Origin of the sequence: Serratia sp. SA088 (genome assembly GCF_049065515.1) — a bacterium.
Taxonomy (GTDB): domain Bacteria; phylum Pseudomonadota; class Gammaproteobacteria; order Enterobacterales; family Enterobacteriaceae; genus Serratia; species Serratia nematodiphila.
Genome location: NZ_JBAKGW010000006.1, coordinates 1 through 113,625, shown reverse-complemented (window position 1 = coordinate 113,625; position 113,625 = coordinate 1). Strand labels below are relative to the sequence as shown.

Below are 113,625 nucleotides of genomic sequence, written 5' to 3'. Positions count from 1 at the left end.
GTCGGTTTTCTTGTGCGGTTTCTCGACATAATAGACATCGGGCCGCAGGCGGGTTTCCTGCAAACCGGGATCGACATTCTGTGCCGGCGCATTGCCGAATTTGTCATAGACCTGATAGGTCATATAGCGGTAGGCATCGATACGCTTTTGCAGCGAACCGGCGATGCTGTTCAGCGTGTACTTCTTTTCCGCCAGCCAGGCGTTGGTGTAGTTGTAGCCATACAGGCCGATGCCGATCGTCAGCAGTACGATAAACAGCAGGAAGCAGCGGGTAATGTTGCTGGAGCTTATGGTCAATTGTTTATTTTGCATAGTGGCTGCGCATTCCTGAATCAGCGAGTGACGGCCCTGGCGCTGGCGGCCACCGCCAACAGCAGAGCGGCTACGCAAGCGAAGGCCACCGTCAGGCTGGAAAACTGAGCGACAAAGCCGATCAGCGCCGGGCCGGCCAGAATACCGGCATAGCCGACGGTGGTGACGGAGGCGATCGCCAAGTTGGCCGGCATGTCGCGCTGGTTGCCTGCGGCGCTGAACAGGATCGGCACGACGTTCGAGGCGCCCAGGCCGACCAGCATGAAACCGACCAGCGAAACGGTAGCGTGATTGAAGGCGATGGCCAGGCTCAGGCCGAGAGCGGCACACAGGCTGCCCAGCAGCAGCACCCGGTAGCGGCCCAGCGAGTTCACCACCCGATCGCCATTGAGCCGGCCGAGCGTCATGGTGATGGAAAACAGCGCATAGCCCAGACCGGCCTGGCTGTGTTCGACGCCGCGCAATGTGGTGAGAAACAGCGCGCTCCAGTCGAGCATCGATCCTTCCGCCAAAAACATGATAAAGCACAAAATGCCGATGAACATCACCCAGCCGCGCGGCAAGACGAACATCGGCCCGCCGTCATCGGCGCCGCTCTCACGCAGCAGATGGCGGCTGGCCAGCGTCAGCAGCGCGATCACCGCCAGCACGGTGAGCAGGGTGGATTGCAGCGGCGTCAGCCCCAGCCACAGCAGCGCGCTGACGCCGCCGGCGCCGGCAATGCCGCCGATGCTGAAGAAACCGTGAAAACCGGACATCATCGCCTTGCCGCTGGCGCGTTCGACGATCACCGCCTGCACGTTCATCGCTACGTCGATCATGCCGATCGCCGCGCCGAACAGCAGCAGCGCCGCGGCCATGCCGCCGAGGGAGTCCATCAGCGCCAACAGCGGCAGATCGATGCACAACCCGAGCCCGGCCATCAGGATCACCGCACGGCAACCCAGTTTGCCGGTCAGGAAACCGGTCAGCGGCATCGCCAACATGGAGCCGGCGCCGATACAGAGCAGCAACAGGCCGAGCGAGCCGTCATCGATACCGATGCGCGCTTTGGCGAAGGGGACCAGCGGCGCCCAGGCGGCCATGCCGAGACCGGCGACGAAAAAGGCCAGACGGGTGGCGATCTGTTGAGGAACGCCGGGCGTTTGCTGTTCATTGCACAAGGTGGCTGTCATGTAAGCGTCAGGATCTTGGGTCAAAAGAATGGTGAAAGTTACTGACAGTTTTTATCACAATCCGCGATCCGGGTCGAAAATATTCGTGCCGGACACATCCCTGGCACCGCCTCTGCGCACCAGCCACAGCGCGATAGCCTGGACAATATAGTCCTTTTGCTGTTCGTCCAGTGCGACGCCCTGCGGTATGCCGTGCCACTTTTCCAGACAGCCGCGGCAGCAGGTGGCAGTGGCGTGCTGGGCGACGAACACCGGGTGGCCACGCATCGGGGTTTGCTTGCCGTCGTTTTTAGGATGGGCGGCGGCCAGGCGGCGGTCGATAAAATCGCGGGCATGGCTGAGGATCAGCGGCAATCCCTTACCCTCGAGATAAGTCTGGTCCTTGGCATTTAAACGGAAGCGAGCGCGGAAGGGGGAACTTTGCAGCCGCCGCCACAGCACGTCGGGTTGAAAGGGCATCATGAATTTTACTCGCTGAAGGTGCGCTTTTTTCAGATTACCAGAACTGAATCTCTGCGGCTAATTGTGCCTGCGGCGGGAAATAATCGATGAGATAAAGCACGAAATGAAAAGCAAGTTCAATTTGTAGACCAAAATAAGGAAAAAGATTAGCAATTAGTGCGAAAGTAAATTAATGAAACTATATCATTAGGTTATTTATTTGCGTGCTATTTGTACGGGCTGAAATTGTGAGGAAAGTAGGGCGGAAAATAAAAAACCGGCCAGAAGCCGGTTAAAGGAATGCAGAAATTATCTTCGGATAATGAAGGTAATAATGAAAATAATGATGATAGCGAGGTGATTATAGCGGCTGCGCGTGGTTCGCGTTTTGGCACAATGTGCTTATTGTCTCGCTCAATTGTATGGTTGGCTTTTTTTTCTTAAAGATATGTATAACTACATGATTTTTTATCAATTAGTCTATTTTTTATCTTTAAGTGCTTTATTTTGTTTGTCGGTAATGTTTTGTGAAAGTTCGCGCGTATTTACATTTTGAAACCTTTATTAATTACAATGAAACACTATCGGATACTTGGTATCATTTTCTTTCTGGATTAATATAACCCTTGTTACCAGAATGGTAATGCACAGTCGTGCTAATAATGCTCGAAAAGGGCAGTGGCCGTAGCTCGACATAATTAACGAGGATAATAACGATGAAACTTCGAGTACTCTCTCTGATGGTACCCGCACTGCTGGTTGCAGGCACAGCAGGCGCGGCGGAAATCTACAACAAAGACGGTAATAAACTGGATTTGTACGGTAAAGTAAACGGGCTTCACTATTTCTCCAGCAACAACGGCGTGGACGGCGATCAGTCTTATATGCGTTTTGGCCTGCGCGGCGAAACGCAAATCAGCGATCAGCTGACCGGTTACGGCCAGTGGGAATATCAGGCGAACCTGAACCACGCTGAAAGCCAGGACAACAAGAACTTCACCCGTTACGGCTTCGCCGGTCTGAAATTCGGCGACTACGGCTCCTTCGACTACGGCCGTAACACCGGCGTGCTGTACGACGTCGCGGCGTATACCGACTTGCAGCCTGAGTTCGACGGTATGACCTACGGCGCCGACCAGTTCATGTTCCAGCGTTCCAGCGGCCTGGCGACCTACCGTAACAACGACTTCTTCGGTCTGGTTGACGGCTTGAACTTCGCCCTGCAGTACCAGGGTAAAAACGGCAACGGCGAAGAGACCAACAACGGTCGTGACGTTCTGGGCCAAAACGGCGAAGGCTACGGCATGTCCATGAGCTATGACATGGGCTACGGCATCAGCGCGGCGGGCGCCTTCTTTAACTCTCGCCGCACCAGCGAGCAGAACGGCGGTAACGGTCACCAGAACATCATGGGCCGCGGCGATAAGGCGGAAGGCTACTCCGGCGGTCTGAAATATGACGCCAACGATGTCTACCTGGCGGTGATGTTCACCCAGTCCTATAACGCGGCGCGTTTCGGCAGCTCCGACAGCAGCGTTTACGGCTACGCCAATAAGGCGCAGAGCTTCGAAGCCTATGCGCACTACCAGTTCGACTTCGGTCTGCGTCCGTTCGTGGGCTATAACCAGACCAAAGGTAAAGACCTGGGCCGCGCCGGCAACGGCAAGGACTACGGCGATCAAGACCTGGTCAAATTCGTCGACCTGGGTGCGACCTACTTCTTCAACAAAAACATGTCTACCTATGTTGATTACAAAATCAACCTGGTGGACAACAACGATTTCACCGACGCTGCCGGCATCAACACCGACAACGTGGTTGCCGTGGGCCTGGTTTACCAGTTCTAAGCACCAGCGTGTGAATCACACAGCGCGGCCTTCGGGCCGCGTTTTTTTTGCTGGTAAAAAGCACGGATTGATCCGTTGTCGGCTCGGGAAGCGCTTCGGCTCGCCTCCGTTCGACCTACGCTGTCAGAACGGAAAACAGAGCGGAGGCTATTATGGAACTCAAAATCGACAGGGTGATAGAAACGGTGCTGTACGTCAGCGATATTGAACGCGCGGACGCGTTTTACCGGGAGGTGCTGAAGCTGCCGACGATGGCCGCCAACGAACGGTTTCGCGCCTACAACGTCGGCGATCGAAGCGTACTGTTGTTGTTTATCGAAGGTGATTCGCTGCGCGGGGCGCACTATCCGACCGGGTTTATTCCTGCGCACGATGGCGTGGGGCCGGCGCATATCGGGCTGGCGGTGGCGAAAGAGCAACTGCCGCACTGGGAACGGCATCTGGTGGCCAACGGCGTGGAGATTGAGGGGCGGATGCGCTGGGAACACGGCGGGGAGAGCATTTATTTTCGCGATCCCGACGCCCATCTGTTGGAACTGGTGACGCCGGGCATTTGGGCCAACTACTGATCGAACCCGCCTTGCGCCAACATGTCCAATGCGGCATTCAGCACCTGCAGCGCGGCCTGCGGTTGCCGCTCTATCTGCACTCTGACGATGGCGCCGTCGATCAGCATCGCCAGCATTGCCGCCCGCTGTTCCCGCTGTGGGCCGGCGGGCAGGTGACGCGCCAGTTCATCCGCCATTTGCCGTTTATGTCGGCCGGCGATTTGCAGGCTTTCCGGCAGCAGATCGGCGATTTCCACCGCAGTATTGATAAACGCGCAGCCGCGAAAGCGCGGATCGTCGAACCATTCCGCCAGGCAGGGCGCCAGCGCCGGCAGCAACCCGCCGGTTTGTGCCACATGGCGATCCAGCGCAGTGCTGAACCAGGTGAGCCACTGCTGGTGGCGATAGGCCAAAAACGCCGTAATCAAATCGTTCTTGCTGGGAAAGTGGCGGTAAAACGTCACTTTAGTGACACCTGATTCTTTGATGATGCGATCGATGCCGGTGGCGCGGATCCCTTCCTGATAAAACAGATCGTGAGCCGTCAACAGGATGCGCTGGCGGGCGGGTAAGGTATTGCGATCGGCGGTCATCATTTTCTCCCAGGCTATTTTCGAGTGATTGTAGACAACTCTGTCTACATGCGCTAGCGTAATAATGTAGACAGAGTTGTCTACATTATTGCGCAGGAGATGATCATGAGCATTAAACCCCCATTGCCGCCTTTCACCCGTGAATCGGCCAGCGAAAAAGTGCGGTTGGCGGAGGATGCCTGGAACAGCCGCGATCCTGAGCGGGTGTCACAGGTCTATTCTCTCGATACCCATTGGCGTAATCGCGCAGAGTTTGTCGACGGCCGCGCGGCGGTGGTCGCATTTTTGCAACGCAAGTGGGCGAAAGAGCTGGAGTATCGGCTGATTAAGGAACTGTGGGCGTTTGACGGCGCGCGCATCGCGGTGCGTTTCGCCTATGAGTGGCGCGACGATTCTGGCAACTGGTATCGCAGCTTCGGCAACGAAAACTGGGAGTTCAATCAGGAAGGGTTGATGAACAACCGCCATGCCTGCATCAACGACATGCCGATTCGCGAACAGGATCGGCGTTTTCATTGGCCGCTCGGTCGGCGCCCGGACGATGTCCCGGCGCTGAGCGATTTCGGTTTTTGAATCCGATGTCGCCCCGTACTGGCCGATAGCGAGAAAAACCGCACCGATCGACAAACGGGAATTTGTAGAAAAGCCTTTCCACTTCTAGACTTAGGGGACAACAAACGTACTCCAAGAGGACAAGCTATGACGAAGAAGTTGGTTTTGGCCGTCGGCACTGCCGCGGTATTTTCCATTCTTGCCGGCTGCACCGCCTATGACCGCGCAACCAGCTATGTCAATGAGCCGGTGGTCAGCGATGTCAAAGTAGGGATGACCAAGCAGCAGGTGCGGGCGATTGCCGGTCCGCCGTCGACCACCGCCACGCTGATTCATGCGCAAGGCACCTGCGATACCTATGCGGTCGCGCCGCGCGATGGCAAGGTGCAAACGTACTTTGTCAGCTACAACGACACGGGCCATGTCATGAACAAGGGCTATCAAACCTGTTCAGACTACGATTCGCAGCCGAAGTAATCGCGTTTCAGCCGAACATAAAAGCCTCGCTTTTGCGGGGCTTTTCATTTTTTAAGCGTTTAAGGCCTGAAGTTTAGGCAACTGCACCGCCAATGCCATTTTTTTGCATCAAAATGATAGACATTTCATAACGGTATCGCTAATATCAGCGCCCATTGGAAGGATGGCCGAGTGGTTTAAGGCAACGGTCTTGAAAACCGTCGAGTGTAACAGCTCCCAGAGTTCGAATCTCTGTCCTTCCGCCAAATTCAGCCGGCTTAGCTCAGTAGGTAGAGCAACTGACTTGTAATCAGTAGGTCACCAGTTCGATTCCGGTAGCCGGCACCATGACAGAGGCCCCAGCAGCGATGCTGGGGCTTTTTGTTATGGTACTTGTGCGCTGGAAAAGTGCACACTGCACGCTTCGAATAGCGTCGATATTAACACTAACCAACCGATAACCGGATGGGGGAGGCACCGCGTCAAGCCCATTAATCAAGGGCTGAGCGTTTGCTGTATTCTGGCGGGAAAATAGCCGGTTGAGGAGCCCAGCGATCAGGTTGGGTTTATATATCAGTGACCAGCCACTGATCCGCTTCTTCGAACATCTCTTCCAACATTCGGTTCAGCTTCTCACGATCGCTTTTACTGGCGTCGGAGTTCAGGCCGTTGGCCTGCATCGGTTTCACGCGCACGTCAGCTTCCGGGAACAGCGCATGCACACGTTTTTCCAGCTCGTTGCGAATAATCTCGGCGGCGTTGGGCAGCCCAGCGACGTTGCGTTTGTCGTACACCAATTCTACAAACATGACTCACCTGTAAACACTGAATTAATGTACAGTATTCTGGCCTGAGGAAGGCCGGTTGGCAAGAGGGTGCGCGGAATTTTGCATGATGCGTTCATTCGTGCGCGGCGTGCGGTAACCCCTGCAACTGAATCACTAATTCCGCCAGGCTGGCGGCTTGCATTTTCTCCATCACTTTCGCCCGGTGAACCTCTACGGTGCGCAGGGCGATATTCAACCGCTCCGCCATTTCCCTGTTCATCATGCCTCGCACCACCAGCTGCGCGATGTCGCGTTCTTTCGGCGTGAGCGTGCGGTAGCGGCCGCAAGTTTCATGGCGTCGCCAGGCTTTGGCCGAGACCTGCCGCGCCCGTTCCAGGGCGGCGATCAGCGGTTCAGCGGCGATCGGTTTTTGCAGGAAGTCCACCGCGCCGTACTTCATCTGCTCCACCGCCATCGGCACGTCGCCATGGCCGGACAGGAACACCACCGCCAGCGTGCCGCCGCGGCGGCGCAGCTCCCCGTAAACCTGGTGGCCATCGAACTTCGGCATCCGCATGTCCAGCAAGACGATCCCGGTCTGAAACAGATCGGCCTGCGCCAAAAAGTCGGTGCTGTCATTCCAGCACTGTACGTCGTGGCCGAGGCTGGTCAGCAAAAAACGGCAGGCGTCGGTGACGGCGACGTCATCATCCACCAGATGAATTAGCGACATGGTTTTCCTCATCGTTAAATATGAAATGCAGGGTGACGCATAGCCCATTGTGGCTGTCGGGGGCGGGGCGGTTAGCCAGTTGGATCTCGCCGTCGCCATAGCGGGCCAGGCGGCGGCAAATAGCCAACCCCAGCCCCATGCCACCGGCCTTGGTGGTGTTGAAGGGGCGGAAAGCCTGCTCCAGCCCGGCCGCGCTCATCCCGCCCGCGTTGTCCTGCAAATGCACATCGAGCGCCCGTTCGCGCTCGTCGGCGGAAAGCCAGACGGCGTTGGCGCCGGCCTGCGCCGCGTTCAGCAGCAGGTTCGCCAGCAGCTGTTCCAGCAGCGCCGGCGGCAGGGTTAGCGTCAGCGAAGGTGCCACGTTGTTGAACAGTTTCAGGTCGGGGTAGCGTTGCGTCAGGTGCAGCAGTGCCCACACCCGCTCGGCGGTTTCGTTTATCGAGATGGGGCGCCAGCTCGCCTTGTCTACCTTCTCGGTGGGGGGCTGCACCCACTGGCGCAGGTTATGAATCGTCTCGCCGCCGCGCTGCGCCTGTCGATCAATATTTTCCAGCGGCGTCAGCAGCGGGTGCCCGGCGTCCGTTTTGCGCAGTTGGATCAGGCACCCTTGCGCATAGTGGCGAATGGCTGCCAGCGGCTGGTTGAGCTCATGCGCAAAGCCGGAGGCCATCTCTCCCAGCACGTTCAACTGCCTGGCGTTCTCCAGCGCCTGCTCCTGACGGCGCAGTTGTTCTCCGACATAGAGCAGCTGTCGCCCGCGCCGGCGCACCAGCAGCGCGATCCAGATATGGTTGACGATCAACAGCGCCAGCACCGCCAGCGACAGGCTGACGGCCGTCTGATGCTGGATCAGCCAGCTCTTGATATCCAGCCACAGGTGCCGCTGTTCCGGGTGCTGATTGACGGCGCGCAGCAGCGCTTCCACTGCGCTGGTCGAGGCCGGTGCGCCCCACTGAAAGGGAGACTGCGGCGGTGCGGTCAGCAAGGCTCTTGCCACCGCATCCACCAGTGAGTTATCCAGACCGGGCAGGGCGGCGAACGACCAGTTGGGATAAAGCGGCGTGCTGGTGACGCAGGGAATCGATGTGGGCCGTTGCAGCAGCGGGCGAAAATCCGCCGGGTTGATCAAGCCTTCCCGACCCATTTTCTCCAGCAGACAGACGGGAACGATGGCGGCCTGAATGGCGCGCTCGCGCAACAGATAGAGCAGGGCATCGGCAGGGAAACCGGTAAAGCGCAGGTGAAAATCGCGCTCGGGCCGCATACCGGCATCGCTGAGCGCCTTATAGCCGGTCAGATAGCCGCCGAAGGCCTGCGGATCGATGGCGCCCACCGTTTTGCCCATCAGCGCCTGCGGCGTCGTTATGCCGCTGTCGCGCCGCACCAAAATCACGCTGCCGATGATGTTGCCCGTTGCCCGATCGCCGTTGGCGGCGCGCAACGACGCCAGCCAGCGCAGATGATAGTGGCTGTTCAACTGCACGAACTGCGCCGGATTAGTGACCACGAACTGCACGCTGCCCCGATTGATCGCTTCGCGCATCTGCGCCAGATCGAGCGGCTGCAGGCGGAAGCGTTCACCGCCGACGCTGCCGTTGAGCCTGTCGATCAGCGGCTGCCAGTCACGCGCGGTCGCCGCATCGCCGCGCATCGCCAGCACGCCGACCGACCACTCGCCCGCCTGCGCCGCTATACCCCAGCCGAGACTGAGCAGCAGTAATAACACGACCCTCACGGCCCCTCCTGATGGGTAATCTGCCTGCCGTCACTTGTTTTAGATCAACGTTAGGTCCGGTATGTGGTTAACCACAATAGAGCTGAGCCCAATGTCATTTTTACACTGTAAATCATCGACATTGTTTATTCATCTAACGGGCATCAATAGCGTGATCGGGGTGATGCCCAGGACGTGGGAGAGGCGCATGGATTTCGGTAAACGGCAGTTTTTACAGCGGCTGGGTGTATTGACGGCGGGGGCTTCGCTGATCTCCGTGGCGGAGGCCGGGCTGACGTTAGCACCGACGCGGCGCGAGGGCGATGCGAGCCGCCGTTACGCGATGCTGATCGACCTGCGGCGCTGCGTAGGGTGCCAGGCTTGTACCGTGAGCTGCGCCATTGAAAACCAGACGCCGCACGGGGAGTTTCGCACCACGGTAAACCAGTATCAGGTCAGCCTCGAAGGCGAAGCCGCTGCGACCAACGTGCTGTTGCCCAGGCTGTGCAATCACTGCGACAACCCGCCCTGCGTGCCGGTATGTCCGGTGCAGGCCACCTTTCAGCGCGAGGACGGGATCGTGGTGGTCGACAACAAACGCTGCGTGGGTTGCGCCTATTGCGTACAGGCCTGTCCGTACGATGCCCGTTTTATCAATCACACAACCCAAACGGCGGACAAATGCACCTTTTGCGTGCACCGGCTGGAGGCGGGATTGTTGCCGGCATGCGTGGAGTCGTGCGTGGGAGGGGCGCGGATCATCGGCGATATGCGCGATCCGCACAGCACGCTGAGCAAGCTGCTGCGGCGCCACGAGGCCGAGATAAAAGTCCTCAAGCCGGAGCACCAAACCGCGCCCCACGTGTTCTATCTGGGGCTGGATGACGCCTTCGTCACGCCGCTGCCGGGGCGGGCGCAGGTCGCCTTATGGGGAGAAAGACGATGAGCCGCCAACTGATGATCGCAGAAGTGCTGAGCCAGCCGCAGGCGGTGAGCTGGCTGCCGTGGGCCGTACAATATTTCTTCTTTATCGGCATCGCCGCCTGCGCCGCGCTGCTGGCCTGCGTGTGGCGCTGGCGCGGTGGAGATAACGCCGCGCATCTGGAGCGCGCGGCGCTGTTTATCGGGCTGACGTGCGCCATTACCGCGCCGCTGGCGCTGACCGCCGACCTGCATCAAACCGCCCGTTTCTGGCATTTCTACGCCTACCCGACGCCCTGGTCGTGGATGCCGTGGGGCGCGCTGTTCTTGCCGCTGTTTACCCTGCTGATCGGCCTGTGGTTTATCGCGATTGAATTTACGCGGCTGACGGGCAGACCGGTTGCGCTGCTGCGTGGGATAGCGCCCGCCTGCGCGCTGGTAGCGATCGGCCTGCTGTTGTACACCGGGCGAGAGGTTTCCGTCGTGCGCGCCCGCCCAATTTGGTTCAGCTACGGGTTTCCTATCGTGATGTTCCTTAGTGCGCTGCAGGCGCTCTTGGCTTTGCTGCTGCTGGCGATGCGCGAACGGCCCGATCTGCAGGCGCCGCTGGCGCGCGGGATGTTGCTGACACTGCTGCTGCTCGGCGGGGCGATCCTGCTGTGGGTGTGCGGCGATACGTTATCCGGCGCGGCGGTACGCCACTGGCTGCAGACGCAGGCGATGGCGCGCCGGTATGCCGCAGGATGGATTGCGCTGTGGGGGCTGACGCTGGCGTGCGCCGCCTGGGCCGGCTATCGGCGCTTGCCGCGCGGCGGTGCGCCGCTGCTGGTGGCCGGCGCACTAGGGCTGAGCTGGCTGATGCGCTGGACGCTGTTGATCGAAGTACAAACCATCCCGAAATACAGCGCGTCTAACTCCTCTTATAGCCTGCCGCTCGGTACCGACGGTTTGCTGGCGATCGTCGGCACCTTCGGCTTGTGGCTGGCGTTAATGATCATGGTGCGTGAAGCACAGGCGTTTTTACTGCGGAGAAAACAACATGGCTAAACTCACCCGGCGTCAGTGGTTGAAAGTGGGCCTGGCCTTCGGCGGATTGTCCGCTTTCGGCCTGAGCTATCGCGAAGTCGCCAAACGGGCGATCGACGGCTTGATTCACGGCACCTCAGGGCGGGTGACTTTGGATCGCATCAACGGCAACTCCCTGCCGCCCGAAGGGCGGGCAATGCCGGAATGGCAAGGCAATCCGCAACAGGCCATCTCGATGACCCAATGTTTCGGCTGCTGGACGCAATGCGGCGTGCGGGTACGGGTGGACAGGCAGACCGACCGGGTATTGCGCATTGCCGGCAACCCTTATCATCCGTTGTCTCAGGAACGGCACGTCGACTCTGCGTTGCCGCTGCAGGACGCGTTGGCGCAGTTGGGCGGCGAAAGCGGCCTCGACGCCCGTTCCACCGCCTGCGCGCGCGGCGCCACGTTGTTGGAGGGGCTTTACAGCCCGCTGCGCGTCCTGGAGCCGATGAAGCGCGTCGGCAAACGCGGCGAGGGCAAGTGGCAGCGCATCAGCTTTGAGCAGTTGATCGCCGAAGTGGTGGAGGGCGGCAATCTGTTCGGCGAGGGGCATGTGGACGGCCTGCGGGCGATCCGCGATCTGGAGACGCCGATCGATGCCCGACGGCCGGGGCTGGGGCCAAAAGCCAACCAGCTATTGGTGACCAATGCCGGTGACGACGGGCGCGATAGCTTCCTGCGGCGCTTCGCCCAGAACAGTTTCGGCAGCAAAAACTTCGGCGCGCACGGCGCTTACTGCGGGCTGGCCTACCGTGCCGGTTCCGGCGCGTTGATGAACGATCTGGACAAGAACCCGCACGTGAAACCGGACTGGGAACAGGTCGAATTCGCGCTGTTTATGGGGACCTCACCGGCGCAGTCCGGCAACCCGTTCAAGCGCCAGGCCCGGCAATTGGCCAGCGCCAGATTGCGCAGCGAATTCCGTTATGCGGTAGTGGCGCCGGCGCTGCCGCTGACCACCACGTTGGCGGACGATCATGGCCATTGGATCCCGATATTGCCGGGTACCGACTCGGCGCTGGCGATGGCGATGATCCGTTGGATCCTCGACCACCGGCGTTATCAGGCCGATTATCTCGCCATCCCGTCGGAGGCCGCCATGCAACGCGCCGGCGAGAAGAGCTGGACCAACGCCACGCATCTGGTGATCGCCGAGAGCGAGCATCCGCGGGCGGGGCAGCATCTGACGCAGGCCGATCTGAACGGCACCGGGTCTGCGTCGCCGCTGGTGGTCAACGGCGCGGGTGAGCTGGTGGCGGCCGAGACGTGCGACAGCGCCGAGCTGTGGGTAACCCGTACGGTGACGCTGCACGATGGCGCGCAGATGGAGGTGAAAAGCGGCTTCCAGTGTTTGAAAGAGGCCGCCGACAAGCTGTCGCCGGAGGCGTACAGCCGGCAATGCGGCGTGCCGGTGGCACGCATCGCGGCATTGGCCGAGGCCTTTACCGCCCACGGGCGCAAGGCGGCAGTGATCGCCCATGGCGGGATGATGGCGGCGAACGGGTTCTACAATACCTGGGCGGTGATGATGCTTAACGTGCTGATCGGCAACCTGAGCCTGGCGGGGGGCGTGTTCGTCGGCGGCGGTAAATTCAACGGCTTCGCCGAGGGGCCGCGCTATAACCTGGTCGAGTTTCCTGGCCTGGTAAAACCGAAAGGGCTGAATATCGCGCGCAGCAAGGCCGCCTATGAAACCTCCGACGAATACCGCGAAAAAGTGGCGGCGGGCGTTTCGCCCTGGCCGGCCAAAGCGCCCTGGTATCCGTTCGTCGCCGGGCAGTTGACCGAGCTGCTGACCTCGGCGCTGGCAGGGTACCCGTATGGGCTGAAAGCCTGGATCTCGAACATGACCAACCCCTTGTACGGTATCGCCGGGTTGCGCGGCGTGGCGGAGGAGCGGCTGAAAGATCCGGCGCGTTTGCCGCTGTTTATCGCTATCGATGCGTTTATCAACGAAACGACGGCGCTGGCCGACTATATCGTCCCGGACACCCATAATTTTGAGAGTTGGGGATTCAGCGCCCCCTGGGGCGGCGTCGCCAGTAAGGCCACCACCGCGCGCTGGCCGATAGTGACGCCGGCGACTGCGCAAACGGCGCAAGGGCAGCCGATTTCCATGGAGGCGTTTTGCATTGCCGTCGCCAAACGCCTGGCATTGCCGGGGTTCGGCGATCGCGCTATCGGCGACGGCCAGGGCGGGCTGCTGCCGCTCAACCGTGCCGAGGATTATTATCTGCGCGCCGCCGCCAACGTGGCGTTTGCCGGCAAGGCGCCGGTGCCGGCCGCGAGGGCGGACGAACTGGCGCTGAGCGGTGTCGATCGCTTGCTGCCGCAGCTGGGGCAGACGCTGCGCGCCGATGAGATCGACCGCGTGGCGTTTATCTACAGCCGCGGCGGCCGCTTCGCTGATCACGACAGCGGCCGCTGCGACGGCAGCGTGGGCAACCGCTGGGAGAAACCGCTGCAGATCTGGAATGCGGAAGTGGCGAAGCACCGGCATGCGATCACCGGCGAGCGTTTCAGCGGCTGCCCCACCTGCTACCCGGCGCGTTTGTCGGACGGCCGCGCGGTGGAAGCGCTCTACCCAGAACGGCAGTGGCCGCTGCGCCTGATGTCCTTCAAATCGAATGTGATGAGCAGCTCCACCGCGGTGATCCGGCGCCTGCACGACGTGAAGCCGGTGAACCTGGTGGCCTTGAACCCGGCGGACGGGGCGCGTTTCGGTATTCAACACGGTGATTGGGTGCGCATCAGCACGCCGGGCGGCAGCCGCGAGGCGCAGATCAGTTTGCTGGCGGGGGTGATGCCCGGCGTGATCGCGGTGGAACACGGCTACGGCCACCGGGAGATGGGGGCCAGCCAGCACTACCTGGATGGCGAACCGCTGGCGATGGATGAGCGCATCGCCGCCGGCATCAACCTCAACGATCTGGGGTTTGCCGATCTGACGCGCGAAGTGCCGAATACCTGGCTGGATTGGGTGACCGGTGCGGCGGTGCGTCAGGGTATTCCGGCGGCGATCGTCAAACTTTCCGCGTAAACGGCAGACGAAAAACTGAATTATTGAGGGTTAATTTATAGTTAATTCTATTCTTTAACCCAAAACTAAACGGCATGCCTGTTTTATGGCTTTCTTATGGGGTTTATTTTTTAAGTTTTCTATAAATACTTAATGCGCCGTAAACAAAAGAGCAGTAGGTGACAACGATAATCACAAATTTTGACAAATTCACGGGTGCAGAAAACCACGGTTGGTAACCAATTACCCCGGCGCCACTCAGAAAAAAAGAACCGGCCAGGATGGATAAAAACACAATTAATGAACTGATAATCCTTGTCACCGTCTTAGTCCTGTCTGATATTGTAATGTTGTGTTGTTGAAGAGGAGTAAAAAATCACAAGAGGCGAGCATTGAGCTTTTGCAATTTTTTACTGCCGGAATGACTACTCTACCTCTCGTTGTCAACACGGCCGCCGCCATTATTGCCACGGTCACCAGCAATGCAACCCAGCATTGAAGAATCAATGGTTTTCATAAATAATTCCTTTTACTTGCTGACGTTATCTTGTACAACCATGTTTAAAGCTTGTTACGATTAACGCTTTTTAGTGGGTTGGTCAAGTTTAAATTAATGATGAATAACTATCACGAAGTATTATTCTGCTAAGTATAAAGATATTCAATGAATTAACGTTTTCGATGAAACCTTAGTTCTCCGTTGCAATGGTTTGCTTTTTGGATTTGCCCTCAAAAAATAGGAGTAAGTCTTTGCTGGGGTTGAGGTGAACGGCGTCGATATTCGGCAGCTCGGCATCAACAACTACCACAAAATGATCGCCTGCGTGATGCAGGACGACAAGCTGTTCTCCGGCTCGATCCGGGAAAATATCTGCGGGTTTGCGGATGAGATGGATGATGCCTGGATGGAAGCCTGTGCCCGCGCCAGCTATCTGCATGAGGTGAACATGCGCATGCCGATGGGGTATGAACCCCTGATCGGCGAACTGGGGGAAGGGTTGTCCGGCGGGCAGAAGCAACGCCTGTTTATTGCCCGAGCCATTTACAAGAAACCGGCGATTTTGTTCCTGGATGAGGCGACCAGTGCGCTGGACAAGGACAGTGAAGCAAAGGTGAATCAGGCGATTAAGGCACTCAGCATTACACGGGTGATTATTGCCCACCGCGAAACCACCATTGCCTCGGCCGATCGCGTCATCGTTCTGACCCACAAGGCGGTTCAATAAACAAGTCACGCCTTGTATTCACGCTGACCTGTTTTTCATTGGTTCTGCGCATGCCGGTACTGCTACATATGCTGATGAATGGCTTTATCATGGTAACTGGCTATTACTTTTCATAGCACCAGCATTGAAAACAAGGCATCCATCCATCAGTCTTTCCTGAGTCTCAGCACATTTTTTTTCCACCACTCACTGGTCACAAAGACATAACCTAACGCGATAATGACTGAATAACACAGGGTTTTTATGACAAAGAAAGGTTTAAATTCAGCTCCTTGAAAAATGTTTACTACGGTAAAATAAAATAGGAAAAGTAAAAAAACTCGGATAAATTTCTTCATAGCGAAATGAGCTCCTGCTTAGAGTGGCCGGGAGATATCCGCGGTCATCATCGAATTACCAGTGGCATTGTCCATTAACACTGTTTTTGTTGCTATCACCGCCAAAGGCACCACGATCGTTACCACCATTGTTGCTGTGAGTGGCATTCCATGCGGCATCAAAACCGGCCCCACCAAGAACACCACCGATTACGGTACCCACAATAGCGCCTAAGGGTGCCCCCGGCCCAGTGACCAACGCACCGATAACGCCTCCGGCCGCCGCAGCTGCTGCTTGGGCTGCATCACGTCCAGAATCGTGGCCACGATTGCTGCCACCATTGTTGTTGACTCGGCCACCACCGTCACGGTTATCCCCAAAATTTCCTGCACCAGAAACATGGTCGAGCATAGATGGATCAATAACTTTCATAAACAACTCCTTTTGATTATTTGATTGACACTATGTAAGCCTTCGTAAGACTCTTTATAATTAGCTCTTTTCCACAATCGAATCAATGTTTATATTGATGACTTTTTACTCTGTTATGTGACATATTAAAATGTTTTGGAATAGGGATATCCCATGAAGAAAACCTCTTGGATAAAAGCTTGGTTCTCTGGGGCTACGGTTTACACATGCCTCGATCTCAGTAAGCATATAGGAGACGACTTCCTTTGTGGCGAAATTTGGCCGCAGTTGGTAGGCATTGTATTCATATTTATCATTTGCTTCGGCGCGCGTGCCAAAATGAATGAATTAAGTTAGGCACCGCCTTAAAGGGAGGCTTAAAAGTAACAAAAGGGAATTCGCACTCATTATGCTACGGAGGGGCTTTGCGCCATGTCTACGTTCGGCTCAAACCTCCTGCGGAGATTCTCATCCTCTCGACGTGCAGACGAAAAAAAACCTGCTGTAATAGCAGGTTTTCTTAAATTTGGTCGGCATGAGAGGATTATGCGCATCTTCGATGCTTGCCCTGCGGGCCGTTGCTAAAGCAACGTGGTCTCACTTCGTTCGGCTCAAACCTCCTGCGGAGGTTCTCATCCTCTCAATGTACAGACGAAAAAAAACCTGCTGTAACAGCAGGTTTTCTTAAATTTGGTCGGCATGAGAGGATTATGCGCATCTTCGATGCTTGCCCTGCGGGCCGTTGCTAAAGCAACGTGGTCTCACTTCGTTCGGCTCAAACCTCCTGCGGAGATTCTCATCCTCTCGACGTGCAGACGAAAAAAAACCTGCTGTAACAGCAGGTTTTCTTAAATTTGGTCGGCATGAGAGGATTCGAACCTCCGACCCCCGACACCCCATGACGGTGCGCTACCAGGCTGCGCTACATGCCGACGCTATGAAAAATCATACTACCGATTCCCGATGTTAATGCAAGCGCCTCGCCACTTGATTGCTTTAGTTTTAAGCAGTTAGTTGGCGATAAAGCGTTTTACATCGGTCAACACCTGCAACAGCAGAGCAAGCTGCGGTTTCTCGTCCTTTATCTCTTCGCCGTTCTGATCGTAGACGCGATAGTTGCCATTGTTGTCCAGCATCAGCGTTTGTGTCGGCGTGGTGATCACCAGCTGGTTGCCATCACCGGTGGCGATCCAGTTGTTGCGGCGCTGGGCGGTGAACAGATCCTCGCCCTGCGAATAGTCTTTCGGCGCGGTTTTCACATGCAGCAGGCGTTGCATCAAGGTGCGCATGACGTCGTTATGGCCGGTCAGCTTGCTGATGGTCTGCGCCGGGGTGCCCGGCCAGTGGATCACCAACGGCACCTGCAGCTGCGCCTGGTTGAAGGCGGTGCCGGCGCCCCATTGGCCTTTGCCGCTGTCGTTGAACTCGACGCCGTGCTCGGCGGTGATCACCACCACGGTTTTATCCAGCAGGCCGCGCTGTTTCAGCGTGTCCAGCACCTGGCCTATCTGGGCATCCACATCTTGCGCGCCGGTGCGGTAGCGCCGAATAAAGTCGGACGGAACCGGTTTTTTGTCGCCTTCGGTCGGCTCGGCGCCGCTGAAGTTGATATAGGAGAACCACGGCTCTTTGCTACCCTGGTCCGCCAACCAACGTTGCCATTGCTGGGTAGTTTGGGCGTCGCTTTGCGGCGCCGGCGTCGGCAGCGAGAAGTCGGTCAACAGAGCCTGGCGGTACAGGCTGGCATTGAAGCCATCGGAGGAGAACAGCCCCAGCTGGTAGCCCCGATCGCCGAGCGCATTGATCAGTGCCGACGGCTTGCGGCCGGCGAGCACGCTGTCCAGATAGGTCGGGGAAATGCCGTAGAACAGGCCGAACAACCCGGTATCGGCATGGTTGCCCGAACTGTAGTGATCGCTGAAACGCACGTTTTCCTGGGCGAAGCGGGTCAGGGTTGGCATATCCTGCGCCACGTCTTTGGCGCGAATGCCGTCCACTACGATCATCAGCAGGTTATAGCCGCTGCCTTTATCGCCGTAGCTGAGATCGCTGAGCGGATACTCTACCGACACCGCTTCCGGGTTGCCCTGTTGCACCAGACGGCGCTCATACTCTTGCTGGTCGAGCAGGCCGTGTTTCTCGAGGAACTTGCGCGCGGTCATCGGGTACGAGAGCGGCAGGTTGGCCCGCTGCATGGTGATCGGGCGATAGAAGTTGGCGTCGGCCCAGATATAAATCAGGTGCGACGCGAAAAAGGCGCTGATAAACAGCGCCGCCAGCGGCTTGCCGAAGCGGCGGCGGTTCAGGCTGCGCAGCTTCTGCCAGCTCCAGGTGCCGAACAGCATCTCCACCAGGAAGATCACCGGCACGCAGATAAACATCAGCTGCCAGTCGCGCGAAAGCTCGCTTTGATCCGGGTTGACCACCAGATCCCACACCACCGGATTGAGGTGCAGGTGGAAATGGGAGAACACTTCGCTGTCGACCAGCAACAGCGTGAACCCGATGGTGGCCAACGCGGCGGAAATAAATCGCAGCAGCCGCTGCGACATCACCACGAAGGTGAGCGGGAAGATCACCAGCAAATAGCCGGCGAACACGATAAAGCTGAAATGCCCCAGCAGGCTGACAAAGGCATAGACCCGGCCCAGCAGGGATGCGGGCCAGTCGGTGACAAACAGGTAGCGGCTACCCAGCCCAAGGGCGAGCAGGATGTTGAATAAGGCGAACCAGTGCCCCCAGCTGATCATCTGGGAGACTTTTTCACGATAACGCTGACGGTTTGTCACCATAAGTCAATATTAATGTGCTTTATCTTCACGGACAGAAGCCTGCAAGGCTTCCGCGAACGATCTCGCCAGGGTTTTCCGCTGCGCGGGGGCAACGCTGGTGTTGATCAAATTAGTGACCATGTTGCCCAGCACCATCAGGGAAAGATCGGTGGGGGTATGGTGTTTTTCCAGAACATTGACCAGCTCTGAGAGCAGTTGTTCAACGTGTTCGTCACTGTAACGGGATGATTGTGGCATAAAATTGCGCTTAGTAATCTGCAAAGTGCCCTATCTTACCGTATAGGGCAGTGATTTTCCGCTCTTTTATCACTTCCTGTCATTCGGGAAATTGTTCGCCCGCGCCGGGGCGGGGCCCCGCTGCGCCTTTCCGGTTGGCCGCAGCTTTTTAGTATTGCAGGGCGGGGTCTTCAGTGTTTGAATACGCGCCTAAAGAACAGGAGGATTTATCATGAGTCTGGATATCGACCAGATCGCTCTGCACCAATTGGTGAAACGCGACGAGCAAACGCTGGACGTGGTGTTGCGCGATACCTTGCTTCCCACCAACGCGGCGGTGGAAGAAATGATGACGGAACTGCATCGCGTCTACAGCGCCAAGAGCAAGGCCTTGGGCCTGTTCAACGAAGGCAGCGAACTGGCGGAAGCGCTGCGCACTTGCCGCAAGGACGATAAGGACTTTCTGGCCTTCAGCCGCGCGGCGACCGGCCGCCTGCGCGACGAACTGGCGAAGTATCCGTTTGCCGAAGGCGGCGTGGTGCTGTTCGGCCAATACCGTTATCTGGCGGTGGAGTACTTGCTGATCGCGGTGCTGAACAGCCGTAACAGCATGCGCGTCAACGAAGAGCTGGATATCAACACCACGCACTATCTGGACATCAACAACGCCGATATCGTCGCGCGCATCGATCTGACCGAATGGGAAACCAACCCGGAATCGACCCGCTATCTGACCTTCCTGCGCGGGCGCGTAGGCCGCAAGGTCGCCGACTTCTTCATGGATTTCCTGGCGGCGTCCGAAGGGTTGGACACCAAGGCGCAAAACCGCGGGCTGCTGCAGGCGGTGGACGACTACTGCGCCGATGCGCAGTTGGACAAGAACGAGCGCCAGTCGGTGCGCCAACAGGTGTACAGCTACTGCAACGAACAGCTGCAGGCGGGCGAAGAGATTGAACTGCAGGCCCTGTCGCAGGAGCTGTCGCCGGTCGGTGAGAAAGACTTCATGCAGTTCTCCAGCGAGCAAGGGTATGAGTTGGAGGAAAGCTTCCCGGCGGATCGCGGCACGCTGCGCCAGCTGACCAAATTTGCCGGCAGCGGCGGCGGCATCAGCCTGAATTTCGACGCCATGCTGTTGGGCGAGCGCATTTTCTGGGATGCGGCCACCGACACGCTGACCATCAGAGGCACGCCGCCGAACCTGCGCGATCAGCTGCAGCGCCGGACCGGCAGCGGCAAGTAAGCGCGCCGGATCGCAGACAATAAAAAACGCCGCAATTGCGGCGTTCTTTATTTCGGCGTCCCGAAAGGTTCGAAAACGTAGCGATTAAACGCGAACGAAGTCGATGTGAGCCAGTTTTGGCTTGAACGGGTGACGCTGTACAGCCTGAACCTTAACTTTGGTTTCTTTACCGTCGATAACCAGAGTTACTGCTTCGCTGTAGAATTCTGGTTTAGCTTCCATGTTCTTAACAGAATCATGGTCCAATTCGATGGAAACTGCAGCTTCTTTGCCACCGTAAACGATAGCTGGGAATTTGTTTGCTGCACGCAGGCGGCGGCTCGCACCTTTACCCTGGTCTTTACGTACTTCTGCATTGATAGTGAACATTGTTTTTTCTCTTAAAAGAAAATTTACCCTGCTACAGGCGACCCAAGTAGCAAGTTCGGAAATCCGCTTTAACGCTGGGCAGGCCCAGGTAAAGCGCGCGGCATTTTAACGGAAAGCCGCCTGCAGGGCAACGAAAACCTGTCCAGATTGGGGACCGTTCGCTCAGGTCAATTGATTGGCGCGGCGGAAACGGCCTTGATAATCGAACACTTTCTCGCGCACCTGCCAAAACTGGCCGCGTTTGCGCGCCACCACGAAATCCGGATGGCGCAGCGCCTGCTGTTGCGCCAGCACGTCGGCGGCGGTGTGCCAGGCGAACGGCACGCCCGGCGCGCGCTGGTGCGGGCGCAGGAACAGCATCTCGAACGCTTTGCGCTGCGCCGGCGTCTGCAGGCGGAAGCGCTCGCTGGTGCTGGTGCCGTCCTCGTCGTAATAGGTGGCCTTCAGCCATTCGCCCTTGTCATCGCGGCCGCTCTGCAGTTCCATGCCGCCGCAGCGCAGCACCAGCGCGTCTTTCAGCTTCAGCGCCGCCTTCAGCATGTCATCGGGATCGACCAGCACCTCCTGACACTGATGGCAGCGGCGTGCGGCGATGTCGTTCTCCGCGCCGCAGTGCGGGCAGCTCTTGAACCGGAAGCGGTAATCGCACTGTTCGCGGTGGCCGTCGTCGTCTTCCAGCCAGCCCTGACAGCGGCGGCCGTAGTGCTCGATGATATCGCCGTTCTCGGTGCACTTGCCCCAGAACAGATTGGCAAAGCCGCAGGCCGGGCAGAACACCTGCACCGGCTGGCTGTCGCCGTGCGGCTTGCTGACGCCGACCTCCGGCGTAAACAGATCGTGCGGGTTGCCGGCGTAGTCGAGGATCAGACAATCCTCCTTGCCGGGCGCCAGCCGCAGCCCGCGGCCGACGATCTGCTGATACAGGCTGACGGACTCGGTCGGGCGCAGGATCGCGATCAGATCGACGTGCGGCGCGTCGAAACCGGTGGTCAATACCGCTACGTTGACCAGATAGCGCAACTGCTGTTGTTTGAACGCCTCGATCAGCGCATCGCGCTCGGCGGGCGGCGTTTCTGCGCTGACCAGCGCGGCCTCGCCGTTCGGCAGCAGGCCGTGGATCTCGCGGGCGTGCTCGACGGTGGCGGCGAAGATCATCACCCCTTTGCGATCGTCGGCGTACTCCACAATCTGGCTGATAATGTGCGGCGTGACGCGGTTTTGCCGCTTCAGCTCGCGGTTCAGATCCGCTTCGCTGAACAGGCCGTTGCTTCTGGCCTCCAGCCGGCTGAAATCGTACTGCACAATCGGCATGTCCAGCCGCTCAGGCGGCACCAGGAAGCCGTTCTTAATCATATAGCGCAGCGGCAGCTCATAGATGCAGTCGCGAAACAGGCTGGCGCCGTCGCCGCGGGTAAAACCGTGGTAGTGATACTGGTAAATCCAGCCCTTGCCCAGACGATAGGGCGTGGCGGTCAACCCCAGCAGCCGCAGCTGCGGGTTGGTTTTCTGCAAATGCTGGATGATTTGTTGGTACTGGCTGTCGTCGTCGTCACTGATGCGGTGGCATTCATCGACGATCAGCAGCGAAAAGGCGCCGTCGAACAGCGGCAGGTTGCGCGCCACCGACTGCACGCTGCCGAACACCACTTTGCCGGCGCTCTCTTTTTGTTGCAGACCGGCGGCGAAGATGTCCGCCTCCAGGCCGTAGGCGCAGTATTTGGCGTGGTTTTGCGCCACCAGTTCCTTGACGTGCGCCAACACCAGCACTCGCCCACGGGCGCGCTTCGCCAGTTCGGCGATCACCAGGCTTTTGCCGGCGCCGGTCGGCAGCACGATCAGCGCCGGTTCGGGACGCCGCCGGAAATGGTTGATGGTGGCTTCGACCGCTTCCAGTTGGTAGGGGCGTAGGGTAAAGGCCATAAAATGAACGCCGTAGAGTGGAATGGGCCGCCGGGTACAGGTCTTGTCGCCCCCGTTCCCATAGAAACAGCGACATTTTACGCCCCGGGCGGCCGAAAAATTTCTACTATTATGCCTTCTGCGCACGCGCGGTGCGAGAAGCGTGAAAATTACCTCTGTCGGGCAACGCGTTGTGTCGCTATACTTGTGTGACAGCAATCGCTGTTCCCCCACGCGATTCCCCCCCTGAACCTGCTATTTGCACCCGGTGCAACGGCGGGCGTCATATTTTGGCAATACGATCAATGCGATCATAACAACGGCAGGCAAAGCAGATCCCATGCGATTGGACAAGTTTTTATCTCAGCAGTTAGGCATCAGCCGTGCGCTGGTCGCGCGCGAACTTCGGGCTAAACGCGTCACCGTGGACGGTGAGGTAGTGAAGAGCGGGGCTGTCAAACTGACCCCGGAGCAAGAAGTGGCGTTCGACGGCAATCCGCTGCAGCAGCAGAACGGCCCGCGCTATTTCATGCTCAACAAACCGCAGGGCTACGTCTGCTCTACCGACGATCCCGATCATCCGACGGTGCTGTATTTCCTCGATGAGCCGGTCGCGTACAAGCTGCACGCCGCCGGGCGGCTGGATATCGACACCACCGGGCTGGTGCTGATGACCGACGACGGTCAATGGTCGCACCGTGTCACGTCGCCGCGCCACCACTGCGAGAAAACCTATTTGGTCACGTTGGAGCACCCGTTGGCGGAAGACACCGCGCAGCGTTTCGCTGAAGGGGTGCAACTGCACAACGAGAAAGATCTGACGCGGCCGGCGACGCTGGAGCAGGTCGACGAGCACGTGGTGCGCTTGACCATCAGCGAAGGGCGCTACCACCAGGTGAAGCGGATGTTCGCCGCCGTCGGCAACCGGGTGATCGCGTTGCACCGCGAGCGCATCGGCGCCATCGTGCTGGATGACGATCTGGCGCCGGGCGAATACCGCCCATTGACAGAAGAAGAGATCGCCAGCGTGGGCGCGCCGCACCTGCAGGACTGATAACCGATCATTGATTGCGGCCGATTAAGGAGTCGTGGAACGTGCAACAGAACCGAACCTCTCATCTCGGTTTGATTTTCATTCTGGGCTTGTTGTCCATGTTGATGCCGTTGGCCATCGACATGTACCTGCCCAGTATGCCGGTGATCGCCGCCCAGTTTGGCGTCGAGTCCGGCAGCGTGCAGATGACGCTCAGCGCCTATATGCTCGGCTTTGCCTTCGGGCAGCTGTTCTATGGGCCGATGTCGGACAGCATCGGCCGCAAGCCGGTGATCCTGTGGGGAACGCTGATCTTCGCCATCGCCGGCTGCGCCTGTGCCATGGCGCAGTCGATCGATCAACTGATCGGGCTGCGTTTCCTGCACGGTTTGGCGGCGGCGGCCGCCAGCGTGGTGATCAACGCCCTGATGCGCGATATGTTCACCAAGGATGAGTTCTCGCGCATGATGTCGTTCGTCATTCTGGTGATGACCATTGCGCCGCTGCTGGCGCCGATGATCGGCGGTGCGCTGCTGCTGTGGTTCAGCTGGCACGCCATCTTCTGGACCATGGGCGCCGCGGCGCTGATCGGTTCGCTGCTGGTGGCCTTGTTCATCAAGGAGACGCTGCCGAAAGAGCGGCGCCAGCGGTTCCACCTGCGCACCACGCTGGGCAACTTCGGTTCGCTGTTCCGTCATAAGCGGGTGCTGAGTTACATGTTGGCCAGCGCCTTCTCGTTTGCGGGCATGTTCTCGTTCCTCAGCGCCGGGCCGTTCGTCTACATCGAACTGAACCACGTTTCGCCGCAGCATTTCGGTTACTATTTTGCGCTGAACATCGTCTTCCTGTTCCTGACGACGCTGATCAACAGCCGCAACGTGCGGCGCTTCGGCGCGGTCAAGATGTTCAAGCTGGGGCTGCTGGTACAGCTGGCGATGGGGCTGTGGCTAATGGCGGTGAGCACCGTGGGCCTGGGCTTCTGGGCGCTGGTGATCGGCGTTGCGGTCTATCTGGGGTGCATCGCGATGATCTCCTCCAACGCCATGGCGGTGATCCTGGATGATTTTCCGCATATGGCGGGCACCGCTTCTTCCCTGGCCGGCACGTTGCGCTTCAGCATAGGTGCGCTGGTGGGGGCGGTGCTGTCGATGGCGCCGGGCAAAAGCGCTTGGCCAATGGTCACCTCGATGGCGCTGTGCAGCATCGTGGCGGTGCTGTTCTATGTTTACGCCAGCCGGCCGCGCGATCGCGCAGCCTGACGTTCTCCCGATTCGGGGCGTGTCGCTCCGCATCGTCACGGGGTTGCGCCCTGCCATTTCAGGGTGCAACCGGCAATGAAAAATTTGTTGCTAAATATACGCAAGCTAATCAATTAGCCGCTTTCTCACCTGTGTGCTTTTTGTTAAAAAATTCCGCCGCCGTGCCGCCCAATATTCCCCGGGAGGCGCGGCGCGCTGTCGGCTGAGCCGCGCGGGGGGTTTGTATTAGGATTGATGTAAATCAAGGTATTAGCAGCGGTGACGGCGCTAACGTGACGGGTAAGATGTTTCTTCATTGTAAAAATATGGCGACGAAAAAGTAGTCGCATTGCAAGAAAAAAGAGTTGAGATCGCTGCGGGAAAGGGTTACATATAACGCAAAAATGCGAGCTGAGTCGCAAAATGCCGTGAAATAACACCGCACGGCGCGCCAAAAAGTGGCACGGCATCGGCAAGCACGGGGTCAGGTTAATGGCTTGCGGCAAAATTTACATTTAAATAACATTTGTGCGCGGCAGAGTCGGGAGTCAACGGCTATAACTTAGTAACCCTGTCAGGTAAAAGTGTTTCACCTTTTCAAACTAGGGATTTCATGTGGAGAGTATCCAACTTTCGGTAGTGCATCGCTTGCCGCAAAGTTATCGTTGGCTATCCGGTTTCACCGGCGTGAAGGTCGAACCGATTCCGTTTAACGGAATAGACGAAGATAACAACCTGATTGGACTGAAGCTGCTCAGCCATGAAGGGGCCGAGGCCTGGCAGGTAATGCAACAGCTCAATCTGTCGCTGCAGGAGATTCAGGTCGACTGTGCGATCGTTGAATGGGAAGGGGAACCTTGCCTGTTCGTGCAGCGCAGCGATGAGAGCGCCACCATGTGCCGCCTGAAAAACGTCGGCGCCGCGATCGCCGAACCGCTCAGCGCGCAATACCCCTTCTGAATTCGCCGCTAATCCGCCAACTGCAGCAGTTGACGGGTATAGTCGGCTGCGGGCGCCGCGAAAATCGCCCGGCAGTCTCCCTGTTCAACCACTTCCCCCTGTCGCAGTACGATGACCTGGTGACATAGCGAACGCACCACCTGAAGATCATGGCTGATGAACAGATAAGCCAACCGGTGGCGTTGCTGTAGCGATTTCAGCAGCGTCAGGATCTGCGCCTGCACCGATTTATCCAGTGAAGAGGTCGGCTCGTCGAGGATCAGCAGCTGCGGTTGCAGGATCAGCGCGCGCGCGATGGCGATACGCTGGCGCTGGCCGCCGGAAAACTCGGTGGGATAGCGGTGGCGAAGCTGCGGATCCAGGCCGACTTCCCGCAACACCTCGATCACGCGTTGTTCCCGCTGCTCGGCGCTAAGCCGCTGGTGCACTTCCAGCCCCTCGGCGATGATCTGCTGCACGTTCAGGCGCGGATTCAGGGCGGAATATGGATCCTGGAAGACGATTTGCATTCGGCTGCGGTAGGGCAGCATCTGCTTCATCGTGAGCGGGTGCAGCGGTTCGCCGTCGAACCAGATGGCGCCCTGCGAGGCCAGCAGACGCAATAACGCAAGCCCGGTGGTGCTTTTACCCGAGCCGGATTCTCCCACCAGCCCCACGCTTTCCCCGGCGCGCAGCTCGAAACTCAACGATTTCAGCGCATAGTGATAATCCACCGTGCGGCGCAGCAGGCCGCGCCGAATGGGGAAGCGCACCTGCAGATCTTCCACCTTGAGCAGCGGCCGCTCGTCGCCGGGGCGCGCGGTGGGCAGCGGCTCACCGACGTCTTCGGCGGCCAGCAGCTGCTGTGTGTAGGGATGCTGCGGCCGGCTGAACAGCTGCGCGCGGCCGTTTTGCTCTACGCAGCGCCCCTGGCGCATCACCGCCACGTTGTCCGCCAGGCGGCGCACGATATTCAGATTATGGGTGATGAACAGCAACCCCATGCCCATTTCCTGCTTCAATTCTTGCAGCAGCGTCAGGATCTGCGCCTGGATAGTCACGTCGAGCGCGGTGGTGGGTTCGTCGGCGATCAGCAGTTTCGGGCGGGTCAACACCGCCATGGCGATCATCACGCGTTGGCGTTCGCCGCCGGACAGCTGGTGCGGATAGTCCTGCAGCCGGTTTTTGGCCTGACGGATGCCGACGCGCTCCAGGCATTCGACGATCTCTGCGCGCGCGGCTTCGCGCCGCAGGCCGCGGTGCAGCATCAGCACTTCCGCCAGCTGTTTCTCGATGGTGTGCAGTGGGTTAAGCGACACCATCGGTTCCTGAAAGATCATCGCGATCTGATTGCCGCGCACCTTGCGCAGGTCAGTCTCCGGCGCATGCAGCAACGACTCGCCGTTGAACAGAATATCGCCGGCAGGGTAAACCACCGGCGGCGCGGGCAGCAGACGCAGTATCGACAGGGCGGTGACGCTTTTGCCGGAGCCGGATTCCCCTACAAGCGCCAGCGTTTCCGCCGGCGCTATTTGCAGCGAGAGTTCGTTGACCACCGGCGTGACGGTGTCGCCCTGACGGAAGGCGATGCTGAGATCCTGAATAGCGAGCAAAGGAGTGGCCATATCAATGCGCCTTGCTGGGGTCAAAGGCGTCGCGCACCGCTTCGCCGATAAAGATTAATAACGACAGCAGCACTGCCAATACCAGGAAGGCGGTGATGCCGAGCCACGGCGCCTGCAGATTGTTTTTGCCTTGCAGCAGCAATTCGCCGAGCGACGGCGAGCCTATCGGCAGACCGAAACCGAGGAAATCGAGCGACGTCAGGGTAGTGATCGAGCCGCAGAGGATAAACGGCAGGAAGGTCAGCGTCGCCACCATGGCGTTGGGCAGCATATGGCGGGACATGATTACCCGATCCGGCACGCCCATGGCGCGCGCGGCGCGGATATAGTCAAAATTGCGGGTGCGCAGGAATTCGGCGCGCACTACGCCCACCAGGCTCATCCAGCCGAACAGGATGGTGATGCCGAGCAGCCACCAGAAATTGGGCTGGACGATGCTCGACAGCAGAATGATCAGAAACAGCGTCGGCATGCCCGACCACACTTCGATAAAGCGCTGTCCCCACAGATCGAAACGCCCGCCGTAATACCCCTGCGTCGCGCCGACGCACACGCCGATCAGGCTGGAAAACAGCGTCAGCGCCAGACCGAACAACATCGAAATGCGAAAACCGTACAGCACCCGGGCCAGCACGTCGCCGCCGTTGCTGTCGGTGCCCAGCAGGTTGTGCCGCGAAGGCGGCGAAGGGAAGGGCACCTCGGTGGCGAAGTTGATGGTGTCGTAACTGAAGCGGATCGGTGCCCAGACCGCCCAGCCGTGCCGTTCGATCTGCCGCTGCACGAACGGATCCTGATAGTCGGCTTCGGTATTCAGTTCGCCGCCGAAGGCGGTTTCGCTGTAGCTAATCATAAACGGCAGGTACAACCGGCCTTCATAACGCACCAACAGCGGTTTGTCGTTGGCGATCAGATCGGCGGCCAGGCTCAGGGTGAACAGCACCAAAAAGATCCACAGCGACCAGTAGCCGCGGCGGTTGCGGCGAAAACGCGCCCAGCGCGCCTGGTTGATCGGGCTAAGGCGGCTCATTGGCGGGCCTCGAAGTCAATGCGCGGATCGACCAGGGTGTAGGTGATATCGCTGAGGATATTCAACAGCAGGCCGATCAGGGTGAAGATATACAGCGTGCCGAACATCACCGGGTAGTCGCGCTGCAGCGTGGCGTCGTAGCCCAGCAGCCCCAGGCCGTTGAGCGAGAACATCACTTCAATCAGCAGCGAGCCGGTGAAGAACATGCTGATAAAGGTGGCCGGAAAACCGGCGATCACCAGCAGCATGGCGTTGCGGAACACGTGGCGGTAGAGGATTTTTTTCTCGTCCAGCCCCTTGGCGCGGGCGGTGGTGACGTACTGTTTGCGGATCTCGTCGAGGAATGAGTTCTTGGTCAGCATGGTCAGGGTGGCGAAACCGCCGATCACCGTCGCCAGCACCGGCAGGGTGATGTGCCACAGGTAGTCGGCGATCTTCGCCGGCCATGAGAGGGTGTCGAAGTTGCTCGATACCAGGCCGCGCAGCGGGAACCAGTCCAGGTAGCTGCCGCCGGCGAACAGCACGATCATCAGAATGGCGAACAGAAAAGCCGGAATGGCGTAGCCGATGATAATCAGCGTGCTGCTCCAGGTATCGAACGCGCTGCCGTTGTGGACGGCCTTGCGGATGCCGAGCGGGATCGACACCAGATAGATGATCAGCGTGCTCCAGAGGCCCAGCGTGATGGAGACCGGCAGGCTCTGGCCGATCAGCTGCATCACCGAAGCGCCGCGAAACAGGCTGTCGCCGAAGTCGAAGCGCATATAGTTCCACAGCATGGTGAAGTAGCGCTCGTGCAGCGGTTTGTCGAAGCCGTAACGCTTAGTGATCTCGGCGATCACCTCCGGATCCAGGCCGCGCGAACCGCGATATTGGCCGTCGCCAGCCGCGATGCCCGTCCGGGCGTGGCCCAGGCCTTCGCCGACACCGCCGCTGCCAAACCCGCTGCCGTGCCCCAGCTCAATGGCGGCGATGGCCTGATCGACCGGACCGCCGGGGGCGATTTGCACGATAAAAAAGTTGATGGTGATGATCGCCCACAGCGTGGGGATCACCAATAACAGTCTGCGTATCAGATAGGCCGCCATTCCGACTCCTTATTGCCGCTGAGCCGGTAAGCGCGCCGCCTTGTTGACGTCGTACCACCAGTTGTCAAAGCCGATCGCATAGGCCGGGCGGATCGACGGCGTGGAGAACTTGTCCCAATAGGCGTAGCGGTCGTGGTTGGAGTACCACATCGGCAGCATGTAGTTGTTCCAGGTCAGCACCCGGTCCAGCGCGCGGCCGAGCGGCAACAGGGCGTTTTCGTCGCCCTGATGGGCGGCGATTTGCCTGACCAGGCTGTCGACCGCCGGATCTTTGACGCCGGGGGTGTTATAGCTGGAATCGATGTACTGCGAATCCCACAGAATTTGCAGATCGGCGCTGGGGAACGGCATCGCCATATACACCGTCGACATCATGTCGAAATCGCGCTCGCGCATGCGGCGGGTGTACTGCGAGGCGTCAATCTCGCGGATTTGCATCTCGATGCCCAACCGCTGCAGGTTGTGGCGGAACGGCAGCACGTACTGGAAGTTGCTGCCGCTCAGCAGCATCAGTTCAAAGGTGAACGGCTGGCCGGTTTTGGCGTTGACCAGCTTTTGATTTTTGACCACCCAACCGGCTTCTTTCAGCAGTTGGGTCGCCTTCAGCAGGTTTTGTCGATCGTTGCCGCTACCGTCGGAGGAGGGCGGTTGGTAGATACTAGTAAATACCTCCGGCGGTATCTGGCCCTTGAGCGGTGCCAGCAAGGCCAGTTCAGCGGCGTCCGGGTAGCCGCGGGCTGCGTAGGCGGTGTTTTGGAAATAGCTGTCGGCGCGCTGATAGGCGTTGTAATACAGCGCCTTGTTCATCCAGTTAAAATCGAAAGCCAGGCCGATCGCTTCCCGTACCCGACGATCGGCGAACAGCGGTTTTTGCAGATTGAACGCCAGCCAGCGGGTATTCTGCGCCGCCTGGTTGGTCTCGTCCTGCTTGATGATGTAGTTGCGCGCGAAGTTGCCGCCCTGATATTGGGTGGCCCAGCTCTTGGGCGACGGCTCGATGCGGAAATCGTAGGCGCCGGCCTTGAAGGCTTCCAACGATACTTTGTCGTCCAGATAATAATCGTAGCGAATGCTGTCGAAGTTGTAGCGGCCGCGGTTCACCGGCAGATTGGCGGCCCAGTAGTCGCGCACCCGCTGATAGGTGATGTACTGGCCGAGGCGATAATCGCCGATTTTATACGGGCCGCTGGCGAGCGGCGGGGTGCTGAGCGGTTCGTTGAGCTTATGGTTTTTCCAGAAGCTTTCCGGCAATACGCGCAGGCTGAGCAGGCTGAGGATTTGCTCACGGTTCGCCTTAGGCAGCTCGATGCGCACCGTCAGCCGGGAAATGGCCTTGACCGTGACGCCTTTGTAATAGGAGCGAAACTGCGGCACGCCTTCGGTCATGAATTTATTGAAGGTAAAGGCCACGTCGGCGGCGGTGATCGGGCTGCCGTCCTGGAAGCGCGCGCGGGCGTTGATATCCAATTCCATCCAGCGCATGTCGGCCGGGAAACGGGCCGATTCGGCAATCAGCGGGTAATAGCTGCCGGGTTCGTCGTCGGAGTTGGTGAACAGCGTATCGTACAGCTCCATCGTGCGCTCGCCGGGCACGCCGCGGGTAGCGAAGCGGTTGAAGTTGTCGTAGGTGCCGATGGCCGCCAGCCGCACGTCGCCGCCCTTGGGCGCCGCCGGGTTGACGTAGTCAAAATGGCTGAAGTCGGTGGCGTATTTCGGTTCACCGAGAAGGGCGAAAGCGTAGCTTTCGTTGAGGGCTTCGGCCCGCAGACCGAAGCTCAGTGCCGAGAGCACCAGAGCAGCGAAAATGCGCACGGACATCAGACGGTAAGCTCCTGCTGTGGAATAAAGTACAACCTGCGCCCAGCATAACATTCTTCGGACGGGCGCAGGGTAAAGATGCTTAAAGATTAACTATTTTTTTCCTGATAATCAAAGACCTGATGAGCATTGCAGTAAGCGACGAAATCATCGATGCTCAGCGGCTTGCTGAAGTAGTACCCCTGCATGAAGTTGACGCCGTGTTCTTGCAGAAACTGCATCTGCTCGGCGGTTTCCACGCCTTCGGCCACCGTCAGCATTTTCAGCTTTTTCGCCAGCGAGATCACCGCATCCAGCACCGGCGCGGTGACCGTATCCTGGCCGATGGTGTTGACGAAGCCACGGTCAATCTTCAGATAATCCATGGTGAAGCGTTCAAGATAAATAAGCGCGCTGTGCCCGGTGCCAAAATCATCCACCGCGATCTCGATGCCCTGTTTGTGCAGCCAGTCAAACTCCGTCAGCGCGCTCTCTTCTTCCACCATGCCGCGTTCGGTGATTTCAAACACCAGCGTAAAGTAATCGCCCGGCAGCTGCGTCAACAGTTCATACACGTCCTGGTGAAACGACGGTGCGCTAAGGTGGGCGGGGGAAATGTTTAGGCCGACTTTACCTCCCCGTGGCAGCGCTTTGGCGAGCTGTGGCGCATCTTCGGCGATCAGCCTGAACAGGTGGCGGGTAAGCGGCACGATCAGCCCGTTGCTTTCGGCGTAGGGGATAAAGACATCGGGTGGGATGCGGCCCTCGATCGGATGCTGCCAGCGGATCAGCGCTTCCAGCCCGCCGATGCTGTTGCTATCGGTATGGAACACCGGCTGGTATTCGATAAAGAACTCGTTGCGCTTGATGCCGCGCAGCAGCGCGCGTTCCGGGCTTTGCCGCAGCAGCAGCATGTAGTAGCAGAGTACGCCGGTCATCAATGACAGCACCAGGCTGCCCAGCAGCGTCAGGCGAATGTCGTTGGGGGTCAGTTTCTCGTTGTAGAACAGGATGGTCAGCGGCAGATTGGGCAGCGTCAGGGTATCCGCCTTGCCCTTCGGTAGCTGATTGACCGGCATCAGGTTCGGGCTGAAAGTGGTCAGCGCGCGGTTGCCCATCACGATGGCGATGCCCGGCGCCTGTTCGTCGTGCGAGGTGAACAGCAGGTAGGGCATCAGATCGATGTCCAGCGTAGCGAGGATGCCGGTGGCCTTTTCGGCGGGATGTCGCAGCCAAACCGCAACCGCCGGTTTATTTGGCACCATCGGCGTACCCTGCTGCAGCTTGAGATCCAGAGGCAGATCCCAGTCGATATCCTTATAGATATTTTTCATCGGCAACATCATGTCGCCCGTGGCGGAGGAGCAATAGGCGTAGCCGTCCTTCACCAACAGGAAGGTGCGCACGCCGCTGGTAAAGGCCGCCTGGTAGGTAATATCCGACTGGCTGGAGAGGCAAGGCTTGTTCAGAAGCGGCATCATTTGCCGCATCACCGCCGTCAGATGCGAGATATAACCCAGCGTGAACTTTTGCGTGCGCGCTTCGACCTTATGTTGATATTGCGTGCGCTGGTGGTTGATCAAAGAAAGCGTGACCGCGGTGAATAGCGTAAAAAATACCAGGGCGGCGACACCGCTTTTAGCCAGGCTGCGTTGTCGGTGAGACACGCTACGGGCGAAAGCTCTTTTCAAGCCCATAACCGAGTCCTCTGCAACCGGGCGTCAGGCGTGTCGCGCAGCCAGTTAATGGATTGTGCCAACGGCTTTTTTTTCATTTTTGCCTTTTTATCCCGTACCAACCGGCGGCGCCATTTAAATATGCGGCGTCGCCGACAGAAATATCATGCGCATAATATCAGCGGAAACGTTTTAAATAACGCCGGGGTGCCGTTGCCATCATCTGACGATAATAGGCGAGTTTTTCCTCGACGGGGCGATTTCCTGCCAACAGTTTATCAAAATAATGGCGTGCGGCGGCGTTAAGCAGGGAAAGGTGACGATAAGGCAGGGATCAATTTTGATGATGCCTGTTCGACAACCAAAAAAAACGCCGCCCGTGGGCGGCGCTTATCGCTCGTTTGGTATTCAGGATCTTCAGGGCGTTGCGCCGTTAACCGTTGGTCAGCACCCGGCGCGCTTCTCGATAACGTTTATTCCAATAGTTATCGGTCAGCTTGGAAATCATGACCCCACTGCTGGTGGAGGCGTGAACGAACTGATCGTTGCCTAAATAGATGCCGACATGGCGCCCGGTAGAACCGGCACGGAACAGCACCAAATCGCCGGCGCGCAGCTTGGTGCGCTGAATTTTCTTGCCGAGATCTTCCTGTTCATAGGTCGAACGCGGTAAATCCATGCCGAACTGTTCGCGGAAGGTGCGCTGTACAAACGCCGAGCAATCGATGCCGCGCTTGGTGTCACCGCCTAAGCGGTAGCGAACGCCTTTCCAATCCGCGTACTGATCCATAATCTTTGACTTGACGTCAACGTTGCGGACCATCGCTTCGAATTCATCCTGAGAGGCTTGCAGTAAAAGACCGTCTTTGTCATTAACTGCACGCATCTCAGTTTGTGCGTTATTCAAGTTCGAAGTGTGAGTCGAGCTGCACGCTGACAGCATAACCGCAGCGGCAATTGCAGGGACTGCCCGCAAAAAATATCTCAGAAACGGTTGAGATTTGACCATTGTTGTTGTTTTCCCTTGAAGTCCTTAACGACGAAAGTCGCTACCTGAAAAATGCCAAACGAAACGAGCCTAGTCCGCACCTGTTGCATCGACAACCAGTTACCGTTGAAAACGTGCGAGAACGCACATTTTTATCGGATTTCATACTGATTCGACTTAAACCAGGCACAAACGCATCTGAGATTACCGGAACCAATAGGGGATTGCGAGCCTTTTTCCCGTCTTTTTTATATGAATTTGTGATGTAACATAATGTAAATCTTCATATAAAAAACGCCAATTGCCCGATGTATGAATCTGGCGTGAAATCAGGTTGCAAAAGCGTTAACGAACGGTGGGGAAATTTTTGCGCGCGGCGAGGGGAAGAGGGCGGGAGGCGTAAGCCTCCCGGCATGAGTCATAGACACAAATTATGGTTGGCCGGGGCGGTGCTTACCGGGCAACAGGCGATTCAACCGATCGACGATCCAGTCGCTGCAAGGCGTCATCAGCACCCAGCTGGCGCCAACCAGCACCACGGACAATGAGCCGACGGCGATATCGGTAAACCAGTGGGCGCCAATCATCACGCGCGGCAATGAGAAGACCAACGTAATCAGCAGGGCGACGGCGAAGGCGCCGCGGCCGAAATAGCGCAGCATAAAGCAGGAAAAAATAATCAGCATCATGCCGTGGTCGCCGGGGAAGCTGTCGCCGGAAGCGTCCTTGGTGGGGATGCCGGTCAGCTCGCTGACGCGATGGATATTGTCAAAGGTCAGGGTGGGGCTTGGATGTTTCACCGGCAGCAGGTGGCCAAGCTGGTTCAGCACCACGGCGGTCAGCAGCATCACCACGCCGGTGATCACCAGACGGCGGCGGCCGGCGGCGTCCTGCTTCAGATAAAAGTACAGATACAGCAGCCCCATGGCGAGCAGCGAAATCACATCGAACGCGCGGTTGTTGGTGATGGCGACCAGGTGTAAAAACGCCGGGTCGGTGGCCAGATGGCGGTTAAAGAAGAAGAAAATCGCCGAATCCAGGGTAAACCAGCCGCCGTGATTGGCCGGCAGGAACCAGGACAGAAACAGCGCAACGCCCAGTAAGTTGAAGAAGAGAATGAGGGGTAAATTGCGGCGTGTCATGACATAACCTGTTGGAAAAATGAAAACGAAATAAAACCCGGCAGCCCTGCGGCAACCGGGGGGCAACGGTACGGGGTCTAACTTAAACGAATCTTAAACAAGGCGGATTGCAGGGCATTCCAATCGGCATTTTCGCTGTGGATAAGCTCAATTCGGCTGTCGAGCGGCGCGACCGGGCGGGTTTCGATGTTGAGATCCTGCCCCTGACGATTGATCAGCAATGTGCCTTCGGGGATGCGTACCACGCCTTTGGCGCGTTCGACCGGCGCGAGTCGCACCCATTCCATGAAGCCGGCGGTGTCGAACCGGGTATCGCCGTCAAAAATCCAGCCGCAGCTGGCGAAGCCTTGCCCTTCATTCAACGCTCGCCGCCAGCGGGCGTGCTCCGGCAGCCGCAGCGCCGCCAGCCCCTGCTTTTTCGCCTGACCATGATGATGCTGCGCGTCCGGCAATTCTGTACGATTCGTGCGCGGAAGTGACAACAGCGCGCCATCCGCTTCGCCTTGCGCGATGGCGTAGCAGGGCCGCTGCAGCGGGTCTTGCGCCTTCCAGGCCTCCAGCGCCAGCCTGTCTTCCGGCCGGTAGGTATCGCTTTTGCTGGCCAAAATAATGTCGGCCGCGGCCAGCTGATCGCGGAAGTTTTCGTTGTCGCGGTAGCGGGGCTGGCTGAGCTGGCGGGCATCCAGCAGGCACAGGGTGGCCTGCAGATCGATCCAGCCGGCATAGCTCTCCTGGGTCAGCAGCGACAGGATTTGTTTCGGATGCCCGAGCCCGGTCGGCTCGATCAGCAGCCGATCCGGTTTGGCCTGCTGCAACAGCATATTCAAGCCCACCTGCATCGGCAGGCCGTTGACGCAGCACATGCAGCCACCGGGGATCTCTTTGAGCACCGCGCCGCTGTCTGCCAGCAGCGCGCCGTCAATGCCGATCTCGCCGAATTCATTGACCAATACCGCCCAGCGTTCATGTTCGGGCTTATGAGCCAGCAAATGGCGGATAGTGGTGGTTTTGCCGCTGCCGAGGAAACCGGTAATCAAATTGGTTTTGGTCATTAATAATTCCTGGCGCAAAAATTAACCTGCTTAATAAATGAGTTACGCAGCCGTGTCGGTGAAACGGCCGCAATTTAATTTGTGCTCTATCTCGCAAATTTTGCACGTCACCATGCGCTTTTCAACCGACAAAATCCACCGTTTATAACAAGAAAATTCTTAGATAAAACCCTGTATTAGATGCGGTTAACTTTTGTTAGTAGCTTGTTTTTACATTGTTAATGACGAGATTAACGATCAAATCTCGTCCCTTTCCTTGCGATTATTCCTAACAAGTTCCTCTATGGTTAAATTGGCTTAACTAAAAATGAGGTTGCCATGAATACCTTTCGGTTATTTTTGATCGTAGGAATGTTGTTTTCATGGACGGCAGTGAGTCAGGCAGGAGTGGCCGGCGGGGTAATTCGCTTCGTCGGCTCTATCGTTGAAAGTCCTTGCACGGTCAAGATTGCAGATTCTAAGGCGAATACGCAATGTTACCGCAACGGCCAGCATTATCAGGCTCAGCAAGCGTTGTCAGGTTTTGATACTACACGCAAAGAACTTCCGCTAAATCTAGGCACAACCGAAATGAAGTGGGTAGACCAACAGAAGAAACTCGCTGTTATGACGGTCGTTTATCGTTAAGTCGTTCCGCCATGCCGGCGTAACGTTACGCCGGCATGGTTATTCTCGGCCCTGCAGGCTCCTCACCGCATCACCCACTCCTTCACCGTTTCACGCGCGCCGCGATCGCGCAGTGATAAATAGGCTTGCGTCACCGCTTCGCTAAACGCCGCATGCGCCGCCAGCGTTTCGCCGAATACCGATTTCAACGCCAACAGCGCCGCTACGCGCCGTCGATCGTCCGTTGTGGCGGCGATCGTCTGCTGCAGCACGTCTGCCAGCGGATCGCGAATGTCGATCGGCTCACCGGCGTCATCGACGCCGCCGACGTAACGCATCCAGCCCGCCACGCCCAGCGCCAGCCCGCTATAGTCGCCGCCGTGCCGCAGATGCCAGCGCACGGCATCCAGCAGCCGCTGCGGCAGCTTCTGCGTGCCGTCCATGGCGATCTGCCAGGTGAGGTGTTGCAGCGCCGGATTGCTGAAGCGCGCGATAAGCTGTGCGGCATAATCGGGCAGGCTGATGCCGGTGACGCTCAGCGTTGGCGCCTGTTCGTTCAGCATCAACCGCAGGGCGGCGCGGCGGTAGTGCTCATCCGCCATGCACTCGTTGATATAGCGGTAGCCGCCCAGGTAGCCTAAGTAAGCCAGGAACGAGTGGCTGCCGTTCAGCATGCGCAGCTTCATGTGTTCAAACGGCAGCACATCGCTGACCAACTGGGCGCCGGCCAACTCCCACGCCGGGCGTCCGGCGGTGAAGTTGTCTTCCACTACCCATTGAATGAAGGGCTCGCAGGCGATGGCGCATTCGTCGCGCACGCCGCCCAACGCGGTGGCGATCTCATCCAGCGTGGCCGGCGTGGCGGCCGGCACGATGCGATCCACCATGGTGCAGGGGAAGGTAGCGGCGCTGGCGATCCAATCGGCGAGCGACGGATCTCGCGCCTGCGCCAGATCGAGCACCGCCCGGCGCAGCACATGGCCGTTCTCCGGAATATTGTCGCAGGAGAGCAGGGAGAAGGCGGGCAGGCCGCGTTCGCGCCGCAGCCGCAGCGCTTCCACCAAAATGCCGGGCACGGTCTGCGGCTGATGCGGCCACGCCAGATCGGCGACGATCCCCGAATGCTGTCTGTCCAGCCGTCCGCTGCCGGGCTCGATGCAGTAGCCTTTTTCGGTGATGGTCATCGAGACGATCGCCACCTGCGGTTCGGCCAGCTTCTCCAGCACCGCGGCGATGCCCTCCAGCTTGCGGTGCAGGCTCTCACGCACAGCGCCGATCACGATAGCCTGATGGCTGTCCGCGCCTTTCTCCAGCACGCTGTACAGATGATCCTGTTGCCGCAGCGCCTCAAACAGCGGCACGCCGCCGGACAGACTGATCTCGCAAATGCCCCAGTCGCCGCCTTGGGCGTTCAGCACCCGATCGGTCAGCAGCGCCTGATGCGCGCGGTGGAACGCGCCGAAACCCAGGTGCACGATGCGGCTGCGCAGGGCCCGGCGATCATAATTCGGTTGCCGGACGGCGCCCGGCAGCGGGGTGTTGGCGATCGTATTCATCTCATCTCCAAAGCGAGTAGACAGCTGGCGGGCCACTTGCGTCAAGTTAGCGGACCAGTTTGTCGCCCCATCAACAAGGGCGCGCTGACGATAAAAAACTGCCACCAGTCTAAAGTTGTCGGCAGGTTAAGGGAATTGGTCAGGCCAAAATAAGCCAGAATCGTGAAGCGGATCAACCAATGAACGGTTCAATTTTGACAGCGCGCGGCGAAAGAGTAAGTTAAAGCTAGCTGACATCTAAATTAAACTGGTATAACAACATCGCAATGCGAGACAGGCATAAGGACACAACATGGAACAAACATGGCGTTGGTATGGCCCGAACGATCCGGTCTCTTTGGATGACGTGCGTCAGGCCGGGGCGACCGGGGTGGTCACGGCGCTGCACCATATTGCGAACGGCGAAGTCTGGCCGATCGACGAGATCCGCGCGCGGCAGGCGCTGCTGGCGGAAAAGGGGCTGGTGTGGTCGGTGGTGGAGAGCGTGCCGGTACATGAGGAGATCAAAACCCACAGCGGTGACTGGCGGCGGTACATCGCCAATTACCAGCAGTCACTGCGCAATCTGGCGGCCTGCGGCATCGACACCGTTTGCTACAACTTCATGCCGATCCTCGACTGGACGCGCACCGATCTGGCCTATCCGCTGCCGGACGGTTCCAAAGCGCTGCGTTTCGATCAGGTAGCCTTCGCCGCGTTCGAGCTGCATATCCTGCAGCGCGCCGGCGCCGAGGCGGACTATACGGCGCAAGAGCGCAGTCAGGCGGCGGCCTATTTCGCCGCCATGAGCGAGGAGGAGAAAGCCACGCTGACCGGCAACATCATCGCCGGGCTGCCGGGTGCGGAAGAAGGCTATACGTTGGAGCAGTTCCGCCGCCGCCTGGCGGAATACGACGGCATCGACAAGGCGCGGCTGCGCGAAAACATGGCGGTCTTTCTGCGCGCCATCGTGCCGGTGGCGGAAGAGGTCGGCATCCGGCTGGCGGTGCATCCCGACGATCCGCCGCGGCCGATCCTCGGCCTGCCGCGCATCGTCTCCACGATCGAAGACATGCAGTGGCTGAAACAGACCGTCGACAGCATTCATAACGGCTTCACCATGTGCACCGGTTCCTACGGCGTGCGCGCCGACAACGATCTGGTGCGGATGATTGAAACCTTCGGCGACCGCATTCACTTTACCCACCTGCGCGCCACCTGCCGCGAGGAAAACCCGAAAAGCTTCCACGAGGGAGCGCATCTGCAGGGCGATGTGGACATGGTGGCGGTGATCGAAGCGATCCTGACCGAAGAACTGCGTCGGCAGCGGGCGGGCGATCGGCGGCCGATCCCGATGCGCCCCGATCATGGGCATCAGATGCTGGACGATTTGAAAAAGAAAACCAATCCGGGCTATTCGGCCATCGGGCGGTTGAAAGGGCTGGCGGAGCTGCGCGGCGTCGAGCTGGCGCTCAAGCGGCGCTTTTTCCCGGAATTGCCGTAGCGGAAAATGAAACGGGGCCGAGTATCGGCCCCGTAGGCGCGACTAGTCTGCGCGGCTCATGTAGCGGCGTTCGGCGATATGAATGCGAATTTTGTCGCCGGCGCTGAGGTATTCCGGCACATGGATCACCAGGCCGGTCGCCATGGTGGCCGGTTTGTTGCGGGCGCTGGCGGAAGCGCCTTTAATGCCCGGCGCGGTCTCGACGATTTCCATATCCACGGTCTGCGGCAGCTCCAGCGCCAGCACCTGGCCATCCAGCGTCAGCACCTGCATACCCGGCAGGCCGCCTTCCGGAATGAACAGCAGCTCGTCTTCGATCTGGTCTTTCTTGAAAATGTACGGGGTGTAGTCTTCGTCATCCATGAACACGTATTCTTCGCCGTCGATATAGGAGAAGTTCACCTTGCGGCGCGACAGGGAAATGGTGTCCAGGATATCGTCGCCCTTGAAGCGTTCTTCCACTTTCAGGCCGGTGCGCACGTCGGAGAAGCGCATTTTGTACAGGGTGCTGGCGCCGCGGGCGCTCGGGCTCTGCACGTCGATATCTTTTACCAGCAGCAGCTTGCCGTTGTAGCTGATCGCCATGCCGCGCTTAATTTCGTTAGCTCTTGCCATTTCAATTTCATCCGCAATGAAGAGTATTAGAGAAGTTGCGACAAGGTACTCGCGCCGCCGATTTCAGGCAATAGCCCGGCGTAAAAACAGTGCAGGAAAGGGAGAGCAGGCGCTCTCCCTTCGAGGATTACCGGAAGACCGGCAGCAGGCCGAACAGCGACAGAATATGTGCGGCAGCGTTGATCAACCCGAACAGGATGACGAACAGGATCACGCCGTTGCCGCCCGGTGCACGGTAACCGGCCTGCGGATAACGGCGGCGGCTGGCGCGCGCCATCAGCGCCGGCACGATCACCGCCCAGACGGTGGCCGCCAGCCCGGCGAAGCCGATGGCGTACAGGAAACCGTTCGGGAACAGCAGCGCGGCCAGGGTCGGCGGCACGAAGGTCACCAGGGCGGTCTTGCTGCGCCCGACGGCGTCGTCCTTGAACTTGCAGAAGTCCGCCAGATAATCGAACAGGCCCAGCGATACGCCGAGGAACGAGCTGGCCAGCGCCATATAGGAGAAGGCGTTCAGCAGTTGGCTGACGGTCTGGCTGCTGGAGACGTTGCCCATTTGCTTGAGCAGGCTGCCGATATTGCCGCCTTCGGCGATCACTTGCTTAAAGGCGTCGCGCGCGATATTGCCCTGAATCACATACTGCCACAGGATGTAGATAGCCAATGCCAGCAGGGTGCCGTACACCAGGCTGCGCACCACGGAACCGCTGTCCTTGTGGTAGTACTTCACCAGCCCGGGAATGTTGCCGTGGTAGCCGAACGAAGTCAGCAGGTAAGGCAGCGCCGCCAGGGCGTAAGGCAGATAGCTGGCCCGATCATCGCCGGTGTTGAACAGCACCGCGGGCTGCACGTGGGTGAACATGTCGCCCACCGACATCACGAAGGTGATCACCATACCGCCGATCAGAATGGTGCTCAGGCGATCGACCGCGCGGGTGGAGAGCCAGACGATAAACGCCACCACCAGCGCGAACACCAGGCCGGCGGTAGTCTGGCCGACGCCGACGATGCCCTCCAGCGTGTGCGCGATGATCGAGCCGCCGGCGGAGATATAGGCGTAGGTCAGGATGTACAGCACGAACGCCACCGACAGGCCGTTCACCGCGTTCCAGCCTTTGCCCAGCAGATCCTTGACCATGGTGTTGAAGCTGGCGCCGCTCGGGTAGTGCAGCGTGGCTTCGAGGATCATCAGGCCGGACAGCAGCATGCAGGCCCAGGTATAAACCAGCAGCGCGACGGAGCCGCTGAACCAGACACCGGAAGTGACGATCGGAATGGAAAACATGCCGGCGCCAACGGCGGTTCCGGCAATGATCATCGCGCCGCCAAGGACGGAAGGGCGGGCCAGCTTCTGAATGGTGTCCGTAGACATGCGTGCTCCTGAGGGAAGAAGTTCTTTTGTACTAGCTCAATAGTACATGGGCGCATGGCGCATGTAAAGCGAAGGAATTGCACGTTTCACGCGTTTTTTTCTTTAAATCAAGGTTTGCTGGGCGTTTATTCGCCATCGGGTGCAGCCGGCCGGCGCAGAGCGATGAGTGTAAAGATCGCGGGGACGCAGGGATTCTGCTGGCGGTGGCCGCGTGCGGCTGCTATTGTCGCGCTTCTTTCCCCCCAGCCCACCAGGAGTAGCGCTGATGGACTGTCGCAGCGACTGCGGCGCCTGCTGTATCGCGCCGTCAATATCCAGCCCGATCCCCGGCATGCCGAACGGCAAGCCCGCCAATACTCGCTGCATTCATCTGGATGAACGGCTGCGCTGTGGCCTGTTTCATTCGCCGCTGAGGCCGAAGGTGTGCGGCAGCCTGCAGCCGAGCCGCGACATGTGCCACGATCACCGCGATCAGGCGCTGATTTACCTCGCCAGACTGGAGGCGGACACCGCGCCTTAAGCGTCTTTCAACCGCCACAGACACAGCGTCGCGCCTGCCGCCATCGCAGCCGACCCGAACAGTGTGGGGGAACGGCGTAGTGGCTGTCTCTCCAGGTGCCGTTCATGGCGGTCGCAGAGAAATACCGGATATTTAAGGCTATTCCTTTTGCACGGCGCGTACAGAGACTGGATAAAAAATGCCGGTCAGGCTTAACTGACCGGCATTACGCGTTGCGCCCTCTGTTTACCGTGGGATCAGGCGCCTTGCGGCACTGCGTGCGCGGTATTTTTCAATACCGGCCCCTGATACTTCTCGATCTGCAGCTGCGCCATCTGCCCGCAGTTGCCCTGCGCCAGGCTGGAAGAGCCGATGTCGAAGGTCAGACAGTTGACGTTGCCGTTCTTGCACAGCGAGCCGGGCTGCGCCGGATCGGCCGGATCGAACCAGGCGCCTTCGCTGATGCGCACCACGCCGGGCCGCACGTCTTCGCTGACCACCGCGCCCACCAGGATCTGACCGCGATCGTTAAACGCCCGCACCAGATCGCCGCCGCTGATGCCGCGCGGCTGCGCGTCCTGCGGGTGGATCAGGATCGCTTCACGATCCGCTACAGCGTATTTCTCGCGCAGCGGCGTGTTATCGAGCTGGGAGTGCAGCCGGTTGGTCGGGTGCGCGGTATTGAGCGACAGCGGATATTTGGCCGCTTCCGGCCCGCGATACCACTCGTGCGGCGGCATCCAGGTCGGAATGCCGGGGCAATCCTCGTAATGCATTTTGGCGATGGCGTCGGAGTAGATCTCGATCTTGCCCGACGGCGTGCCCAGCGGGTTCAGCAACGGGTTGTCGCGATAGTCGGCGAAGCGCACCCACTGCTTATTGGCCTCCGGCACCGGGAAGCGCACGTAATTGTTGGATTGCCAGAACATGTCGAACGGCGGCAGCGCCACCCGCGCGGCGCGCGCCTGGTTCTTCATGTCGTCGTACATGCCTTTCAGCCACTGGGTTTCATCCTTGCCCTCGGTGAAGGCTTCCTGTACGCCCAGCCTGGCCGCCATTGCCGAGAAGATGTCGAAGTCGCTACGCGACTCGTGTTGTGGCGGCACGCATTGATGCATCGGGAACACGTAGAGCTGCGAATAGTCGCCGCCCATTTCCAGATCGTTGCGCTCGTAGCTGGTGGTGGCCGGCAGCACGATATCGGCATGCTTGGCGGTAGCGGTCCAGTAAGGCTCGTTAACCACGATGGTGTCCGGCCGCTGCCAGGCTTTGACCAGGTTATTGGTGTCCTGATGCTGGTGGAAGGTGTTGCCGCCCGCCACATACACCATTTTCACCTCGGGGTAAGTGACCTTGGCACCGTTGAAGTCGATGGTTTTGCCCGGGTTGCTCAGGCATTCGGCGATGCGCGCCACCGGGATCGGCGCCGGCGAGTTCTTCGGCGCGTTGCCGGCGGAGATGCCGGCGATGATGCCGCCCTTGGCGGTCGGGCTGCCGCCGGAGGAATAGTGATAGCTGAAGCCGAAGCCGCCGCCCGGCAGGCCGATCTGGCCGAGCATCGCCGCCACCGTCACCAGCAGCCAGTGCTGCTGCTCGCCGTGGTGCTGGCGCTGAATGCCCCAGCCGCCCATGATCATGGTGCGATGCTTCGCCATCTCACGCGCCAGACCGCGCAGCGTGTCGGCAGCGACACCGCTGATGTCGGCCGCCCATTCGGCGGTTTTCGCCACGCCGTCGCTCTCGCCCAGCAGGTAGGCCTGGAACTTGTCGAAGCCGACGGTGTAGGTTTTCAGGAAGTCCGGGTTATGCAGCTTCTCGGTCAGCAACGTGTGGGCGATGCCGATCAGCATGGCGCCGTCGGTATAAGGGCGCGGGGCGATCCACTGCGCATTGACGAACTTGGCGCTGTCGCTGTGCACCGGATCGATGCTGATCACCCGGGTGCCTTTCTTCTTCAGCGCCTCGAAGCCGGTCTGGCCGACGTGATCCGGCACGTTCCAGCTGTTTTTCAGCGTGACCATCGGGTTACAGCCCCACAGGATCACCAGCTCGCTGTTCTCGATCACGTTCGGCCAGGCGGTCTGCTGTTCGTAGACCTCCATCGAGCCGACCACGTGCGACATGATCACCTGCGCTGCGCCGGTGGAGTAGTCGCCGGCGTAGCCGAGGAAGCCGCCGGTCAGGTTCATCAGACGCTGCAGCAGCGTGCGGCTGTTGTGCAGCATACCGACGCTTTTCCAGCCATAGGAACCGGCGTAGATCGACTGCGGCCCGTGATCTTTCTGCAGGCGAACGATCTCATTGCACACCAGCTCGGTCGCTTTGTCCCAGCTGACGCGCACCCACTCGTCGCGGCCGCGCAGTTCGGTGCGGCTGCCGGGGCCGCCTTCCAGCCAGCTTTTGCGCACCATCGGATATTTGATGCGGTTCTCGGCGTGCACCTGATAAGGCGCCATGGTGATCAGCTCATTGGGATACGGATCGTCCTGCACCGGCTGCACGCCGACCATCTTGCCGTCCTGCACGATGGCCTCAAACGCGCCCCAGTGGGCGCCGGTCAGAATGCCTTTCTGCGCCTGACGCAAGACGATGAACTGCGGCAGCGCTTCGCTGATGGCCTGCGCCAGCGCCGCTTTGGGCCATAAGCCCGCCAGCAGCGGGGCGGCGGCCAGCGCGGCGGCGCCGGTCAGGAAGCGGCGGCGGCTCATGGTTAACGGTTGTTGGTTGCTCATTGCGCTTCTCCCTTAAAGCTTGGCCGGTGCGGCAGGTGGCATGTCGCTGGCGTGTTTTTGTACGTATTGCGTCAGCACGCGCAGCTGTTCCTGCGTCAGCGAGGTGCGTGGCGCCATGCCTTTGATGACGCCGATCCATTGGTTGGCGTTGAAGCGATCGAGCGCGGTCAGCCCGTGGCAGCCGGTACAGTTGGCCGACATCATGTCCGCGGCGTAGCGCCAGATTTTTTGCTGATCGTCGATCAACTGCTTGCGCGGCAGCCACACCTGCAGAGAAACCTGATGCCAGACCAGGCCGGTTTCCACATCGGTCTGGGTGGCGGCGGTCTTCAGCTGTTGGCGTGCTTCCTCACCCAGCAGCACGCTGAGGATGCGTTTGCCCTGCGCGGCGTAGAACACTTCGCTGACCCCGTCCTGCTGCCAGCCACTGACGGTGGCCAGCACTTTGTCGCCATCCTGCTTGACCACCTGCACTTCGGTGGACGGCATCAGGTTGCCGGCGTTATGGCTGTCGTTGGCGCCGAGGAAGAACGGCTCGGTGGCGATGGTGTAGAGGGTGGTGGCGTCCGGTGCGGTCAACGCCGCGGCCTTCGCCAGCTCGGCGGCACCGGCCTGGGTTTCGCCGCTCATGTCCGGCAGGATATGCGCCACGCCCTTGTGGCAATCGATGCAGGTTTCGCCCTGTTTGATCGCCACCGGGTGCTGCAGGCGCGCCTCAGGGCGCTGGGCGGTGATGTCCATGGCGTCGTAGCTGTGGCAGGAGCGGCAGGTGGCCGAGTCGTTCTCTTTCAGCGTTTTCCAGACTGACTGCGCCATCGCCAGCTTGTGCGCTTCGTATTTCTCCGGCGTATCGATGGTGCCGACCATTTCGCCGTAGATGTCTTTTACCGCGCGGATCTTGGTCCACAGGTAGTCGATCGGCTGGTGCGGCACGTGGCAGTCGGCGCACTCGGCGCGGATGCCCTTGGTGTTCTGGAAGTGGACGCTGCCTTGATATTCGGCCAGCGGCTGTTGCATGGTGTGGCAGGAAACGCAGAAGGCGGTATCGCTGGTTTTATGGAAGACGGTGGCGGTCCCGGCCAACAGCGCTGCGCCGAGGATAATCCCCAGCAGCAAAAGCCATAGCCATCCCCACCGACGCTTTTTTTCAAAGCCAGTCAGTTTTTTGCTCATGGTAAACCCGCTTATAATTATGAATTTAAAATAAAATCTTGCCAAAAGGCCACCGACCGGAGGTCAGAATGCCACGTCGATTGCAGGGGTAATGATAGAAGAGGGTTAACCCCATAGGGTTATCCGTAGTCAAAAAAATGGCGTATATCGCAAAAAATAGCGTTATATTCTAATTTATATAACGATAGGGCGCTGCGGCAGGGGAAGCGAGCACAGCACGCGCTCGCATTGGATCAGACCGCTGGCAGGTAGGCCAGGCCGCTCAGCCACAGGCGGATGGCGGTGCGGCTGGCTTCGAAATGGGGTTCCGGCAGGGCTTCAGGCGCGCACCAGCGCCATTCGGAGCATTTCTCGGGCTCTCTCAGCTCGGCGTTGCCGCCGGGGTGATCCACTTGCAGGCAGATTGACACCGTGTGTTTGCCTTCGGCGCGCCAGGTTTGCAGATTGTTGCTGACGCCAACGAAGCGCGGCGGGTCGATGAGCAACCCGGTCTCTTCGGCGATTTCGCGCTGGGCGCACTGCTCGAAGGTTTCACCGGCATCCAGATGCCCGCCGGGGATCGACCAAAAGGGCGCGTGGGAACCGCAGCGTTTGCCCAACAAAATCTCGCCTTGCGGGTTGACGATGATCACCCCGACGCCCGTCACTACGTTCATGCTTTTCTCCGTCAGCAAGGTTTCAGCACAGTATGTCATTTTGCCCCGGCGCTGGCCAATACGCCGGCAAAAGTGTGCGTAAGCTCAAAAATCTGCAATGGCGAAAGGGAGAAAGCTTGCTTTCGCCTTGTGCTGCTCACACACTCCTTGAAACGTTTCAGCGTTGTCCGGCCGCTTGTGGCGAACGGATAACGCTCCTTTTTCTCAATGAAGCTGAAACGATTCAATTCAGCAGGAGAGGAGAATCATGTTCCAGTTGTCACCGCAAGACATTCATCTGGGCGCCGTTGCCGACGGTAAGCAAGAGGCCATCCGCCTGGTGGCCGCCGCCCTGACCGAAGCCGGCTGCGTCAGCGCCGGTTACGTGGACGGCATGCTGCAGCGCGAACTGCAGACGTCCACCTATCTGGGCAACGGCATCGCCATTCCGCACGGCACCACCGATACCCGCGATCTGGTGTTGAAAACCGGCGTGCAGGTGTTCCAGTTCCCGCAGGGCATCGCCTGGGGAGAAGGCCAGACCGCCTATGTGGCGATCGGCATCGCCGCCCGTTCCGACGAGCATTTGGCGCTGCTGCGTCAGCTCACCCACGTCCTGAGCGATGACAGCGTGGCGGAGCGGCTGGCGCAAACCACCTCTGCGGAGGAACTGCGCAGCCTGCTGATGGGCGAACAACAGAGCGCCGAATTCCAGTTCGACGTTTCGCTGATTGCGCTCGACGTCGCCGCCGACAGCCTGATGACGCTGCAGGCGCTGAACGCCGGCCGGCTGCAAAAGGCCGGCGCGGTCAACGCGCAGTTCGTCAGTGATGTCATCACCCGCAAGCCGCTGAACCTGGGGCAGGGCATCTGGCTGAGCGACAGCGTCGAAGGCAACCTGGCCAGCGCGGCCACCGTCAGCCGCCCGGCGCAGGCTTTGGTGGAAGACGGCGAGCCGGTGGCGCTGCTGCTGACGGTGTCGGTCGCCGACGCGCAGCCGCTGGCGGTGCTCAACTACCTCAGCGATCTGCTGCTGGCCAATAAAGCTGAACGCTTGCTGAAGGCGGATGCCGCCGGCGTGCTGGCGCTGCTGACCAGCGAAGTGGCTGAGGAGAGCAGCGTGCTGAGCGCCGAGTTCGTGATCCGCAACGAGCACGGTCTGCACGCGCGGCCGGGCACGGCGCTGGTCAACGTGATCAAAAGTTTCAACAGTGACATCACCGTCACCAACCTGGACGGCAGCGGCAAGCCGGCCAACGGGCGCAGCCTGATGAAGGTGGTGGCGCTGGGCGTGAAGAAAGGGCATCACCTGCGCTTTACCGCCAATGGAGAAGATGCTGAAGCCGCGCTGAAGGCGATTGGCGAAGCGATTAATGAAGGACTGGGCGAGGGCGCAGCATGAGCAGAAGAGTAGCAACGATCACCCTGAACCCGGCGTACGATCTGGTGGGTTTCTGCCCGCAGATCGAGCGCGGGGAAGTCAATCGGGTAAAAACCGCCGGCCTGCACGCCGCCGGTAAGGGCATCAACGTCGCCAAGGTGTTGAAGGATTTAGGCATCGACGTCACCGTCGGCGGCTTCCTGGGCAAAGACAATCAGGACGGTTTCCAGCTGCTGTTCAGCGATCTGGGGATCGCCAACCGCTTTCAGGTGGTGCCGGGCCGTACCCGCATCAACGTCAAGCTGACGGAAAAAGACGGCGAAGTCACCGACTTCAACTTCTCCGGTTTCGAAGTGACGCCGCAGGACTGGGATCGCTTCGTCAGCGACTCGCTGAGCTGGCTGGGCCAGTTCGACATGGTGGCGGTGAGCGGCAGCCTGCCGGCCGGCGTCGATCCTGACGCATTTACCGACTGGATGACCCAGCTGCGCGCCAAGTGCCCGTGCATCATTTTCGACAGCAGCCGCGAAGCGCTGGTCGCCGGGTTGAAGGCCTCGCCGTGGCTGGTGAAGCCGAACCGCCGCGAGCTGGAAATCTGGGCCGGTCGCCCGCTGCCGACGCTGGCGGACGTGGTCGAGGCCGCGCATGCGCTGCGTGAACAGGGCATCGCCCACGTGGTGATCTCCCTCGGTGCGGAAGGCGCGCTGTGGGTTAACGCCTCCGGCGCCTGGATCGCCAAACCGCCGTCCTGTGAGGTGGTCAGCACCGTGGGCGCCGGCGATTCGATGGTCGGAGGCCTGATTTACGGCCTGCTGATGCGCGAATCCAGCGAACACACTCTGCGTCTGGCCACGGCGGTAGCGGCGCTGGCGGTCAGCCAAAGCAACGTCGGCGTGACCGATCGTCCCCAGTTGGCCGCGATGATGGCGCGCGTCGATCTGAAACCTTTCAATCAATAGCAGGAGGCAGAATGAAAACGCTGCTGATGGTAGACAGTTCGCTGGGGCAGGCCCGTGGCCACCTGGCGAAACGCATGCTGGAGGCCGCCGCGGCCAAAGCCGGCCTGACGCTGGTCGAGTCGCTGCAGGACGCCGAACTGGTGGCGGTGGCGGGGCAGGCTGCTCCTGCTGACGCCGGGCTGAACGGCAAATTGGTGTATGTGGGCGAGGTAGAACAGGCGGTGCGTGAACCGGACGCTTTTCTGGCGCGTGCCAAGGCCGAAGCTGAAACCTATCAGGCGCCGCAGGCGGCGGCACCGGTGAAAGCCAATGAGCAAAAACGCATCGTGGCGATCACCGCTTGCCCAACCGGCGTGGCGCACACCTTTATGGCGGCCGAAGCCATTGAAAGTGAAGCCAAGAAACGCGGCTGGTGGGTGAAAGTGGAAACGCGCGGCTCCGTCGGCGCCGGCAACGCCATCACCCCGGAAGAAGTGGCGGCGGCGGATCTGGTGATCGTCGCGGCGGACATTGAAGTGGATCTGGACAAGTTTGCCGGCAAACCGATGTACCGCACTTCGACCGGCCTGGCGCTGAAGAAAACCGCCCAGGAGCTGGACAAGGCGCAGGCCGAGGCGGAAGTGTTCCAGCCGCAGCAGCGCGGCAACGCGGCGCCGGCGGCGAAAAAGAAAGAGGGCAACGGCCCGTATCGTCACCTGCTGACCGGCGTGTCCTACATGCTGCCGATGGTGGTGGCGGGCGGTTTGTGCATCGCGCTGTCGTTCGTGTTCGGCATCAAGGCGTTTGAAGTCAAAGGCACCCTGGCGGCGGCGCTGATGCAGATCGGCGGCGGCTCCGCCTTCGCGCTGATGGTGCCGGTGTTGGCCGGTTTCATCGCCTTCTCCATCGCGGATCGTCCGGGCCTGACGCCGGGCCTGATCGGCGGCATGCTGGCGGTGAGCACCGGCGCCGGGTTCCTCGGCGGCATCATCGCCGGTTTCCTGGCGGGTTATGTCGCCAGGGCGATCAGCAGCAAACTGCGCCTGCCGCAAAGTATGGAAGCGTTGAAGCCCATCTTGATCATTCCGCTGGTGGCCAGCCTGATCACCGGCCTTATCATGATTTACGTGGTCGGCACGCCGGTAGCGAAAATCATGGAAGGCCTGACCCATTGGCTGCAATCGCTGGGCACCGCCAACGCCGTGCTGCTGGGGGCGATCCTCGGTGGCATGATGTGCACCGACATGGGGGGGCCGGTGAACAAAGCGGCCTACGCGTTCGGCGTGGCGCTGCTCAGCTCCTCGGTGTATGCGCCGATGGCAGCCATCATGGCCGCCGGTATGGTGCCGCCGCTGGCGATGGGTCTGGCGACGCTGCTGGCGCGCCGCAAGTTCCCGAAATCCGAACAGGAAGGCGGCAAGGCGGCGTTGGTGCTGGGGCTGTGCTTCATCACCGAAGGGGCGATTCCGTTCGCCGCCCGCGATCCGATGCGCGTGTTGCCGTGCTGCATCGCCGGCGGGGCGCTGACCGGCGCGCTGTCGATGGCCTTCGGCGCCAAGCTGATGGCGCCGCACGGCGGCTTGTTCGTGCTGCTGATCCCGGGCGCGATTTCGCCGGTGTTGCTGTACCTGGTGGCGATCGCCGCCGGCACGCTGTTGGCCGGGGTGGCTTATGCCCTGCTGAAACGTGCTGAAGTACCGGCGGCCAGCGTGGCGTAACGGCGATCCAGCCATAAAAAAACCGGAGCCCAGGCTCCGGTTTTGTCGTTTGGGCGCCGCGTTACTGCTGCGCCTTCAGCCAGGCGATCTCTTCGGCCCAGATATCCGGGTTTACCGTTTCCAGAATCAGCGGGATGTTGTCGAAACGCGGATCGCGCATGATGTAGCTGAACACCGTTTTGCCGATGTTGCCTTCCCCCAGGCTGTGATGGCGGTCGACGCGGCTGTTGAACTCGCTCTTGGCATCGTTCAGGTGCATGCCGCGCAGGTAGTTGAAACCGACGATGTCGCCCAACTGCTTGAAGGTGCGCTCGCACTCTTCTTCGGTGCGCAGATCGTACCCGGCGGCGAAGGCGTGGCAGGTGTCGATGCAAACGCCGACGCGGCTTTTGTCTTCCACGCCGTCGATGATCGCCGCCAGGTGCTCGAATTTGAAGCCCAGGTTGCTGCCCTGGCCGGCGGTGTTTTCGATCACGGCCGTCACGCCGGCGGTTTTGTCCAGCGCGATATTGATCGATTCGGCGATGCGCGCCAGGCACTTGTCTTCATCGATTTGCAGCAGGTGGCTGCCGGGGTGGAAGTTCAACAGCGTCAGCCCCAGCTGCTCGCAGCGCTGCAGCTCGTCGATGAACGCCTCGCGCGATTTTTCCAACGCGTCGGCCACCGGGTGCCCCAGGTTGATCAGGTAGCTGTCGTGCGGCAGGATCTGCCCCGGCCCATAACCGTACTGGGCGCAGGCGCTCTTGAACTTATCGATCACGTCTGCGGCCAGCGGCGCGGCCTTCCATTGACGCTGATTTTTGGTGAACAGGGCGAACGCGGTCGCCTCCAATTCGTGCGCGCGGATAACCGCCTGATCCACGCCGCCTGACGCGCTGACATGTGCACCGACAAACTTCATCTTCATTCTCCTGTGTTATCGGTGACATTATGGCATTGATAGCGGGCGGATTGAATGGTGAAAAGCGGCGGCCCGCCGAAGCGGGCCGCCGAGGGCGATTACAGCAGGTGTTGCACCAGTTGGTTTATCGCGGCGCCGCCGACCAGCAGCCAGACGAACAGCAGCGTGGCCAGCAGAATCGGTTTCATCCCGGCCTGGCGCACGGCGCTGATGTGGGTGGTCAACCCCAGCGCCGCCATCGCCATTGCCAGCATCCAGGTGTCGGCGGTGATCAGATGGCGCACCAGCGTGGCCGGCAGCAGGTTGAAGGAGTTCAGCCCGGCGACGACGATAAACAGCACGGCGAACCACGGAATGGTGATGGCGGATTTTTCCGCCTTGCCTGCGCTGCCGCGGCTGATGTAGCCCGACAGCAGCAGCAGGAACGGCGCCAGCATCATCACGCGGATCATCTTGGCGATCACCGCTGCATTTTCGGCGTCCGGCCCGATGGCGTGCCCGGCGGCGACCACCTGAGCCACTTCGTGAATGGTGGAGCCGGCGTAAATGCCGAAGGTTTCCTGGCTGAACGGCAACCACTGGAAGTGTTCATTCAACTGATACAGCCACGGGTAGGCGAAGATCGCCAGAGTGCCGAATACCACCACGGTCGAGACCGCTACCGCCACTTTGCTGGAGTCGGCCTTCAGCACCGGCTCGGTGGCCATCACCGCCGCCGCGCCGCAAATGCTGCTGCCGGCGCCGATCAGCATCGCGGTTTGGCTGTCGATGCCGAACACTTTCTTGCCGAGCCAGCAGGCCAGCAGGAAGGTGGTGATCAGGGTCAGCGCGTCGATGATGATGCCGCTGGCGCCGACGTCGGCAATCTGCTGAAAGGTCAGCCGGAAGCCGTAAAGGATAATGCCCAGACGCAGCAGCCGCTGTTTGGCCAGCTGCACGCCGCCGTGACAAACGGTTTGCCAGCGGGGGTACAGCGTGTTGCCCACCAGAATACCGAGCAGGATCGCTAGCGTCAGCGCCCCCAGCCCCAGCTCCGCCACCCAGGGAATATCGCCGGCCCAGACGGCCAGCGCGGTGAGCGCGCCGGTCAGCGCCAGCCCCGGCACCAGCCGCGGCAGGCCAAACAGCGGAAAGCGTCGCTCGGGGTAAGTGTGAGTGGTATCAGTCGCCATAAAAGTCAGTCCTTCAGTCTGTTTCTTGCTGCTAAGAGTACGTTTGGGCTGAATAAAAGAGAAATTGATTATATATTTATAACCTATCTGAATAAGTGGTATGGGATCAGGCATTGGCATACAGCCGCATTGCGGCTAGGGTGAGGAAGTGCGGCGAGCCGCCGTCAACTTTCCAACTAACAGGAGCAGGCGATGGATACCGACGATCAACGCAGAGAGCAGGTAGATCAGGAAGTGGGGCGCGCGGTGCGGCGGTTGATTGAAGAAAACAAGACGATCGACCGCGATCATCTCGCGGCGATGCTGCAATTGATACTGCGGAACGAAGCCGGCACGCCGCGAGAGCCGGTACTGGCCGCGGCGGCGCAGCTGGTCGCGTTGGGTAAATAGCGCGCCGAACTGGCCGCAAACAGGGTAGCCTGGCCGGGCTGCCCACATCACCATGTTGGGGTTCTCTGGCAGAACCTTCTTTCAATACCGGGACGGCTATGCATATCACGTTGCGTCAACTGGAAGTTTTCACCGAAGTGCTGAAAAGCGGTTCGACCACTCAGGCCTCGGTGGTGCTGGCGCTGTCGCAGTCGGCGGTCAGCGCGGCGCTGGCGGATCTGGAGGGGCAGCTGGGCGTGCAGCTGTTCGATCGCGTCGGCAAACGGCTGGTGATCAACGAACACGGCCGCTTGCTGTACCCCAAGGCGCTGGCGCTGCTGGAGCAGGCGGGGGAGATCGAGCAGCTGTTTCGCCATGATGGCGGGGCGCTGCGCATCGCCGCCAGCAGCACCATCGGCAACTATATGCTGCCGGAGATGATCGCCCGTTACCGCCGGGACTTTCCGGCCACGCCGCTGGAGCTGAACGTCGGCAACAGCCAGGACGTGATCGTGGCGGTGGCGGATTTTCGCGTCGATCTGGGGCTGATCGAAGGGCCTTGCCATATGCCGGAGCTGGTGACGCAGCCGTGGCTGGAGGACGAGCTGGTGGTGTTCGCTGCGCCGGATAACCCGCTGACCCGTCAACCGCCGACGCTGGAGGCGCTGGCGAATGCGCCTTGGATCCTGCGTGAGCGCGGTTCGGGCACTCGCGAGGTGCTGGATCATCTGCTGTTGGCGCACCTGCCGCACTTTCAGCTGGTGATGGAGCTCGGCAACTCGGAGGCGATCAAGCATGCGGTGCGGCACGGTATCGGCATCAGTTGCCTGTCGCGGCGGGTGGTGGCGGAGCAGCTGGCCAGCGGCGCGTTGGTGGAACTGCCGGTGCCGCTGCCGCCGCTGCGGCGCACCCTGTACCTGATCCGCCATCGGCAAAAGCACATTTCCAACGCGTTGCAGCGTTTTCTCAGCTATTGCGTGCTGTAATCGACAGCGCGTCACGTCTTCTATCGCCGCGCAGGCCAAAGAAAGCATAAAAACCTGCGCGCGCTCACATTAATGAGAGTAAGTAAGGCCATAAGGGGCGCGGCTAATAATTGCCTCTGAATTATGAAGCTATCTTATATCGGTGCAATGTTGCTAGTTCACCGGCGGGTATTTGTTACAATCCGCCCTCATTTTTCGAAGAGCAGATAGATAGGGAACGAATGGCTCAGCAGGATATAAAAACATCGGGGCAGCAAGCTCCCGGATTGCGCCGCGAGCTGAAAGCCCGGCATTTGACCATGATCGCCATCGGCGGCTCCATCGGCACCGGCCTGTTCGTCGCCTCGGGCGCCACGGTTTCTCAGGCAGGTCCCGGCGGGGCGCTGCTGTCTTACGCTCTGATCGGTTTGATGGTGTACTTCCTGATGACCAGTCTGGGCGAACTGGCGGCCTTTATGCCGGTCTCCGGTTCATTCTCCACCTACGGCGCCAAATACGTGGAAGAAGGCTTCGGCTTCGCACTGGGCTGGAACTACTGGTACAACTGGGCGGTGACCATCGCCGTTGACCTGGTGGCTTCGCAATTGGTGATGAGCTACTGGTTCCCGGACACGCCCGGCTGGATCTGGAGCGCGCTGTTCCTCGGCCTGATGTTCCTGCTGAACTACATTTCGGTGAAAGGGTTCGGCGAGGCGGAATACTGGTTCGCGCTGATCAAGGTCAGCACCGTGATTATTTTCATCGCCGTCGGCGTGCTGATGATTGTCGGCATTCTGAAAGGCGGCGAGCATGCCGGCTGGCAGAACTGGACCATTGGAGATGCGCCGTTCGCCGGCGGCTTCTCGGCGATGATCGGCGTGGCCATGATCGTCGGCTTCTCGTTCCAGGGCACTGAACTTATCGGCATCGCGGCCGGCGAATCGGAAAACCCGGGTAAAAATATTCCGCGCGCGGTGCGTCAGGTGTTCTGGCGTATCCTGCTGTTCTATATCTTCGCCATCCTGATCATCAGCCTGATCATTCCGTATACCGATCCGAGCCTGCTGCGCAATGACGTGAAAGACATCAGCGTCAGCCCGTTCACCCTGGTGTTCCAGCATGCCGGCCTGCTGTCGGCGGCGGCGGTGATGAACGCGGTGATCCTGACGGCGGTGTTGTCGGCCGGTAACTCGGGCATGTACGCATCGACCCGCATGTTGTACACCCTGGCGTCGGAAGGCAAGGCGCCGCGCATCTTCGCCAAGCTGTCGAAAGGCGGCGTGCCGCGCAACGCGCTGTACGCGACCTGCGTGGTAGCCGGGCTGTGCTTCCTGACCTCGATGTTCGGCAACCAGTCGGTTTACCTGTGGCTGCTGAATACCTCGGGCATGACCGGCTTCATCGCCTGGTTGGGCATCGCCATCAGCCACTACCGTTTCCGTCGCGGTTACATGCTGCAGGGGCGCGATCTCAACGACTTACCGTACCGTTCCGGGTTCTTCCCGCTGGGGCCGATCTTCGCCTTCGTGCTGTGCCTGATCATTACCCTGGGCCAGAATTACCAGGCCTTCCTGCAAGACAAGATTGACTGGTACGGCGTGACCGCGACCTACATCGGCATTCCGCTGTTCCTGCTGATTTGGTTCGGTTACAAGCTGTCGCAAGGCACCCGTGTCGTGAAGTATAGCGAAATGGAATTCCCGAAGATGGACGTGAAGTAATCTTCGGTGAGTGACTCGCGGCGGGGGCTCCCGCCGCGTTTTGGTTTACTTTTTCCCGCCTTTGGCTTCCGCCAGCGCCTGCTGCGCCGAGCTCATCGAACTCTCTACCGTAGCGTAATGCTGCGTCAGCGCCAAAATGCCGGCGTTAAGCCGCATGTTCACCTCGCCGAACGCGCCAAAATCGTAGGGCGCCTCCAGCGGCGGCACAATGCGCGCCAGAAACTCGCTTTCCGCTCCGTAGGGCAGATCGTGCATCAGAATCAAAAACGGGCCGCCACCCCCACGGCATTCAGCCTGGGGGGGAGAGGAGAGGGCGTCAGCGTGAGACGCAGCTGGCGTTGAAACGGTTCGTCATCGGCGTACAGCGGGCTGTGCAACAGCCAGTTCAGCAGCGCCGGGCGTTTGGGCGTTACCGCCGGAGATGGGCTTCTCATTACAGCCTCGTCAATAAGGCCGTTCTTGCGGCGGCCTGAAAGTTTTTTGCATGCGCGGTGCTGTGGTTTTGGATTCTATGTGGTTTTGCCGCTATTTGTCAGAGTCTGGTCGGATCAGGAATAATTTTCAGAATAATTAACCTACTGGCCGTTGCGGGGGAAATCGTGGTGGTTTGAAAAATGGCGATAAAAAACAAATTATTACATTTCGACAACGCCGTTTTCACCTATTGATATGATTGATAAGTATTATCGTTTGCTTTATTGTGGGCGGCTGCGCGCAGGCGGTCGCCGTGCGCTTTCCGGTTTACGGCGGACGCCTTCGCGCCGCTGTCATGATGGTTGTAACAGGTATCTTAACGAATGAGCGTATCCACCGATCCCATGACTGACGCCAAGGGGCAACCCAACGCCGGCGTGATGGGGCGTTATCAGCATATTCTTCGCCATCGCCTGTTGATGATGGGCGTGTTGGCACTGGCGATCCTGGGTTCGCTGCTGCTGGATTTCACCATGGGGCCATCCGGCCTGTCGCTGTCGTCTTTGTGGCAAACGCTGCTTGATCCCGCCGCGGCCGATGCCGGCACGCGGGTGATCGTCTGGGACATCCGCTTGCCCTATGCGCTGATGGCGGTGGTGGTGGGCTTTGCGCTCGGCCTGGCCGGGGCGGAAATGCAGACCATCCTGAATAACCCGCTGGCCAGTCCCTTCACCCTCGGCGTGTCTTCCGCCGCGGCCTTTGGCGCCGCGCTGGCGATCGTGCTCGGCATCGGCATTCCGGGCATTCCCGATCAGTGGTTCATCTCCGCCAACGCCTTTATCTTTGCGCTGTTCGCTGCGCTGATGCTCGACGGCATCACGCGCTGGACGCGGGTCGCCACCTCCGGCGTGGTGCTGTTCGGCATCGCGCTGGTGTTTACCTTCAACGCGCTAGTCTCGATGATGCAGTTCATCGCCAGCGAGGACACGCTGCAGGGGCTGGTGTTCTGGACCATGGGCAGCCTGGCGCGCGCCTCGTGGGACAAGCTGGGCATTCTGTTCGGGGTGTTCGCCGTGCTGCTGCCGTTGTCGATGATGAGCTCGTGGAAACTGACCGCGCTGCGTCTGGGTGAAGACAGGGCGGTGAGTTTCGGCATCGACGTGCGCCGTCTGCGGCTGACCACGCTGCTGCGCATCAGCATTCTCTCGGCGCTGGCGGTGGCCTTCGTCGGGCCGATCGGCTTTATCGGCCTGGTGGCGCCGCACATCGCCCGCATGATCTTCGGCGAAGATCACCGTTTCTACCTGCCGGCCAGTGCGCTGATTGGCGCGCTGGTGTTGTCGATGGCCTCGGTGGCGTCGAAAAATCTGGTGCCCGGCGTGATCATTCCGGTGGGCATCGTCACCTCGCTGGTCGGGGTGCCGTTCTTCCTGAGCATTATTCTGCGCCATCGGGGGAACGTATGAATCAGGGCTTGCGCATAGAAAACTTCTCGGCGGGCTATCCGAAGCGTCAGGTGATCGACAATCTCTCGGTGCCGATGCTGCCGCGCGGGCAAATCACCGTGCTGCTGGGGCCGAACGGCAGCGGCAAATCGACGCTGCTGCGTTCGCTGGCCGGGCTGAACCCGGCGCAGGGCAAGCTGTGGCTGGACGATGACGATCTGATGCAGATGCCGTTCGCCCGTCGGGCGGAGAAAGTGGTGTATCTGCCGCAGTCGCTGCCCGCCGGAGTGCATCTGCACGTGTTGGAGTCGATTATCGTGGCGCAGCGCGCCTCGGGCGGCCGCAGCAACGCCAGCAGCGAAGCGGAAGTGATGGCTTTGCTGGAACAGCTGGGCATCGCCCACCTGGCGCTGAGCTACCTCGATCAGCTGTCCGGCGGCCAGAAACAGCTGGTGGGGTTGGCGCAGTCGCTGATCCGTCAGCCGTCGCTGCTGCTGCTGGATGAGCCGCTGAGCGCGCTCGATCTCAACTATCAGTTCCACGTGATGGATTTGGTGCGCCGTGAAACCCGCAAGCGCAATATCGTGACGGTGGTGGTGGTGCATGACATCAACATCGCGCTGCGTCACGGCGACCACGTGCTGATGCTGCAGGATGGCGATCTGATCGCCGACGGCGCGCCGGATCAGGTGATTACGCCGCAGAGCCTGGCGCGGGTCTACGGCGTGCGCGGGCGCATCGAGCGCTGTTCGCAGGGCACGCCGCAGGTGCTGATAGACGGCCTGGTAAACCAGCCGACGATTTAATCCAGGAAAAAGCCCGGCATCGCCGGGCTTTCTTTATCGCGCAGCGTGGGTTAGCGCCTCGCTCACGCGTTCGACGACGTGCTGAGCGGTGACGATGCCGCCGGACAGATAAACCTCGGCCGCCGGCAGGTAAACCACCTGGCCTTTCTTCACCGCTATGGTTTTCTTCAGCGCGGTGGTGGTAAGGATTTTCTGCGGCGCCACCGCGTTCGGCCGCCCGGTCGCGGCGTCCCTGTCGATGACGAACAGCCAGTCCGGATTCAGTTTGGCCACCTGCTCAGGCGTCAGCTTGTTGCCGCGCACGTCTTTTTCATCGGACTGCAACGCGGACGCGAAGCCGAGGGCGTCATAGACGAAGCTGAAACGGCTCTTGGGGGCGTAAGCGCTGATCTTGCCGCCGGAGAACAGCACCACCAGCCCGCGTCCGGCCTGGGCGGCCTGCGGTTTGACCGCCGCGATCTGCGCATCCAGCTTATCGACCGCCGCCTGCGCCTGTTGCTGCTTATCGAACAGCTCGCCCAGCTGCAGCGTGCGCTGCTTCAGGCTGCCCAACTGATCCTGCTGATCGACGGACATATTCAGCGTCGGCGCCAGCGCGTTCAGCTCGTCATAGGCTTTGGACGCCCGGCCGGCGATCAGGATCAGATCCGGTTTGGCGGCGCGCAGCACGGCCATATCCGGCTCGAACAGGGTGCCGGCATTGAGGTATTTGTCGTCCTGATAGCGCTTCAGGCTATCCGGCAAATTCTTACGGTTGCCGGGCAGCGCCAGCGGTTCGACGCCCAGCAGCCGCAGCGTTTCCAGCGAGGCGTAATCCAGCACCACGATGCGCTGCGGGTGTTTCTTCACCTCGGTGCTGCCGTTCAGGTGCTGGACGTTGACGGTGGCCGGGGCCGCCGGCGCGTCGGTTTTGCTGTGGCAACCCGCCAGCGCCATCGCGGCCAGCAGGGCGATCATCAGGGGGGAGCGGCGTAATTTCATGGGGCTTCCTCACGGTGATGGAATGAAAAGGGCGCGCAGCGCGCGCCCGGGGGCATCAGAAGTTGTAGGTCATGCCGACGGTGTAACGGCGGCCGTCCAGCGTGGTGCGGTAGTGATCGTAATCCACGGTCTTGTCGAGAATGTTGTAGACCCCGCCGGTCAACTGCAGGTTTTTCGCCGCCTGGTAGCTCAGGCCCGCATCGACGAAGGTGTAGGACGGGGTGCTGGTCTCCATCGACGTGCGGCTCAGGTAGTCTGAGGTGCGGCTGCGGAAGTTAACGCGCGACCACAGGCTGAGGTCTTGCGTGGCCTGCCAGTCCAGCACGGTGTTGAGCATATGCTTCGGCATCTGGTTCAGCGCCTTGCCCTGGAACTCGCCGCTCTTCTGCTCGGAAGCGGTGTAGGTGTAGTTGGCGTTCCACTTCCAGTCTTTGTTAATCTGCCAGCCGAAGGTGGCTTCTACGCCGCGCATATTGGCTTTGTCGACGTTGACGCGATCGCTGATAAAGTCGTAGACGTCATTGCCGATCTTACAGTCCGGCGTGTCTTCGCAGCGGCGCACTTCGGTGATCTTGTTCTTGAAGTCGGTGTTGAAGACGGTGACCCCGGCGTTGACGCCTTTCAGGCTATCCCACATCAGGCCGATCTCTTCGCTCAGGCTCTTCTCCGGCTGCAGATCCGGGTTGCCGACGATGATGCCTTTACGCACGCCGCCGCCGGTGACCTGGCCCCAGTTGGCGGAGGATTGGCGCAGATCCGGCGATTTGTAGCCGGCGGAGACGCCGCCTTTCAGCGTCCACTGTTCGGTCAGGTGCCAGACCCCGTACATGCGCGGCGTCCAGTGGCTGCCGAAGTTTTCGTCCTGATCCATGCGGATGCCGGTCGTCAGACTGAAGTCGTTGGTCAATGCCCACTCATCTTCGGCGAACAGCGCCCAGCTCCAGCGCGTCAGCTTGCTGAGACCTTGCGCCGATTCAAGCTGGTTGCCGCTGTCGCTCAGTTTTTCATAGCGATACTGACCGCCGAGGTTCAGCATGTGTGAACCCAGCTCGAACTGGTTCTGGGTGTTGAAGATGGTGTTGTACATCTTCATTTTGCGGCCCGGGTTGTTGGTCTCTTCCCGCTGAACGTAGCTGGTGGAGTTGCCGAAGTCGTAATAGCCGTTGTGGGTCAGCGCGTAGTTGGTGCGTGTATACAGGCTTTCGCTGCGCGATGTCGGCGTGCATTTGCCTTTGCTGCAGCGTTCCGCTACCACCGATTTGCCCGGCGTGCTGTTGCGATCCTGCAGCGAGCGGCCGATTTCGAAGTCGAATTCGTTTTTCTCGTCCGGGGTCAGGGTGAACACCGCGGTGCCGCTGCGCATACGCTGCTCGTTGTAACCGTTGGTGATTTTATCTTCGGCGCGGCGCGACAGCAGGCCGTTGACCCGCAGGCCGAGCAGGCCTTCAACCAGCGGGCCGGAGGCGTAGGCGTTGGTCTGGAACAGATCGCCGGAATCGCGGTTTTCCTGAAGGGTGGCGTCGCCGTGCAGCGAGCCTTTCCACTCGGTGCGCGAGGTCTTGCGGGTGATGACGTTGATCACGCCGCCCATGGCGTCGGAACCGTACAGCGAAGACATCGGCCCGCGCACCACTTCGATACGTTCGATGGCTTCCATCGGCGGCAGCCAGCCCTGTTCGATGCCGGCGTTATCGCTGTTCGGCCGGGTGCCGCGGGTGTCGACGCGCTTGCCGTCCACCAGGATCAGCGTGTACTTGGAAGACATGCCGCGAATGCTGATGTCGCTGCTGCTGGCGCCGCCGGTGACCACTACGCCCGGCACGTCTTTCAGCGCGTCGGTCACGTCGCGATAGGCCTTATCTTCGATCTGCTGGCGCGGGATCACCGAGATGGAGGCGGCGGAGTCCTGAATTTTTTGCTGGAAGCCGGAGGCGGTGACGACCATGGTGTCTTGGGTGTCGTCCTGCGGCGCGGCCAGTGCGGCGGTGGCGCTGAGTGAGGCGATCACCAGAGCGGCGAGCTTGCTGTAACGTGGCGTTTCCATGAGGTAAACCTTTCCTGGATTGAAGTGAAAGTAATTAACCAATTGAATTTCTAATGAAATAATTCATCGTTCGCTGAGAAATCCGTCGCTTCGTCAGCGTTGCGTGAGGCCATTGTAAGGATTTTTTACTGAATGTAAACGCTAATGATAATTCATATCATTTGTATGCTTGTTATTCTGGCGGGAAAGAGTAACCGGATGAATTAAAGGGAAAAGCGGCGCAGCAGACGTGCGCCGGAGAGGATCAGCGTTTCTGGATATAGGTGATGGCCAGCGCCAGCGCCAACACCAGGCCTTTGATAATGTCCATGGCGTAGTAGGGCACTGAGAGCATCACCAGGCCGTTTTGCAGCACGCCGAGGATCACCGCGCCGATCAGGGTGCCGAGCGCATTGGGTTTGCCGGCGCCGGCCAGCGAGAAGCCGATATAGGCCGCCGCCACCGCGTCCATCAGATAGCCGCCGCCGGCATTGACCTGCGAAGAGCCAATACGTGACGCCAGCAAGATGCCGCCAAGCGCCGCCAGCCAAGAGGAAATGACGTAAGCGGCAACCCTGTAACGTACGGTTCGGATGCCCGACAGACGCGCAGCCTCGGGGTTGCCGCCGATGGCGTACATGCGGCGGCCGTGCTTGGTCAACGACAGGAACAGCTGCACCGCCACGGTGACCGCCAGCATGATCAGCACGATCACCGGCACCTGACCGAGAGCGGCAAACACTTCCGGGATCGGGCCTTCCGCCATGTCGCCGTTCGGCAGCACCATGTTTTGGGTGATGGAGCCGCCGTAGCTGTAAGTCATCGCCACGCCCTGGATCACGAACAGGCTGGCCAGTGTCGCCAGCATATCGGGAATTCTGAACACCACGATCAGCAGGGCGTTGAACAGGCCGACCAGCGTGCACAGCAACAGCGTCACTACGATGGCGCCGGTGGTGCCGAACCCGTGCCAGACGAACAGCGAAATCACCAGCGCGTTGGCCAACGAGGCGGTCGAACCGACCGACAGATCGAAACCGCCGACCGACAGCGAGATGGAGACGCCGATGGCGATCACCGTCACGATGGCGATCGAACGCAGGATATTGATGATGTTGTTGGCATCGAGAAAGTTGTCCGACGCCAGGCCAAACAGGGCGATCAGCGCCGCCACGGTCAGCAGCATGCCCCACTTGTAGAGGAAATCAAACAGCTGTTGGCGCCAGGGCAGCGCAGGCCGCAAGGCAAATTCTTTACTCACGCAGGGGTTCCTCCGGTGGAATAGAGCAATAAGGTTTCTTCGTCGATGTCGGCGGCGTTCAATTCCGCCACGATGCGGCCGTCCCACAGCACGCAGATGCGATCGCACAGGCCAATCAGCTCGGCGAACTCGCCGGAGGCGTAAATCACGCCTTTGCCGGCGCGGGCCAGGCCGTCGATCAGGCTGAACAGCTCCTGTTTGGCCTTGATGTCCACGCCCTTGGTCGGCTCATCGAAGATCAGCACCTCGGCGTCGCCGCGCAGCCATTTGCCGATCGCCACTTTTTGTTGATTGCCGCCTGACAGGCGCGCCAGCCGCTGTTGCGAGCCGGAGGCGCGAATATTCAGACGCTGCATGATCTCGCGCGCCCAGCGCAGCTCTTGCCGCCGGCTGAACAGGCTCCAGCGCGAGAAGCTGTCGTCGGCGCTGACGCTCAGGTTCATCGGGATCGCCTCGTCGATGAAAATACCTTCTTTGCGGCGTTCTTCCGGCACCAGCGCCAATCCTTGTTCGACCGACAAATGCGGCGCGCGTGGCACCCAGGGCTGCCCGCGCAGTTCGCCGCGCTCGAGCTGCACGGCGCTGGCGCCGAACAATGCCTTGCACAGTTCGGTTTTGCCCGCCCCGGCCAGCCCGGCGATGCCGAGGATCTCGCCTTCATGCAACCGCAGCGAAACGTCGCGCAGCTTATGGCGATCGTGCAAGCCCTGCACCTGCAGCAGCGTTCGCTCAGGGTGTGGCGGGCGCGGCGGCGGGAAGATGTCGTCCAGCCGATGGCCGAGCATCTTCTCGACGATCTGTTCACCGCTCAGCCCGCGCATGGCGTCTTCGCTGACGCGCCGGCCGTCGCGCAGCACCGTCAGCCGATCGCAAATGTCGCTCAGTTCATGGATGCGGTGGGAAATAAACACGATGCCGATGCCTTCGGATTGCAGGCGGCGCACCACGTTAAACAGGCGCTCGCTCTCGGCGCGATCGAGCGGCGCGGTCGGTTCATCGAGCACCAGAAAACGGCAGCGGTGCGACAGCGCGCGCGCCAGCAGCACCTGCTGTTTTTCCGCCAGCGTGCAGTCCGCCAGGCGTCTGCGCGGGTTGAGCGGCAGCGCCCATTGCTGCAGCAGCTGCGCGGCGCGGCGGTGCAGCTCCGCCCAGTTCAGCCAGTGGCCCGGCTCGTTCAGCCAGTCCAGCATGATGTTTTCCGCTACCGACAGCGTGGGGATCAGCGCGACGTCGACCTCTTGCTGCACCACGTGAATACCGTGACGGCGCGCCTGCAACGGGGAGTGGATCGCCACCGGCTGGCCGTCGATCAGGATCTCGCCGCGATAATGATCGTGGGCGCCGGAGAGGATCGCCATCAGCGTCGACTTGCCCGCGCCGTTGGCGCCGACCAGCGCATGGATTGATCCGCCCTGCAGCGTGAAGTCCACGTCCTGTAGCGCGTTGAAGCCGGCGAAGGCGATCGAGATATTGCGCATCTCGAGGCGTGAAGGCGTTGCGGTTGACATAGGGTGTTAAGGCCGTTTAGATGTTTAGATGGCTGTTTTACTCTGTTGTAACACAGATTGCGCCGTTGGCAACCCACAAAATGGCATAACGGCGATGAAAAAAGCGTGGGTGGGCAGGGGCGCAACCCGCGTCAGGCTGCGCCGGTGCGAGAAGCGGTCAGAAGGTGGTAGGGGTGTGTGCGCTGACGATGCGGCAAACGCGAGCCGACGTATTGCTGAAGCTGTGCGGAATGCCGGTGTTGATGGCGTAACTCTGACCGGCGCTCAGGCAATAGCTCTGGCCGTTGATGGTCAGCACGATCTCGCCCTCCAGCAGGGTGCCGATCTCTTCGCCCTGATGCTTGATCTTTTCGCCGGTGGTGGTGCCGGGCTGGTAGGTTTCCAGCATCATCGCCAGGTTGCGCGTCGGGCTGCCGTTGTGCACCAGCTTCATCGACACCCCCTGGCTGCCGATCTCAATCAGATCCTCGGCGTCGATCACCACGCGCGGCTCGTCGACGGCCTCCGGTTCGGCAAAGAATTCCGACAGCGACAGGCCATACACCTTCAGCAGCTTTTGCAGCGTGCTGATGGCCGGGCTGACCTTGTCCTGTTCGATGGTGCTGATCGCACTGTGGGTTAACCCGGACAGTTCGGCGACCCGGCGCTGCGACAAACCCAATTGCTGACGGATCTGTGACAGGCGTTTGCCCGGTGCCAAGCTGGCTTCGCTCATAGCGGTACTTCCTTCTGGTAGGGGCGACAGGCAGACATGAATATCGTTACCGGGCGCCTGTCTGGGCGATAACGATGCTGCATGATATCGATAGTTAGGGCAGGTTTGGAAAATATATTGCCCATGTTCACTCTCGGTGCGTTGGACGAAATAGTTGACGTAAAAATGGCAGCAAGGCCTTTTCGGTCAATATTTTATCAATTTAGCAGCCGGTGGTGAATAATCAAACAGGATTGTAACATTTGCAAACCCATTCTGTTAAGACTATGTTTCATATTGTGGATGTTATTTTGAGCGCCCGGCAGCGGCGCGACCTGGTGAGAAATCCAATCATGTGTTGAATCGAACGGCGGACGGGCGCCAACGCGCCTTAAGAGCATAATGGCGGGTGACGTATGCAAACCAATAGCGCAGCAGTTGAACATTTTGCACAGCATCATGAAGAGAGGCGAAGTAGCGCGTTCCAAAATGAGGTCGCTCATTATTTGGAACGCCATCCCGCCACGCAGTATATCGATATCCTTCTCACCGATCTCAATGGTTCCTTCCGCGGCAAACGCATACCCGTCTCAGGGTTGAAAAAACTGGAAAAAGGCAGCTACTTCCCCGCGTCGGTGTTCGCTATGGACATCCTCGGCAACGTGGTGGAGGAGGCCGGCCTTGGGCAGGAACTCGGCGAGCCGGATCGCATTTGCCTGCCGGTGCCCGGTTCGCTGACGCCGTCGGCCGCCGATCCGGAGCATATCGGCCAGGTGTTGCTGACCATGCTGGATGAAGATGGCACTCCCTTTGACGTTGAACCCCGTAATGTGCTGAACCGCGTGTGGCAGGCGCTGCGACAGCGCGGCTTGTTCCCGGTGGCAGCGGTAGAGCTGGAGTTTTATCTCATCGACAGGCAGCGCGACGCAGAAGGCGATTTGCAACCGCCGTGTGCGCCTGGCACGCAGGAGCGCAACACCCAAAGCCAGGTGTACTCCGTCGATAACCTGAACCATTTCGCCGAGGTGCTGAACGATATCGACGCGCTGGCGAAGCTGCAGGGGCTGCCGGCGGACGGCGCGGTGGCGGAGGCCTCGCCGGGGCAATTCGAGGTCAACCTGCGTCATACCGACGATATCTTGCTGGCCTGCGACCACGCGCTGGCGTTGAAACGGCTGGTGCGGCTGGTGGCCGAGAACCACGGCATGCACGCCACCTTTATGGCCAAGCCCTATGAGGATTACGCCGGCAGCGGCATGCACGTGCACGTCAGCATGCAGGACGGCGCGGGCAACAACCTGTTCGCCGACGCCGAAGGCGAGGATTCGCCGCTCTTGAAACAGGCGCTGGCCGGGATGATCACCCTGATGCCGGCGTCGATGGCGCTGTTGGCGCCGAACGTCAATGCCTATCGGCGTTTCCAGCCGGGGATGTATGTGCCGATCCAGGCCGCCTGGGGCCACAACAATCGCACCGTGGCGCTGCGCATTCCCTGCGGCGAACCGGAGAATCATCGGGTGGAGTACCGCGTGGCCGGCGCCGACGCCAACCCCTATCTGGTGATGGCGGCGATCCTGGCCGGCATGTTGTACGGGTTGGACAACGCGCTGCCGTTGCCTGAGCCGGTGACCGGCAACGGGCTAGAGCAGGAGGGGCTGCCGCTGCCGATCCGCCAGAGCGATGCGCTGTACGAGTTTGAACATCAGCACGCGTTGACCCACTATCTCGGCGAGCGTTTCACCCAGGTTTATCACGCCTGCAAGACGGACGAATTGCTGCAGTTTGAACGGCGGGTGACGGAAACCGAGATCGACTGGATGTTGAAAAATGCCTGAATGGGCGTATAAAGTAAGAAGTATGTGCGGGCGACCGGCCTGCCGGTAGCGGATTAATTCGCCTGCCGGGCTGGTTTTCCGTTCGATCGACAAAAAGAATTTGTATTTGAGGGCTTCCGGATCTTGTCATCCGGAGGCATTCTGGTGCAAAATATCTCAAATGCAGATAGCCGACGTTTTGAAAGCGTCGGTTATTTTTTTTGCATTAAGTTTTACCAACGTAGCGTTTCATACACCAAGCGAGGCCGGACACCGATCCGGATAGATAAATAGTTTCGTGCACGATCAAACAAAACTTTATGGTCGTGACTCATGAGGATTAGAAAGATGGGGCAATTTTTCACTTTAGCGCCGGTGCCCGCCGGTTTCCGCTGTGGCCGCAGCGACTATGGAGCAGCCGAGGTTACCTCGACCCGTTATCCAGCTTACAATCCCCTTCTTTTAGAATTAAGTCGCTCGTTGCGAAGTTTCCCCGCAACCTTAAGTCTTGGCGTGTCCGCCATCCGCAAGGCTCAAGGTAAGGGGGGGCTGAACAATGTCCGATAACACCCTTAACGCCGCTCCGGCTCAGCGCACTCAGCTGCGTAAAACCCTGACATTAGTTCCGGTAGTGATGATGGGTCTGGCTTATCTGCAGCCAATGACCATCTTCGATACCTTCGGCATCGTATCCGGCCTGACCGATGGTCACGTCGCGACCGCGTACGCCTTCGCTCTGCTGGCGATCCTGTTTACCGCCCTGAGCTACGGCAAGCTGGTGAAGAAGTTCCCTTCCGCCGGCTCCGCCTACACTTACGCCCAGAAAGCCATCAGCCCGCACGTCGGCTTTATGGTGGGTTGGTCATCGCTGCTGGACTACCTGTTCATGCCGATGATCAACATTTTGCTGGCCAAGATTTACCTGGAAGCGATCTTCCCGGGCGTCCCGTCCTGGATCTTCGTGGCGGTGCTGGTCGGGTTGATGACGATTTTCAACCTGCGCGGCATCAAGCTGGTGGCCAACCTGAACTCCATCATCGTGGTGGTGCAGGTGGCGATCATGATCGTGTTCCTGGGGCTGGTGATCAACGGCGTTTACCACGGCGAAGGCGCCGGTACGCTGGTCAGCAGCCGCCCGTTCTGGTCCGATAACGCTCACGTGGTGCCGATGATTACCGGCGCGACCATCCTGTGCTTCTCGTTCCTGGGCTTCGACGGCATCAGCTCGCTGTCCGAAGAAACCAAAGACGCAGAGAAAGTGATCCCGAAAGCCATCTTCCTGACGGCGCTGATCGGCGGCATCATCTTTATCGTGGTGTCTTACTTCGTGCAGCTGTATTTCCCGGACATCTCGCGCTTCAAGGATCCTGACGCGTCGCAGCCTGAAATCATGCTGTACGTGGCGGGCAAGTTCTTCCAGTCGGTGATCCTGGTGTTCTCCTGCGTGACGGTATTGGCGTCAGGCATGGCGGCGCACGCGGGCGTTTCGCGTCTGATGTACGTGATGGGCCGCGACGGCGTGTTCCCGACTCGCTTCTTCGGCTATGTGCATCCGAAGTGGCGTACCCCGGCGCTGAACGTGCTGCTGGTTGGCGCCATCGCGCTGTCCGCGGTGTCGTTTGACCTGGTGACCGCGACCGCGCTGATCAACTTCGGTGCGCTGGTGGCCTTCACCTTCGTCAACCTGTCGGTGATCTCGCAGTTCTATATTCGCGACAAGATGAACCGCACCGTGAAGGACACGTTCAACTACCTGATCCTGCCGGTGATGGGCGCACTGACCGTCGGCGCGCTGTGGATCAACCTGGAAGCCAGCTCGATGACGCTGGGCCTGGTTTGGGCGGCCATCGGTCTGATCTACCTGGCCTTCGTCACCCGCAGCTTCCGTCTGCCGGTGCCGCAAGCGAGCGAAGACGCCGCCTAAGCGCGAGCCGCTCCTCAGCCACAAAAAAGGCCGCTTTCGCGGCCTTTTCCTTTTCTGCTTGCTGCGGGTTTTATCCCACCAACTCTTTGCCGTAATCGAACAGCGCTTTCAGCAGGGCGGTTTTCTCTTTGTCGCCTTCGTGCAGGTTATACAGTGATTCGAGCTGCAGCAGGTAACTCTGCACGCGCTCCGCGCTTAAGGCTTCCTGACGATGTTGCAGCCAGCGGCGCTGCTCGGCGTCGTCCAGCGTATTCGGGTAGTTGCGCGCGCGGAAGCGGAACAGCAGCTCTTTCATGCGGCCGTCGCTGAAGGCCAGATCCAGCGCCGGCAGGTTCTGCGGCTTGGTCTGCTGGATAATCCTCATCGCCGCCTTGTCGGCGTCGCTGAAGAAACCGTCGTACAAGCGGGCGTCGACGTCCTCGGAACCTTTGAACGGCTCGGCTTCGGCGAACAGCGCCACCACTTTCTCGCGCACTTCCGGGTGCTGTTTCAGCAGCTGCAGATTTTGCAGGCACGCCTGACGATCGATGCCCAGCCGCTCGGCGTTCTCCGGCAGCAGGGTTTTGGCCGGCGCCAGCACCGGGCATTTGTTGATGTGCACCAGCTTGATCGGCACCGGCGCCTGATCCGGCGCCAGATCGTCGCGGCGGGTGTACAGCCGTTCACGCAGCTGCTCAGCGCTCAGCGTCAGCAGCGGCGTCATGTCGCCGGCGAGATCGCACATGATCACCGCGTTTTTGTTGTCCGGGTGCCAGGCCAGCGGCGACACCCAGCTGGTGTTGCCGCGCGCCGCGCCGAACATGCCGGAGACGTGCACCAGCGGCGTCATTTCGGCGACGTCGATCAGGGCGTTCAGTTTGTGCTTGTTGCGGTGCTGCAGCAGGAAATCGAACAGCCGCGGCTGCGCCTGCTTAACCAGCTTGGCCATGGCGATGGTGGCGTATACGTCTGACATCGCGTCGTGAGCCTGCGTGTGTTCGACGCCGTTGGCGCGCGTGAGGTGTTCGAGGCGGAAGCTGGGGAAACCGTCTTCGTTTTCCGGCCAGACGATGCCGTCCGGGCGCAGGGCGTAGCAGGCGCGCATCACATCCAGCAGATCCCAACGCGAGTTGCCGTTTTGCCAGCTGTAGGCGTAGGGATCGTAGAAGTTGCGATAGAAGATATTGCGGCTCACTTCGTCATCGAAGCGGATGTTGTTGTAACCGAGAATGCAGGTGCCGGCCACGCTGAAGGCCTGATGGATTTGGCGGGTGAACTCGGCTTCATTAACGCCTTTGGCGCGCGCCACCTGCGGCGTGATACCGGTGATCATCACCGCCTCCGGTTCCGGCAAGTAGTCGTCGGCCGGGGCGCAGTAGATGACCAGCGGCTCTTCGATAATGTTGAAATCCATATCGGTGCGCACGCCGGCGAACTGCGCCGGGCGGTCCAGCGACGGGCTCTTGCCGAAGGTCTCGTAATCGTGAATATAAAATGTGGCCGTTGCCTTGCTGCTCAAAATCGCGTCTCTTCAGTGGCGGATACAATATGCCCCTATTGTAACGGCGTGGGGAGCGATGCCAAGCGGCGGTTAGCGAAATGCGCGCAATTACGCACGGCGATAGTAATCCAGCCGCTGATGAAAGTAGGGGAGCAGGTGGTCGGGGATCTGTTGTTCCGTTTCCGTCTGGGTCGAGACGATGCCGTAGCGCTCGTTGTAGATCACGCTGATGGCCAGCAAATCGGTTTCTATTTTCTCGCGTTGCGCCTGCGGTAAGCTATCCAGCTTTCGAGCCATCGTTATCTCCCTGTTAATCTTAGGGTATAATAGGATCGTTAGCCGGTCTTGTCCCTACCCATTCCGGGGGGCGGCGGAGGCCTGAACGCTTTGCTGCGGGCAGGGGGGCAGACTGTGGCGGGCGGCGAACTCGCTCTGCGCCTGGTGCGCATTGAGGCGATCTGCCCGATTATACAGCGAACAGGCGCCGCTTATCACTGCCGCCCAAAACAGGGTGCACAGCAGCAAAACCCCCAACCAGATTTTTTGGTTATAGGTCATAAGTCCTCCACGGACGCTAAGAGAAATAACATTGACCATTAAATTAAATCAGGGGTTACATCAATGGTATTTAAACAGTAGGGATTAATCGTAATCTTGTCCCGACTCTTTTGTTACTAAACCCATGATGGATGTTTCAAAAGATTCCTTAAGATAATATTAAGAAAAGTGTTTAAGGGCGCCGTAATTCTATTTAATATTTGTTTAAATATCCACGGATACAATCAACCACATTCAATGCCAATGTGGGTGACAATGATGAAAACGCTACTGTTGACCGGCGCTACCGGCTTTCTTGGTGGTGCGGTTCTCGAAAAGTTATTGATTGAAAATCAGTCTGTTAATTATCTTTTACTGGTGCGTGCAGACGATGCGCAGCAAGGGCTGGCCCGTATTCGCGCGAATATGGAAAAGTTTAATATCGATGCGAATCTGCTGTCTAAAATTACGATTGAAAATATATTATTGGGCGACCTTTCCGAGCCGGCCGACTTTTTAACTGACGCGCGTATTAACAATGTTACGCACGTTATTAACTGCGCGGCCGTCGCTTCATTTGGTAATAACCCGCTCATTTGGAAGGTAAACGTAGAAGGCACTCTGGCCTTTGCCGAAAGAATGGCGCAGGTGCCGGGATTAAAACGTTTCCTGCACGTCGGCACCGCCATGTCCTGTTCGCCGGAGCCGGGTTCGCTGGTGGCGGAGAGCGGCGAGTTTGAGGAAGACGCCGAACACCTGGTGGAATATACCCGTTCCAAATCCACCATCGAACAGCTGATGCGCCAGCGCTGCCCGCAAATGCCGTTGACCATCGCTCGTCCGTCGATCGTGGTGGGGCACACCCGCCTGGGCTGCCAGCCTTCCAGCAGCATTTTCTGGGTGTTTGGCATGGCGCTGATGCTGCGCAAGTTCATGTGCTCGCTGCAGGACAATATCGACGTGATCCCGGCGGACTACTGCGCGGATGCGCTGGTGATGCTGATGAACAGCGAAACGCTGGAGAACGACGTTTATCACATCTCCGCCGGTGAGGAGAGCAGCGTCAGCTTTGCCGAAATTGACAACGCCATGGCGGCCGCGCTGGAAAAAGCGCCGGTGGGCGATGAGTATGCGCAGGTGACCTATGACGCGCTGGTGAAAATGCGCCGCCAGCTGAAAGACATTTTCGGCCCGTGCAACGAGCGGCTGATGCTGAAGGCGATGCGCCTGTACGGCTCGTTCGCCATGCTCAACGTGCGTTTCAGCAACGAGAAGATCCTCAAGCTGGGCATGCCGAAACCGCCGCGTTTCACCGACTACATCGCCGGCTGCGTGCAGTCGACGCGCGGGCTGTCTATCCAGCAGCAGATGGTGGTGGACTTCAAATAACCGCCGGGCGCAACGGGCGCCCGAGGTTATCGTCCGTTACCAGGACGAAGACGACCAGAAGACGCGGCCGAGCACCACCAGTTGCTCCTTGCGCTGCTGATAGCTGAGATGCTCGTCCTGGTACTCTTCCCGGTTGAGGGAGCGGATGACGACGCCGCCGTCCGGCTGTTCGATCAGCACCTTCACCCGCAGCAAATTGCCGTGGCGTATGGCGTAGGTCTTGCCCTCGCGGATGCGCGTGTCGTCGGTATTGATGCCGACCACGTCGCCGTCCTGCAGACGCGGTTCCATGCTGGAGCCGGAGATGCGGATAATGCGCGCGGCGTTGACCGCCACCCCCATCTTGTGCAGATAGTAACGGCGGAAGATCAGCGAAAACTCCTCGCGATCGACGATTTCGTAGCAGCCGTCGCCGGCGGAAAAATCGATATCCAGCAGCGGGATCTCCACAAACTCTTCCTTGTCTTGTTCGGTATCTTCCCATACCACCGGTTTCAAACGGGCGGGCTGGAAGTCCGACTCCGCCGCCACGTTGTCAAACGGGCGCACCAGCTGCTTTTCATGAAACACGTCGAACCAGCCCTTGGGCAAATTCAGCCTGGCCTCGATCCGCCTGGCCAGATTGTCGCCAAGATTGCGGGAGGATTTCTCCCCGATGATTTGGCTCAGCGTCGGCGCGGAAGACTCAACCAGCGTGGCGAACTCATTCTGGTTGACGCCTTGCCGGGCGTAGCGGGCCATTAATTCGCGCAGATTGTTGCGCCTGATTTCTTTAGTTTCCATCGTGCAATGATCGCACTCTTTAGCAAAAAGGTAAATAACGATTTTGCTAAAAAACGCTTGCGCATAATTTAGCAATTAGCTAAAACAAAAAGGGTGAGCCAAGGGTTCACCTGTGCGGAGCGGCCTGTCATGATGAGAGACCGCTCAGTGAAATCAAACGAGAGAGGGACTTTACGATGTACAAGATTGATTACAATAGCTACCGATCGGTCGCCAGCTTCGGCCACCGCGTGCGCTTTCTGGTGCTGCACTACACGGCGCAAAACTTCGCCGACTCGGTGACGTCATTGACCGGAAAATCGGTCAGCGCGCACTATCTGGTGCCGGATCCGACCGATGCCACCTATCAGGCCGCCGGCTTCAGCGGCGTGCGCATTTTCAACCTGGTGGACGAGAACGAGCGCGCCTGGCATGCCGGCACCAGCCAGTGGGGCACCCGCAGCAATATCAACGACACCTCGATCGGCATCGAGATCGTCAACCTGGCGAGCGGCGACGGTGGAAACATCACCTTCCCGCCGTTCAATCCGCAGCAGATCGAGGCGGTCACCCAGCTGGCGCAGAACATCCTGCAGCGTTATCCGGACATCTCGCCGGTGAACGTGGTGGCGCACTCCGACATCGCGCCGGGCCGCAAGAGCGATCCGGGCCCGCAGTTCCCGTGGCAGCAGCTGTATCAGGCCGGCGTCGGCGCCTGGTATGACGAAGCGACCAAGCAGCAGCGCCAGCAGGAATACTGCAGCCAGGGTCTGCCGGCGCAGGCTGAGCTGCTGAAACTGTTCGCCCAATACGGCTACGACACCTCGGCGGCGAACACCGCAGAAGGCTATCGCCAGCTGGTGCGCGCGTTCCAGCTGCACTTCCGTCCGCAGAAGTATGACGGCGTGATGGATGTTGAAACCGCCGCCGTTCTGCGCGCGCTGGTCGACAAATACGCCGCCTGAGCCTGAGTGCGAATGAGGGACGCCTCATTCGCCTTTTCCTTGCCGGGCTTCCTCCGCTAAAATAGCGGCCTGGCTGGTGTTTATCGGAGGCACTGTGCGCCTCGATCGAAAAATCTCTTCACTTGAACTGCTGACCTATCGCCACTATCGCATCGTTCACGGCGTGCGCATCGGGCTGGCGTTTATCCTGACCTTTCTGCTGATCCGCCTGCTGGCGGTGCCCGAAGGCACCTGGCCGCTGATCACCTTGGTGGTGGTGATGGGGCCGATCTCGTTTTGGGGCAACGTACTGCAGCGGGCGCTGCAACGCATTGCCGGCACGGTGTTCGGCGCGGCTTCCGGCCTGATCGCCCTGTATCTGGAACTCTATTCGCTGCCGCTGATGCTGGCATGGTGCGGCGTGGTGATGTTCGTCTGCGGTTACCTGACGCTCGGCAAACGGCCGTATATGGCGCTGCTGGTGGGGATCACGCTGGCGGTGGTGTGCGGCGCGGGCGCCGGTGACATGCACACCGCGCTGTGGCGCAGCGGCGACGTGATCTTCGGCTCGCTGCTGGCGCTGCTGTTCACCAGCATCTACCCGCAGCGCGCCTATATTCTGTGGCGCATGCAGATGGCGGACTGCCTGCAAACCGCCGCCCGTATCTACGGCGCGTATTTTTCGCCGAACGTCATTGAGCGGCCGCGGCTGGAGCCGCAGCTCAAGGATCTGTTGAATCAGGTGGTGAAGCTGCGCAGCCTGATCGTGCCCGCCAGCAAGGAAACCCGCATCCCCAAAGCGGTGTTCGAGGCGGTGCAAACCCTCAGCCGCAATCTGGTGTGCACGCTGGAGCTGATGGCCGACGCCTACTGGGCCTCGCGCGAAACGCACTTCATTATGTTGAACGCCCGCACGCTGCGCAGCACCCAGCTGCTGACGCTGAGCTCGCTGGAGTCGTTGGCGGTGCTGATGCGCGAAGGGCCGCAGGCGCAGCGGCAGGCGGCGGCGGGGCAGTTGGCGGAGATCGCCGGCGAGCTGAAAACGCTGATGCAAGAGGTCAGCCTTGGCCAGCACGGCGAAGCGCCGATTTACGGCTATGTCTGGCTCAGCATGGAGCTGGCGCAGCAGTTGGAGGAGTTGGGGGATTTGCTCCAGGTTTGCACCGCCGCCGGGCGCGAATAAGGGGTCAGATCATGAAGGCGGCGCTTTGGGTTTTGGCCGCCGGGGCAAAGTGGGTAAGATAAGCCAATCACTGTTGTGCCGGACCGCCACAAACCTGTATCTTGGTGCCATGTGGCCGTAAGCAAATGAATCTGTGTATTACTAAAGCAAGGGTATAAAGATGGATAATGCAAATAAGCCGAGTTTCCAGGACGTGCTGGAGTTTGTGCGTATGTTCCGCCGCAAAAACAAACTGCAACGCGAGATCGTCGACAACGAAAAGAAAATTCGTGATAACCAGAAGCGCGTGCTGCTGCTCGACAACCTGAGTGAGTACATCAAGCCCGGCATGAGCATTGAAGACATTCAGGGCATCATCGCCAACATGCGCAGCGACTACGAAGATCGCGTTGATGACTACATCATCAAAAATGCCGATCTGTCCAAAGAACGCCGCGAGCTGTCCAAAAAGCTGAAAGCGATGGGCGAAGTGAAGTAACCCGCTTTAGCGGGCCGGGCGTCCTGCCTGGCCCGCATCCTTGTCCCGCCTGATTTTCCGTTCTTGCCGACACTGCCGTTTCCGTTGGGGCGTTCCCCGGCGGCCGAAGGCGCCTCCCCATCCTGCAGGACCTGCAGGTGACCGCCGGGGAACGCGTGTTACTGCTCCGCGCCGTACATGTCGAAATCGAAATACTTGTCGTTGATTTTCTTGTAAGTGCCGTTGGCGCGGATCGCCTGCAGCGCGGCGTTGAAGGCGTTAAGCAGCGCGGTATCCTCTTTGCGCACCCCGATGCCGTCGCCGACGCCGAAGTACTTGCTGTCGCTCAATTCGGCGCCGATAAAGGCAAAGTCTTTGCCGCCGGGCGTTTTGAAGAATTCGCTGGCGCTGACGCTGGCCAGCAGCGACGCATCCAGGCGGCCGTTGGCCAGATCTTCGTTCACCTCCTGCTGGCTTTGGTAGGCGACCACGTTGACGCCGGCCGGCCGCCAAAGCGCGTTGGCGTAGGTCTCCTGGCTGGAACCTTGCTGCACGCCGACCGATTTGCCCTTCAGCGAGGCGGCTGTAGGCTGCAGATTGCTGCCTTTATGCGCCACCAGCCGCGCCGGGGCGTTGGAGACTTTGCTGGAGAAAGCGATCTGCTGCCGGCGCTGCGGCGTAATGGTCATCGACGAGGCGATGGCGTCGAACTTCTTCGCCTGCAGGCCGGGGATCATGCCGTCCCAGCTGCTTTCCACCCACACGCATTTGGCCTGCATCTGGTCGCACAGCGCCTGGGCGATATCGACGCCGAAGCCGGTCAGCTTGCCCTGCGGATTTTTATACTCCAGCGGCGGAAAGGTGGGATCGATGCCCAGCTTGATCACTTTGCCGCTGAATTCACCGCTCAGCGCGGGAAAACTCGCGGCCAGCGGCAGCAGCAACAACAGCCCTTTGATGATTTTCATGTCGTTTCCTCTGTGTTGGCGATTAAACCGCGGGGCGAGCCAAAAAGCGCTCGACCAATTTGACCCAGTAAGTGGCGCCCAGCGACAGACTGTCGTCGTTGAAGTCATAACCGGGGTTGTGCAGAGAATTGTCCGGCGTGGCGGGGCCGTTGCCGATAGAGATGTAGCTGCCCGGGCACTTCTCCAGCATAAAGGCAAAATCTTCGCTGGCGGTGAACGGCCGCAGCGTGGGGATCACCCGGCTCTCTCCGGCCCATTCCAGCGCCACCGCGCGCGCCAGTTCGGTTTCTGCCGGGTGGTTCACCAGCACCGGGTAGCCGTGCTGATAGTCGATCTCCGCGCGGGCGCCGAAGCTGGCGGCCTGCGCCGTGACCAGTTCGGTGATGCGCTGTTCCAGCCGCGCACGCACCGCCGCCGTCAGCGCGCGCACGCTGAGCGTCAGGGTGGCGGTCGCCGGGATCACGTTGGCGGCCTGGCCGGCCTGCATCGCCCCCACGGTGACGATCGCCGTTTCCTGCGGATCGATATTGCGCGCCACGATGGTTTGCAGGCTCATAACGATGGCTGCGCAGGCCACCACCGGATCGACGGTGCTCTGCGGCACCGCGCCGTGGCCGCCGTGGCCGTGCAGGGTGATGTGCACCGTATCGGCCGAGCACATGAAGGGGCCGCCGGCGAAGCCCAGGTGGCCGGTGGGTAAGCCGGGCACGTTGTGCATGGCGAACACCGCGTCGCAGGGGAAGCGCTCAAACAGGCCGTCTTCGATCATCACTTTGGCGCCGCCGCCGCCTTCTTCCGCCGGCTGAAATATCAGGTGCAGCGTGCCGCAAAAGTTCGGCTGCCGCGCCAGATAGCGCGCCGCCGCCAGCAGCATGGCGGTGTGCCCGTCGTGGCCGCAGGCATGCATCACCCCGGAATGGGTGCTGGCGTAAGGCAGTTCGGTGGTTTCGGCAATCGGCAGGGCGTCCATGTCGGCGCGGATGCCGAGCGATTTTCCCGGCCCGCGCTGCAGTGTGGCGACAACGCCGGTTTGTCCTACGCCGCGCGTGACGCGGTAACCCCATTCCTCCAGCCGCCGCGCCACCAGATCCGAAGTGGTGAACTCCTGGAATCCCAATTCCGGGTGGGCGTGAATATGGCGGCGAAGGGCGACCATCTCATCATGAACGGCGGCGATCTCAGGCAGTAGCAGTGAATGCATCATCACGGTCTCCGGCAAAAGGGTCCCGGCCAGTGGGCGGGGAACGGGGCAGAGGGGATAGGCATCGAGACTAGCAAACTCCGTTTTTGCCGGGTAGCCGCCGTTCGGTTATGCTGACAATCTATGATTGTCAGGAGGTGGACATGAAACTGCACCAACTGCAGGCGCTGGTGGCCAGCGCCGACAGCGGCAGCATTCGCGCGGCGGCGCGGCATCTGGGGCTGTCGCAGGCGGCGGTGACCCGCGCACTGCGCGAACTGGAGCAAGAACAGGCGCTGCCGCTGCTGATCCGCACGCCGACCGGGCTGGGTTTTACCCCCTACGGCAAAACCCTGCTGGCGCACGCCCGGCTGGTGCTGAACCAGTTGGAGCAGGCGCAGGGCGAAATGGCGGCGCTGCGCGGGAGTGCGGCGGATCTGGTCAAGGCGGCGATCACTCCCTGGCTGATGCTGACGGTGCTGCCGCCGGCGGTGATGGCGTTTCGCAGCAAGGTGCCGGCGGTGCGGCTGGAACTGTCGGAAAGCCTGATGGCCAACGCCCAGTCGCAGCTGCGCGAGGGCACGATGGATTTCGCCATCACGCCGCTGCCGGCGTCGTCGGCGCCGCAGGAGTTTCACTGCGAGCCGCTGCTGGAGTATGAAACGGCGTACATGGTGCGGCGCGGCCACCCGCTGGCGCACAGCACCTCGCTGCATCAGCTGCTGGAGCAGGATTGGGTGATGAGCTATACCCAGGAAAGTTTCGATGCGCTGCTCGACGAGGTGTTCCACCGCCACGGCGTGCGCCTGCCGCGCCAGCGCATTATCCAGGCGCATTCGTTCGGTATGCTGCAGGCGCTGGTGGAGTCCGCCGAGATGTGTACCTGGTGCCCGCGGCCGATCGCCGCGCTGCCGCAGTTTGCCTCCCGCGTGCAGCCGCTGGCGCTGCGGGAGAGCTGCCAACCGGCGCAGCTGAATATCGTCACCCGGCGCAACAGCATTCTGAACGCCGCCGCCCATGCGTTTATCGACACGCTGGTGCGCACCCTGCGCCAGCAGGCGCGATCGTCGCGGCCGGAAGATCGTCAGATCTACGATCGCGTGCGCCTGCTGATTTAGCGGATCTGCCCGGATCGCCGATCCCGTAAATGGGATCGCGATCCGCATTTGTAGCATTTTTAGCCGCAATGTTAACGAACTGTGATTTTGCTCAAATAATTATTTTTGCAGCTTTGGTTATATGTCGCTCTATGTTCACGTTGTCATTTTTAGTTATCGGGATGTGTAATGGTTAATTTGTTGAAATTTATAATTTTATAACTCAGTTTGTTTTTTGTTTGATAAAAATGACAACGTCAACATTTATAATGTTCAAGCGTTTAACGAGAATATTGGAGGGATAGATGAGCCAGTTGCCGGAAAAAATGCGCGCGGTCGTTTGCCACGGCCCGCAGGACTACCGTTTCGAACAGGTGCCCACGCCGCTGCCGAAGGCGCGCGAGCTGGTGATCAAGGTGGAAGGCTGCGGCATCTGCGCAGGCGACTGCAAGTGCAAGAACGGTGCGCAGATGTTTTGGGGGGAGACCCCGTGGGTCAAACCGCCGGTGGTGCCGGGACACGAGTTCTACGGCCGCATCGCCGCGCTGGGCGAGGGCGCGGAAGGCAAATACCGGATCGGTGAGCGGGTGATCGCCGAGCAGATCGTGCCGTGCTGGGAGTGCCGTTACTGCAAATCCGGCAGTTACTGGATGTGTGAGACGCATAACATTTACGGCTTCCAGAAAGACGTGGCGGAGGGCGGCATGGCGGAATACATGCGCTTTTCCGAGAACGCCATCGTGCACAAGATCCCGGAAAGCCTGAGCCATGAAGACGCGGTATTGATCGAGCCGATGGCCTGCGCCATTCACACCGTGGCGCGCGGCGACATTCAGCTGGACGACGTGGTGGTGCTGGCCGGCGCCGGGCCGCTCGGGCTGTGCATGGTGCAGGTGGCGCGGCTGAAAACGCCGAAGAAACTGATCGTGATCGACGCCATCGACGAGCGGCTGGCGCTGGCGAAGGAATTTGGCGCCGACGTGGTGATCAACCCGCTGAAGGAAGACGCCGACCAGATCGTCAAATCGCTGACCGGCGGCTACGGCTGCGACGTCTACATCGAGGCCACCGGCGCGCCGATCGGCGTCACTCAGGGGCTGCAGATGATCCGCAAGCTGGGCCGCTTCGTGGAGTTCAGCGTGTTCGGCAAGGAAACCACCGTCGACTGGTCGATCATCGGCGATCGCAAGGAACTGGACATTCGCGGCGCGCACCTGGCGCCCTACAGCTATGAGATCGCCATCGATCTGTTCGAGCGCGGGCTGGTGACCTCAAGCGGCGTGGTGACCCACAGCTATTCATTGAATGACTGGGACGAAGCCTTCGCCCTGGCGGACTCGACCGACTCCATCAAGGTGATCCTGGTTCCCTGACCCTCCCGCCGTACCGCTGTTGCAGTCACGATCGCCGGCCCGCTCCGCAATGGAGGGGCCGGCCGGTCGGCCAAACGTAAAGACATGCTGTTGCTCTGATAACCACAACAAGAAGCTTCCCTACAGGAGAATTGGCTATGTTTTCATTATTCAAAAAGACCCTGCCTTTTATCGTCGCCGGTGGAATGTTGGCGGCCAGCCATGGGGCGCTGGCCAAGCAAATCACTATCGGTATGTCGTTCCAGGAAATGAACAACGACTACTTCGTCACCATGAAGCAGGCGCTGGATCAGGCGGCGGCGGATATCGGCGCCAAGGTGTACGTGGCCGATGCGCGCCATGACGTCGCCAAACAGATCGGCGACGTGGAAGACATGCTGCAGAAGAAGGTGGATATCCTGCTGATCAACCCGACCGACTCGGTGGGGGTGCAGTCGGCGGTGATCTCCGCCCATAAGGCCGGCGCGGTGGTGGTGGCGATCGACGCGCAGGCCGAAGGGCCGCTGGACTCGTTCGTCGGCTCGGAAAACTACGACGCCGGCTTCCAGGCGGGCGAATACCTGGCGAAAGCGCTGGGCGGCAAAGGCAAGGTGGCGATCCTCGACGGCATCCCGGTGGTGCCGATCCTGGAGCGCGTGCGCGGCTTTGAAGCGGCGATGAAGAAATACCCCGACATCAAGATCGTCACCAAACAAAACGGCAAGCAGGAGCGCGACACCGCGCTGACCGTCACCGAAAACATGCTGCAGTCGGCGCCGGATCTGGCGGGCATCTTCAGCGTCAACGACGTCGGCGCGCTCGGCGCCCTGGCGGCGATTGAAAGCAACGGCGCCAAGGTCAAGCTGGTGAGCGTCGACGGCCAGCCGGAAGCCATCAAAGAGATCCTCAAGCCGAATTCGCCGTTTATCGCCACCTCGGCGCAGTTCCCGCGCGACCAGCTGCGCATCGCGCTCGGCATTGCGCTGGCCCGCTACTGGGGCGCCACGGTGCCGAAAACCGTGCCGGTCAAAGTGAAGCTGATCGACCGCAGCAATGCGGCCGGCTTTAGCTGGTAACAGCGGCAGGTTCGCCCCGCTGCGGCGGGGCGTTCGGCGCGGAGGGCAATGCGGTGACACCTTTACTGGAACTGAAGCGAATAAAAAAGAGCTTTCCCGGCGTGAAGGCGCTGGACGGCATCGATCTGGCCATTCAACGCGGCGAGGTGCACGCCCTGCTGGGCGAAAACGGCGCCGGCAAATCGACGCTGGTGAAAATCATGTGCGGCATCCATCAGCCGGACGAGGGCGACATTTTTATCGACGGCGAGCAGCGCCGCTTTAACAACTATCGCCAGGCGATCGAGGCTGGGGTCGGCATTATTTTTCAGGAATTCTCGTTGATTCCCTACATGAGCGCCATCGACAACATCTTCCTCAACCGGGAGATCAGGAACCGCTGGGGCCTGCTGGATCGGCGGGCGATGCGGCGCAAGGCCGAGGCGATCTTCAAGCGGCTGACGGTGGCTATCGATCTCGATTGCCCGGTGGAGCAGCTGAGCGTGGCGCAGCAGCAGTTCGTTGAGATCGCCAAGGCGCTGTCGCTGGAGGCGCGGGTGCTGGTGCTGGACGAACCGACCGCCACGCTGACGCCGGGCGAGGCCGAACACCTGTTCAGCGTGATGAACGATCTGCGGCTGCTGGGCGTTGGCATGGTGTTTATCTCGCACCATTTGGACGAGATCTTCACCATCTGCGATCGCATCACCGTGCTGCGCGACGGCGCCTACATCGAAACGCTGGCCACCGGCGACACCAACGTGGAAGAGCTGGTGCGGCTGATGGTCGGGCGCAAAATCGAGAACGCCTTCCCGGTGAAACAGCATCCGGTTGATACCGAGACGGTGCTGCTGGAGGCGGAGATCCAGCGCGAGAAGCACGGCGCGACGGATCGTTTTCGGCTGCACAAGGGCGAGATCCTCGGCTTCGCCGGGCTGGTGGGCTCCGGGCGCACCGAGACCGTCTCGGCGCTGATCGGCGCCAGCCGCTGCCACCGCAAACGCGTCAGCCTCGGCGGCCAACCGGCGGCGCTGCGCTCCCCGGCGCAGGCGCTGGCGCAGGGCATCGGCCTGCTGCCGGAGAGCCGCAAAACCGAGGGCCTGGTGCTGCCGTTTTCGGTGGCGCAGAACATCACCCTCAACCGGCACCACCGGCGCGGCAAGATCTTCGTCAGCGCCCGCAAGGATCGCGACGTGGTGCAGCGGCTGATCCGCGCCGTGGGGGTGAAAACCCCGGACGCCGAGACCGCCGTCAGCACCCTGAGCGGCGGCAACCAGCAGAAAGTGGTGATCGCCCGCTGGCTCAACAACGACTGCAACATCCTGATCTTCGACGAGCCGACGCGCGGCATCGACGTGGGCGCCAAGGCCGAGATCTACCAGCTGATGCAGCAACTGACCCAGCAGGGCATCTCCATCATCATGATTTCCTCCGAACTGCCGGAGATCATCGGCGTGTGCGACCGCGTGCTGGTGTTTCGCGGCGGCCACATCGTCGCCGAGCTGACCGGCGACGACATCGAATCCAACCACATCATGCTTCACGCGACCGGGAGTGCCTTATGATCGGAATTGAACAACCCGCCGTGGCGCGCCGCGCCGCCGGCCCCAGCCTCGGCAAGCGCTGGGAAAAACTGCTGCATCACCCGGCGGTTTTGCCGTTTATCGGCTTCGCTGTCCTGTTCGTGCTGATGAGCCTGCTGAACGACAGCTTCCTCAGCGTCAACAACCTGACCAACGTGGCGCGCCAGGTGTCGATCAACGCCATCATCGCGGTGGGCATGACCTGCGCCATCCTGACCGGCGGCATCGATCTCTCGGTGGGGCCGGTGATGGCGCTGGCCGGCTCGGTCGCCGCCGGGCTGATGCTGGCGGCGGTGCCGATCCCGCTGGCGATGGTGGCGGCGCTGGCGCTCGGCGCGCTGTTCGGCCTGGCCAACGGCGCCTGCATCGCCTACCTGCGCATGCCGCCGATCATCGTCACCCTGGCGTCGATGGGCATCGCCCGCGGCCTGGCGCTGCTCTATACCGGCGGCTACCCGATCTCCGGCCTGCCCGACGTCTTCTCCTTCTTCGGCCGCGGCACGGTGCTGGGCATCCAGGTGCCGATCCTGATCATGCTCGGCGTGTATGTGCTGGCCTGGCTGATGCTCAACCAGCTGCCGTTCGGCCGCTACGTTTATGCGATGGGCGGCAACGAAGAGGCGGCGCGCCTGAGCGGCATCCGCGTGCCGCGCTACAAGATGCTGGTCTACGTGATCAGCGGCCTGACCGCCGCGCTGGCCGGGCTGGTGCTGACCTCGCGCCTGATGAGCGGGCAGCCCAACGCCGGCGAAGGCTTCGAGCTGGACGCCATCGCCGCCGTAGTGCTGGGCGGGGCGGCGATCTCCGGCGGGCGCGGCGCCATCGTCGGCACGCTGGTGGGGGCGATGATGCTCGGGGTGCTCAACAACGGCCTCAATCTGATGAACGTGTCGCCGTATATCCAGAACGTGGTGAAGGGCGGCATCATCCTGGCCGCCATCTACCTCAGCTCCGTGCGGCGTAAATAGGAGGCGCGATGTCAGTCTTTCTTGGCATAGACGTCGGCGGCACGGTGATCAAGGCCGGGCTGTACCGGGCAAGCGGCGAAGAGCTGGCGATCGCCGAGCGCGACGGCGCGGCGATTGCCGCCCAGCCGGGCTTCAGCGAACGCAATATGGACGCGCTGTGGGATGACGTTTGCACGGCGATCCGCCAGACGCTGCACGCGGCGGGGCTGGAGGCCGGGCAGGTACGCGGCGTCAGCTTTTCGGCGCACGGCAAAGGGCTGTACGCCATCGATCGCCACGGCAAACCGGTCGGCAACGGCATCCTCTCTTCGGACAACCGCGCGGCGGCCATGGCGGCTGAGCTGCGCCGCGCCGGGGTGGACGCGCAGACCTACCCGCGCAGCCTGCAGCCGCTGTGGCCCAGCCACCCGGCGCTGCTGCTGCGCTGGCTGAAGCAGCGGCAACCGGCGCAGTACGCCGCCGTCGATCGCATCCTGATGGCGCACGACTACCTGCGCTTTCGCCTCACCGGCGAGGCGGCGGCCGAGGTGACCAACATCTCCGGCAGCAACCTGTTTAACCAGCGCAGCGGCGCTTACGATCCGGCGCTGATGGCGGCCTTCGGCATCGAAGAGGCGCAGGAGAAGACCGCGCCGGTGATCGGCTCGGCGCAGCTGGCCGGGCGGGTGACGGCCGCTGCGGCGGCGCAGTGCGGCCTGCGAGCGGGCACCGCGGTGTACGGCGGACTGTTCGACGTGGTGGGCGCGGCGCTCAGCTCCGGCGTGGCCGACGATCGCACGCTCAGCGCGGTGGCGGGCACCTGGTCGATCGCCACCTGCGTGACCGATCGCATCATTCCCGCCGATTACCCCTACGCCTGGGGGCGCTACTGCATCGACGGCCGCTATTTCGTGCACGAAGGCAGCCCGACCTCGGCCGGCAACCTGGCCTGGTTCCTGCGCCAGTTCTGCGCCGACGACCGGCAGCGCTACGCCCAGTTCAACGCCTGGGTGGCCGAGCGCCGCGAGCAGCCCAGCGGGCTGCTGTTCCTGCCGTATCTGTACGGCTCCAACCTCGGCGGCAACACGCCGGGCGGCCTGATCGGCCTGAGCGCCCACCACGAGATGGCGGACGTGGTGCAGGCGATCTACCAGGGCATCGTGTTCTCGCACCTGATCCATCAGGAGCGCATGGTGCAGCTGAACCCGCGCATCGAGCGGGTGCGCATGACCGGCGGGCCGACGCAGTCCGAGGTGTGGATGCAGATGTACGCCGACGCCGGCAACCTGCCGCTTGAGGTGGTGGAAACGCGCCAGAGCGGCTGCCGCGCCGCCGCCCTGTGCGCCGCCGTCGGCGCCGGGGAGTACGCCGGGTTCGCCGAAGCGATCGCCGCCGCGCCGCCCAAGCTGCGCTGTTATTATCCCGCGACCGCCGCCCATCGGCGCCTGCGCGCCCAGCAGGCGCGCTATCTGGCGGTCGCTCAGGCTTTGAGTGAGGTGACTGATGCAAACGACTAACGCCGCCTGTCTGGGGCTGTATGAAAAGGCGCTGCCCGCCGATCTGAGCTGGCCGCAGCGGCTGGCCACCGCCGCCGAGCTGGGCTTTGAATTTGTGGAGATGTCGATAGACGAACAGCCGGCGCGCCAGCAGCGGCTGGATTGGGATCGCCGCCAGCGGCTGGCGTTTATCCAGGCGCGGCTCGACAGCGGGGTGACGGTGCCGAGCCTGTGCCTGTCGGCGCACCGGCGCGATCCGTTCGGCAGCCACGATGCCGCCACCCGCGAACGGGCGCGGGGGCTGATGAGCAAGGCGCTGGAACTGGCGACGGATCTCGGCATCCGCAACATCCAGCTGGCGGGCTACGACGTCTATTACGAACCCGCCGATCGCCACAGCCGCGAGCGCTTTATCGAGGGCATGCAGTGGGCGGCGGCGCAGGCCGCCAGGGCGCAGGTGATGCTGTCGGTGGAGGTGATGGATACGCCGTTCATCAACAGCATCAGCAAATGGCGCGACATCGCCCGCCACGTCAACAGCCCGTGGTTCACGGTGTATCCCGATCTCGGCAACCTCAGCGCCTGGGGCAACGACGTCGCCGCCGAGCTGGCGCTGGGCATCGGCAGCATTACCGCCATACACCTCAAAGACACCGTGGCGGTGGGGCCGGGCAGCGCCGGGCAGTTCCGCGACGTGCCGTTCGGCGAAGGCTGCGTGGATTTCGCCCACGCTTTTTCCGTGCTCAACGCGCTCGGCTATCGCGGCCCCTACCTGCTGGAGATGTGGGCGCGCGAAGACGGGCAGGATAAGCAACGCATCGCCCAGGCCAAGGCCTGGCTCGAACAACAAATGAATGATGGAGGCATCGCATGCTGAACGAACTCAAGCGGCAGGTGCTGGCCGCCAACCTCAGCCTGCCGGCATACGGGCTGGTGACCTTTACCTGGGGCAACGTCTCGGCGATCGATCGCCAAAGCGGGCTGGTGGTGATCAAGCCTTCGGGCATCGCCTACGAGGCGATGACGCTGGAGGATTTGGTGGTGGTGGATCTGGAGGGCAAGGTGCGCGAAGGGCATCGCAAACCCTCATCCGACACCGCCACCCACCTGGCGCTGTACCGCGCCTTCGCCGACATCGGCGGCGTGGTGCACACCCACAGCCGCAACGCCACCATCTGGGCGCAGGCCGGGCAGCCGATCCCGGCACTGGGCACCACCCACGCCGACTACTTTTACGGCGACATTCCCTGCACCCGGCCGATGAGCGAGGCGGAGATCGCCGGGGATTACGAGGGGGAGACCGGCAAGGTGATCATCGAGACCTTCAGTCAGGCGGGGCGCGATCCGCAGCAGGTGCCGGGGGTGCTGGTATACTCCCACGGCCCGTTCGCCTGGGGCAAGGACGCGGCGGATGCGGTGCACAACGCGGTGGTGCTGGAGGAGGTGGCGATCATGGCGATGGCGACGCGCCAGCTGGCGCCGGCCATCGCCCCGATGCAGCCGGAGCTATTGGACAAACATTTCCTGCGCAAGCACGGCAAACACGCCTACTACGGGCAATAGCGCCCGTCAGCGATTCAACAGCGAGCCGGTGAAGAACTCTCTGCGCACCGGCAACTCGCCGCGCGGGCTGTTAATGGCGCTGAACAGCAGCTCTGCGGCGATCTCCCCCAGTTTCTGCGTATCGTGATACACCCCCGGAATGTGCAGGCCGTAAGCGCCGGCGCGCGGCGGCTCGTCGATCGAGAAGAACTTCACCTGCTGATAAAGCCCCATCTCGTGGCAGATAGCGATGGCGCCCAGCGTGATGATGCCGTTCAGGCCGATGATGTAATCCGGGCGGCTCTCCGGCTGCGCCAGATAGGCGCGCACCTCGCTCTCTTGCGAGGTGAAATCGTAGTCGCCGTTGATGATATGAATCTCACGGCCGCTGCCCTGCAAGGCCGCGACGATGCCGGCGGTACGCGTTAGCGTAATTTCCGAATCCGCCGGGCCGCCGATAATCAGCAGCTTCTGCTCCGGCTGCTCCGCCAGATAGCGCCCGGCCAGCACGCCGATCTCGCGGTTATCGAGGAACACGCCGCTCAGCTGCTGATCGTAGAGATCGCGGTCGATCAGGATCAGCGGCACGCCGTACACCTCGGCCAGCTCGAGATAGGCGGGGCGGTAGCGCTTGTCGTCGCGCACCGCCGAGAGCAGGATGCCGCGCGCCTTGTAGCCGAACAGCGCCTGAATGGCGCGCATTTCCGCCTCTTCGCTGCCGTCGGTGTCGAACAGCATGATCTGGTAGCCCTGCTGGCGCGCAATGCGCGACACGGTCTTGATCAGGCCGGAATAGAACGGGTTGTACATGCTGCTGGTAACGATGCCGATAATCTGGCTGCTGCTGCTTTTCAGCCCCTGCGCGAACGCGTTGGGCACATAGTTCAGCTCCTTGGCGATGGCGTGAATGCGCTCGCGAGTTTCCGGCTTGACCAGCTCGGGCTTATTGAAGGCGCGGGAAACGGTGATATTGGTCACCCTGGCGCGGCGGGCGATATCCACGATAGTGGCATTGGGATTGGCTTTCGACACCGTCTTTCCTTGCGTTATGCCTCAACAGATCCCTTATTGTAGGGAAAGGGCGGGGGCGGTGCTAGGGGGAATGGGGGGGATGGTTGGGTGTTTTGAAGTGGGAAAGGGAAAACAACGAAATGAAATTAATAATTTCATTTATTTATTAATTACGAATTGAATCATTTTATGTGGCTATATTTTGTTGGCGGGGAGCTTGGTAAGGTGTGTTTTATGGTCGGAGCTAGGTGTCAATGGCTGCTTTGTGCCAACAGCGGAAGTTGGAGTGCCAGAGCCTCTCTAAAAGTCGATGGTTCTTTTTGCAGGGATACTTACAATATTTTCTCAAAAATTACAATGTATTATTTAAAAAATCCTTTTGCATATCAAGTCCTGATGCAACTTATATTTTTTGTAATAGTTTGATATGGTTATTGCATGTGCCTAATCTAAGCATCCTTGGTAGCCAAAGTGATTTTAAATGACATCCTTAAAATATCTGAATCAATTACATCTCCGTTCCACTACATATTCAAGAGGAAACTCTCTCATTATTTATATCAAAAAAATATTATTGGGATTCTAACCAGTATTAATGATATAAAACTACGAGAACGTTATAGACCGCTCGATTTGATTGATGCCAGAGAGTTTAGAGGGGTAATAAATTCACTTTTCCAACCTGGTGACTATCACTTTTCTACAATGGATATCGCTGTTGCAATTAATATTGCAATAGCGCATTATTGCGACAATGAATTTAACAAACATAGCCATGAAATTATTGATTTCTCATATCACTTATCAAGTGAAATAAAAGAGTCAATAATTAAGAGCAAAGTAATGCGAGATGGTCTAATTGATTATGGGAAAAACATTAACCTAATTGATGTAAATTCAGAGCGGACAGCAATTGAAGATCTATTCAAAAACAAGAAGGATTTATTTAAGCATTACTTCTCAACATTTAACAACACTAACTTTAATCATAGCATTAGAATCTGGCATCAAAGTAATGATAATGCTTGGGTCGATTGGGCCGAAAAAAACTCTATAAGCATAAACATCAATCCATACAAAATTCGTGAGGGTTTCTTTTTAGTCGGTTTCGATTATTTTGATATTACAAATAATGAAAGTTTGCATGTTGCCAGCAACAAAGATGGATATGAATATTTTAATAAACACTTGGAAAATAGTTCATATGTATGGATGCGGTAGGAAAGATAAAAAGTAAATGCAAAAAAACGGGCAAATGATCATTAGCAAGAATGAAATGCCGCCTATCAAAGCAACAAACCAGCTCCAACAGCGCTGGAGCGATGGTGGTGAGGGGCGCTCATTGGACAAAAACAGCAATCCCCGCTTAAGAGCGAACGGACCAACAACGCAGGCGATGCTCCCCACGATCGGCTACCTATAACAACACCGCAAATCTAACAGCGACGCTTCATTACCCAACCCCCCTCCACAACCCCGGCAACAACCCCAGCGTCTCATCAATCAGCGCTCGTCGGTCATTGCCCGGTTTCCAGATGGTCACCATGGTTTGGCTGATCCCCTGGCTGCCGACTTCGGTGCGCAGCGTGTTGACGTTTTTCCACTGCTCGGCATGCATATGCGTCGGCAAGAATCCCCAGCCGCAGCCCTGTTCGAGCAGGGCGCGCAGCATCTCCAGCTCGTTAGTAAATATTGTATGCCCGGAAATTTGCAGGCGGCGCGCCACGGGTTCGTCAGAATCCGGGTGCATAATTACCTGCGGAGTCAGGGAGAGTTCCAGCAGCGAAAGCGGCTGTTCCGCGCCGGGGAAAAGCGCTTTGGCGGCGTAAAAATCCATCTCTATCGCCCCTAGGGCGCGCCACTCCATGGCGTCGCCTACGCTGCGGTTGCGCGCCTGGCAGATGCCCAGATCGGCCTGGCCGCTTGCCAGCAGGCTTTCAGCTTCGTCGCGCGAGGCGTTAATCAGGCTCAGGCGCGTGTTGCGTTGAGCCATGGCGGCAATCAGCGCTTGCAGCAATGCACGGGGCGTGAAGGGATCGTAGACCAGCGAGATTTCCTGCGCCGTGCTCTTCGGCACGTCTTTGGCAAACGCCTCAAACGCTTTCACTTGGCGCATAAGCAGGTGCGCCTGGCGCTGCAGCTGTTCGCCCTCCGGCGTTAGGTGCAGGCTGCGCCCCTCGCGCAGGAACAGCGCATAGCCCAAGCCATCCTCGAGAAAATCAATCAAATCGCGCAGCGTCGTGCGGTCTTTGCCCAGCTTGAGCGCGGCTTTCGCCAGGCTGCCGTGCTCGGCCACGGCGGTGAAGGCTTCCAGTTGGGCAAAGGAATAAATCAGGCTTGGCACGCGGCTCTCCCGTCGATTTTGCGGGGGATTTTCCCCCATCAGGCGTTTTTTATTATAGGCCGCGTTTTTTTAAGCTGAACGCCTTCATGAGCTAAGCGAGAAAAAATATGAAAAGCAAAGTGTTTAACCGCAGCCTGCTGGCGGGCGTTGTCATCAGTCTCTGCAGCGGCCTGTTGGCGCCCGCTGCGCTGGCCGCCTGTGCGGGCACCGAACTCAGCGCCTGTCCCGCACCTTTTGATGCGCAACTGCCGGACACGCACAAGATGCTCACCTGGAGCCAGAGCGACCGGGTGATCGGTTTTCGTAACGACTACCGCAACTATGCCGGGGATGTGTTTCATCACGGCAGTGCCACACCGCTGGTGGCTGCCGCTAAACAGCTAACGAATGCCAGCTATCAGGTGAATGGCAAAACCTACAGCCTGCAGGATTATCTTCAGCGCCAGAACGTCAGCGGCATGCTGGTATTGAAAGACGGCAAAATCGCCTGGAAATATCTGGGGCAGGGCAATACCGACGCCACGCTGTGGACGTCGCGCTCGGTGGGCAAATCCGTGGTCGCCACGCTGGTGGGCGTGGCGATTAAACAGGGCAAGATCCGCTCGCTCGACGATCTCATCACGCAATACGAACCCGATCTGAAAGGCACCGCGTGGGACGGTGTGACCCTCAGGCAGCTGATCACTCATACCTCCGGCGTGGCGTGGAATGAGGATTACACCAACCCGAAATCGGACTTCGCGCAGCTGACCGAGTGTGAAGCCAAACCCGGCACCTATGCCTGCGTGCGCAAGCTGGTGGCCGGCCTGCAGCGTGCGCATCCGGCTGGGCAGAACTGGTCTTACTCCTCCGGCGGCGCGTGGCTGCTGGGCGATGTGCTGGAGCGCGCCACCGGCATGCCGCTGGCGACCTATCTGGAACAAAGCATCTGGCAGCCGTACGGCATGGCGAGCGACGGCGTGTGGCATGCCTACGCCAAAGGCCAGCACGACGTGGGCGCGCACGGCTTTAACGCCACGCTGGAAGACTGGGGGCGCTTCGGTGAGTTCATTCTGCATAACGGAACGTTGCCGAACGGCAAACAGATCTTGCCGGAAGATTGGGTAGCCCAGTCGTCCAACTGGACGCGGGCTGCGGGCTCTGTGTCGGCGGCGCATCCCAACGGCATTTACGGATTCCAATGGTGGAACAACGAAGTGCCGGTGAATGCGACTAACGTAGAACCCGCTCCGCAGGCCTCCCTGCAACATTCCCTGTGGGCGCTGGGGATCTTCGGCCAGATGATCATGGTCAATCAGGCGGAGAATCTGGTGATCGTCCAGTGGTCCACCTGGCCGCAGGCGGAGCCTTCTTTCAGCGCGCAACCGCTGGAGGCATCGCTGATGTTTAGCGCGATAGCGAAGGAATTGCGTTAACCCCGGCAACTATCGACAGAGCGAGCAGGGGCGGTTGCCATTTCGCCCCTGAGCGGCATATTCCATGCCTTCGACGCTGACCTTAAGGGAGTCTCAATTCTCTACAGGTAGAGGAGGCCAGTCTCCACCGTTTTTAATTAGTAACTCTTTTATCTTGTTAATTTTCTCCTTATCCTCGGCATCGCCTACCCCTCTATCTATAAAGCGCTGAAGCTGATTACCCATAGTCCAACCAAACTTACCCTTGATTTTACTATCTGCACCTCTCTCTAACAAAAGAATCGTATGGTCAAATGAATGAGAATCCAGTGAGCTTATTAACAAGGTGTTTCCCAATGAATCTCTTGTGTTTATATCCGCACCATAATCCAACATCACCTTTAAAGTTTCAGTGTTTTTCGCGTCTAATGCTTCGAATATAATTGGCTCGTTATGAACTTTATCTCTAGGATTCGGTGGTAACCCACCATCCAACATTGCTTTTATCCAGACGTCTTTATCGCCCTGCAGGACAAACTCAGCTGGACTGCTTCCCCCTTCCGGTCTGGGCTGCAACGGGTCTGCACCCGCTTTAACCAAATCAGTAATAATCCTCAGTCTTTTTGGCGTGTTTTTATCATAGATTGAGTTTAGCACCGACCAAAACAGCAGGGTCATGTCCGCCTTAACCGGTCGATTCAGTTCTTGCTTACTTATTGAAGGAAGCTTTTCTTTCAGTTTCACTTCATCGCCATCATAAATTAGCTGTGCGACTTCCAGCTGCCGGCCTTCAAAAAAATCCTGTGGCTCATATTCCATGCTTTTGTTGCATCCTTGCACCATGAGGACAGTAAACAGTAGCGCTATTGCCATTATCAATTTGCTCATATTCTCCCCCTGATAGTGGCGACATCCTCGTCTTTCTGATCTTCAATCATCAGGTGAAATAATATCATCGGCGATATACAGCAGTTTCAAACTGGAAAACATAGTGTGTCTCTTCCTTTGCTTGCTGCGTCTTGGCCTGTTCAGGCGGGCGCTCGCACTCCTTGCACTCGATCGAGCCCTGAGGGGGCATGTTATCGAACGGCAGTTAGCGATAGCTAACGGCGCATAGGACACCAAATAAGGGATAATAACGGCTCAGGCCAATTTGTAAAGCCGGCCAACTATTAACCGGAAAGTTCTTGTTTTCTAAAGGCTGCTGTAGGGTGTTAACTTCGCCGCTCAAATCGATAAACCAACGCCAGGATCAGTAGCGGCGGGGAAACGCCCCTGTTTCTGTCCTTAACATTATCAATCTTTGCCATACCAGGATTTAAAATACTTCAGGAAACTGTAGGCTACGGCATAAAACCCAGTGACGGCGCCGACTTTGCCTTCCTTCCATGCGCCGCTCAGGACATACCATTTGAAAAAGGCGCCGATCGCGCTAACGACGCCACGAAATATCGAGGGCCTAATGTTTCTGTATTTTACTACCCTTGTCGTATAGCTATTGAGCTTGTTGAATATTTCATGGAGAGAGTAAAAGGTATCGTGCTTAACATTGCCGGGAATGACCGACGTGTGAATATAGCCTTCAGCGGCATCATCTACCGGAGCATCATTGAACCTGACCTGCGTTCTATTGAACAGCCGAACGGGGTAGTCCGGTGAGGAGATGGGATAAATCGTTCTGACTGGCTGTCCGAGAACAAACCAATTCCTTTTGATTCTAAAGGCTTGCTGTGGCGGTGGGTTTTCCTGCGCTTTGAATTTTAAAATGGATGCTATGGTTTCGGCATCAAGGATTTCGTCGCTGTCCAGGCACAACACCCAGTCATGATGAGCTTGAGAAATCGCAAAGTTCATTTGCCGTCCGTGAGTCTCGAAACGATGATAAATAGGGCTTATTCCAAAGCTTTGGCAAATAGACAGCGTTTTATCCGTACTGCCGGAGTCCACCACAATCCACTCATCCGCAATGCCCATGAGTGGAGAAAGCACCTCGTGTAATAAACGAGAGGAGTTAAAAGTCAGTATACAAACAGCTATCTTTGCCATTAACTAACATCCTTAAAAATCGCGAGCAGGTGAGTGCGTGATGTTTTCTCTGGAATGGAAATTGCGATTCTCTTCTTATCCCTTATCAACCTCAGAAAATGCTTAACCCCGCCGGTCAAACCGATAAACCAGCGCCAGCGCCAACGCCAGGAGCAAAAGCGGCGGGGCGAGGGCGGTGAAGGGCGCGTTGAGGGCGAACAGCAACCCCAGGTTGAGAACGATCTGGTAAGCGATGTAGGTCAGCAGCCCGATGATGACGCCAAGCGCTAGCCGGCTGCCCATGCCGGGGGCGCGCGGGGCGGTGAAGGTAAACGGGATGGCCAGCAAAATCATCGCCAGCACCAGCAGGGGCTGGCCGAGTTTTTTCCACAGCGCCAGGCGGTATTCGGTGCTGGGTTGCCCCGAGCCTTGCAGGTAATCGATATAGCGATCCAGCTGTTGGAGCGAGAAACTGCCTGCCGGCAGGGTCAGCTCTTTCAGGCTTGGCACGGCGAACAGTGAGCGCCAGAGCAGGCTGTCTTGTCGCGCAATCGTCTCCTTTCTGCCTTGCCAGCTTTTCTGCATCACGTTGTGCAGCAGCCAGCTGCCGTCGGCGGCGGTGCTGGCGCTGTCGGCGTAAATGTAAGACTCCAGCGCGCGGTTGGCTTGATAACGGAAGATCTCAATGCCGTGGGGCTGGTCGTTCTCATCGACGGTCTTCACTGTCACAAACTCGTTGCCGCGCCGCGCCCACAGCGGGTTAACGGTAACGTCGTTATTATTCGACTGCGCCAGGGCGTTATTCTTCATTTGCAGCGCGCGTTGCTGCAGCGGCGAGGCGGCCCATTCATCGAGGGCGCCGAGCGAGAGGTTCATCAGCAGCCCGGCGGCGAGCATCACCAGCGCGATGCGGAATATCGACATCCCGGCGGAACGGATCGCCGTCAGCTCCAGGCTCTTGGAGAGCTGCCCCAGCCCAACGATGCCGCCGAGCAGCGCGATAAACGGCCCCAGATCGACCAGGCTGCGCGGCAGGGTCATCACGGTCACCAGCAGCGCCTGCTGCCAGCGGTAGCCGCCCGGGGTCACGTCCTCCAGCTCGTTGATCAGCGTAAAGGTGGTGAACAGCGGGATGAGCAGCCCGGCCGCGGCGGCGAAGCCGATGAACACGTTGCGGATCAGATAGCGGCTAAAAATAGTCATCGGGCAGTTTTCCGCAGCAGAGATAGGTCGCGCGCCAGCAGCAGGGCGATGCCGACAGCCATCGCTATCGGCACCAGCCAAACGCCGGGGATCGTCGGCAGAGAGCCGTTGGCCACCAGCGTGCGGCAAATGTTGCCGCCATAGAAAATCACGGTAAACAGAACCGTGAGGGGCAGCAGCGCGGCGTAGCGCCCCTGCCGCGGCTTGATGCGGCTAAAGGGGATCGCCAGCAGCACCATCAGCACGGTGGTCAGCCCGCGGCTCTCGCGCCATTGCAGTTCGGCTGCGTCGCCCGGATCGGCGGAGCGCGCCAGTTCCGCCGGCGAGGCCGACTTGTGCCGGCTCTCGGCGCTGGGCACGAACGGTTTGAGCGCGATGTCGAAGTTGTCGTAGTTCTGCCCGTTGTCGTCGGCGCCCTCACGATCCAGCACATAGGCGGTGCCGGTTTTCAGCCGCACGGCGGGGCTGACGGGGGAGGCGTCGAGCACCTCCACCGACTGCGCGCGGTACAGGTTGGTGTGATGGCCGCCGCGCACATAAATCAGGGCGTCCGTCAGGTGGTTGGCCGTTTTGTCGACGTGACTGGCGAGGATCATGCGGCCGTTGCCGCTGACGTTGAATTTGTCGGCCTGCAGGTGGCTCACGTCCAGCACCGATTGCGACTGTTGCTGCAGCTGATAAATATTGGCGTACGCCCAGGGCCTGCCATACAGCGACAGCAGCGTGACCGCTATCGCCAGCGGCACGGCGAGTATCAGCACCGCCTTGTACAGCCGCAGCGGGCTGGCGCCGGCGGCCAGCATGGCGGTGATCTCCGCATCGCTGTACATCTGGCTCAGCGCGACCGCCACCGAGACATACAGCGCGACGGGCAATATCATCTCCAGCGCGATCAGCGATTTATAGAAAACCACGTCGGCCACCACCCGCAGCGCCAGCGTGCCGTTGGCGGCGTCGGTCAGGTAGCGCTGAGCGGAGTAGCTGGCGAACATGAAGATCAGAAACCCGGCGATCATCATCACCAGGCGGCGGATCTCAACCGTGATATAGCGTTCAATCAAAGACATGCGTTATCGGTTCCCGGCGGCGTGCGCTTCATGGCGTCTCCTGCGCGATCAGCGCGCGCAGCAGGGTGATCACCTGGTCAACTTCTTGCGGGGTGAGTGCGCCGTCCTTCGCCCACTGCACGCGCCCGGCCTTGTCCAGCACTACGATGGTGGAGCTCTCCTCCGGCAGCCGCCAGGCCATGCGCCCCAGCCCGTCGCTGTCGACGATGAATTGCGCCCAGGGGTAATGCCGTTTGTTTTTCTCGATCTTGCCGCGCACGAAGAAGCCGGAGCCCGGTATCGCGTCGTCGGTGTTGACGATGGTGGTCGGCTGGAAGCGATCGCCCGGCAGGTTCGCATCCTTAACGGCGTTGATCAGCTGCGAGTTCTTCTTTTTGGCGGAGGTGCGCCCGGCGATGTACTGGATCACCCGCACCTTGCCCGCCAGTTTTGCGCTGTTCCACGGCCGGTAGCTGAAATCGCCGTTGCGCAGCAGCAGCTCGCCGCGATCGGCGATGGCGATCGGCGCCACCGGCCGGCCATGCACGAAGTTATGCGCAGATGCCGTCAGCGGCGACAGCAGCAGCGCAAGGGTCAGCAAGCGACGTAACGTCATCATGGCTCCGTGCAACCCGCTTATCTGCCCGCCGCGATGGCCGGCTGGGAAAACGACAGCGGAAAACGCGCCAGCAGCAGCTCCAGGCGCTGGCGGATGTCGATATCCAGGATCGCCGGCCGATCATAGATATCGCCGCCGGCCAGCTTGTCCGCCACCATCACGTCATGCCGGTCGCCCATCAGGCCGTTAATCGCCGCCAGGAAGCGCGAGATCTGCCGGGCCTCGCGGTTGTCGGGATCGATCGATCTCAGCGTGTCATAGAACGAGACCTGGCGGCTGACGATTTTGCGCACGTCATGGAACTGATGCCCGGTCAGCGCTGGGCCGGCGATCAGCGTTTGCAGCTGGCGCATTTGCTCCTGGCGGTAGGTGATAAAGCCCTGTGCGCTTTCCAGCCGGGTGTGGCGCAGCGCATAGCGCACGTAAGACCACACCGGCTTGCTGAGCAGCAGCCGCAGCAGGTTGCCGTACAGCGTCAGGTTCTTCTGGTTGCCGTTGCGAAACGCGTCCTGAAAATGGCCGAGCACCACGGTAGTGGTGTGGAACAGGCGGTTGGCGCGGTGGGGGGCGCCGTACAGCTGCTGGGCGAAGCGCAGGTGCTTATAGCGGGCGCGGATATATTTGTAGCGCATGCGGGTAGCCGCCGCCAACTGCGGGTCTTGCAGAAAACCGTTCACCAATTGCAGCAGCTCGCGGCGGGAAAAGCCGTCTTCCCAAAACTGCAGGCACAGCGCGTAGTTGTCCCGAATGCTCTCGGGGGAGCATTCCAGATCAATCTGCTGCGGCAGGCTGATATTCGCCTCAACCAGGTCGTCCTCTTCCACCGCGACAAACAGCGCCTGGGTGGTTTCGGCTGAGAACTTTTTCCAATTATTGCTAGCGGTCATTGATTACTCTCTTTGGGCACATTCAGCCCCAACATAAAGCGATTGCGGTAGGCGCCGATCGTCGGTATCAGGGATAACAGAACGTCTAAACATTGCCCAAGTAAATAAGCGAAGGCGGCGCCCTGTACGCCGAAGGCATACGCCATCGACACCAGCAGCGCAATGTAGGCCGCCGAGGCCGTCGCCTGCGCGATCAGGAAGGCGCGCTGTTTGCCCGCCATAAACAGTAAGGATTCCTGCGGGAAGCCCATCATGGAGACGATGATCGCGCCCAGCATGATTTGAATCAGGTCATAGGCTTCCAGGTATTGCTGCCCGAATACCGCGGAAATAAGCGGCTTGCCCACCAGCAACATCAACACCGCAACGGCCAGGCCGATGCCGCCGGCCAGCAGCGAAGAGCGCAGGCCGAGCAGCCACGGGGTCTTGGTGCGCGGATCCAGGCGCATGATCTCGGGATAGAAGCTTTTCTCCAGCAGCTTGGCCGGGGTGCCCGTCGCATCGAAGAAGGTCATGGCGATCTTGAACAGCCCGGCGGCGGCCGGGCCGAGCACCACGCCCACCAGCACGGTGGTGCAGGAGTTGCGGGCGGCCCAGATGGTATGGGCGATGTTGGTGGTCCAGACGAAGTTCCAGGCGCCCTCGATGCGGCGCGCGACGTTGAACAGGCGCGGCCTCAGCGCGCCATGGATATCGCGGCGGCGCAGCTCGCGCGCGGTGAACCACCAAAACAGCGTGCCGCCGATCAGGTTAGAGGCGTACCAGGTGACGATAAAGCCGGGGAACCCCAGATCGAAATAATAGGAGATGACGCTGCCCACCGCCTGCAGGAACGGTTTGATCGCCTGCTGGATGGCGATTAAATCGAAGCGGTTGAAGGCGCGCAGCACGCCGGTCGGCGTGGACGAGGTCATCGATGGGATCAGGGTGCAGTACAGCATGGCGAGCCAGAAGCTTTCGCTGTCCAGCCCCAGAGCGTGAGACAAGAACGGCAGCATGATCATGCCGCCCAGCACGGCGATGACGCCGCTGGCGATATCCAGGCCGAAGGAGAAGGCGACGACGTCGCGGAAGCGCCCGGTATTTTGATGCTCCAGCGCCGGAGTGCCAAATTGCACCACAAACTGCCAGGTCTGGAATTTGATGAAATCGCTGACCGCTTTGGTATAGGCCTGAATCACCACCAGCACGCCGAACATTTCAGGCGACATGCCTTTACCGGCGCAGGAGAGCGCCAGCAGGCCGAGCAGCGCGCTGGCGACGCTGCCGGAGCCCAGGTAGGCGGCATTACGTAAAATGGAACGAAACGCGCCGTCGGAAAACCACCGTTTCATAGCCCAAACCAGCCGTTATCGTTGTTTTGCTGCATTTTGTATTCCGCAGTCATGCGTTTGCCCTGTATTCGTTTAATAAACCTGAGTTTCTTTACCGGCGTTCTCGCCGGGTTGCCCGAGATCGCTCTGCGGGCGCTTCGCGGGGTTCACCACGGCGGAAATGGCGTTGAGCGCATTGCTCAGCACCTCGTCGTAAGGGGCTCTGGCGTCCAGCTCGATGATGCGCGAGCCGTTGTATTGCAGGCGCACCATGGCGGCGATCTTGTCTTTCAGCTCTTCGTAACTGTGATCGGGCTTGCGGGAAAAGGCCGTATCGACGTCGATATCAAGGCGAATGATCAGCTCCGGCCGATAGACGGCCATGCGTTGATATAAACGGCGTTCGCGCGCCGCCAGTCGGCTTAATAGCCACCCTTTTGCACGCTCCACGCCGATGCCGGGCCCATCGTAGTAAAAACCTGAGATTTCCGCCTGCGGGTAGCGATCGCTGATCACCAGAACGCCGCTCTGCGCCAACCGCCGCACCTTGCGCAGGTTGGATGCGCGCCACAGCGAAAAGCCGTACATGATCAGCGCCGCCCACAGCGCCGGCGGCCTGTTGCTCATGCGCTGGGTTTTGTCGGATTTGGCCGCCAGGCGCCGTTCCAGCCACACGCCGATGAACGGCAAACGCTTGATTTTGTCGCCGTCTTCGCCGGAGATCAGCCCCAAATAGCGCCGCTCCGTGGGGCGATGTTGCTGCAGGTTTTTCACCAGGTCGGCGGTCAGCGTGGACTTGCCCGTGCCGTCGCTGCCCACCACGGCAATCAGCCCGGTGATGCAGGTGGGAGAGGTATCCTGTTCGGCGGTGAGTTTATTTTTTTTCATCTGTTTCGGTACGGAAAGGTTATTTGTCGGCTAGGCATTGGCGGCCCTCAGCGATATTTTAACGGCGCGCAGCGATGCGTCGAAAATACGGTCGGCCGGTTCGCGGCCGTCTAAATCCAATATGTTAGCGCCGTTAAACGTCAGGTGCGGGATGACGGCGATCTTTTCACGCAACGCCGCCAGCGAGTGATCGGGTTTGCGTGAATAGGCCGTTTGTTCGTCAATATCCAGCCGAATTAATAATAAGGGCTGATAAGACGCCATCCATTGGTACAGGTTTTGTTCGCGCTTTCTCAGCCAGCGGATCCAGCGATTGCCGCCGGCGGTTTTCGCCAGCTGCGGGCCATCGAAACGAAACCCCGCCACTTCGGCTTGCGGATAACGATCGGTGATCAGTAATGCGCCGCTGCGGCTTTTCTTCAGCATGCGACGGAATTTATAAACGCGCCAATAGGAGAGTAAAAATATCACCAGCGCCGTGGCATTATCCGGCGGTGTGGAAGGGCGCTCATGCACGCGTTCCGATTTCTTCAGCAAATAACGCCCGAAGGGCGCGCCAATAATCGGCAGCGAACTGATCCATTCGCCAATACGCCCGGAAGACTGGCCGAGATACAGCAGTTCGGCAGGTTCTTGTGCCGATAAAGCGTTGACCAGGCTGGCGGCTAACGTGGATTTTCCCGAGCCGTCACAGCCGGTTATCGCTATTACGCGCACGGGCGAGCGATCAGATGAAGGTCTTATCTGCTGACTCACAATAATTGATCCAATGCGAAAAAAACTATTGTATTCCAATACGCCTTGGGTTCAAGATATTTATTGTGATTTGCTGCGATAAAATAATGAGATCGGTATTCTTTTTCGTTATTTGAATTGATATTCATGGCGTTTGTTCTTGTTATTTTGTGCTAATTGTTCGTGCGTGGGCTGGTTTCGCTTTTTATGTTAATTCTCGGCATGGCTCACGGCGAAAAAAGAGCAGAGGTTTTCAATTTTCGCTTAATCTTTTGTGCTTTTTGGCGCTGCGTATGGCAAATTTTTTTTCACGCAGCCACCGCGGCAATGATAAGCGATCGTTCGCTTCAAATATGGCACGCCGTTTCTGGTGTATTGAAAGAGAGTCTTATTATGAGTGCAAAATTTCCGCCGCTGATTGCGGTTATCGGCAGCGACGGATCGGGTAAGTCCACCGTTTGTGAACATCTGATCGAGTATGTGAAACATTATGGCCCGGCGGTGCAGGTGCATCTGGGCAAACAGGCGGGCAACGTCGGGCGCGCGGCGGCGAAATTGCCGCTGCTCGGGCGCTCGGTGGGCAAGGCTATCGAGAGCAATACCAAAAAAGTCAAAACGAAAAAATCCCGGATTGGCCTGTTGCCGTCGGCGGTGATCATCGCTTTCGTGGGGCGGCGGCTGCTGCGTTTTCGCCGCATGCTGGCGTATCGCCGGCAAGGGTTCATCGTGTTGACCGACCGTTTTCCGCAGGCGCAGATCCCTGGCGCTTACGACGGCACGGTTTTTCCCGTCGACGTTGAAGGCAGCCGTTTCGTCCGTTGGCTGGCGGCGCGTGAACGGGCGGCGTTCCAATGGATGGCGGGGCAAAAACCGGATCTGGTGCTCAAGCTGAATGTCAGTCTGGACGTGGCCTGCGCGCGCAAACCCGATCACCGCAAAGCGGCGCTGGAGAAGAAGATCGCCGTCACGCCGCTATTGACGTTCGAAGGCGCCGACATCGTGGATCTCGATGCCGATCGGCCGATCGAGGAGGTGCTTTCGGCGGCGGAAAAAGCCATCGCGGAATTTATGGCGGCGCAGGGGTATCGCTATTCGGCTGATGGGGTATCAACGGCTGCGCACTGAGGTGCGCATCGATTCGGCAGGGCGGCGTGGCCATTTTCGGCACCGCCGCCGCGGCCGAGAAGGAAAGGCTTTATTTTTTCAGCGCCGCAAAGGCGCGCACGATGGTGTCGATTTCTTCATCGCTGTGCGCGGCATTGACGCTGCAGCGCAGCAGGGTCACGCCCGCCGGCGCGGCCGGTGGCAGCACCAGGTTCACATAGACGCCGTGGGCGATCAGCTCGCGCCAGAAACGCAACCCTTCTTCCTTTGAACCGATCATGACCGGCACCACCGGGCTGATGCGCGGCCCCAGGGTATAGCCCAGCTCGGCGAGGCCGTGGTACAGGCGGTGCGCATTGCTCCACAGTTTTTCCCGCAGCTCGGGATGGCGGGCGATTTTTTGCAGCGCCGTGCGCACCGAAGCGATGCTGGACGGCGACGGCGAAGCGGTAAAGATATACGGCCGGCTGCTGTAGCGCAGCACGTCCATCCCCTTGCCGCCGACGGCGAAGCCGCCGATCGAAGCCAGGCTTTTGCTGAAGGTGCCCAGGATGATATCCACGTCTTGCTCGACGCCCAGCGCTTCGGCCAGGCCGCGGCCGTGCTCGCCCATTACGCCGAAGGAGTGCGCTTCGTCGACCAGCAGATACCCGCCCAATCGCCGCTTGATGTCGACGATTTCCACCAGCGGGGCGACGTCGCCCAGCATGCTGTAGATGCCTTCCACGATAATGATCGCTTCGCGGGCGCGTTCGCCCAGGCGCACCATGCGGCGCTCCAGATCGGCGGCGTCATTGTGGCGGAAGCGAATAATTTCCGCGCCGCCGAGGGCGCAGGCGTCGTAAATGCTCGCGTGGCTGTCCGCGTCGATCAGCACCACGGCACCCGGTCCCGCCAGCGTGCTGATGACGCCCAGGTTGGCGGTATAGCCGGTGGAGAACACGATGGCGCTCGGGCGATCGAAGAATTCCGCCAGCTCCCGTTCCAGCGTCAGGTGCGATCCGTAACTGCCGTTCGCCATGCGCGAGCCGGTGGTGCCGGTGCCGAGCGCGGCCAGAGCCGCCTGGCCGGCGGCGATCGCCTGCGCATCGAACGTCAGGCCAAGGTAATTATTGGTGCCGGCGAGGACAATCTTTTGATCGCCGATGCGCCCCTGGGTGGCGGAATACACTTCGTCGATACAGGTGCCGAACGGATTCAGACCGGACGTTTGAAATTGTTCACGGTCATTGGCGAGCCGCGCAAACTTATCATACAGTCCCATGGTTTTTCTCCAGATAAGGGCGCAGCGCGTCAAGCAGTTGCTCAGGCGTTCTGACATCAAGCAATATATTGATAGGAATGGAGATATCTAATTCATCTTCCAGCATCATCAGCAGATCCAAGACTCTGATGGATTCCAGGCCAAGATCATTGACGAGATCGCTATCAGGTTTTATTTCCACTCCGCCTTCGACGATACCTTGCAAACACGTCAGGATATAATCCATTACAGCATCGCGATTTAGCATAAGAACGTTGACACACCTCTACTTGGAATAATTAAAACAGCCCTTCACGCAGCGCGCGTTCCAAACTCACCTGTGGAAACCAATTAATCTGTTGCGACAGCGCCTGATTACTGGCGGACCAGTCGCGATGCGTTAATTCGCGTATTTTGCTGCGCGTCAGCATCGGCTCTTTTTTTACCAGGCGGTTCCACACCACGCTGATATCCGCCAGGGCTTTCAGCAGCGGCAGCGGAATGCCCACCAGACGCACCGGCCCGTGACGCACGGCGGCGCCGATGTCCCGCAGGCGCAGCCAGTTATAGCCTTCGGCCACGCCGTCGCACAGTTCGTAAATATTCGGCTGCGCGGGTTCGGTCTGCACCCATTGGCTGACCGCCTTTGCCAAATCGCTCACGTGCAGAAAAGAGAGCCTGGCGTCAGGCGCGCCCAGCCGGGGCAGCACGCCGCGCAGCAGGCCGTTGAACAGCGGTTTCAGCTCTTTATCGCCGGGCCCGTAAACCGCCGTTGGGCGGAAAATCCCCAGCGCGATATCGCCCGTGGCGGCGATGAGTTGCTGCTCGGCGGCCTGTTTTGAATGGGCGTACCAGGACAGCGCCGGATGGCGGGCCGCCAGCGACGACATGAACAAGAAGCGATTGCAGCGGCCGTTCTGTTTGGCCGCCTGCATCAAATTCAGGCTGCCTGTGACGTTGCAGCGGGTGAACACCGCTTCCGCATGCCCGCGCACCTGGCCCGCACAATGCACGACGCACTCCGCGCCGCGCACCAATTCGGTGAGCGAGGGCCGATCTTCCAGCGCGCCGGGGATCCACTGCAGGTTGTCTGCGGCGGCTTTTCCGGCTTGCCGCGTCAGGGCGCGCACGCTAAACCCTTGCGCCAGCAGTTCCTGGACGATATGCCGGCCGATAAAGCCGGTCGCGCCCGTCACTGCCACGGTGCCGCTCATTGCGCGAAACCGGCCAGCTGCGGCATTTGCGGGTAGAGCGAAGCGCTCAGCCAGCGTTTCTTGGCCTCCGCGCGCGCGGGTTTGCCCGACGACGTGCGGGGAATGCTGTGCGGCGGCAGCAGCTCGATGTCCACCGCGATGCCGAACTCGCTTTGAATGCGCGCGCTCAGCGAATGCACGATTTGTTCACGGCGTTCTTCCGAACTGACTCGACACTGGATCTGCAAAATGATCCTGGCCGCTTCGTCGTGTTCTTCGGTCACGAAGGCAATCGCATCGCCGGAACGGATTTCCGGTTCGGATTCCGCGACGTACTCAATATCCTGCGGCCAGATATTGCGGCCGCGAATAATGATCAAATCCTTCTTGCGGCCGGTGACGTACAGATAGCCGTCCAGCAGATAGCCGAGATCGCCGGTGTCCATCCAGCCGGTCACCTGGATCTGCTGCTGGGACTCATCGTCGCAGAAATAGCCGTTCATCAGGCTGGGGCCGGAAATCGTGATATGGCCGACCTGACGTTCCGGCAGCGGTTGCCCGGTTTCGCTGCGGATCTCGATGCGGTGGCCGGGCAGCGCACGGCCGCAGTTGACGAAGGTCGAGACGGCGCGGGTCTTCTTGCCCGGCGCGACCGCTTTACCCTCGTATTCCAAAATATCGCGGTCGACCTCGTTGGTTTGCGGGCCGGAGCAAGGGTCGGAAAAACTCACCGCCAGGGTGTTCTCGGCCAGGCCATAGCACGGCATGAAGGCTTTACTGTCGAAGTTGATGCTGCTGAAGTGTTCGCCAAACTGGGCGAGCAGCTCGGCCGGGATCGGCTCGGCGCCCACGCCCGCAACCCGCCAGCTGGAAAGATCCAGATCGGCCAGCTCTTTGGCGTTGCTGCGGCGTAGACACAGATCGTAGCCGAACGGCGGGGCGACGGACACCGTGCCGCGATTCTTGGCGATCAGTTTCAGCCACTGCATCGGGCGCATGGCGAAATCTTGCGTGCGCAGGTAGTCGACGGACAGCTGGGTCGCCACCGGCGTAAGCAGGAAACCGACCAGGCCCATATCGTGATAGAAGGGCAGCCACGAAACGCAGCGGTCGCCGGCGCGCAACTTGATCCCGTCGCGACTGATCGCGTTCAGGTTCGCCATGGCCGCCCGCTGGGTAATGATCACGCCGCGCGGAAAGCGGGTGCTGCCCGAGGTGTATTGGAGATAGGCGATATCGTCGGGCGAAGGCGCCGGCAACGCGATTTCCGGTTCTGGCAAGGCGTTAAAGTCCGCGTCGCTGAGGATGTGCATCGCCGACGTGTTTTCCGTGGCCGACGCGATGAGCGGTGTCCACTCTTCGCTGCTGATGATCGCCGCGGGGTTGCAGCTGGCGATCAGCCCTTTCAGTTTGGCGGTGTAGGAGTCGCGCTGGCCAACGCCCATCGGGATCGCCAACGGCACCGCCACCAGGCCGGCATATTGGCAAGCGAAAAAGGCTTCGACGAAGCCCGGGCTGGTTTCGGCGATAAGCGCCACGCGATCGCCTTTCTTGAGCTTGAGGGACAATAAACGCCGCGCGCCCGCGATCGCTTTTTGCTGCAGCGTGCGATAGTCGAGAACGGTCACGAGTTGATTGCGACGGTCGTAAAAATTCATTCCCGTATTACCGAGTGCCGCGTAATCCAACGCGTCCACTAACGTGGGGAAGTCCGCATAGCGCATGGGAAGAGAATGAACGGAACTTGTTTCAGACATAGACAAACTTAGCCATAGATTAAAAATCACCAAAAGAGAGAAATCACTCTTGGCGAGGTAATTGATGTTTTACTATGAATAGGTTTTGAATAAGTTTGTTATTCAACCATCTTCATTCCGCGAACAGCGTATATTGCCGTGCTCGAGCGGCATGCCGGTTATTAACCGGGCAGAGCGTAAGTAGCCCGAGTCATCAGCCTTGAGCGGCACCCTGGCGAGATATGAGAGACTATTGTAATATCCGGACTTCGCCGTTCTTTAGTCTGCATCTGTCGGGCAGGAAATAACTGTCGGCTCATAGGTTATGACCTCATGCATGGCTATCTTGGAACTTAAACACTTCCTAAACAGTATGCCGCAAGAAATTCAAAAGTGAACGATTCATTTAAGGCTAATCTTAAAAATAGCATTAAGTGGTAAAAATGGCGGCGCACCTCCTGATTAAAGTCGGTACACTAAAAGCGGCGAGTTTCTTTTACCATAACAGCACGAAATAATAAAAGAGCACTATTAGCGTAGCCTGGCTGCGCCGCTTTCTGTTTCCTTTTTTTATCAATTATGGACATCACAGGGTGAATGTCAGGCAACACGTTGCTGATTCGCCGAGGGGGAATATTCGGTTTTTCTTATCAGTGAGCCGGAGGCAATACACAATTCAATAAAAGGCAACAGCATAAAAAATGCTAAAGGCGTTGTCGCGTGCTTATTTAATTATTTTATTAAAACGTAAGGCTATTTATGATCCGTATTGAGAAAGTTCTGGATAAACGCGAACTTAAAGAATTTATTGCTTTCCCCTCGCAACTGTTTCGCGATGATCCGAACTGGATTGAGCCGCTGCATGTAGAGCGCGAAGAGCACCTGTCAAAGAAGAATCCCGGGACCGACCATATTGAATGGCAGGCATGGGTGGCCAAAAAACAGGGCAAAGTGGTTGGACGCATCACTGCGCAAATCGATTCTCTGCACCGGGAGCTGCATGGTGAGGATACCGGCCATTTCGGCATGATTGACGCCGTTGACGATCCCGCCGTGTTCAGCACCTTATTCACGGTAGCGGAGGAGTGGCTGAGGTCGAAAGGCGCGCGTAAAATCACCGGGCCATTCAGCCTCAATATCAATCAGGAAAGCGGCCTGTTGGTCGAAGGGTTCGATACCCCGCCTTCCGCCCTGATGACGCACGCGAAACCTTACTACGCGGCCCAGATAGCGCAGCAGGGCTACAGTGGAGGGATTGATTTGCTTGCCTATTGGATGAAAAGAACCGACCTGCATTTTTCGCCGTCGTTAACCCGGATGATGGATCAGGTGCGTAAAAAGGTGACCGTCCGCCGTCTCAATCGCAAGCGCTTTCGCGAGGAGATGCAGGTGCTGCGCGAGGTGTTCAACTCCGGGTGGCAACATAACTGGGGGTTTGTCCCGTTCACCGAGCACGAGTTCGCCACCATGGGGGATCAGCTGAAGTTCCTGGTGCCCGACGATATGATCCATATCGCCGAGGTGGATGGCGCCCCCTGCGCCTTTATCGTCGGTCTGCCGAACATTAACGAAGCGATTGCCGATCTGCAGGGGCGTTTATTGCCGTTCGGCTGGGCGAAGCTATTGTGGCGCCTGAAAGTCAGCGGCGTGCGCACCGCGCGCGTGCCGTTGATGGGCGTACGCCAGGAATATCAATTCAGCCGCATCGGGCCCATTATTGCGCTGCTGCTGATTGAGGCGCTGCGCGAGCCTTTCGCGAAGCGCAATATCGACGCGCTGGAAATGTCGTGGATCCTGGAAACCAATACCGGCATGCGGACGATTTTAGAACGCATCGGCGCGGTGCCGTACAAGCGTTACCGCTTGTACGAGAAAACGCTTTAAGCGGCTGATATCGCGTCCCCTTTTTACGCTCCCAGAATAATAACCGCGCCAGGGCATTTTCGGGCGGTGGCGTTTCAGGAGCAGGGGGACGGCGAGTGAGTGAATGCATCGTTTCCTGAAAGAGAACGGTTAAGGTTTTTAATTAATAAACTCGAGATAAATTCACGCTGCGTGATTTATTTGCGAGTGACTGTCGCAGTTTTGACGAGAGCTGATTGTATGCCTGTGGAAAAGAAAAAAGGAATAAGCCGATTAACCTACAGCATTAGGAATTCCTGGGCCGGGTTTATTGATGCTGTGCTTACCGAAGATGCGTTCCGCCAATTATTGGTTATTAACGCCATTTTACTGGTTGTTACATTTGGTTTAGATATTACAAATATAGAAAGGCTGTTATTAATCACCTGCAGTTTTCTGCTATTGGTGGTTGAGCTGCTTAATACGGCGATTGAAACCGTGGTCGATCGCATTTCGCTGGAATTGCATCCGTTATCCAAACGCGCCAAAGATTTGGGCGGCGCAGCGCAGCTGGTAGCCGTGGTGATGACTATCATTATTTGGGGAATGGTGCTGCTGGGGCGATAGGGGCTTGGGTGGTTCAACCACCCAGTCGGTGAACGTGGCGATATAAGCGGTTATCATCGCTGTTTTGCGTCTTCTGCCATTTTCAGCAAGGAGAGTTGGTCGTTATGCCCGTGAATTTTGATCTCAACGATCTCTATGCGTTTCGCGCGCTGGTGGAGTACGGCAATTTTCGGCTGGCCGCAGAGTCCATCTGCCTGTCGCAGTCGGCGCTGAGCCGCAGGATTGAGAAGCTGGAAAACGCGCTGGGTAGCAAACTGTTCGATCGTACCACCCGGCGCGTGACCTTGACGCTGTACGGGCAGGCCTTTGCCGAGCGTTCGGATCAGCTGCTGATGAACGTCGAAGCGGTGTTGGCCGATATCGACAAGGTCAGCCAGGAGCGTACCGGGCTGGTTACCGTCGCCACGGTGCCCTCGGCGGCTTACTATTTCATGCCCGACGTGATACGCCGTTTCCGGCTGCGCTATCCGCGCGTGCGCGTCAAGCTGATCGACGGCAGCGCAGGTAATGTCATCGAGGCGGTCACCGGCGGCCAGGCCGATTTCGGCATCTGCTTCGCCGGGCGGCTGCAGCCTAATCTTGAATTTGTGCCGTTGGTGGGGGACGTCTACGTGGCTGCCTGCCGGCGCGACCATCCGCTCGCCGCTAAAAAGAGCCTCACCTGGCAAGAGTTCTATCAGCAGGATTACGTCTCGCTGGATAAAACCTCCGGCAATCGCAATCTGCTCGATCAGCGCCTGGAACACCTCGTGCCGGAACGCCCCAGCGTGTGTGAAACTCGCCATGTGACGACCATGCTGGGCATGGTTGAGGCGGGCATCGGCATTGCCGCCGTGCCCGCCATGTCGATGCCCACTTCAGAGCACTCGGTGTTGACGTCGGTATCGCTGGTCGATCCGGTGGTGAAACGTACCGTGGGTCTCATCAGACGCGGCGGCCGCATGCAGTCTTTCGTCGCCGCCGAGCTGGAAAAGCTGATTACTGAACAGTATCACTCTGCCTGACCGGCTGCGGCGCCGGTACGGTTCGCATGCCGGTCGCGCGAATGGTCGGCTGCGCCTGAGAGGAGGCGAGGAAGTTCAGCAGCGCTTTGCCTTCGCGGCGGTGCTCCGCCTTGGCGGTTACCGCGCCCGCGAAGCGGGTGATGTACTGCACGTTTTCCGGCAGCTCGCCGATAAAGGTCACGCCCGCCACGGGCAGCAATTCGCTGACCTGCTGGAAGCCCAGCGCGTATTTCCCCTGCGCTACTTCAGAGGCCACCGGAATGCGCTCAACCTTATGTGCTTTCCCTTTCACCTGTTCCTCGATGCCCAGCTTTTTGAACAGTTGGCCGCTGACATAGCGGCCGCTGGCGCTGTCGGAATAGGCGAAAGAGTTCGCCTGCAGCAAGACATTGCGCAGGTCGGCATCCGTTTTTATCACCGGCTTGGGCGCGCCCTGTTTGACCACCATGCCGATCGGCGAATCGGCCAGCTCCACGCGCGAACCCGGCTGGGTCCAGCGCTCTTTTTCCAGTTGGGTGAGCGCGTCGCCCACCATGATCAGCACATCGGCTTGCTCTCCGCGCGCCAGCCGCGCGGGGATCGCCTGCGGCGTTTTGCCCATCGAGGGGCCGGACACCAGAATGATTTTGTCGCCGCTTTGAGCTTCATATTCCGGAGCCAGCTTCTCTAGTGCGGCTTTGAAGCCGCCGGAGATCATGACGGTCACGTCTTTGGCCAGCGCCGCCGTACTGCAGGAGGCGCACACCAGCGCGGCGAGGATCGAACGAGTGAGTTTTTGCATGGCATCATTCCTTTTGAGATGGCGGCTTAGCGCGCGGTTTGCAGCGGCATGGCGATGCGGCGATACATATACAGCGTCGCCAGCAGGGCGCACAGCGCGGCGAAGCTCATCCAGTAGCCCGGTGAAGCCTTGTCGCCGGTGTATTCGATCAACGCGGTGGAGACCACCGGCGTAAAGCCGCCGAACACCGCCGTCGCCAGGCTGTAGGCCAGCGAGAACCCGGCCACCCGCACTTCCGTTGGCATGATCTCCGTCAACGCCGGGATCATGGCGCCGTTGTAGAGGCCGTAAATGAAGGACAGCCACAGCAGCACGGCCAGCATCATGCCGAAGCTGGGGGCGGCGGCGAGCAGGCTCAGCGCCGGGTAGGCGGTGGCCAACGTCAGCAACGTCATGGCGACCAGCACCGGTTTGCGGCCGAAACGGTCCGACAGCGCGCCGCCGATGGGCAGCCAGATGAAGTTAGAGATCGCCACCAGCAGGGTGACCAGCAAGCTGTCGGAGGCGCTGAGCAGCAGCACCTTTTTGCCGAAGGTTGGCGCATAGACGGTGATCAGGTAAAACGCGGTGGTGGTCATGGCGACCATCAGCATGCCGGCGATCACCACCGGCCAGTTTTTCAGCAGGGTTTTAAACACGTCGCGCATCGCCAGGTGGTGACGGCGAGCGGTAAATTCCTGCGTCTCTTCCAGCTTGCGGCGCAGGAAAAAAATGAAGGGAACGATCAGGCAGCCGAACAGGAAAGGCAGGCGCCAGCCCCATTCGCGAATGGCGCTTTCTTCCAGCGCCGCATTGAGCGCGAAGCCCATGGCCGCCGCCACCATGATAGCTACCTGCTGGCTGCCGGACTGCCAGCTGGTGTAGAAGCCTTTACGGCCCGGCGTGGCGATTTCGGCCAGATAGACGGACACGCCGCCCAGCTCCGCGCCCGCCGAGAAGCCTTGCAACAGACGCCCGCACAGCACCAGCAGCGGCGCCCAAAGCCCGATGCTCTGGTAAGAGGGGATCAATACGATCAGGAAGGTGCCTGCGGCCATGATCGACAGGGTGACGATCAGCCCTTTGCGGCGGCCGACTTTATCGATGTAAGCGCCCAGCACGATGGCGCCGATCGGGCGCATCAAAAAGCCCGCGCCGAATACCGCGAAGGTCATCATCAGCGAGGCGAACTCGCTGCTGGCCGGGAAAAAGGTGTGTGCGATGTAGGTAGCGTAAAAGCCGAACAGGAAAAAATCGAACTGCTCTAAAAAGTTGCCGGAGGTGACGCGCAGTATCGCGCCGGTTCTGGCCCGGGTGGTCATGGGTGAGGTAGAGGAATGCATCTTTATCTCCAGTTTGTTATTGGCGCTTGACGCCGCGCCTGTTGCTGAAGACTCGCTCAGGAAAATAAAGTAAATAAGCGCAATAAACGCATGGCGCGATGCGTTTGACGCATCAGTCGGCGTTAACAATGTTGCCTAACCCGATGTAACGTGGCGTTAACAAGTTTGTCGCTCATCGCCCGCTGCGCAGAACGCCGAAAACGTTATGCGCTTTTTGTGACAGGGTTCATAAAGGGGCGGCGGGGAAGCGCCCCGTGCCTCTGAACGATTATTCGATACCGCGCGTAAAAAGGTGAATGCCGCGCACTGCGTTTGCAAAATGCGTGGATGTACGTTCAGCCTTGCAGTAACAACGCGTGCCTTTGCATGCCATCCCAGCGCCTCTCTGCTATAGCTTTACATCTATATAGCTATTGATCTATATTTTAGGGAGGCCCCGTGTGGGAAATTAAAACAACGGATGCATTTGATCATTGGTTCAGATCACTCAGCGATGCAGACCGGGCCTGCGTGCTTGCTGCATTGATGGTCCTGCGGGAAAAAGGGCCCGGCTTGCCCAGACCCTATGCCGATACGGTTAAAGGCTCGCGTTACAGCAACATGAAAGAGCTGCGTATTCAGAGCCGTGGCGAACCGTTGCGGGCATTCTTCGCCTTCGATCCGTACCGCGTCGGCATGGTGCTTTGCGCGGGCAATAAAGCGGGCGATGAAAAACGTTTTTACGATCGAATGCTGCAGATTGCCGATCGGGAATTCACGAATTGGCTGAACACACTAAAAGAGAAGGAGTGACGCGATGGGCAGAACGCTGGAACAGCTTATTGCGGAGGAAAAGCCCGAGGTCGTGGCCGAAGCGCAGGCAATGGCGACGGACATTATGCTGAACATCCATCTTGCCGAGCTGCGCGAGAAGGTGCAGAAAACCCAGGTTGAAATGGCACAGGCGCTGGGTATCCGGCAACCGACCGTCGCCGTGATGGAAAAACCGGGCCGCGATCTGAAACTGTCTTCGCTTAAACGCTATGTTGAGGCGGCCGGCGGCAAACTGCGCCTGGATGTCGAACTGCCGGACGGTTCGCACTACGAATTTGTGCTGTAAGCGCTAACGGCAGAAAAGCACAAAGCCCGCTCAGGTCTTCCTGAGCGGGCTTTTCTCAACCAGAGTTTCTCTGACAGGAGACGATACCTGTGCCTGTCGGAGTGGATTCAGGCGGCAGCACGCTATTTGGGCTTCTGCGCGTCGTTAAACCTAAGCACATCGATAAGCAAAGAAAAGGCCGATCCTGGGTGCTTGCGGTGTGGGTAGTAAAGATGATACCCCGGTAAGTCCGGGGTGAACTTGTCCAGCACGCGGACGAGTTTTTTCTCGTCAAGGGCGTTCTGCACCTGATCGCAAGGCAGGTAGGCCAGGCCGTGCCCGTCGAGAGCGGCGTCCAGGATCAGGTCGATGGTGTTTAACAACAGTTGGCCTTGCATGCGAACCCGAACTTCACGTCCGCCGCGCATGAGCCGCCAACGGTTGGCGGTGCCCGATGTAGGAAGATAGAGGTTAATCGCCTGATGATCGACCAGTTGCGCCACCGAGGTCGGGGTGCCTCGCCGGGCAAGATAATCCGGCGCGCCAACGATCGCCATCGGAATATCAGGCCCAATCCGCACGGCAATCATATCCTTATCCATCTCTCCCCCCAGACGGACGCCGGCATCGAAACGTTCTGCGACCACATCGCTAAGACCATAATCGATGATGAGCTGCACGTTAATTTCTGGGTGAGATTTCAGCAGCATGCGCATGGCGGGCAGCAAAAGGGTTTTAGCGGCATGCTCCACCGTGGTGATGCGTATGGTGCCGGAAGGGCGGTTGCGCAGCTCGCCCAGTGAAGTCATGACGGAATCCAGGTCTTGCAGCATGGGACCCAGGGTCGACAAGAGCTGCTCTCCGGCCTCGGTGGGCACTACGCTGCGCGTGGTGCGCGTCAGCAGACGAAACCCCAGCCGTTCTTCGATGCGGCGGACGATCTGGCTTAACGCCGACTGCGCCATGCCCAGGCGAGCCGCGGCCCGGGTGAAGCTGCGCTCCTCGGCGACCACCACAAATGCCACCAAATCGGCTATCTCATCACGTTTCATCTCTGTTTTCCGTTCGGCTGATTAATCATTTAAGTGATAGGTCTAATCATTATTTTGGGTCTAATCATCTTAATGTTCAATGTCTATAGTGAGAATCAGAAACGATGCAGTTAACCGACCACCCTGATGAGGAACCGGATGATGAACCAGAAAATCAGCTTCACGAATAGCAATAACCCAACCATCGATCTTTCCGCAGTGCTCTACTTCCCGCCGGCCTTCGACGCGGGCCGTCAGTATCCGGCCATCGTCGTTTCTCACCCGGGGGGCGGCGT

103 protein-coding genes, 3 tRNA genes, 2 other RNA genes and 3 pseudogenes (1 of these 111 only partly in view) are annotated in these 113,625 nt (G+C 59.5%); 49 read left to right on the top strand and 62 right to left on the bottom strand.

The features are described from left to right. The 3 genes in view from rcsD to ACOWVD_RS16365 are tightly spaced (at most 54 nt apart) and all read right to left on the bottom strand, a layout consistent with a single transcriptional unit that may run on beyond the window. Positions 1–312 carry the beginning of a phosphotransferase RcsD gene (rcsD, locus tag ACOWVD_RS16375; RefSeq protein ID WP_421105684.1) on the bottom strand. 2,391 nt of this gene lie to the left of the window's left edge, so only the first 312 of its 2,703 coding nucleotides appear in the window; it begins with the start codon at positions 310–312; the stop codon falls past the left edge of the window. Between the two features lie 20 nt (positions 313–332). Continuing rightward, positions 333–1,487 (bottom strand): MFS transporter, encoded by a 1,155-nt coding sequence (locus ACOWVD_RS16370; RefSeq protein ID WP_015378554.1) that lies wholly within the window; start codon positions 1,485–1,487, stop codon positions 333–335. Positions 1,488–1,541: 54 nt separating this feature from the next. Further along, the gene (locus ACOWVD_RS16365) at positions 1,542–1,949 is read right to left on the bottom strand and encodes a DUF4186 domain-containing protein (RefSeq protein ID WP_015378553.1); all 408 of its coding nucleotides are present in this window, start codon (positions 1,947–1,949) and stop codon (positions 1,542–1,544) included. A 695-nt stretch (positions 1,950–2,644) separates the two neighbouring features. Between ACOWVD_RS16365 and ompC the strand changes: the two genes are divergently transcribed. After that, positions 2,645–3,775 (top strand): porin OmpC, encoded by a 1,131-nt coding sequence (gene ompC / locus ACOWVD_RS16360; protein WP_031300730.1) that lies wholly within the window; start codon positions 2,645–2,647, stop codon positions 3,773–3,775. Between the two features lie 152 nt (positions 3,776–3,927). After that, on the top strand, positions 3,928–4,344 hold the full coding sequence (locus tag ACOWVD_RS16355; protein WP_049241806.1) for a VOC family protein: 417 nt from the start codon (positions 3,928–3,930) through the stop codon (positions 4,342–4,344). On the opposite strand, the gene ACOWVD_RS16350 is transcribed toward ACOWVD_RS16355, so the two are convergent. Next, a complete protein-coding gene (locus tag ACOWVD_RS16350; protein WP_015378550.1) occupies positions 4,338–4,916 on the bottom strand; it encodes a TetR/AcrR family transcriptional regulator in 579 nt (192 codons plus the stop codon). The genes ACOWVD_RS16355 and ACOWVD_RS16350 overlap by 7 nt on opposite strands. A 105-nt stretch (positions 4,917–5,021) precedes the next feature. On the opposite strand from ACOWVD_RS16350, the gene ACOWVD_RS16345 reads away from it, so the two are divergent. The 4 genes from ACOWVD_RS16345 to ACOWVD_RS16330 all read left to right on the top strand — a co-directional run bounded on the left by ACOWVD_RS16345 (position 5,022) and on the right by ACOWVD_RS16330 (position 6,272). Continuing rightward, a complete protein-coding gene (locus tag ACOWVD_RS16345; protein WP_274864256.1) occupies positions 5,022–5,489 on the top strand; it encodes a nuclear transport factor 2 family protein in 468 nt (155 codons plus the stop codon). A 126-nt stretch (positions 5,490–5,615) separates the two neighbouring features. After that, the gene (gene osmE / locus ACOWVD_RS16340; RefSeq protein ID WP_049241804.1) at positions 5,616–5,945 is read left to right on the top strand and encodes an osmotically-inducible lipoprotein OsmE; all 330 of its coding nucleotides are present in this window, start codon (positions 5,616–5,618) and stop codon (positions 5,943–5,945) included. A gap of 157 nt (positions 5,946–6,102) precedes the next feature. Next, a tRNA-Ser gene (locus tag ACOWVD_RS16335) sits at positions 6,103–6,190 on the top strand. A 6-nt stretch (positions 6,191–6,196) separates the two neighbouring features. Continuing rightward, a tRNA-Thr gene (locus tag ACOWVD_RS16330) sits at positions 6,197–6,272 on the top strand. A gap of 218 nt (positions 6,273–6,490) precedes the next feature. On the opposite strand, the gene ACOWVD_RS16325 is transcribed toward ACOWVD_RS16330, so the two are convergent. The 3 genes from ACOWVD_RS16325 to ttrS all read right to left on the bottom strand — a co-directional run bounded on the left by ACOWVD_RS16325 (position 6,491) and on the right by ttrS (position 9,150). Further along, positions 6,491–6,733 carry a DinI family protein gene (locus tag ACOWVD_RS16325; protein ID WP_004935803.1) on the bottom strand — a complete coding sequence of 81 codons (243 nt, stop codon included), beginning with the start codon at positions 6,731–6,733 and terminating at the stop codon, positions 6,491–6,493. 91 nt (positions 6,734–6,824) lie between these two features. Continuing rightward, positions 6,825–7,424: a tetrathionate respiration response regulator TtrR gene (gene ttrR, locus ACOWVD_RS16320; RefSeq protein WP_049241800.1), complete on the bottom strand. Its 600-nt coding sequence runs from the start codon at positions 7,422–7,424 to the stop codon at positions 6,825–6,827. Beyond that, on the bottom strand, positions 7,399–9,150 hold the full coding sequence (gene ttrS / locus ACOWVD_RS16315; protein ID WP_421105706.1) for a tetrathionate respiration histidine kinase TtrS: 1,752 nt from the start codon (positions 9,148–9,150) through the stop codon (positions 7,399–7,401). Before ttrS ends, ttrR begins: the two co-directional genes overlap by 26 nt. A 196-nt stretch (positions 9,151–9,346) precedes the next feature. On the opposite strand from ttrS, the gene ttrB reads away from it, so the two are divergent. The 4 genes and pseudogenes from ttrB to ACOWVD_RS16295 all read left to right on the top strand — a co-directional run. Continuing rightward, positions 9,347–10,084: a tetrathionate reductase subunit TtrB gene (ttrB, locus tag ACOWVD_RS16310; RefSeq protein WP_004935793.1), complete on the top strand. Its 738-nt coding sequence runs from the start codon at positions 9,347–9,349 to the stop codon at positions 10,082–10,084. After that, on the top strand, positions 10,081–11,106 hold the full coding sequence (gene ttrC / locus ACOWVD_RS16305; protein WP_164095502.1) for a tetrathionate reductase subunit TtrC: 1,026 nt from the start codon (positions 10,081–10,083) through the stop codon (positions 11,104–11,106). Before ttrB ends, ttrC begins: the two co-directional genes overlap by 4 nt. Next, positions 11,099–14,170 carry a tetrathionate reductase subunit TtrA gene (ttrA, locus tag ACOWVD_RS16300; protein WP_197842735.1) on the top strand — a complete coding sequence of 1,024 codons (3,072 nt, stop codon included), beginning with the start codon at positions 11,099–11,101 and terminating at the stop codon, positions 14,168–14,170. Before ttrC ends, ttrA begins: the two co-directional genes overlap by 8 nt. Positions 14,171–14,907: 737 nt before the next feature. Continuing rightward, positions 14,908–15,375, top strand: a pseudogene (locus ACOWVD_RS16295) (ATP-binding cassette domain-containing protein); the annotation flags it as partial. A 393-nt stretch (positions 15,376–15,768) separates the two neighbouring features. Here the strand turns inward: ACOWVD_RS16295 and ACOWVD_RS16290 are convergent. From ACOWVD_RS16290 to ACOWVD_RS16265, 6 genes are all read right to left on the bottom strand, one after another. Then, positions 15,769–16,125, bottom strand: a complete 357-nt coding sequence (locus ACOWVD_RS16290; RefSeq protein WP_152903428.1) for a hypothetical protein — start codon at positions 16,123–16,125, stop codon at positions 15,769–15,771. 506 nt (positions 16,126–16,631) lie between these two features. Then, a non-coding RNA gene (locus ACOWVD_RS16285) (RtT sRNA) lies at positions 16,632–16,761 on the bottom strand. 34 nt (positions 16,762–16,795) lie between these two features. Continuing rightward, positions 16,796–16,924, bottom strand: a non-coding RNA gene (locus tag ACOWVD_RS16280) — RtT sRNA. 35 nt (positions 16,925–16,959) lie between these two features. Then, a tRNA-Pro gene (locus ACOWVD_RS16275) sits at positions 16,960–17,036 on the bottom strand. A 78-nt stretch (positions 17,037–17,114) separates the two neighbouring features. After that, a complete protein-coding gene (gene yejM / locus ACOWVD_RS16270; RefSeq protein WP_049242558.1) occupies positions 17,115–18,896 on the bottom strand; it encodes an LPS biosynthesis-modulating metalloenzyme YejM in 1,782 nt (593 codons plus the stop codon). Positions 18,897–18,905: 9 nt separating this feature from the next. Further along, positions 18,906–19,133: a YejL family protein gene (locus ACOWVD_RS16265; protein WP_004935782.1), complete on the bottom strand. Its 228-nt coding sequence runs from the start codon at positions 19,131–19,133 to the stop codon at positions 18,906–18,908. A 211-nt stretch (positions 19,134–19,344) separates the two neighbouring features. Between ACOWVD_RS16265 and yejK the strand changes: the two genes are divergently transcribed. Then, positions 19,345–20,352, top strand: a complete 1,008-nt coding sequence (gene yejK, locus ACOWVD_RS16260; protein WP_004935779.1) for a nucleoid-associated protein YejK — start codon at positions 19,345–19,347, stop codon at positions 20,350–20,352. A gap of 84 nt (positions 20,353–20,436) precedes the next feature. Here yejK and rplY read toward each other — a convergent pair whose 3' ends face one another. Both rplY and ACOWVD_RS16250 read right to left on the bottom strand, forming a co-directional pair. Further along, a complete protein-coding gene (rplY, locus tag ACOWVD_RS16255) occupies positions 20,437–20,721 on the bottom strand; it encodes a 50S ribosomal protein L25 (protein WP_004935776.1) in 285 nt (94 codons plus the stop codon). 162 nt (positions 20,722–20,883) lie between these two features. Beyond that, positions 20,884–22,641 carry a DEAD/DEAH box helicase gene (locus tag ACOWVD_RS16250; protein WP_004935773.1) on the bottom strand — a complete coding sequence of 586 codons (1,758 nt, stop codon included), beginning with the start codon at positions 22,639–22,641 and terminating at the stop codon, positions 20,884–20,886. A gap of 319 nt (positions 22,642–22,960) precedes the next feature. Here ACOWVD_RS16250 and rsuA point away from each other — a divergent pair, with 319 nt between their 5' ends. From rsuA to ACOWVD_RS16235, 3 genes are all read left to right on the top strand, one after another. After that, a complete protein-coding gene (gene rsuA, locus ACOWVD_RS16245) occupies positions 22,961–23,674 on the top strand; it encodes a 16S rRNA pseudouridine(516) synthase RsuA (protein ID WP_004935770.1) in 714 nt (237 codons plus the stop codon). Between the two features lie 41 nt (positions 23,675–23,715). Beyond that, a complete protein-coding gene (locus ACOWVD_RS16240) occupies positions 23,716–24,912 on the top strand; it encodes a Bcr/CflA family multidrug efflux MFS transporter (RefSeq protein ID WP_015378537.1) in 1,197 nt (398 codons plus the stop codon). Positions 24,913–25,506: 594 nt separating this feature from the next. Further along, positions 25,507–25,851, top strand: a complete 345-nt coding sequence (locus ACOWVD_RS16235) for a YejG family protein (protein ID WP_004935763.1) — start codon at positions 25,507–25,509, stop codon at positions 25,849–25,851. A gap of 8 nt (positions 25,852–25,859) precedes the next feature. Here ACOWVD_RS16235 and yejF read toward each other — a convergent pair whose 3' ends face one another. The 8 genes from yejF to ACOWVD_RS16195 form a co-directional block, all read right to left on the bottom strand. Then, positions 25,860–27,455, bottom strand: coding sequence for a microcin C ABC transporter ATP-binding protein YejF (gene yejF / locus ACOWVD_RS16230; RefSeq protein WP_049242553.1), 1,596 nt, complete (start codon positions 27,453–27,455; stop codon positions 25,860–25,862). 1 nt (position 27,456) lies between these two features. Further along, entirely contained in the window at positions 27,457–28,482 is a 1,026-nt protein-coding gene (locus ACOWVD_RS16225; protein ID WP_015378535.1) for an ABC transporter permease, read from the bottom strand. Continuing rightward, on the bottom strand, positions 28,479–29,570 hold the full coding sequence (locus ACOWVD_RS16220; protein ID WP_004935753.1) for a microcin C ABC transporter permease YejB: 1,092 nt from the start codon (positions 29,568–29,570) through the stop codon (positions 28,479–28,481). Before ACOWVD_RS16220 ends, ACOWVD_RS16225 begins: the two co-directional genes overlap by 4 nt. A 9-nt stretch (positions 29,571–29,579) precedes the next feature. Then, the gene (locus tag ACOWVD_RS16215; protein WP_033632554.1) at positions 29,580–31,388 is read right to left on the bottom strand and encodes an extracellular solute-binding protein; all 1,809 of its coding nucleotides are present in this window, start codon (positions 31,386–31,388) and stop codon (positions 29,580–29,582) included. A gap of 89 nt (positions 31,389–31,477) precedes the next feature. Next, the gene (locus tag ACOWVD_RS16210; RefSeq protein WP_164095499.1) at positions 31,478–33,064 is read right to left on the bottom strand and encodes a cyclic di-GMP phosphodiesterase; all 1,587 of its coding nucleotides are present in this window, start codon (positions 33,062–33,064) and stop codon (positions 31,478–31,480) included. 412 nt (positions 33,065–33,476) lie between these two features. Beyond that, a complete protein-coding gene (mepS, locus tag ACOWVD_RS16205) occupies positions 33,477–34,052 on the bottom strand; it encodes a bifunctional murein DD-endopeptidase/murein LD-carboxypeptidase (protein ID WP_049242549.1) in 576 nt (191 codons plus the stop codon). A gap of 410 nt (positions 34,053–34,462) precedes the next feature. Further along, the gene (locus tag ACOWVD_RS16200; protein WP_004935741.1) at positions 34,463–35,173 is read right to left on the bottom strand and encodes a phosphatase PAP2 family protein; all 711 of its coding nucleotides are present in this window, start codon (positions 35,171–35,173) and stop codon (positions 34,463–34,465) included. 77 nt (positions 35,174–35,250) lie between these two features. Next, a complete protein-coding gene (locus ACOWVD_RS16195; RefSeq protein ID WP_197842734.1) occupies positions 35,251–36,225 on the bottom strand; it encodes a GTP-binding protein in 975 nt (324 codons plus the stop codon). A gap of 318 nt (positions 36,226–36,543) precedes the next feature. Here ACOWVD_RS16195 and ACOWVD_RS16190 point away from each other — a divergent pair, with 318 nt between their 5' ends. After that, positions 36,544–36,852, top strand: coding sequence for a type 1 fimbrial protein (locus ACOWVD_RS16190; protein WP_004935734.1), 309 nt, complete (start codon positions 36,544–36,546; stop codon positions 36,850–36,852). Positions 36,853–36,914: 62 nt separating this feature from the next. Here the strand turns inward: ACOWVD_RS16190 and ACOWVD_RS16185 are convergent, their stop codons facing one another. Further along, positions 36,915–38,387 (bottom strand): mannitol dehydrogenase family protein, encoded by a 1,473-nt coding sequence (locus ACOWVD_RS16185; RefSeq protein ID WP_197763362.1) that lies wholly within the window; start codon positions 38,385–38,387, stop codon positions 36,915–36,917. Between the two features lie 292 nt (positions 38,388–38,679). Between ACOWVD_RS16185 and uxuA the strand changes: the two genes are divergently transcribed. Beyond that, entirely contained in the window at positions 38,680–39,870 is a 1,191-nt protein-coding gene (uxuA, locus tag ACOWVD_RS16180; protein WP_021505921.1) for a mannonate dehydratase, read from the top strand. A 42-nt stretch (positions 39,871–39,912) separates the two neighbouring features. Here uxuA and yeiP read toward each other — a convergent pair whose 3' ends face one another. Both yeiP and mtr read right to left on the bottom strand, forming a co-directional pair. Further along, positions 39,913–40,485 (bottom strand): elongation factor P-like protein YeiP, encoded by a 573-nt coding sequence (gene yeiP, locus ACOWVD_RS16175; RefSeq protein WP_004935725.1) that lies wholly within the window; start codon positions 40,483–40,485, stop codon positions 39,913–39,915. A gap of 127 nt (positions 40,486–40,612) precedes the next feature. Next, positions 40,613–41,857 carry a tryptophan permease gene (mtr, locus tag ACOWVD_RS16170; RefSeq protein ID WP_004935722.1) on the bottom strand — a complete coding sequence of 415 codons (1,245 nt, stop codon included), beginning with the start codon at positions 41,855–41,857 and terminating at the stop codon, positions 40,613–40,615. A gap of 265 nt (positions 41,858–42,122) precedes the next feature. On the opposite strand from mtr, the gene ACOWVD_RS16165 reads away from it, so the two are divergent. Beyond that, positions 42,123–42,377 (top strand): YkgJ family cysteine cluster protein, encoded by a 255-nt coding sequence (locus ACOWVD_RS16165; protein ID WP_015378527.1) that lies wholly within the window; start codon positions 42,123–42,125, stop codon positions 42,375–42,377. A 236-nt stretch (positions 42,378–42,613) separates the two neighbouring features. Here ACOWVD_RS16165 and torA read toward each other — a convergent pair whose 3' ends face one another. From torA to ACOWVD_RS16150, 3 genes are all read right to left on the bottom strand, one after another. Then, entirely contained in the window at positions 42,614–45,088 is a 2,475-nt protein-coding gene (torA, locus tag ACOWVD_RS16160) for a trimethylamine-N-oxide reductase TorA (RefSeq protein WP_049242541.1), read from the bottom strand. Between the two features lie 12 nt (positions 45,089–45,100). Next, positions 45,101–46,261 carry a NapC/NirT family cytochrome c gene (locus ACOWVD_RS16155; RefSeq protein WP_197800019.1) on the bottom strand — a complete coding sequence of 387 codons (1,161 nt, stop codon included), beginning with the start codon at positions 46,259–46,261 and terminating at the stop codon, positions 45,101–45,103. Between the two features lie 233 nt (positions 46,262–46,494). After that, complete coding sequence (locus ACOWVD_RS16150) at positions 46,495–46,917, bottom strand: nucleotide triphosphate diphosphatase NUDT15 (RefSeq protein WP_049242538.1); 423 nt, start codon at positions 46,915–46,917, stop codon at positions 46,495–46,497. Positions 46,918–47,164: 247 nt separating this feature from the next. Between ACOWVD_RS16150 and fruB the strand changes: the two genes are divergently transcribed. Genes fruB through fruA form a run of 3 tightly spaced genes read left to right on the top strand, consistent with a single transcriptional unit; the run spans position 47,165 to position 50,933 of the window. Continuing rightward, entirely contained in the window at positions 47,165–48,298 is a 1,134-nt protein-coding gene (gene fruB / locus ACOWVD_RS16145; RefSeq protein WP_049242535.1) for a fused PTS fructose transporter subunit IIA/HPr protein, read from the top strand. After that, on the top strand, positions 48,295–49,236 hold the full coding sequence (fruK, locus tag ACOWVD_RS16140; RefSeq protein ID WP_015378523.1) for a 1-phosphofructokinase: 942 nt from the start codon (positions 48,295–48,297) through the stop codon (positions 49,234–49,236). Before fruB ends, fruK begins: the two co-directional genes overlap by 4 nt. Before the next feature lie 11 nt (positions 49,237–49,247). After that, on the top strand, positions 49,248–50,933 hold the full coding sequence (gene fruA / locus ACOWVD_RS16135) for a PTS fructose transporter subunit IIBC (RefSeq protein ID WP_197763366.1): 1,686 nt from the start codon (positions 49,248–49,250) through the stop codon (positions 50,931–50,933). A 61-nt stretch (positions 50,934–50,994) separates the two neighbouring features. Here fruA and nfo read toward each other — a convergent pair whose 3' ends face one another. Together nfo and ACOWVD_RS16125 are read right to left on the bottom strand one after the other, a co-directional pair. After that, a complete protein-coding gene (nfo, locus tag ACOWVD_RS16130; protein WP_033643802.1) occupies positions 50,995–51,834 on the bottom strand; it encodes a deoxyribonuclease IV in 840 nt (279 codons plus the stop codon). Positions 51,835–51,932: 98 nt separating this feature from the next. After that, the gene (locus tag ACOWVD_RS16125; protein WP_049242528.1) at positions 51,933–53,006 is read right to left on the bottom strand and encodes a YeiH family putative sulfate export transporter; all 1,074 of its coding nucleotides are present in this window, start codon (positions 53,004–53,006) and stop codon (positions 51,933–51,935) included. Positions 53,007–53,198: 192 nt separating this feature from the next. Between ACOWVD_RS16125 and ACOWVD_RS16120 the strand changes: the two genes are divergently transcribed. The 3 genes from ACOWVD_RS16120 to ACOWVD_RS16110 all read left to right on the top strand — a co-directional run bounded on the left by ACOWVD_RS16120 (position 53,199) and on the right by ACOWVD_RS16110 (position 56,061). Beyond that, positions 53,199–53,396, top strand: coding sequence for a hypothetical protein (locus ACOWVD_RS16120; protein WP_421105683.1), 198 nt, complete (start codon positions 53,199–53,201; stop codon positions 53,394–53,396). Positions 53,397–53,494: 98 nt separating this feature from the next. After that, complete coding sequence (yieE, locus tag ACOWVD_RS16115; protein WP_015378518.1) at positions 53,495–54,361, top strand: DNA-binding transcriptional regulator YeiE; 867 nt, start codon at positions 53,495–53,497, stop codon at positions 54,359–54,361. A gap of 221 nt (positions 54,362–54,582) precedes the next feature. Next, positions 54,583–56,061 (top strand): amino acid permease, encoded by a 1,479-nt coding sequence (locus ACOWVD_RS16110; protein WP_033632569.1) that lies wholly within the window; start codon positions 54,583–54,585, stop codon positions 56,059–56,061. 45 nt (positions 56,062–56,106) lie between these two features. Here ACOWVD_RS16110 and ACOWVD_RS16105 read toward each other — a convergent pair. Then, positions 56,107–56,349, bottom strand: a pseudogene (locus tag ACOWVD_RS16105) (GGDEF domain-containing protein); the annotation flags it as partial. After that, complete coding sequence (locus tag ACOWVD_RS16100) at positions 56,322–56,495, bottom strand: hypothetical protein (RefSeq protein WP_164095496.1); 174 nt, start codon at positions 56,493–56,495, stop codon at positions 56,322–56,324. The gene ACOWVD_RS16100 and the pseudogene ACOWVD_RS16105, both read right to left, overlap by 28 nt. 363 nt (positions 56,496–56,858) lie before the next feature. Here ACOWVD_RS16100 and ACOWVD_RS16095 point away from each other — a divergent pair, with 363 nt between their 5' ends. Together ACOWVD_RS16095 and ACOWVD_RS16090 are read left to right on the top strand one after the other, a co-directional pair. Beyond that, complete coding sequence (locus tag ACOWVD_RS16095) at positions 56,859–57,941, top strand: FecCD family ABC transporter permease (RefSeq protein WP_031300718.1); 1,083 nt, start codon at positions 56,859–56,861, stop codon at positions 57,939–57,941. Next, entirely contained in the window at positions 57,938–58,726 is a 789-nt protein-coding gene (locus tag ACOWVD_RS16090; RefSeq protein WP_421079877.1) for an ABC transporter ATP-binding protein, read from the top strand. The genes ACOWVD_RS16095 and ACOWVD_RS16090 overlap by 4 nt, the downstream gene beginning before the upstream one ends. 33 nt (positions 58,727–58,759) lie before the next feature. Here ACOWVD_RS16090 and ACOWVD_RS16085 read toward each other — a convergent pair whose 3' ends face one another. The 5 genes from ACOWVD_RS16085 to puuR all read right to left on the bottom strand — a co-directional run bounded on the left by ACOWVD_RS16085 (position 58,760) and on the right by puuR (position 65,214). Next, the gene (locus tag ACOWVD_RS16085) at positions 58,760–59,707 is read right to left on the bottom strand and encodes a siderophore ABC transporter substrate-binding protein (protein WP_421079876.1); all 948 of its coding nucleotides are present in this window, start codon (positions 59,705–59,707) and stop codon (positions 58,760–58,762) included. A gap of 55 nt (positions 59,708–59,762) precedes the next feature. After that, complete coding sequence (locus ACOWVD_RS16080; protein WP_164095494.1) at positions 59,763–61,751, bottom strand: ligand-gated channel protein; 1,989 nt, start codon at positions 61,749–61,751, stop codon at positions 59,763–59,765. A gap of 244 nt (positions 61,752–61,995) precedes the next feature. Beyond that, positions 61,996–62,991 (bottom strand): ABC transporter permease, encoded by a 996-nt coding sequence (locus ACOWVD_RS16075; RefSeq protein WP_004935654.1) that lies wholly within the window; start codon positions 62,989–62,991, stop codon positions 61,996–61,998. After that, complete coding sequence (locus ACOWVD_RS16070) at positions 62,988–64,499, bottom strand: sugar ABC transporter ATP-binding protein (protein WP_421105682.1); 1,512 nt, start codon at positions 64,497–64,499, stop codon at positions 62,988–62,990. The genes ACOWVD_RS16075 and ACOWVD_RS16070 overlap by 4 nt, the downstream gene beginning before the upstream one ends. Before the next feature lie 157 nt (positions 64,500–64,656). Then, positions 64,657–65,214: an HTH-type transcriptional regulator PuuR gene (gene puuR / locus ACOWVD_RS16065; protein WP_004935648.1), complete on the bottom strand. Its 558-nt coding sequence runs from the start codon at positions 65,212–65,214 to the stop codon at positions 64,657–64,659. Positions 65,215–65,609: 395 nt separating this feature from the next. On the opposite strand from puuR, the gene ACOWVD_RS16060 reads away from it, so the two are divergent. Together ACOWVD_RS16060 and ACOWVD_RS16055 are read left to right on the top strand one after the other, a co-directional pair. Then, positions 65,610–67,028, top strand: a complete 1,419-nt coding sequence (locus ACOWVD_RS16060; protein ID WP_049242516.1) for a glutamine synthetase family protein — start codon at positions 65,610–65,612, stop codon at positions 67,026–67,028. Between the two features lie 535 nt (positions 67,029–67,563). Further along, complete coding sequence (locus tag ACOWVD_RS16055) at positions 67,564–68,931, top strand: APC family permease (protein ID WP_004935642.1); 1,368 nt, start codon at positions 67,564–67,566, stop codon at positions 68,929–68,931. 70 nt (positions 68,932–69,001) lie between these two features. On the opposite strand, the gene sbcB is transcribed toward ACOWVD_RS16055, so the two are convergent. The 3 genes from sbcB to ACOWVD_RS16040 form a co-directional block, all read right to left on the bottom strand. Next, positions 69,002–70,429 (bottom strand): exodeoxyribonuclease I, encoded by a 1,428-nt coding sequence (gene sbcB / locus ACOWVD_RS16050; RefSeq protein WP_049242512.1) that lies wholly within the window; start codon positions 70,427–70,429, stop codon positions 69,002–69,004. Positions 70,430–70,519: 90 nt separating this feature from the next. Beyond that, on the bottom strand, positions 70,520–70,708 hold the full coding sequence (locus tag ACOWVD_RS16045) for a DNA polymerase III subunit theta (RefSeq protein ID WP_049242510.1): 189 nt from the start codon (positions 70,706–70,708) through the stop codon (positions 70,520–70,522). Between the two features lie 54 nt (positions 70,709–70,762). Continuing rightward, a complete protein-coding gene (locus ACOWVD_RS16040; protein WP_044030834.1) occupies positions 70,763–70,969 on the bottom strand; it encodes a hypothetical protein in 207 nt (68 codons plus the stop codon). 258 nt (positions 70,970–71,227) lie between these two features. Here ACOWVD_RS16040 and ACOWVD_RS16035 point away from each other — a divergent pair, with 258 nt between their 5' ends. Next, positions 71,228–72,337 carry an SDR family oxidoreductase gene (locus ACOWVD_RS16035; protein WP_004935629.1) on the top strand — a complete coding sequence of 370 codons (1,110 nt, stop codon included), beginning with the start codon at positions 71,228–71,230 and terminating at the stop codon, positions 72,335–72,337. Positions 72,338–72,373: 36 nt separating this feature from the next. Here ACOWVD_RS16035 and ACOWVD_RS16030 read toward each other — a convergent pair whose 3' ends face one another. Next, positions 72,374–73,120, bottom strand: coding sequence for a S24 family peptidase (locus ACOWVD_RS16030; RefSeq protein WP_004935623.1), 747 nt, complete (start codon positions 73,118–73,120; stop codon positions 72,374–72,376). Between the two features lie 176 nt (positions 73,121–73,296). Here ACOWVD_RS16030 and ACOWVD_RS16025 point away from each other — a divergent pair, with 176 nt between their 5' ends. The 3 genes from ACOWVD_RS16025 to tmaR all read left to right on the top strand — a co-directional run bounded on the left by ACOWVD_RS16025 (position 73,297) and on the right by tmaR (position 75,704). Beyond that, positions 73,297–74,064, top strand: a complete 768-nt coding sequence (locus tag ACOWVD_RS16025) for an N-acetylmuramoyl-L-alanine amidase (protein WP_021505907.1) — start codon at positions 73,297–73,299, stop codon at positions 74,062–74,064. Between the two features lie 94 nt (positions 74,065–74,158). Further along, entirely contained in the window at positions 74,159–75,226 is a 1,068-nt protein-coding gene (locus ACOWVD_RS16020; protein WP_021505906.1) for an FUSC family protein, read from the top strand. A 160-nt stretch (positions 75,227–75,386) separates the two neighbouring features. Further along, the gene (gene tmaR / locus ACOWVD_RS16015; protein WP_004935612.1) at positions 75,387–75,704 is read left to right on the top strand and encodes a PTS system regulator TmaR; all 318 of its coding nucleotides are present in this window, start codon (positions 75,387–75,389) and stop codon (positions 75,702–75,704) included. 158 nt (positions 75,705–75,862) lie between these two features. Here tmaR and ACOWVD_RS16010 read toward each other — a convergent pair whose 3' ends face one another. Together ACOWVD_RS16010 and ACOWVD_RS16005 are read right to left on the bottom strand one after the other, a co-directional pair. Further along, the gene (locus tag ACOWVD_RS16010) at positions 75,863–76,651 is read right to left on the bottom strand and encodes an ABC transporter substrate-binding protein (protein WP_021505905.1); all 789 of its coding nucleotides are present in this window, start codon (positions 76,649–76,651) and stop codon (positions 75,863–75,865) included. Between the two features lie 22 nt (positions 76,652–76,673). After that, positions 76,674–77,855 carry a M20 aminoacylase family protein gene (locus tag ACOWVD_RS16005; RefSeq protein WP_421105681.1) on the bottom strand — a complete coding sequence of 394 codons (1,182 nt, stop codon included), beginning with the start codon at positions 77,853–77,855 and terminating at the stop codon, positions 76,674–76,676. A 140-nt stretch (positions 77,856–77,995) separates the two neighbouring features. On the opposite strand from ACOWVD_RS16005, the gene ACOWVD_RS16000 reads away from it, so the two are divergent. The 8 genes from ACOWVD_RS16000 (at position 77,996) to araD (ending at position 86,924) form a co-directional block, all read left to right on the top strand. Beyond that, on the top strand, positions 77,996–78,949 hold the full coding sequence (locus tag ACOWVD_RS16000) for a LysR family transcriptional regulator (protein WP_049189182.1): 954 nt from the start codon (positions 77,996–77,998) through the stop codon (positions 78,947–78,949). Between the two features lie 284 nt (positions 78,950–79,233). Continuing rightward, positions 79,234–80,301 (top strand): zinc-binding dehydrogenase, encoded by a 1,068-nt coding sequence (locus ACOWVD_RS15995; RefSeq protein ID WP_033632578.1) that lies wholly within the window; start codon positions 79,234–79,236, stop codon positions 80,299–80,301. 137 nt (positions 80,302–80,438) lie between these two features. Then, complete coding sequence (locus ACOWVD_RS15990; protein ID WP_015378502.1) at positions 80,439–81,356, top strand: ABC transporter substrate-binding protein; 918 nt, start codon at positions 80,439–80,441, stop codon at positions 81,354–81,356. Between the two features lie 53 nt (positions 81,357–81,409). After that, complete coding sequence (locus ACOWVD_RS15985) at positions 81,410–82,900, top strand: sugar ABC transporter ATP-binding protein (RefSeq protein WP_015378501.1); 1,491 nt, start codon at positions 81,410–81,412, stop codon at positions 82,898–82,900. Continuing rightward, the gene (locus tag ACOWVD_RS15980; protein WP_004935592.1) at positions 82,897–83,886 is read left to right on the top strand and encodes an ABC transporter permease; all 990 of its coding nucleotides are present in this window, start codon (positions 82,897–82,899) and stop codon (positions 83,884–83,886) included. Before ACOWVD_RS15985 ends, ACOWVD_RS15980 begins: the two co-directional genes overlap by 4 nt. 8 nt (positions 83,887–83,894) lie before the next feature. After that, a complete protein-coding gene (locus ACOWVD_RS15975) occupies positions 83,895–85,382 on the top strand; it encodes an FGGY-family carbohydrate kinase (RefSeq protein ID WP_273890015.1) in 1,488 nt (495 codons plus the stop codon). Continuing rightward, entirely contained in the window at positions 85,369–86,238 is an 870-nt protein-coding gene (locus ACOWVD_RS15970; RefSeq protein ID WP_273890014.1) for an L-ribulose-5-phosphate 3-epimerase, read from the top strand. The genes ACOWVD_RS15975 and ACOWVD_RS15970 overlap by 14 nt, the downstream gene beginning before the upstream one ends. Further along, entirely contained in the window at positions 86,232–86,924 is a 693-nt protein-coding gene (gene araD / locus ACOWVD_RS15965) for an L-ribulose-5-phosphate 4-epimerase (RefSeq protein ID WP_033651896.1), read from the top strand. Before ACOWVD_RS15970 ends, araD begins: the two co-directional genes overlap by 7 nt. A 6-nt stretch (positions 86,925–86,930) precedes the next feature. Here araD and ACOWVD_RS15960 read toward each other — a convergent pair whose 3' ends face one another. Then, entirely contained in the window at positions 86,931–87,935 is a 1,005-nt protein-coding gene (locus tag ACOWVD_RS15960) for a LacI family DNA-binding transcriptional regulator (RefSeq protein WP_421105680.1), read from the bottom strand. 450 nt (positions 87,936–88,385) lie between these two features. Between ACOWVD_RS15960 and ACOWVD_RS15955 the strand changes: the two genes are divergently transcribed. Together ACOWVD_RS15955 and ACOWVD_RS15950 are read left to right on the top strand one after the other, a co-directional pair. Next, positions 88,386–89,135 (top strand): hypothetical protein, encoded by a 750-nt coding sequence (locus ACOWVD_RS15955; protein ID WP_126191957.1) that lies wholly within the window; start codon positions 88,386–88,388, stop codon positions 89,133–89,135. A 16-nt stretch (positions 89,136–89,151) separates the two neighbouring features. After that, a complete protein-coding gene (locus ACOWVD_RS15950; protein ID WP_126191958.1) occupies positions 89,152–89,337 on the top strand; it encodes a hypothetical protein in 186 nt (61 codons plus the stop codon). A gap of 30 nt (positions 89,338–89,367) precedes the next feature. On the opposite strand, the gene ACOWVD_RS15945 is transcribed toward ACOWVD_RS15950, so the two are convergent. After that, positions 89,368–90,258 (bottom strand): LysR family transcriptional regulator, encoded by an 891-nt coding sequence (locus ACOWVD_RS15945; protein ID WP_306377566.1) that lies wholly within the window; start codon positions 90,256–90,258, stop codon positions 89,368–89,370. A 107-nt stretch (positions 90,259–90,365) separates the two neighbouring features. On the opposite strand from ACOWVD_RS15945, the gene ACOWVD_RS15940 reads away from it, so the two are divergent. Continuing rightward, a complete protein-coding gene (locus ACOWVD_RS15940) occupies positions 90,366–91,673 on the top strand; it encodes a serine hydrolase domain-containing protein (RefSeq protein ID WP_164095665.1) in 1,308 nt (435 codons plus the stop codon). Between the two features lie 93 nt (positions 91,674–91,766). Here the strand turns inward: ACOWVD_RS15940 and ACOWVD_RS15935 are convergent, their stop codons facing one another. From ACOWVD_RS15935 to ACOWVD_RS15895, 9 genes are all read right to left on the bottom strand, one after another. Then, positions 91,767–92,540 carry an ankyrin repeat domain-containing protein gene (locus tag ACOWVD_RS15935; protein ID WP_197763380.1) on the bottom strand — a complete coding sequence of 258 codons (774 nt, stop codon included), beginning with the start codon at positions 92,538–92,540 and terminating at the stop codon, positions 91,767–91,769. A gap of 408 nt (positions 92,541–92,948) precedes the next feature. Further along, the gene (locus tag ACOWVD_RS15930; protein WP_049242484.1) at positions 92,949–93,698 is read right to left on the bottom strand and encodes a glycosyltransferase family 2 protein; all 750 of its coding nucleotides are present in this window, start codon (positions 93,696–93,698) and stop codon (positions 92,949–92,951) included. Between the two features lie 102 nt (positions 93,699–93,800). Continuing rightward, entirely contained in the window at positions 93,801–94,880 is a 1,080-nt protein-coding gene (gene lptG / locus ACOWVD_RS15925; protein WP_164095667.1) for an LPS export ABC transporter permease LptG, read from the bottom strand. Then, positions 94,877–95,947, bottom strand: a complete 1,071-nt coding sequence (gene lptF / locus ACOWVD_RS15920; protein WP_421105679.1) for an LPS export ABC transporter permease LptF — start codon at positions 95,945–95,947, stop codon at positions 94,877–94,879. Before lptF ends, lptG begins: the two co-directional genes overlap by 4 nt. 28 nt (positions 95,948–95,975) lie before the next feature. Next, positions 95,976–96,542 (bottom strand): YtfJ family protein, encoded by a 567-nt coding sequence (locus ACOWVD_RS15915; protein WP_306377764.1) that lies wholly within the window; start codon positions 96,540–96,542, stop codon positions 95,976–95,978. Positions 96,543–96,562: 20 nt separating this feature from the next. Continuing rightward, positions 96,563–97,432, bottom strand: a complete 870-nt coding sequence (locus ACOWVD_RS15910; protein ID WP_016927024.1) for a hypothetical protein — start codon at positions 97,430–97,432, stop codon at positions 96,563–96,565. Beyond that, positions 97,429–98,766, bottom strand: a complete 1,338-nt coding sequence (locus ACOWVD_RS15905; protein WP_004935553.1) for a lipopolysaccharide biosynthesis protein — start codon at positions 98,764–98,766, stop codon at positions 97,429–97,431. The genes ACOWVD_RS15910 and ACOWVD_RS15905 overlap by 4 nt, the downstream gene beginning before the upstream one ends. 72 nt (positions 98,767–98,838) lie before the next feature. Beyond that, positions 98,839–99,633 carry a hypothetical protein gene (locus tag ACOWVD_RS15900; RefSeq protein WP_049242475.1) on the bottom strand — a complete coding sequence of 265 codons (795 nt, stop codon included), beginning with the start codon at positions 99,631–99,633 and terminating at the stop codon, positions 98,839–98,841. Between the two features lie 30 nt (positions 99,634–99,663). Next, a complete protein-coding gene (locus ACOWVD_RS15895) occupies positions 99,664–100,389 on the bottom strand; it encodes a lipoprotein (protein WP_033632594.1) in 726 nt (241 codons plus the stop codon). A 372-nt stretch (positions 100,390–100,761) separates the two neighbouring features. Here ACOWVD_RS15895 and ACOWVD_RS15890 point away from each other — a divergent pair, with 372 nt between their 5' ends. Then, the gene (locus tag ACOWVD_RS15890; RefSeq protein WP_015378484.1) at positions 100,762–101,493 is read left to right on the top strand and encodes an ATP-binding protein; all 732 of its coding nucleotides are present in this window, start codon (positions 100,762–100,764) and stop codon (positions 101,491–101,493) included. 70 nt (positions 101,494–101,563) lie between these two features. On the opposite strand, the gene spt is transcribed toward ACOWVD_RS15890, so the two are convergent. From spt to ACOWVD_RS15870, 4 genes are read right to left on the bottom strand one after another with little or no spacing between them, the layout of a single operon-like run. After that, positions 101,564–102,736, bottom strand: a complete 1,173-nt coding sequence (gene spt, locus ACOWVD_RS15885) for a serine palmitoyltransferase (protein ID WP_004935542.1) — start codon at positions 102,734–102,736, stop codon at positions 101,564–101,566. Next, positions 102,723–102,983, bottom strand: coding sequence for an acyl carrier protein (locus ACOWVD_RS15880; RefSeq protein WP_015378483.1), 261 nt, complete (start codon positions 102,981–102,983; stop codon positions 102,723–102,725). The genes spt and ACOWVD_RS15880 overlap by 14 nt, the downstream gene beginning before the upstream one ends. 31 nt (positions 102,984–103,014) lie before the next feature. Further along, entirely contained in the window at positions 103,015–103,929 is a 915-nt protein-coding gene (locus tag ACOWVD_RS15875; protein WP_004935535.1) for an NAD-dependent epimerase/dehydratase family protein, read from the bottom strand. Further along, a complete protein-coding gene (locus ACOWVD_RS15870; RefSeq protein ID WP_033645743.1) occupies positions 103,926–105,665 on the bottom strand; it encodes a fatty acyl-AMP ligase in 1,740 nt (579 codons plus the stop codon). Before ACOWVD_RS15870 ends, ACOWVD_RS15875 begins: the two co-directional genes overlap by 4 nt. 738 nt (positions 105,666–106,403) lie before the next feature. Between ACOWVD_RS15870 and ACOWVD_RS15865 the strand changes: the two genes are divergently transcribed. The 3 genes from ACOWVD_RS15865 (at position 106,404) to ACOWVD_RS15855 (ending at position 109,117) form a co-directional block, all read left to right on the top strand. Continuing rightward, on the top strand, positions 106,404–107,528 hold the full coding sequence (locus ACOWVD_RS15865; RefSeq protein WP_049242472.1) for a hypothetical protein: 1,125 nt from the start codon (positions 106,404–106,406) through the stop codon (positions 107,526–107,528). A gap of 219 nt (positions 107,529–107,747) precedes the next feature. Beyond that, positions 107,748–108,113, top strand: coding sequence for a diacylglycerol kinase (locus tag ACOWVD_RS15860; protein WP_004935528.1), 366 nt, complete (start codon positions 107,748–107,750; stop codon positions 108,111–108,113). A 104-nt stretch (positions 108,114–108,217) separates the two neighbouring features. Next, positions 108,218–109,117, top strand: coding sequence for a LysR family transcriptional regulator (locus tag ACOWVD_RS15855; protein WP_421105678.1), 900 nt, complete (start codon positions 108,218–108,220; stop codon positions 109,115–109,117). Here the strand turns inward: ACOWVD_RS15855 and ACOWVD_RS15850 are convergent. Then, complete coding sequence (locus tag ACOWVD_RS15850; RefSeq protein WP_421105677.1) at positions 109,092–109,898, bottom strand: substrate-binding domain-containing protein; 807 nt, start codon at positions 109,896–109,898, stop codon at positions 109,092–109,094. The genes ACOWVD_RS15855 and ACOWVD_RS15850 overlap by 26 nt on opposite strands. A 26-nt stretch (positions 109,899–109,924) precedes the next feature. Next, positions 109,925–111,220 carry an MFS transporter gene (locus ACOWVD_RS15845; RefSeq protein ID WP_049242466.1) on the bottom strand — a complete coding sequence of 432 codons (1,296 nt, stop codon included), beginning with the start codon at positions 111,218–111,220 and terminating at the stop codon, positions 109,925–109,927. 438 nt (positions 111,221–111,658) lie between these two features. On the opposite strand from ACOWVD_RS15845, the gene ACOWVD_RS15840 reads away from it, so the two are divergent. Both ACOWVD_RS15840 and ACOWVD_RS15835 read left to right on the top strand, forming a co-directional pair. Continuing rightward, complete coding sequence (locus ACOWVD_RS15840; protein ID WP_015378478.1) at positions 111,659–112,012, top strand: type II toxin-antitoxin system RelE/ParE family toxin; 354 nt, start codon at positions 111,659–111,661, stop codon at positions 112,010–112,012. Positions 112,013–112,016: 4 nt separating this feature from the next. Then, complete coding sequence (locus tag ACOWVD_RS15835; RefSeq protein ID WP_004935502.1) at positions 112,017–112,319, top strand: XRE family transcriptional regulator; 303 nt, start codon at positions 112,017–112,019, stop codon at positions 112,317–112,319. 122 nt (positions 112,320–112,441) lie between these two features. Here ACOWVD_RS15835 and ACOWVD_RS15830 read toward each other — a convergent pair whose 3' ends face one another. Then, the gene (locus tag ACOWVD_RS15830) at positions 112,442–113,350 is read right to left on the bottom strand and encodes a LysR family transcriptional regulator (RefSeq protein WP_088381767.1); all 909 of its coding nucleotides are present in this window, start codon (positions 113,348–113,350) and stop codon (positions 112,442–112,444) included. 138 nt (positions 113,351–113,488) lie between these two features. On the opposite strand from ACOWVD_RS15830, the pseudogene ACOWVD_RS15825 reads away from it, so the two are divergent. Then, a pseudogene (locus tag ACOWVD_RS15825) lies at positions 113,489–113,625 on the top strand (hypothetical protein); the annotation flags it as partial.

Coding starts and splice junctions, on each gene's coding strand:
- ACOWVD_RS16055 (WP_004935642.1), top strand. CDS start 67,564: ATGTCCGATAACACCCTTAACGCCGCTCCGGCTCAGCGCACTCAGCTG.
- lptG (WP_164095667.1), bottom strand. CDS start 94,880: ATGACTATTTTTAGCCGCTATCTGATCCGCAACGTGTTCATCGGCTTC.
- puuR (WP_004935648.1), bottom strand. CDS start 65,214: ATGAGCGAAGCCAGCTTGGCACCGGGCAAACGCCTGTCACAGATCCGT.
- ACOWVD_RS16250 (WP_004935773.1), bottom strand. CDS start 22,641: ATGGCCTTTACCCTACGCCCCTACCAACTGGAAGCGGTCGAAGCCACC.
- ACOWVD_RS16125 (WP_049242528.1), bottom strand. CDS start 53,006: ATGGCGACTGATACCACTCACACTTACCCCGAGCGACGCTTTCCGCTG.
- ACOWVD_RS16070 (WP_421105682.1), bottom strand. CDS start 64,499: ATGTCAACCGCAACGCCTTCACGCCTCGAGATGCGCAATATCTCGATC.
- fruA (WP_197763366.1), top strand. CDS start 49,248: ATGAAAACGCTGCTGATGGTAGACAGTTCGCTGGGGCAGGCCCGTGGC.
- ACOWVD_RS16030 (WP_004935623.1), bottom strand. CDS start 73,120: ATGGAAACTAAAGAAATCAGGCGCAACAATCTGCGCGAATTAATGGCC.
- mepS (WP_049242549.1), bottom strand. CDS start 34,052: ATGGTCAAATCTCAACCGTTTCTGAGATATTTTTTGCGGGCAGTCCCT.
- araD (WP_033651896.1), top strand. CDS start 86,232: ATGCTGAACGAACTCAAGCGGCAGGTGCTGGCCGCCAACCTCAGCCTG.
- ttrA (WP_197842735.1), top strand. CDS start 11,099: ATGGCTAAACTCACCCGGCGTCAGTGGTTGAAAGTGGGCCTGGCCTTC.
- ACOWVD_RS15915 (WP_306377764.1), bottom strand. CDS start 96,542: ATGACGTTACGTCGCTTGCTGACCCTTGCGCTGCTGCTGTCGCCGCTG.
- ACOWVD_RS16185 (WP_197763362.1), bottom strand. CDS start 38,387: ATGAATACGATCGCCAACACCCCGCTGCCGGGCGCCGTCCGGCAACCG.
- ACOWVD_RS15950 (WP_126191958.1), top strand. CDS start 89,152: ATGCAAAAAAACGGGCAAATGATCATTAGCAAGAATGAAATGCCGCCT.
- fruK (WP_015378523.1), top strand. CDS start 48,295: ATGAGCAGAAGAGTAGCAACGATCACCCTGAACCCGGCGTACGATCTG.
- ACOWVD_RS16110 (WP_033632569.1), top strand. CDS start 54,583: ATGGCTCAGCAGGATATAAAAACATCGGGGCAGCAAGCTCCCGGATTG.
- ACOWVD_RS16345 (WP_274864256.1), top strand. CDS start 5,022: ATGAGCATTAAACCCCCATTGCCGCCTTTCACCCGTGAATCGGCCAGC.
- ACOWVD_RS15860 (WP_004935528.1), top strand. CDS start 107,748: ATGCCTGTGGAAAAGAAAAAAGGAATAAGCCGATTAACCTACAGCATT.
- ACOWVD_RS16370 (WP_015378554.1), bottom strand. CDS start 1,487: ATGACAGCCACCTTGTGCAATGAACAGCAAACGCCCGGCGTTCCTCAA.
- ACOWVD_RS15940 (WP_164095665.1), top strand. CDS start 90,366: ATGAAAAGCAAAGTGTTTAACCGCAGCCTGCTGGCGGGCGTTGTCATC.
- ACOWVD_RS15855 (WP_421105678.1), top strand. CDS start 108,218: ATGCCCGTGAATTTTGATCTCAACGATCTCTATGCGTTTCGCGCGCTG.
- ACOWVD_RS16195 (WP_197842734.1), bottom strand. CDS start 36,225: ATGACCAAAACCAATTTGATTACCGGTTTCCTCGGCAGCGGCAAAACC.
- ACOWVD_RS16215 (WP_033632554.1), bottom strand. CDS start 31,388: ATGTCCGTGCGCATTTTCGCTGCTCTGGTGCTCTCGGCACTGAGCTTC.
- ACOWVD_RS16060 (WP_049242516.1), top strand. CDS start 65,610: ATGCAAACCAATAGCGCAGCAGTTGAACATTTTGCACAGCATCATGAA.
- ACOWVD_RS15870 (WP_033645743.1), bottom strand. CDS start 105,665: ATGTCTGAAACAAGTTCCGTTCATTCTCTTCCCATGCGCTATGCGGAC.
- ttrB (WP_004935793.1), top strand. CDS start 9,347: ATGGATTTCGGTAAACGGCAGTTTTTACAGCGGCTGGGTGTATTGACG.
- ACOWVD_RS15975 (WP_273890015.1), top strand. CDS start 83,895: ATGTCAGTCTTTCTTGGCATAGACGTCGGCGGCACGGTGATCAAGGCC.
- ACOWVD_RS15830 (WP_088381767.1), bottom strand. CDS start 113,350: ATGAAACGTGATGAGATAGCCGATTTGGTGGCATTTGTGGTGGTCGCC.
- ACOWVD_RS16200 (WP_004935741.1), bottom strand. CDS start 35,173: ATGACACGCCGCAATTTACCCCTCATTCTCTTCTTCAACTTACTGGGC.
- ACOWVD_RS16005 (WP_421105681.1), bottom strand. CDS start 77,855: ATGATGCATTCACTGCTACTGCCTGAGATCGCCGCCGTTCATGATGAG.
- ACOWVD_RS16325 (WP_004935803.1), bottom strand. CDS start 6,733: ATGTTTGTAGAATTGGTGTACGACAAACGCAACGTCGCTGGGCTGCCC.
- ttrC (WP_164095502.1), top strand. CDS start 10,081: ATGAGCCGCCAACTGATGATCGCAGAAGTGCTGAGCCAGCCGCAGGCG.
- ACOWVD_RS16100 (WP_164095496.1), bottom strand. CDS start 56,495: ATGAGAAGCCCATCTCCGGCGGTAACGCCCAAACGCCCGGCGCTGCTG.
- tmaR (WP_004935612.1), top strand. CDS start 75,387: ATGGATAATGCAAATAAGCCGAGTTTCCAGGACGTGCTGGAGTTTGTG.
- ACOWVD_RS15970 (WP_273890014.1), top strand. CDS start 85,369: ATGCAAACGACTAACGCCGCCTGTCTGGGGCTGTATGAAAAGGCGCTG.
- ACOWVD_RS15900 (WP_049242475.1), bottom strand. CDS start 99,633: ATGAAAAAAAATAAACTCACCGCCGAACAGGATACCTCTCCCACCTGC.
- ACOWVD_RS16000 (WP_049189182.1), top strand. CDS start 77,996: ATGAAACTGCACCAACTGCAGGCGCTGGTGGCCAGCGCCGACAGCGGC.
- yieE (WP_015378518.1), top strand. CDS start 53,495: ATGCATATCACGTTGCGTCAACTGGAAGTTTTCACCGAAGTGCTGAAA.
- ACOWVD_RS15930 (WP_049242484.1), bottom strand. CDS start 93,698: ATGGCAAAGATAGCTGTTTGTATACTGACTTTTAACTCCTCTCGTTTA.
- yejM (WP_049242558.1), bottom strand. CDS start 18,896: ATGGTGACAAACCGTCAGCGTTATCGTGAAAAAGTCTCCCAGATGATC.
- uxuA (WP_021505921.1), top strand. CDS start 38,680: ATGGAACAAACATGGCGTTGGTATGGCCCGAACGATCCGGTCTCTTTG.
- ACOWVD_RS16225 (WP_015378535.1), bottom strand. CDS start 28,482: ATGAGCCGCCTTAGCCCGATCAACCAGGCGCGCTGGGCGCGTTTTCGC.
- ACOWVD_RS16040 (WP_044030834.1), bottom strand. CDS start 70,969: ATGACCTATAACCAAAAAATCTGGTTGGGGGTTTTGCTGCTGTGCACC.
- ACOWVD_RS15990 (WP_015378502.1), top strand. CDS start 80,439: ATGTTTTCATTATTCAAAAAGACCCTGCCTTTTATCGTCGCCGGTGGA.
- ACOWVD_RS15980 (WP_004935592.1), top strand. CDS start 82,897: ATGATCGGAATTGAACAACCCGCCGTGGCGCGCCGCGCCGCCGGCCCC.
- fruB (WP_049242535.1), top strand. CDS start 47,165: ATGTTCCAGTTGTCACCGCAAGACATTCATCTGGGCGCCGTTGCCGAC.
- ACOWVD_RS16355 (WP_049241806.1), top strand. CDS start 3,928: ATGGAACTCAAAATCGACAGGGTGATAGAAACGGTGCTGTACGTCAGC.
- ACOWVD_RS16025 (WP_021505907.1), top strand. CDS start 73,297: ATGTACAAGATTGATTACAATAGCTACCGATCGGTCGCCAGCTTCGGC.
- ACOWVD_RS15995 (WP_033632578.1), top strand. CDS start 79,234: ATGAGCCAGTTGCCGGAAAAAATGCGCGCGGTCGTTTGCCACGGCCCG.
- ACOWVD_RS16035 (WP_004935629.1), top strand. CDS start 71,228: ATGAAAACGCTACTGTTGACCGGCGCTACCGGCTTTCTTGGTGGTGCG.
- rplY (WP_004935776.1), bottom strand. CDS start 20,721: ATGTTCACTATCAATGCAGAAGTACGTAAAGACCAGGGTAAAGGTGCG.
- ACOWVD_RS16045 (WP_049242510.1), bottom strand. CDS start 70,708: ATGGCTCGAAAGCTGGATAGCTTACCGCAGGCGCAACGCGAGAAAATA.
- ACOWVD_RS15935 (WP_197763380.1), bottom strand. CDS start 92,540: ATGAGCAAATTGATAATGGCAATAGCGCTACTGTTTACTGTCCTCATG.
- nfo (WP_033643802.1), bottom strand. CDS start 51,834: ATGAAGTTTGTCGGTGCACATGTCAGCGCGTCAGGCGGCGTGGATCAG.
- ompC (WP_031300730.1), top strand. CDS start 2,645: ATGAAACTTCGAGTACTCTCTCTGATGGTACCCGCACTGCTGGTTGCA.
- ttrR (WP_049241800.1), bottom strand. CDS start 7,424: ATGTCGCTAATTCATCTGGTGGATGATGACGTCGCCGTCACCGACGCC.
- torA (WP_049242541.1), bottom strand. CDS start 45,088: ATGAGCAACCAACAACCGTTAACCATGAGCCGCCGCCGCTTCCTGACC.
- ACOWVD_RS15835 (WP_004935502.1), top strand. CDS start 112,017: ATGGGCAGAACGCTGGAACAGCTTATTGCGGAGGAAAAGCCCGAGGTC.
- ACOWVD_RS16350 (WP_015378550.1), bottom strand. CDS start 4,916: ATGACCGCCGATCGCAATACCTTACCCGCCCGCCAGCGCATCCTGTTG.
- rsuA (WP_004935770.1), top strand. CDS start 22,961: ATGCGATTGGACAAGTTTTTATCTCAGCAGTTAGGCATCAGCCGTGCG.
- mtr (WP_004935722.1), bottom strand. CDS start 41,857: ATGTCTACGGACACCATTCAGAAGCTGGCCCGCCCTTCCGTCCTTGGC.
- ACOWVD_RS15890 (WP_015378484.1), top strand. CDS start 100,762: ATGAGTGCAAAATTTCCGCCGCTGATTGCGGTTATCGGCAGCGACGGA.
- ACOWVD_RS16220 (WP_004935753.1), bottom strand. CDS start 29,570: ATGGCGGCCTATCTGATACGCAGACTGTTATTGGTGATCCCCACGCTG.
- ACOWVD_RS15910 (WP_016927024.1), bottom strand. CDS start 97,432: ATGACCGCTAGCAATAATTGGAAAAAGTTCTCAGCCGAAACCACCCAG.
- ACOWVD_RS16210 (WP_164095499.1), bottom strand. CDS start 33,064: ATGGGCTTGAAAAGAGCTTTCGCCCGTAGCGTGTCTCACCGACAACGC.
- ACOWVD_RS16080 (WP_164095494.1), bottom strand. CDS start 61,751: ATGGAAACGCCACGTTACAGCAAGCTCGCCGCTCTGGTGATCGCCTCA.
- ACOWVD_RS16095 (WP_031300718.1), top strand. CDS start 56,859: ATGAGCGTATCCACCGATCCCATGACTGACGCCAAGGGGCAACCCAAC.
- ACOWVD_RS15905 (WP_004935553.1), bottom strand. CDS start 98,766: ATGAAACGGTGGTTTTCCGACGGCGCGTTTCGTTCCATTTTACGTAAT.
- ACOWVD_RS15865 (WP_049242472.1), top strand. CDS start 106,404: ATGATCCGTATTGAGAAAGTTCTGGATAAACGCGAACTTAAAGAATTT.
- ACOWVD_RS16150 (WP_049242538.1), bottom strand. CDS start 46,917: ATGAACGTAGTGACGGGCGTCGGGGTGATCATCGTCAACCCGCAAGGC.
- ACOWVD_RS15880 (WP_015378483.1), bottom strand. CDS start 102,983: ATGCTAAATCGCGATGCTGTAATGGATTATATCCTGACGTGTTTGCAA.
- spt (WP_004935542.1), bottom strand. CDS start 102,736: ATGGGACTGTATGATAAGTTTGCGCGGCTCGCCAATGACCGTGAACAA.
- ACOWVD_RS16265 (WP_004935782.1), bottom strand. CDS start 19,133: ATGCCACAATCATCCCGTTACAGTGACGAACACGTTGAACAACTGCTC.
- ACOWVD_RS15850 (WP_421105677.1), bottom strand. CDS start 109,898: ATGCAAAAACTCACTCGTTCGATCCTCGCCGCGCTGGTGTGCGCCTCC.
- ACOWVD_RS16085 (WP_421079876.1), bottom strand. CDS start 59,707: ATGAAATTACGCCGCTCCCCCCTGATGATCGCCCTGCTGGCCGCGATG.
- ACOWVD_RS16010 (WP_021505905.1), bottom strand. CDS start 76,651: ATGAAAATCATCAAAGGGCTGTTGTTGCTGCTGCCGCTGGCCGCGAGT.
- ACOWVD_RS16120 (WP_421105683.1), top strand. CDS start 53,199: ATGGATACCGACGATCAACGCAGAGAGCAGGTAGATCAGGAAGTGGGG.
- ACOWVD_RS15845 (WP_049242466.1), bottom strand. CDS start 111,220: ATGCATTCCTCTACCTCACCCATGACCACCCGGGCCAGAACCGGCGCG.
- ACOWVD_RS16365 (WP_015378553.1), bottom strand. CDS start 1,949: ATGATGCCCTTTCAACCCGACGTGCTGTGGCGGCGGCTGCAAAGTTCC.
- ACOWVD_RS16290 (WP_152903428.1), bottom strand. CDS start 16,125: ATGAAAGTTATTGATCCATCTATGCTCGACCATGTTTCTGGTGCAGGA.
- ACOWVD_RS16190 (WP_004935734.1), top strand. CDS start 36,544: ATGAATACCTTTCGGTTATTTTTGATCGTAGGAATGTTGTTTTCATGG.
- yejK (WP_004935779.1), top strand. CDS start 19,345: ATGAGTCTGGATATCGACCAGATCGCTCTGCACCAATTGGTGAAACGC.
- ACOWVD_RS15875 (WP_004935535.1), bottom strand. CDS start 103,929: ATGAGCGGCACCGTGGCAGTGACGGGCGCGACCGGCTTTATCGGCCGG.
- ACOWVD_RS16155 (WP_197800019.1), bottom strand. CDS start 46,261: ATGAGCAAAAAACTGACTGGCTTTGAAAAAAAGCGTCGGTGGGGATGG.
- lptF (WP_421105679.1), bottom strand. CDS start 95,947: ATGTCTTTGATTGAACGCTATATCACGGTTGAGATCCGCCGCCTGGTG.
- osmE (WP_049241804.1), top strand. CDS start 5,616: ATGACGAAGAAGTTGGTTTTGGCCGTCGGCACTGCCGCGGTATTTTCC.
- ACOWVD_RS16165 (WP_015378527.1), top strand. CDS start 42,123: ATGGACTGTCGCAGCGACTGCGGCGCCTGCTGTATCGCGCCGTCAATA.
- yejF (WP_049242553.1), bottom strand. CDS start 27,455: ATGGCCACTCCTTTGCTCGCTATTCAGGATCTCAGCATCGCCTTCCGT.
- yeiP (WP_004935725.1), bottom strand. CDS start 40,485: ATGGCAAGAGCTAACGAAATTAAGCGCGGCATGGCGATCAGCTACAAC.
- ACOWVD_RS16090 (WP_421079877.1), top strand. CDS start 57,938: ATGAATCAGGGCTTGCGCATAGAAAACTTCTCGGCGGGCTATCCGAAG.